We start from the raw sequence: 114,879 nt of genomic DNA on the forward strand, positions 1-114,879 counted from the left end.
AACTAGCCGAGGAGCTGGCTCAAGAGGCGTTCCTGCGGGTCTACAAGGCGCGTCACCGGTACGAGCCGGGGGCCAAGTTCACGACCTGGCTGTTCACAATCGCGAACAACCTGGCGCTCAACTCGCTGCGGGGCTCGGCGCGGAAGCGGGAGGTCCGTTTGGCGGCGCCGTCGCCCGATCAGACCGGCGCCGGCGCGCCGCACCCGGCGGCGGCGAGCTCGGCGATGCCAACCCGCATCGCCGACCGGACCGAGCTCTGCGACGCGGTGCAGGCGGCGATCGCCACGCTCAGCGAACGGCAACGCACCGCGGTGCTGCTCGCGAAGTTCGAGAACATGGAGTACGCCGAGATCGGCGAGGTGCTGGGGCTGACCGCCAAGGGGGTCAAGTCGCTGCTCGCCCGCGCCCGGGAGAACTTGCGGCAGGCGCTGAACCCCTACATCGAACGGGGCGACGCGGTTGGCAGTCTGAACGACGCCGGCGGCATGCCGACCCACGCCCTGGGGGACGACGAATGAACCCCGCCAACGAAACGATCGAAGATGACGCCGACGGCCCCGATGAGGTGCTTGTCGCGTACCTCGACGGCCAACTCTCTGCCGAGGAGTGCGAGTGTGTCGAGTCGCTGCTCGCACGCGACGCAACGACCCGCCAGCGGCTGCAGACGCTGGACCGCGTTTGGAACGCCCTGGACGTGCTGCCGAGGTCGACCGCGTCGCCAACGTTCACCCGCACGACGATCGACATGGCGGCGGTCACCGCCGAGCAAGCCCAAGGCGATAAGCGGGCCCGCTTGCGTTGGCGTCTGCCGTTTTGGGCCGTGGCGTCGGTTCTCGGCGTGATCGCCGGCGCGATGCTGACGCTCGCGGTCGCGACGTCGCCGGAGCGTCGCGCCGTGCGCGATCTGCCGGTGGCGTTGCACGCCCCCGCGCTCGAGCAGGTCGGCTCGCTCGATTTCTTGAACCAACTTGTCGACGGCCACGCGGCGACCATCGAGGCGTTCGATAGCGACGCCACCCGCGCTGCCGCGACGGAGTGGGCCGAAGTGACGGCGTCGACGCCGCAGCAGCGGCATGGCTGGGTCGCCGAGCTGTCGCCCGCCGAGCTGGCGACCGTGAACGCTCGGCTCGCCGAGTACCAAGGCCGAACCGACGAGAAACAGGCCTCGCTCCGCCGGTTGTCGGAGGAGATCGCCGCCCAGCCCAACGTCGCGGAGCTGCGCGAGGCGGCTCTGGCGTATGAGGCGATGGTCGACCGCCTGCCGGCCACCATGCAGTCGAGCTTGCGGCAGATGCCGGCTCGCCAGCGGCTCCGCCTGATCGAACGCGAGGCGCCGCGGTGGTCACGCGACGCCCGTCTCGAGTTGAGCGGCAGTGAGCTCGCCGACTTCCGCAAAGCGATCGACCGCCTGACCGAGAGCGCGCCTTACCAAGAGACCGGCAAGATGGTCGTGCAGACGATCCGCGTCGCGGTCGCCCGTCGCGGTTCCGAACCTCTCGCCGATCGGGTAGCGGAGGGTTTTTCCAAGGCGCTCAAGCGTGAGCCGAAGCTGCTCTTAACCGCGGCGACGGAGCAGATTGCCGGGCGGGGGGATCGTCGTGGCCCGTTGGAACGCTGGTTCGCGGATGCGGGTCGGGTGCCCGGGGGCGACGAATTAAAGGCGTCGATCGACAGCCGTTGGCGAGACTGGGTCACCGAGCTCGAAGCGTCGCTACCCGCTGGCGTCGTTCAAGAGATCCGTGACGCCGAGCGGCACGACGAGCGCGCGCGGATCGTCAGCCACTTGCTGCGTCAGACGGAAGTGGAGGACGACTTGCCGACGGCTTTTGCGCGGATCGATGTCTCGGAGCTTGATTCGCTGTTGCTTAAGCCGACCGACGAGTTCCGTGACGAGCTGAGCGGACGCGCGTTGGGTGGCGCCGACCTGCCGCCGCCTTTTTGGGGGGAAGGCCCCCCGCCCGGAGGCCGTCCCGGCCGTGACGGCGAACGCCGCCCCCCGTTCGATCGGGGTCGGGACTCTCGACGCGGCCCGCCCGGTGGTCTGGATGGCCCGCCCGGCTTCCCGCCGCCGCGACGCGAGCCGCGCGAAATCGATCGGACGTAACGCCGCGATCAGTGCCGGATGAAGCGGACATCGTAGAAGCCGACCGAAGCGAGCGGCGCGTCGGTCAGCAGTTGATTCATCGAATTGAGCAGCCGTCCTCGGAGGCTCTCTAGGTCGGGCTCGGCCAGCTCCTGACGGGTTGTCTCGCGGAGGGTCCGCATCGCCAGGTCCTCGATCAACGGCGCTTTGGCTTCGAGTTCCTCCTCGATCTCATTCACGCGGTAACGGAACGACTCGCCGAAGATGCGGATGTCGATCTCGGTCATCTCGCCGGTGCGGTCGTTTCTCGGCAGCGTGACGCGGAACTGCCCGAGCTCGACTTCGTCGACGCGGGTGCGGATCGCATGGTTCCGGATCCGCTTCAGCAGGCTTTCGTCGCTGTAGCAGCCCACCTGCGACACGCACAGGGCGAGCGCTAGCAAGGAGGTTCGGATTGGCGTGAAGAGGTGGAGCATCGGGTCTGGGGCCGATGGAGCATTGTGACCGTCACAACCGGCCCCCCCGCGGGAACCCGGTGCGTCACAGCACAAACATAGGTTACACCTGCCCCGCAAGACGGCTCATTGCGACTTAAGTTTGGAAGTCGCCATGGACGCCTCCGCCCCACCTATCCGCCGCAAGACCCGTGCCCGCCGTACGAAGCGTCGCTTCGTCTTGGCCTTGGCTTTGGTCCTCTTCCCCTCGGTCGTCGTGATCGGGTGTGGCGAGGGCGACGCGCCCACCGCGTTCGACAACATCACCCGTCTGCCGACCCGAGAGGAGTTTGTCGAAATCGAGATCGGTACGTTCGTCGTGCCGGTGCCGATGGTGCTTGAAAGTGCGACCGAGCGATTCGAGCCGGACAACCTCATGGAGGTCGAGATCGATCTGTTCGTCGTGGTCGATCCCCATGAAGTCCGCCAAGTCAAGAAGCTCACGAAGCGCAACGAGGGACGCATCCGCGACCGCGTCATCAGCGTCTGTCGCAACACGACCCGCGACGACCTGCTCGAAGCCCAGATGGCGACGCTCAAGGCCCACCTGCTCGACGCCGTGCAGCCGCTCTTGGGGGGACCCGCCGTGCGTCGCATCGGTTTGCGTCGCGTGATCATCGATGAACTATGAGCAAGACCGCCGTGTACAAGTCGCTTTACAATCGGGCTGTTGGCGGTGCGCTGGCGTCACTGCTCTTGGTGACTCCCTCGTGGGGGGCGCCGGCGCCAGCCGCCAGCGACGTCCAACCGGCCGATCCATCCGGGCAAGATAAGCAAGCCGATTCTGAGCCCGACCTCGCCGCCCTGCTGCTAGGCCGGTTCATGATGCGTGACTTTCGCGTCGTGGAGGGGTCCAAGCTACGGATCAGCTTTGCGCTGTACGCCGAGGTCGATGCGACGCTAGCGGCCGCGGTTGCCGAGTTCTTGGAGACGCACGAGCACCGCGTGCGGGACGAGGTGCTGGTGTCGATCCGCACCTGCGACCAGAGCGATTTCCAGGAGCCCGACCTGACCCGGATGCGGCGGCGGGTGATGGCGCGCCTTCAACGGGCGATGCCCATGATCCCGATCGAGGGATTGCTCATCGGCGAGTTTGAGTTCTTCAACGACTGAGCGGCGCCGCCGCGTCGGGCGAAGCGTCGTTGACCCTCGCCGAAAAGGCGTGCTAGGTTACCTAGCTTACGGGGCGTTGCGGGGCCGAGTGCCCGCGCCACGCCCGCGGTGAGCCGTCGACGTCGGGCGATGCGGTTTGCCGGCGCCCGCCTTCCCGACGTTCTTCCGGTTGCGTCAGGGATGGTCGAAGGAAAGTCGTTGGCAAGCTCGTGTAGCGGGCTCGCAATTCTGGCGTTCGCAGCGCTCACCGGCTTAATCGGGTGCAGTGGCGGCGCTAAGTCGTCGTCGCCCGAGGCGAGTTCGAAACCGGCCTCCTCGGAATCCGCAGGAGCCGAGGCCTCCGCCAGCGACACGCCGGCTGCGGACGACGCCCCCGTGGTGCTGGGAGACCTCATCACGCCGTTCGACACCCCCGCGACCCTCGCCGAAGCCGAGGAAGGGGTGGAGTGGGAGGAGAGCCCGGTCATCGACACTCTCGAACTACTGCGAGAGCAGAAAAAGTCCGAGCCGGCGCAGGTGAGCGTCGAGGACGCGCTCGCCATGAAGAACGACTCGGACGAGGCGAATAAGAAGATCCTCAGCGCCCTCTCGGTGCTGGCGCCGGAGGACGGGTCGGGAGTGAACTACGCCGCGGTGCTCAATCGCACCATCCAGCAAGACGTCTCGTCGCTCAACCCGCTCCTCGCCAGCAGCGTGGCCGAGGCGGAAGTCGCCGGCATGCTCGCGTTCGGCATGTTCACGTTCGACTGGAACTTCAACCCGTGCGCCTCGGCCGACACCGTCGCTAGCTGGCAGACCAGCAAGGACCGGATGCTCGACAAAGTCGTCCTCCGCGACGACCTCACCTGGTCGGACGGCAAGCCGATCACCGCGTACGACGTCGAGTTCTCCTACAAGCTGATCATGACCTCGCAGGTGCCGGTGCTCGCCCAGCGGCAGGGGACCGACCAGCTGGCGATGGTCAAGGCTTACGACGACCACACGCTCATCTACTTCCACAAGAAGCCGCTGGCGATCAACGTCTGGAATCTCAACTTCTACGTGGTGCCGAAACACCTCTACGAGAAGTCCTTCGCCGAGGACCCCACGCTCCGCAACAGCCCCTACCACGTGAAGCTCGAAAAGAAGCCGATCTCGGGCGGCCCCTACGAGATCGAGTCGCGTCAACGCGGCAGCGAGGTGTTGCTGAAGCGGCGGGAGAGCTACTACACCCACGATGGCAAGCCGGTGCGCGAGAAGCCGTACTTCGCCAAGATCCGGCACCGCGTCATCGAAGACACGAACACGCAACTCCTCGCCCTCAAGGCGTCCGACGTCGACGAGGCGTTGCTCGGCGCCGAGCAGTGGCTCACCCAGACCGACAGCGACGACTTTTACAAGGTCAACACCAAGGCCCGCGGCGCCGAGTGGACCTTCTTTTACATCGGCTGGAACCTCAAGTCACCGCTCTTCGAAGACCTCCGCGTCCGCCAGGCGATGGCGTACGCGATGAACTACGACGAGATGGTCAACGACCTCTGCTACGGGCTCTACCCGCAATGCTGGGGGATCTACCACCCCGACGCGTGGATGTTCCCCAAGGACCCGGCCCCGCTCTACAAGCAGGACCTCGACAAGGCCGAGGACCTGCTCGACGAGGCGGGCTGGGCCGACTCCGACTACGACGGCGTCCGCGACAAGGAGATCAACGGCGAGATCGTGCCGTTCGAGTTCACGCTGATGGTCAGCAACAAGCCTGACCGGATCGCGATCTGCAACCTTTTCCGCGAGTGTCTCGATAGCATCGGCATCCGCTGCAACATCGCGTCGCTCGAGGCGGCCGTGTTCCAAGAGCGGGTGCAGGACAAGAACTTCGTCGCCGAGTACTCGGGCTGGGGCGCCGGCGCCGACCCGTACACGAACAAGAACATCTTCGGCACCGGAGAAGGCCGCAACTACGGCAGCTACAGCAACCCGGAAGTCGATCGCCTGTTCGACGAGGGCGAAGTCGAGTTCGACCGTGAAAAGCGCGCCGAGATCTACGGCAAGATTCACAAGCTGATCTTCGCCGACCAGCCGTACCTGTTCCTGCATACGCGGAGCTCGTTCTACGGCTTCAACAAGCGGCTCCGTGGGTATCGCTTTAGCCCGCGCGGCCCGTTCAGCTACGGCCCGGGCCTCGGCTCGGTCTGGGTCCCCGCCGACAACTGACGGCGGCGGTCGATCCACCGCGTTGCTCCGCCCCGAAGCCTTGTCGGCGCCGGCGGCCCGTAAGCCTCCCTCTGCCCAACGTGGCGCATGCTGGACTATCTGATCCGCCGAATCCTGCTGGGGCTGGGGACGCTGCTGCTGATCACCTTTGTGGTGTACGGGCTGATCCGCGTGATGCCGGGAGACCCGCTGCTGGTGGTCATGGAGTCGATGGGGCCCGACAAGCAGCCACGGCCCGAGGACATCGAGCGGATGCGGGAGATGTTCGGCCTGAACGACCCGTGGTACGTCGCCTACTTCGAGTGGCTCGGTCGCACCCTGACGGGCGATCTGGGCAACTCGCTGTCGCGGAAGGCCCCGGTGGCGTCGCTCATCGCCGAGCGGATCGGCCCGACGCTGATGCTGTCGGTCTCGTCGCTGCTGCTGACTTATTTGCTAGCGATCCCGATGGGGCTCTATGCCACGGCTCGTTCGAACCGGCTCGACGAACGGGTGCTGAGCACCGCGTTGTACATGCTGTACTCGTTGCCGTCGTTCGTCGCGGCGTTGCTGTTGCAGATGTTGTTCGCGATCCACCTGCGGGGCACCCCGTTCGAACTGCCGTTGTTCGGGATGGTGAGCGACAACTTCGATACGATGTCGCGCGGCGAGCAGCTGATGGACCTCTTCCGGCACGCCGTGCTGCCGGTGACCTGCTACACCTACGCGAGCCTGGCCTACTACAGCCGGTTTGTTCGGGCCAACATGCAAGAGGTGATCCGTCAGGACTACATCCGCACGGCGCGGGCCAAGGGGGTCGGTCCCACGGCGGTGCTGCTCAAGCACGCCTTCCGCAACACGCTGATCCCGCTGGTGACCCTGATCGGCCTGACGCTGCCAACGCTGCTGTCGGGGGCGATCATCCTCGAACAGATTTTCAGTTGGCCCGGGATGGGCAAGCTGTTCTTCGAGTCGATCCGCGAGCGGGACTACCCGACGCTGATGGGACTGATGCTGATGTTCAGCGTGCTGACCCTGCTCGGACAACTGCTGGCGGACCTGCTCTACGCGATTGTCGATCCCCGTGTGAGTTACTCATGACGGAGTTTGACCACGGATAAAACGGATTGCTCGGATGAAGCACGAGGCATTGAGTCGAGAAGTGATTGGCGCCGCGATGGCGGCCACGAACGAGTTGCGTCCAGGCCTCGATCTGGCAGTCCTCATCAACTTCAAGCACAGCAAGATCGAGTGGAAACGAATCGTCCGCTGACCCCTACGCCTAACCCAAATCCGTGAAATCCGTGTCATCCGTGGTCCAACCCGCCGATCCATCGAGCGCCGCCTCACCAGGCTTCTGGACCGAGGTGCGTCGTCGCTTCATGCGGCGGCGGCTGGCGATGCTGGCGCTGGTGTACGTGGTGGCGCTGGCGGTTATCGCCGTGTTCTCTCCCATGATCGTTGGGACCAAGCCGATCGTCTGCCGCTACAAGGGGCAGATCTACTTCCCGGCCCTTGCCTACTACAACCGTAGTTGGGAGCCCGCCGTCTTCCAGCGCGATCGCTTCCGCAACGTCTACGTCGGGAACCTCAAGGAGAAGGACCCCGATAGTTGGGCCATCTGGCCGCCCCTCTACCAGGACCCCAACCGGCGGGTCCGCGAGGGCGAATGGCCCGGCCAGCCCGAGAACCCGACCCGCGACGAAGGGAGTCCCAACCGCTTCAACTGGCTCGGCACCAACCGCGCCGGCGTCGATGTGCTGGCCCAGATGGTCCACGGCGCCCGGACGGCATTGCTGGTCGGCTTCGTCTCGATGGGGATCGCGGCCTCGATCGGCGTCGTCGTCGGCGCGTTGGCGGGTTACTTCGGCGGGTGGATCGACATGGCGCTCAGCCGCCTGATCGAGGTCGTCATGTGCATCCCGGCGCTCGTCTTGATCCTGGCGCTGATCGCGATTCTGGAACGGCCGACGATCTGGCACCTCATGGCGGTGCTCGGCGTCACCGGCTGGACCGGCATCGCCCGGCTAACGCGGGCGGAGTTCCTCCGGCTCAAAGAGCTCGACTACGTGACCGCCGCCCGGGCCCTCGGCGTCGGGCAGTCGCAGATCATGTTCCGTCATGTGCTCCGCAACGCGATGGCGCCGGTGCTGGTGCCGATCACCTTCGGCATCGCGTCCGCCATTCTGACGGAGAGCGCGCTGAGTTTTCTTGGGTTCGGGTCGCCGCCCCCCAACCCGAGCTGGGGGACGCTGCTCAACGCCGGCCGGTCGGCGATCCAGCAGATGTGGTGGCTAATCGTCTTCCCGGGGATCGCGATCTTCTTGACCGTGCTCGCTTACAATCTGATCGGCGAGGGGCTGCAGGAGGCGACCGACCCGCGGCTTAGCGAAGCGGACTAAGAGTAGAAAGAGTAGCCACGAGAAGGCGCAGAAGGCACAAGAAGAGAAGGGTGGTGGATATGGCGGATTGGTCCAATGTGAATGAGCTTTGCGATATTGTTCGTGAGACCAGTTTTGAGATTCACTGCTACCTACGCCAAGGGCATCTTGAGAAGGCCGATGAACGATCCTTGCTGCACGGCTTGCTAATCAATTTCGGCGCGTCAAAGCTCTCCATCAAGAAATACATCCTCAGTCAAACGCACTAGTTTTTTGTGCTTTCTGCGCCTCTTCGTGGCCATCCTCCAGCCGCCCCCAAGACCGTGACCACCCCCGTCATCGCTATCAAAAACCTCCGCACCTACTTTCACACCGAGGAAGGCGTGGTGCGGGCGGTGGACGACATCTCGTTCCGCCTCGACGAGGGACGCACCCTCGGCATCGTTGGCGAGAGCGGTTCGGGCAAGAGCGTCACGTCGTTGTCGGTGATGAAGCTCTTGGCGTCGTCGGCGAAGATCGAGTCGGGGTCGATCTCGCTGCTCGGCAAGGAGTTGGTCGGCCTGCCCGAGCCGCAGATGCGCAAACTGCGCGGCGCGACGGTCAGCATGATCTTTCAGGAGCCGATGACGTCGCTGAATCCCGTGTTCACCGTCGGCGCCCAGGTGATGGAGGCCTTACGCCTGCACCAAGGGATGTCGAAGTCCGAGGCCCGGCAGCGGACGATCGAGCTCTTCGACGAGGTGGGAATCCCCAACCCCGAGTCACGCGTCGATAGCTACCCGCACCAGATGTCGGGCGGGCAGAAGCAGCGTGTGATGATCGCCATGGCGTTGTCCTGCGACCCCGAGCTCTTGATTGCCGACGAGCCGACCACCGCCCTCGACGTCACGATCCAGGCGCAGATCCTCGACATCCTCCGCCGGCTCCGCGACAGCCGCGGCATGTCGATCCTGTTCATCACCCACGACCTGGGGGTGATCGCCGAGATCGCCGACGACGTGCTGGTGATGTACCGCGGCAAGATGGTGGAGTACGGCCCGGTGCTCGATATCTTTGAGAACCCGAAGCACCCCTATACGAAAGGCCTGTTGTCGTGCCGGCCACGCCTTGATTCGACCTACCGCTTGCTGCCGACGGTGAGCGACTTTATGACGACGCGCGACGTCGTGCAGCCCGACGGGACGACCGAAGTCGAAGTCGTCGAGAAGAAGCTCACCGAGGCCGACATCAAGCGGATGACGACCCACGGCCGCGGCCGCCTGCTGCATCCCAAGAGCGAGCTGGCCGCGATGGGTCACCCTTGGGACGAAGCGCGCCATCCCGCCGACACGACGGCCGTCGAAGAAGGGACGACCCCGCTGCTCGAAGTGAATGACTTGCAGGTCTACTTCCCAGTCCGTCGCGGCGTGCTCGCTCGCGTCGTCGATCACGTCAAAGCGGTCGACGGGGTCTCGTTCAAAGTCTACCGCGGCCAGACCCTCGGCCTGGTGGGCGAGTCGGGTTGCGGGAAGACCACCGCCGGGCGGGCCATCCTCCGGCTTATCGAGCCAACGGGCGGCGGCGTGAAGTTCGAGGGGCAGGATGTCGGCGCGCTCGGCTCGAACGACCTGCGCCGGCTCCGCCGCAAGCTACAGATCATTTTCCAAGACCCGTACGGCTCGCTGAACCCACGGATGACGGTGGAATCGACGATCGTCGAGCCGATGAACGTGCATGGCCTCGGCAAGAGCCGCGCCGAGCGGCGTGACATGGCGGCGGCCCTGCTCGAAGAAGTTGACCTCAAGCCCGAGCATCTGCGTCGCTACCCGCACGAGTTCTCCGGCGGCCAGCGGCAGCGGATCTGCATCGCCCGGGCGTTGGCGGTCGAGCCGGAGTTCATCGTCTGCGACGAGTCGGTTTCTGCGCTCGACGTCTCGGTCCAGGCCCAGGTGCTCAACCTGCTGAAGCGCCTGCAAGAGAGCCGCGGCCTGACCTACATCTTCATCAGCCACGATCTCTCGGTCGTTAAGTTCATGGCCGACATGATGGCGGTCATGAACGGCGGCAAGATCGTTGAGTTCGGCCCGTCGGAGAATATCTACGCGAACCCGCGCGAAGATTACACGCGCAAACTCATTAGCGCGACGCCCGACGACGATATCGAGCAGATCCGCCAGCGCGTCGAACAACGCGAAGCGATGCGCGCAGCGAACGCGTAGGGTCCGCTGTGCGGACCGTGGTTAGCGGTTGGAACCCGGCGTGAGGCCAACCCCATGAGAACGGCCCGCACCGCGGACCCCATTCAAATCCGCCAGCGTTGCGGCAGCCGCATGCCGAGCGGCGTGTCGTCGTCTTCGAAGAGGCGATCGACCAGAGCGATGGTGTCATCGGCGGTCCGTTCGGCGCGAAGCATCCAGGGGGGACGCTGCAGGCCGTGTCCGTCGAAACCGGCGGGCCCGAACAAGGCGAGAGCCGCGCCGGCGATGCGGCGGTTGAGGTCACCGTTAAGCGGCGCCTGGGTCGCGGCGGCGAAGCCATCCCGCAAACCGAACGCCAGCAGCTGGCTGGCGGCTTGGCTCGATTCGGCGCCGTGTGACTGAACGTCGTACGCGAACTCTCGGAGCCGTGAGGGGTCGATGGCGAAGCGCTCGACGTCGGCGGTGACCCCGACGTAAGCCAGGAGCACGTCGGTCCAGCGTTCGGTCTGTTTCGTGAGGGAGCGGGCATGGCGAGACCGGGGCGAGTCGGCGGGCCACCAGGCGAAGACCAGCGCCCGAAGGCGGCTCGAGGCCTCGCGGTGGCCGTCGAGGGTGTTCTGGCCGATCGGGCCCGCTTCTTCTCCCGTACGTCGCAGGTCGTCCGCGGCGCAGATGGCGGCGACGATTCGCGCCAACAGCTCGCTAAGGGTGACCTCTTCCACCAAGCGAATCAGCAGCCCGCCCGCTTCGTCGGCAGGGGGCGCCGAACGGCTGTGCCCAAGGGTCCGCAGCAGCCGGCCCCACTCGTCGAGGCGACAACGCGACGCGATCCAGTATTCGGACAGGGTGTCGGAACAGACGGCGGCTTTCGACTTCAGCAGCGGGCCGCTGCGGAGGCTGAGCAGACCGGCGATTTCGACAAGTTGGCGAGGCGGCATTCCGGGCAAAGCTCGGTCGACGATTGGGGCGGAGGGTTTGGTCCCCTCCTGCAACCGTCGGGCCGTGGCGCTACGCGTTTTGGAATACTGCCGCTAAGTCGTTGCCTTGAAATGGTTTAGAGCTGCCTCGCCCTTGGACTGCCGGCGCGATCGGTGTTGCCTGAATGCAACACGGGGCTCGGAATCAGAGCCCAAAGTGGACGAACGGCACACCCAGCGGCGTTACCCCACTGGGGGCGAGCACGATGTCGCCCCGGTGGCTGCCGGCGGCGATCTCGTTGTCATCGTTGAGGAACAGATGGTCGGACTGCTCCGGCATCCAGCATCCTGAGACGAACCGCACCGTCCCTCCCGCGAACAACACGTTCTGCCCGCAGCCGCCGTGGTTTTGGCTGACCACCGAGATGCTGCATCGCCGCGACGGAGCGTCCGCCATGAGAGGTAGCCGGCAGTTCCCACCCTCCTCGGGTTCGACATATTCTCCGTCCACGCGGTAGCCGATGCGGTAGGCGAAGCTACCGCCCATGTACCGCTGTAGGCGGTCCAGCTCGATTGGGTCCCGCTCGGTTAAGAGCGTTTCAAGCGTCGGGACGACGACCCGCACCTCGCCTGCCGCCACGCGTTCCGCCAACTCGGAGGAGGGGCAAACAAGCAATCGCTGAAGTACTTCGCGGTCGAAGGCGTCGCCTTCGGCAAGCATCGCCGAGAACAACCCCGCGTTTTCCTCTTCCCCAATCATTGGGAAGTGGCCCGCATGGGTTAATCGGTAGGATTCAAGACTCTTACCGATCTCATGGAGATTGTTCGCGCACACGTTCCGATTCCGCGCTTCGCGCGCAACCAACAGGCCTGGCAGGATGAGGGCGCCGAGGAAGGTGGCGACGACGCCGACCGCGACCACTTCAACAAGATTAAACCGCTTGCGACCGACGCACTCGCTCGCCCGCTCGAGATGGCCGGCGAAGATGGCCTGCACCGTGCGGTCAGCGAGCCGCGCCGGCGCCTCGGATGGGGGTGTCCTGCTGCCCGTGCAGCCGGGGACGCCGTTGACCGCGATGCAGTCGCGAAGCTCTTGCAGGCGCTCGGCGAGTTCTGGCTCATTAACGAGCCGCTGCTCGAACTGAGCGAGTTCGGCGGGACTCATGTCGCCGAAGTGATAGCGGAGGAGGATCTCGTCTTCGTCGCACATCGAAGGGCCGCCCGCCACGCTAATCGATCGGCCGGAGGCGTCGCCCCCAGCCCGACCCGGTTTGCCGATAAACAAAGCTTACTTTGCCCGCGGCGGCCGTGGCCAGTAGAAACACAAAGCGGGCCGCCCGTCTCCGAGCGGCCCGCTCCGTTTTCGTACCGGGAAGGGGGGCGTCTCAGGTCGTCGGGTGGGCTTCACGCCACTGCTGGCCGAGGCTTCCGACCGCCGAGTGCAGCCGACTCTTGACCGTGCCGACCGGCACGCTCAGTTCGTCAGCCGCCTCGCGGTACTTCATGCCGCGGAAGTAGACGAGCGACACCACCTGCTGGAGCGGTTCCGGCAGACTGGCGACGGCTCGCCTCACCCATTCACTACGCTCGGCGGTCTCGAAGCGTTCGCCGGGGCCCGACTCTCCTGAAGGAAGGAGGTCGATCAGCGAGCCGGAGTCCGATTGCTCCGCCCGGGCCGAGCGGTTCAGGCTGACCGCTTGGTGACGCTTGTTCCGGCGTTGCAGGTCAATCGCCCGGTTCGTGGCGACGGTGTAAAGCCACGGGCGGAACTTCCGACCGGAGTCAAACAGGTGGCCCTTGCGGTGGACCTGCAGGAAAGTGGCCTGGAAGGCGTCCTCGGCCAGGGCGGCGTCGCCCAGATAACGGCGGAGGAAGCTGTAAAGCTCGCGCTCATAGCGTTGGATGAGCGTCGCGAGGTAGGGGCGGTCTTCGGCGGCCGTCTGGTGCAGCGCCAAGAGCTGCTCGTCCGAGAGCTGCTCCAGGGGCGTCGCCAGGAGGGCGGCCGAGTCGGTGCTGCGAACTTCCGTGGCTTGCGTGGTCATAATCCTGCGAACTCCTCTTCTCGAGAGTTCGACGGCCCGAGGGAACGAGTCCTTGCTTCCCCGACGTCTTCATTGGTAATTCCGCCGCCCCTCACGAGCTCACTCGCGGTCTTCCTTGGGGCTTTGGATCGCTGCTTCAAGCGGGTTGCCGCACCTCCATGCGGGCGGCTTCCACTCGCTGCACCTCTGTTGATTTGCAATGACTGTGCCATTCTTGCGACCGCACTGGTTCTGTAGGGGGGGCGGCGACCCCTAAATCATTCTTGGACAGCGGTTTACGCTTGGTAGGCGCCTATTTGTTCAGGCCTCTACCGGATGATAGCATTTCTGACGAACTGTCAAAAATGCAATTTTGGGATTCCGAGCTGCCAATCCAGTCGTCTCGTAATGGGACGATTGTCTGATTTCGCGGCGCCATTAGGAGACGCCGCACCACGCCGGGAAGTTCCCGCCTGCCGCCTTAAATCGCGGAGAGAGAAGGGTTTGTGAATTGTCTCACAAAGCGGGCAGCCGCGAAGAAGCCGTGCGGCTCGCCGTCGCCTACGCCGCCGCCGACAACTCACGGCCGGCATAGTAGGCGAGGACTTCGCCCGCCAGCGCACGGTAGTCCTCGGCCCCGCGGCTGCTGCGGTCGTAGGCGAAGATCGATTGCCCGTGGCTCGGCGCCTCGGCCAGGCGGATATTGCGGCGGATCCTGGTGTCGAACAGCCGGATATGCCCCCAAGGGCCGCTGCGCCCTCGGAGTTGGTTGAAATAGGTTTCGACGTCGGCACTCACCTCGGTCGCGAGCCGGGTGCCCGATTCGTAGAGGCAGAGCACGACGCCCGCCATCTTCAGCCGAGGATTCAGTCGTTCGGCGACAAGGTCAACCGTCTTCATCAGCTTGCTGAGGCCGTGCAGGGCCAAGAAGTGAGGCTGCAACGGCAGGAAGACATCCTCGACCCCCGAGAGGGCGTTGAGCGTCAAGACGCCAAGCGATGGCGGGCAATCGACCAGGATGTAGTCAAACTCGGCTTCCGCGCCCGCTAGCTTGTCGCGGAGGATCATCTCGCGGCCAACGACGCCAGCAAGTTCCAGCTCCGCCGCCGCCAGGTCGATGTGGGCGGGGGCTACACGCACGCCTTCGGCGGTTTCGCACCAAACGTCTGCTAACGAGGCGTCGCCCGTGAGCAGGTCGTAGGTGGTCGCCGTCGGTCGTTTGGGTTCGGCGCCAAGGTGCAAGGTGGCGTGGCCCTGGGGGTCGAGGTCGATCAGGCCGACGCGCTGACCGGCCCGGGCGAGCGAAGCCGCGAGGTTGACCGCCGTGGTGGTCTTGCCGACGCCCCCTTTCTGATTGATGACGGCGAGGCTTTTCATGACGGATGGATCGTAGAGGGGTCGTGGCGGCCAGATGTTGTTCACCGAGGGTAGCGGACCCCGCAGCGCCGGCCCCAGGCCAATCTGCCGGCGGCTCGGCTACCGCAGCGGCATGGGATATATTTGGGCTCTCCGTACGGAGGCGGCGACGCTAGCGGCGCCGTCTCGCCAAGCCCCTTCCAGCGTCCCTTTGCCGTTCCTGATGCCCGACCCCTTCGATCCGTACCGCGAGGCTTTGGTGGTCGAAGAGGTCACGCTCTGGCCCGGCGCGACCAGGGCGGCGGCGGGCGACTGGGAGCCGACGCGGCGCCGGCGTTTCGAACGCCTGCTGCACGCCGAGGCGGCTTCGGCGGCCGAGTTGCACTACGTCCGAGTCCACACTGGCTTCAGCCGCCAGATCACCGTCCAGGTCGCGGACCTCGACCGACTAACGGGCCGCCTCACCAGCGACGCCTAACGAGCCCCACCGGCAGCGAATGAACAACGATATTGCTAGCGTCCGCGTCTCCCTCGCCGACCGGAGCTATGACATACAGATCGGCGCCGGGCTGCTGGAGAAAGCCGCCGACTTCGTCGCCGAGCGCGGCGGGGCTCAGCACGTGGTGGTCGTGACGGACACCAACGTCGACGAGTTGTATGGCGACCCGCTCGCCGACCTCTTCGTCGAAGCCGGCGTCGAATCACACGTGTTGGTGGTCGAGGCGGGCGAGCCTAGCAAGTCCCCCGACGTGGCCGCCGACTTGTGGCAGACCATGCTCGACGAGGGGTGCGATCGGCAGACGGTCATCCTCGCGGTCGGCGGGGGCGTCGTCGGTGATATCGCCGGATTCGTCGCCGCGACCTTCGCCCGCGGACTCCGCTTTTTTCAGATGCCGACGACCCTGCTCGCCCAGGTTGATAGCTCGGTCGGCGGTAAAACAGGCGTCAATCTCGAGGGCGCCAAGAACATGGTCGGCGCCTTTTGGCAGCCCGAGGGCGTGCTGATCGACACCGACGTGCTGAAGACCCTCCCCGAGCGTGAGTACAGCGCGGGGCTCGCCGAAGTGGTGAAGTACGGCGTGATCCTCGACGCCGACTTCTTCGAGTTCTTAGAGCAAAAAGCGGACGCCGTTGTCGCCCGTGACGCGCAAGTCCTCCGCGAAATCATCCAGCGCAGCTGTCGCTTGAAGGCCGATGTGGTTGAGGCCGACGAACGAGAGCAGTCGGGCCAGCGGGCGAAACTCAACTACGGTCACACATTCGGCCACGCCTTAGAGGCGGCCACCGGCTACAGCGAGTTGCTTCATGGCGAGGCGGTCGCGATCGGCATGGTGTGCGCGTCGCGACTTGCCGAAAGCATGGGGCGGATTGAGTCGTCGGTGACCCGTCGCCAAGTCGAGTTGCTGGAGCGTTTTGGACTGCCCGTCGCGGTCCCTGACGGCATTGAATTGGGCGAGCTATCGGCCCTGATGTGGCGGGACAAGAAAGTCCGCGACGGCGAGGTCCACTTTGTACTGCCGACCCGTCTGGGGGAGGTGGAAACCGTCACGAGCCCCGGTGACGACGCCGTTCTGGCGGCCATGGCGGGCTGACGTTGCAGGTTCTAAACAGGCCTAGAATCGGCGCCCGCATGGCGTCCGGTAGGTGTGCGCGCCCGCTTTAGGGACAAATGTCGATGCGGTTTGCCACGGTCAATTTTCGCAAATGATCCCTAAAGATGCGACATACCGCATGAATACTGCGGTATTACATGCGGTTTTAGGCAAGGATTGGTGTATTCCGCACCAATCGACTCGCGGAGTGGCAGCCAGACGATCATCCTTTCTCGCTCGCGTAGCGTAAAGTTTTCTGAAACTTCCGTGAAGCCATACGCGGATGTTCTGCGGATCAACCGGCTCCGTCGGGATTTTGTAGCGGCAGTTACGACAATTCTGTTCTGTATGCCTCCAATGCCGTCTGACCTGACTGACTCTGACAAGGATGGGACCACAGCATCGACCTCTGAGCCTAAACCGGTCAAACCGATCCTGGATGTCGTCGGCTGTGGCGTAGCGGATGCGTCTCCGATTGTTGTAGCGGCCCATTCGGTGCGGGCGGACGTGCGACTCGCTAGTTCGCCCGAGTCTCTTCTGGAGCAGCTCAACTGGCGGAGCCGCGAGGCAACGCTCGAGCCGGCCGACGTCGTCGTCTTTGTCGGTGTCGCTGAAAGCCTTATTTCGCAGCAGTGGATCGCCAGGGCGAGCCAGCTTGCGCCGGAGTTGACAATCGCGGCGGCGTTGATTGACGGGTCGATCGACCAAGCCGCCTACGTTGTCAATCAGGGCGCCCGCGGGCTGTTGACGCTGCCGAACTCTCTGGCGCGTTTGTCGCGAGACTTACGGGAAATCTCCGACGCCGCCCTGCGGTTCCGGGCGTCACGTCGCAACGTGATGAAGCATCGCCGCGCCGCGTCGGCGCTCACCCCGGCCGAGCACGAGGTCCTCGAAGGGATGCTCGCGGGGATGCCGAACAAGCAGATCGCCCAGCGGCTGTCGATCGGGCTCCGGACGGTCGAGTTAAGACGCTCGAAGATCATGAAGAAGATGAAGGCCAAGAGCCTGGCGCAGCTGATTAGCTACATCTGCGCGGCGCAAGGGCACAGCGGCTAGACGCCGAAAGAGTGGCGGCTCGCCTGCAGGCCAATTAGTGTCGGAGCGAAACGTCTCCGACACTCGCTCACCGGCCCGCCATGACGTCACCCTATTCGGAGGAGACCCTCGCCGAGGTCCGGCTGTCGTGTGTCCGCGGCGTGGGTCCCTTGCTCAGGGGTCGTCTGATCGAGGCCCTAGGCGACGCCGGCGCGGTGCTCGCCGCCTCGCCAAATATCCTTCAGGAAGTCCGGGGCGTCGGCTCGAAAACCGCGGTCGCGATTTCCGCGGCCCCCGCCGCCGATAAAGCGACGCAGATGCTCGATCGCGCGGCCGAGTGCGGCATCCGCGTGCTGGCGATTTCTGACGATGAGTATCCGGCGTCCCTGCGGGAGATCCCCGACCCGCCGGCCGTGCTGTACTGCCGCGGGGCGATCGAGCCGGTCGATCACCGGGCGGTGGCGATTGTCGGGACCCGGCGGGCCACCCGCTATGGACTGCGACAGACCGAGCTGATCGCAAGGCAGTTGGCGCTGGCCGGCGTGACGGTCGTCAGTGGGCTGGCGCGGGGGGTGGATGGCGTCGCGCACCGGGCGGCTATCGAGGCGGGCGGCCGGACGATCGCGGCGATGGCCGGCGGGCTGATGCGGATCTATCCGCCCGAGCACGGCCCCTTGGCCGACGACGTCAGCCAGCACGGCGCGTTGCTCGCCGAGGCGCCGCCGCCGATGCCGCCGATGAGTGGCTCGTTTCCGCAGCGGAACCGGATCATCAGCGGCTTGTCGCTCGGTGTGCTGGTGATCGAGGCGGCGGAAAGGTCGGGCGCTCTGATCACCGCGCGGCACGCCGCCGAGCAGGGGCGTGACGCCTTCGCCCTGCCGGGGCCGATCGACAGCGTGCAGTCGCACGGGTGCCACCGGCTGATCCAAGAGGGCGCCAAACTGGTCACTTGCGTGGAGGACGTCCTGGAGGAAATTGACGCCCTGGCGAATCTCGTCGCGTCGTCTTCGCCACCAACCCGCCGGCCCGAGCGGCCGTCGGCGCCGGCCCCCGTGATTGACTGGGGCGAACCGATGCGGACCTTGCTGGCGGGCGTAGGCAGCGAGACCACCAGCATCGATCAGCTCGTCGACCAGACGGGCCTGCCGGTGGAGCAAGTCCTGGCCGGTATCTCGCAACTCGAGGCGGGTGGGGCGATTCGCCGCATAAGTGGCGTCTCGGTCTGCCGAGCCTGAGAGAGTTTGCCGGTTGCGTTGACCCGCCTGCTTGCGGCCTTGTGACCGTCTGTAGCGACGCCGCTAGGCGGCGATCCGAGTGGCGCGCTCGACGTGGTCGGATTGGCACGATTCGGACGGCCGTGTCACCCGATTTCTTCCCGTGGAATGGTCGGTTCGCTGCGAACTGCCCGCTCCCGGTCGGCGGAGCCGGCTGAGCGAACTTCCTCGGTGGCTCGTCGATTGTGACCAGCCACGTCGAGCTCCCGGCGGATGACGGAGCGACAGGAGTACTCACGGATGAAACGATTCGTTCAGGCGACATGCGGATTCGCGGCGAGTTTCGCCTTGGCCGCCGGATCGGCCCAGCCCGCGGCGGCTCAGTTCGTTGCCGTCAATAACTATCAGGCCCCGCCTCAGCAGGCCGCCCCGGCCTATCCGCCGCGAACGGCGATGAACCCGGCCTACGCGCCTCCTGGGTACGGCACCCCTCCTGGATATGGCACCCCTCCTGGATATGGCAACGCCTACGGGAACGGCTACGGCTACCCCCGGGTCGCCCAGGCCGCAGAGTTGCCGGCGCCCGCCGAGGCGATTAACGACGCCGTTCAAGCCGCGACGCCGCCGGCCGCCCCAGCGCCGCCAGCAGCCCACACGCCGCCGGCCGCGCAGTCGGCGCCCATGATGTACGACGGCGGCTACGAGCAGCCGGTGACGCACTACGCCCCGCAGGCGGCCACGCAGCCGATGGCCACGCACCCGGCGGCGTCGTACCCAGCGTCGTCGTACCAGGCCGCGTCGGACGGTTGTGCGACGGGCAACTGCGGCACGGACTACTCGTCGGCCCCGATGGCGAACTACGGCGGCTACGACAACGGCGGTTGCTACGACTCGGCGCCGGCGTGCGACGTCGGTTGCTACGGCGGTCCGGTGCGGCCGCAGCGTCAGTGGTTCGCCGGGGTCTATGGGTTGTACCTGACCCGCGGCGGCGACCAGGCGAAGAGCAACGTCGCCTACCTGACCGACACCACCGGCTGGACGGCCGACTACTACCCGATGCCGTCGGACATGTACCTCAACACGGCCGACGCCGGCTACGACGGGGCGTTTGGCGCCGAGGTCCGCTTCGGCAGCACCTTCGGCCACGACGCCTGCAACTGCCAGCAGCCGTTCGCATGGGAAGTCGCCTACTGGGGACTCGACACGGACGAGAGCTCGGCCCAGATGATCCTGCCGGGCACGGTGTCATCGACGTATCCCCAGCGGATGTACACGCTCAAGAACTACGAAGGCCTTTACACGGACCGTGACGGGGCCGGCGGCGCCTATACGAACCGCCCGATCTATGTCGATCCGGGTATGCCGGCCGACGACGACCTGACCGCCAACGACGTCCGGGTCCTCGGCGTCCGCGTCCGGCAGCGTTTCTCGGCCCAGAACCTCGAGCTGAACTTCTGGCGGTTCGGGACGCCGACGATGGCCGCCGGCTGCGGTGGCGGTCGCCTGCAGGGGGTGCTCGCGGCGGGTCAGTCGGCTTGCGGCTACGGCGGATGCGACACCGGCGCCTGTGGCGGCTACGACGACTGCGGCGGGTGCAACGTGGCGTGTGCCCCGGCTTGCCCCCCGCGGCGCTTCTTCATCAACGGGTTGTTGGGCGTCCGCTACATGCGGATCGACGACGACTTCGGATACGACTGGCAGTACACCGTCACCGACGGGGCAGGCAACCCGAACGCCGGTGAGTACGCCACCTACCAAGGGTTCCCCCGCGACGACAACTCGGTAATCTTCTCCGACTACGAGGCCAACAACGAACTGGTTGGCTTCCAACTCGGCTCGAGCATGAACTGGCTCGTCGGTTGCCGGTGGAACCTGTTCGCGGACGGCGTGGTGGGCATCTACGGCAACAACGCCGAGGTCTCGAAGCGGGTCTACGGCGGCGGCGCCTCGTATCTCAGCTACTACAACGGCGGCGGACCGGCTTCGGCCCGCGGCAGCGAGACCTCGCTGGCCTACGTTGGCGAGCTACGGGCGGGCCTCGGTTACCAGGTGAGCTGCAACTGCCGCCTTACCGCCGCGTACCGCTTCATCGGCATCGGTGGTGTGGCCCTGGGCGTCGAGGAGTTCCAGAACACGTACTGGTCGAACGCTCAATCGGTCAGCCACATCGACACCAACAACTCGATCATCCTGCACGGCTTGCAGACCGGTGTTGAGTATAAGTTCTGAGAGTCGCTGGCGTCCTGAGCGGGGCCAGGCGGGTTGCAACCGCCACCCCGGAACCCTTCGACGACAAGTTCTAAAGTCTTGAGCCGCGGCCGTTCCCGCCCCCCCCTGGGAACGGACCGCTGGCTTCGCCGGGCTGACGCCCCCGTACCCACGGGGCGAGGCCCGGCACATAGTCCCCCTTTGTGTGGCGAGGCCCGTCGACCAAGTGGTCGGCGGGCCTCGTCGTTATTTGTAGGGTCCGCGGTGCGGACCGTTGGACCGACTTTCACCCACGAACCGACTTTACCGAGTCAATTGGCAGGGAGCCGGAAGCGTCAGCGCCCGGAGTGGCGTCGCGGTTGAGTCGTTTGGCGCTTCAACTCCGGGCGCTGACGCTTCCGGCTCCCTACAACTCGGGAGGGCGAGTTGATCGTTGCGTCGAACCGCCAACCACGGTCCGCCCAGCGGACCCTACGACGCCGTGGCGGCGAGCAGCATCCGGAATGCCGGATCGTCGCGGAGCGGGGCGAAGTCGGGCTCGCCCGTGACCATCGAGCGGAAGCTGGCGTCGAGGTCGAAGGCGCGCTTGAGCCGTCGCAGGGCGTCGAGATTGCGGCCCGCCAGGCTGTAGTAACAGGCGAGGTTGTAGTTCAGCAGGGCGTCGCCGGGGGTCCGGCGGATCGCCTGCTCGAGCGACCAGATCGCCTCGTCGAGCCGTCCCGAGCGCTTGTAGCACCAGCCCAGAGCGAGCCACGCCTCGGTCGGCGTGGGGTCGAGTTCGACACTTCGGCGGAGCGGGATGACCGCTTCGCTATGGCGGTCGAGCTCGCGGAACGCCTCGCCCATCAGGTAACAGGCGTGGGCGTCGGCGTGCACCAGCTTGCCGCGCCGCTGGAGCGATCCCAGCGCTTGGGCCGACATGCCAAGCTCGAGATAGCCCTCCGCTTCGCGCGAGGCGCCTTCGAGCTGCAATCGGTGTCGGGAAAGATTCGACAGGGCGAACATTCGCGAGGGGCTCTCTGCGCGGGGGGGAAGGACCCGTTAATTGGCGACGACATCCCTTCGTCGATCACGACCCCGATTCTATCGCCCGACAACGAAGCGCAAAACAAATCCGCGCCGGATTCGGCCAACCGCCGCGGGCGGAGCCGGCGCGACCGGAGTGAACCGAAAAGCCAAGGCCGGGTCACGCCGCTCGGGCAATATGCGCCGAAGCCCCTCCGCCGGCCCAACTCGCCGGCCCGAGAATTCTCAGGGAATCTTGCACGGATCGCCCGCCACGGCGTCACTAACCCAGTAGACGCCAACGTTTTTCATCGCCGCCCCCGCGACGCCTTCCCAGCGACCGAGTCAGCCATGCGCCTCACCCTGCGGACCTTGCTTTCGTACCTCGACAACGTGCTCGACGAGCCCTCGCGGGCCGAGTTGCAGCGGCAAATCGACTCGAGTGACCACGCCAGCGAGTGGGTCCACCGCACCCGCGACGTGATGCGGCGCCTGAAGCTCGGCGCCCCCGAACCGGCCGGGACCGGCTCGATCGACGACCCCAACACCGTCGCCGAGTACCTCGACCGAACGCTCCCCGAAGAGGGGGTCGCCGAGTTCGAACGGGTCTGCCTGGAGTCGGACGCGATGCTCGCCGAGGTGGCGTCGTGCCATCATGTGCTGGCGATGTTCTTGTCGGAGCCGCCGCAGATCGACCCCGACACCCGCCGCCGGCTCCACCGGCTGCAGGAAGATATGGCGAACGCGTTGAAGTCGCGGATCGAGCAGGCGCACCCGTCGCCCGGCGCCGTCGCCCCCGAGACCCCCGCCATCGAGCCGGCGACCCCCGCGGCGCGACGTGTCCGACCAACGACGCCCGTCGATCCGGCGACCGTTCCCTCCGAAGGGGGTTGGTCGCAGTTGGCGCCGTGGGCGCCGGCGATTGCCGCCTTGCTTCTGCTGGCGATCACCGCGGTTCTGGCGATCAAGCCGAACGGCCTGTTCGTCGCCACCCCGACGCCCGGAACGGAATCGTCGGCTTCTGACACTGGCGAGGAGGCTTCGGAGGGCAAGACGCCCCCAGCGGCGAACGGTGAAGGACAAAAAGATACGTCGGCGGCTAAAGAAGAAGGCGTCCCACCCGGAAAGGAAACCACTGGGGCTGCGGAGCCGTCCGACGGGGAAATGGCTTCCCCCGTCGAAACGCCCGACGACGGAACTTCAGTAACGACAGGTAATGCGACCGACGCTGCGGAAGAGCCGACCGAGCCGACCGAGGAAGAGGCGTCGTCGCCTACCTCTCCGTCTGACGAGCAGTCCGAGCAGGTCAATGGACTGGGGGACGAGCAGGAGATGGCCGAACCAGCTCTCGAGGAGACCGACCCCGCCGAGACTCAGCCCGCCGAGATGGAGCCCGCCGAGACGGAGCCCGAGCCCGAGCCGGAGACGCTGACTTTCGTGGGCCCCCGCGACGGTTTAGTCGTGGTCGAGAAAGAGGAGGGGCCCTGGAGCCGGCTCGTCCCCGGAATGTTTATGTTCGCCCCTCAGCGGGCGCACCTCGTCAGCATGCCGACCCAGCGGGGATCGTTTGACCTGAGCAAAGGCGTGACAGTCGAGCTGGTCGGACAGACCGAAGCGATTGTCGACCCCGAGTCGCCGACCGTCGAGCTTCGCTACGGGAGGGTCGTGCTGAGTCACTCGCCGGAGGCCGCCGAAGCGATCGTTGTGCAGGTCCGCGTCGATGGCGTGGCTTACGAGGCGTCACTTGAGCCCGGAGCGAGTGTCGCGGTCGCGGCGGATCACTTCTATGAGTCGGGCTACGACATGCTTGCCGAACCGGCGCCAATGGTGATGGTCGCGCACGCGATCGAGGGCGATTCGAAGTGGTCGACTTCCAGCGGAGAGCGGACTAGCGCGATGCCCGCACCGTTGTTCTTCACGAGCGGAAGGTTAAGCGGGGCGCCCAGCGGGTTCCTCGAAAGCGACTGGGTGAGCTCACTCGATCTGACCGCGTCGGAGGAAGTCGCGAGCCCCGTCCTCGTCGGGCTGGTGGCGCCCGGCGCCCCGGTTTGGCCGCAGCTATTCCCGATTGCCGAGCTGGACAAGCGGCAGGAGGTCCGCTCGCTCGCCGCGCAGTGCAGCTTGGCCCTTGGCCGCCCCGAGTCGCTGGTCGCCTCGTTTGGTGACGAGGTGCAGTTCCGGTTCTGGGACGCCCATCTGGCCGCGCTACGGCAGGCGGCCGCCCGCAGCACCGCCGGCGCCGAGAAGGTCCGGCAGGCCTTCGTCGAGAAATACGGCAATGCGGGGGGGGCGGCGTTTTTCGAGGTCTTGACGGGTTTCACCCCCACCCAGGTCGGCCGGTCGCCCGAGGCGATGCAGGAGGGGGTGATCAACGAAAAGCTGCTCCCGATGCTGCGATCCGATGAACTCGCGACCCGCGTCTTGGGGTCGATCGCGCTGGACGAGCTGGTCGAGTACAAGAACGACCCGTTCAATCCGCTCGACTCGGAGCTGAAGCGGCGCCGGACCCTGACGCGGATCGGCAATTTCCTCGAACGGGGCGAGCTGACGCCACGGGCGGCTCGCTGAGAAGGATCCGGCCGGGACGCCCCCGCCGATTTTTCCTGCGAACTCCGCCCCCTGCCCAGGTTCCGCCTTTCGCCCCGGGGCGTTACACTCCGGAGTCTGCGGCAGGCGGAGTGACGCCAGCCGCGATTGGCCCGATAGACGTCCGGGGCCGAAACCGCGTCCACGCCCTCGGTCCGTGCCGGGCGGGCCCGGCAGGCAGACGCGGCGTCGCGTGAGGAGAGTAACCAGGTGCAGATTCAAGTGACGGCCCGCCATGGGCATCTTAGCGACGAGACCCACGACCGAGTTAAGTCGAAAGTGGAGAAGCTTTTACGGCATTTCGACCGCATTATGTCGATGGAGGTCGTCGTCGATCTGCAAGACGCCAATAAGCCGAAAGTCGATCTGCTAGTTTCGGCGGAGCACAAGCACGACTTTGTCGCCCACGAGCAGACCCATAACCTGATGACGTCGGTCGAGGCTTGCGTTCACAAGGTCGATCAGCAGATCCGGAAATACAAAGAGCGGGTCATCGAAAATCATCGGGACCCCGAGGTAAAGCGGCAGGCGGCCGAACCGGTTGTCGATGAGGTCGATGTCGATGTCGACGACGAGTGAATCAAAGCAAACAACGTAACAAGCACGCCCACGGCGGGGTGACTCCCGTGAGTCGGCCGCCCACTGCGGCTGCAGGCGCCTAGAAAAACTAGCAGGCTCAGACGATGGACTTTGCCGATTTCATCAGCAAGAAAGCGATCCGCCCCCAGCTCACGGCGACGGACAAAGAGGGCGCCATCCGTGAGATGGTCCAAGCGCTCCTCGACGCCGGCGAGATCGCCGAGGATCAGTTCGACGGGATCGTCCAAAAGGTGCTCGACCGTGAGGAATTGGGCAGCACCGGCATCGGCCGTGGCGTCGCCGTCCCGCACACCAAGCACCCGAGCGTCGAGAAGCTCTGCGGCGCGGTGGCCGTGAGCGAGTCGGGCGTCGAATTCGCCAGTCTTGACGGCGACCCGGTTTACCTGCTGTTCCTGTTGGTTTCGCCCCCGGACCGCCCCGGCGACCACCTGCGGGCGTTAGAGAACGTCTCCCGCCGCCTGCGTGACGACCAGTTCTGTCGGTTCTTGCGCCAGAGCAAGACACCCGACGATATCTGGCAGCTGCTGGAAGAGGCCGACAACAACCAGTTTGGCGCCTGATCCGATGCCCCCACGGGGCGGAAAGGCGACGCCGCCCAACGAGTAACTATGCCAGAAGAGGAGCGACCTGTTGCGACGCGACGACTTGTCGTCCGCGAACCCAACGGGTTGCATATGCGCCCAGCCGAGATCGTCGCTCGTGCGGCGATGCAGTTCGAGTCGACGATCACGCTGATTCAAGGCGACCTTCGGGTCGACGCTAAGAGTATTTTTGACCTGATCACGCTGGCGGCCGAGCAAGGTTCCGAGCTCGACCTCAGAGCCGAGGGCCCCGACGCCGAGGCGGCCGCCGACGCGATCGCGACCCTCTTCGAAAACCGCTTCGAGACCAACGGCCAAGTGAGCCCGCCGGACGCAACCGACCAGCCGCCAGCATCCTGACCCTTCGTCAGCTTTCTGTCGCTGCCGCCGGGCTCGCCCTGAAGGGCAACCAACACAACTAACAGAACTCCGGCGCCGACGAGCGTCGGGGCCCACCCGTCGCCCTTCCCGGCGTCACCGAAATCCGGTGCGCAGGCCGAGGGAGACGACGAAGGCTCCGGAGCGAACCGCCGGCTCGCCGCGTCGCGTAGCCCGCTGCGGCGTGGACGTCCCCGCCGAGGGGAACGTCCCCGCAGGGCCCCACGCATCGAGGCGAGACCGCCGGTCGGCGCCGACCGGGAGCAGCGATGCTACGGCTGCAAGGCATAGCCGTTTCGCCTGGCGTAGCCATTGGCGAAGCACTGGTGGTCGACAACGAGGGATTCCGCATCCCCCGTCGGTTCTTGCCGCGCGACGCCATCGACCGTGAGATCGCCCGCCTCACCAAGGCGATCGACGAAACGACCGCCGAGATCAACGAGAGCCGGCGCCGCATCACCGAGCGCCTCGGCGACGACTACGGGTCAATCTTCTCGGCCCACGCCCAGATGGTGAACGACCGCAAGCTCCGCCAGGAGCTTGAGGAGCTCATCCGCGACCGCCATTACTCGGCCGAGTACTCGGTCAGCCGCGTGCTGCGTCGCTACGCGAAGGTGTTCCAATCGCTCGAAGGCGCCTACATGGCGGAGCGCGCGAACGACATCTTCGATATCGAGAAGCGGCTGCTCCGCCGCCTGCTCGGCGAAAAACGCGAGGAGCTCGCGCAGGTCTCGTCCGAAGTGATCGTCCTCGCGCGCAACCTGACGCCGAGCGAAACCGCGGCGATGAAGCCGGAGTTCACCCGCGGCTTCGCCACCGAGACCGGCGGCCCCGGCAGCCACACCGCGATTGTTGCGGAGGGGCTCGGCATCCCTGCGGTCGTCGGCACCGGGGCGTTCCTGTCCGACGTTTCGGGCGGTGAGATGGTGATCATCGACGGCGACGAGGGGCTCGTTATCCTCCGTCCCGATGAGGAGACCCTCGCCCGGTACCGTCACGAGGTCGCCGAGCAAAAGACGCTCGCGGCAAAGCTGGACGAGCTTTCCGACAAAGCGTGCGAGACGCTCGACGGCCAGCGGATTCAACTCTTGGGGAACATCGAATTCCCCGCCGAGACCAAGCTCTGCTTGCAACGCGGCGTCGACGGCATCGGCCTGTACCGCACCGAGTTCTTGTTCCTGACAGGCGACTCGATCCCAACCGAGGAGCAGCACTACGCCGCCTACCGCGAGGTCGCCGCCGCCATGCAGGGGCGCCCGGTCGTGATGCGGACGCTCGACCTGGGCGCCGACAAGCTGCCGCTCTTCCCGGCGCCGGACGACGAACGCAACCCCTTCTTGGGGCTGCGGAGCATCCGGCTAGCGCTGAAGCATGTCGACATTTTTCGCCTCCAGCTCCGGGCGATCCTCCGGGCGACCAACGACGGCGACGTCCGTGTGATGTTCCCGCTGGTGAGCAACCTCCTCGAATTACGCCGCGCGCGCATGGTGCTCGCCGACGCGATGGAGGACTTGGAAGAAGAGGGCGTGCCGTTCAACCGCGACATCAAGGTCGGCATGATGGTCGAGGTCCCCTCGGCCGTCGTCATGATGGAGCGCTTTGTCGACGAGGTCGACTTCTTCAGCATCGGCACCAACGACCTGGTGCAATACACGCTGGCCGTCGACCGCAGCAACAAGGACGTCGCCTCGCTCTACACCAGCGCCGACCCGGCCGTCATCCGGTTGGTGAAGATGGCGATCGACGCGGCCGACGCCGGCGGCAAGCCGATCAGCTTGTGCGGCCAGATGAGCGGCGCGCCGCTCTACACGATGCTGCTGCTCGGCCTCGGCCTCCGATCGTTGAGCGTCACGCCCGCGGCGGCGCCCGAAGTGAAGCGGGTGGTCCGCAGCACCACCATGGAGCACTGCCAGTGCGTCGCCGAGCGCGTCCTCACGCTCGAGAGCGCCCGCGACGTCAAGACGTACCTACGCGAAGAGCTCTCGAAGCTCTTGCCCGACCAACCCATTTAATTGCAAACGGATTGAGCCGTCGGCCTTAGCCGCCGGTAACGCCACCAACAACACCCCCTCATACCTGTTCCTAACGAGTTACTCGTCACCGCCGCCACCCGCGGCTAGCGCCGACGGCTCGCAGGGAATCCCCGCACATACCACACACACGCCGCGATCATCGCGGCCATGCCACACCGACAAACCCCAAGACACCCCATGAAAACAGAGATGCTGATCAACGTCTCGCAGCCGGAAGAGTGCCGGATTGCGGTCGTTGAGAACGGCGTGCTCGAGGAGCTCTACACCGAGCGTTCGAGCCAAGACAACTACGTTGGGAACATCTACAAAGGCCGGATCGTTAACCTCGAGCCGAGCATCCAGGCGGCGTTCGTTGACTTCGGCGTCGGACGCAACGGCTTCTTGCATATCAGCGACGTCGAATCGCAGTACTTCCGCCAAGGGGGCTACGACCCCGACGTGCCGATTGAGCGCGACGGCTCGCAGCCCGGCGCCCGCGGCGAGGCGTACGACGCCGACCTCGGCGATGAGGACGACGACGTTGGCGAGGACGACGATGCCGAAGAGGGCGAGGCCGCTGACGCCGAAGGGGGCGTCGCGACCCAAGCGAAGCCCCGGTCGCAACCGCGCCGCAAGACGGGCGCCCGCCCGCGGGTGAAGCCCCCGATCGAGGATATCTTCCGCCGCGGCGACGAGGTCGTCGTCCAGGTCATCAAGGAAGGGATCGGCACCAAGGGGCCGACCCTCTCGACGTACATCAGCATCCCGGGCCGCTACCTGGTGCTAATGCCGGCGCTCGGGCGGATCGGTGTTTCTCGCAAGATCGAAGACGAAGAGGCCCGCAAGCGGCTCCGCGCGTACCTCCGCGAGCTCAACCCGCCCAAGGGCTTGGGCTTTATCGTCCGCACCGCGGGGACCGATCGGACCAAACGCGACTTGTCGCGCGACCTCGCGTACTTGCTCCGCCTTTGGAAGATGATCGTCAAGCGGATCAACACCCAAGAGGGGCCGGGCGACCTCTACAAAGAGTCCGACATCGTTATCCGTACGATCCGTGACATCTTCTCAGGCGACATCGACGCGATCCACATCGACGAAGAGCACGCCTTCGAGCGGGCGCGGGACTTCCTCAAGGTGGTGATGCCGCGCTACGTCGATCGTCTGCACTACTACGAAGGACGCGAGCCGCTCTTCAACAAGCACAAGATCGACGAGGAGATCTCGCGGATCAACGACCGCCACGTCCCGCTCAAGGGCGGCGGTTCGCTCGTGATCGACCAGACCGAGGCGTTGGTGGCGATCGACGTGAACAGTGGCAGCTTCCGGTCGGGCGGCGGGGCCGAGGAGTCGGCGTTCGCCCTCAACCAAATCGCCGCGAAAGAAATCGCCCGACAGTTGCGGCTCCGCGACCTGGGCGGCGTGATCGTCAACGACTTCATCGACATGCGCCGCGAGCGCTACCGCCGCACGGTCGAGCGGACGCTCAAGGACGCGATGAAGCGGGACCGCGCCCGGGCCAAGGTGCTGCGGACCAGCCCGTTTGGTCTGATCGAGATGACGCGCCAGCGGATCCGTCCGAGCCTCAAGCGGAGCGTCTACCGCGAGTGCCCCGGCTGCGCCGGCACCGGCCTGGTCAAGTCGGCCGAATCGATGGCCATCGACGTGCTGCGCCGCCTGGTGCGGATCGTTCACCAAGAGCGGATCGCCAATGTGACCGTCACGGTCGAAGAGGCGGTAGCCACGTATCTGAACAACCGCAAGCGGCGTGAGTTGGCGCTGATGGAGGACGAGGGGGGCAGCCAAGTCGTGGTGCTCGGCAAGGAAGGCATCTCGCCCGAGTACGTCCACTTCGCCTGCGAAGACGAGGCGGGACGCGAGGTGCGGCCCGAGGCGGGCTGAGCGTCGCGGCGAAGGGGGGGAGTACGACAGCGATGCCGACCGACAGAGGAAAGACTCTGGCAGCGTTCGACGCCGAGAAGGCCGCGTCGTACGACAACCAATTCGCGAACGTCTCCGCGATGCGCGATGCGATGCACTTGTTGACGCGTTTGGCGCTCGGTGAGTTGCCGGCCGAGTCGCGAGTGCTTTGCGTCGGGGCGGGGACGGGGCTTGAGATCGGGTATCTGGCCGAGGTGTTTCCGCGCTGGCGGTTTATGGCGGTGGAGCCGGCGCCGGCGATGCTCGACCTCTGCCGAAAGCGGGCCCGCGATAACGACTTCGCCGATCGCTGTGAGTTCCACGGGGGGTACCTTGATTCGCTGCCGGCAGCCGAGCCGTACGACGCGGCGACGTGTCTGCTGGTGTCGCACTTCCTGCAGCCGCCAGAGCGAAGAGCCCTCTTCGTCGAGATTGCGCAACGCCTCACGCCCGGCGCGGTCCTTGTCGCTGCCGACCTAGCGTCGGACCGAGCGGCGCCGGCGCATGATCGGCTGATGGCGGCGTGGCGGCAGATGTGGCTACTCTGCGGCATGCCCGTTGACCAAGTCGAGAAGGCACGGGCGCATTTCGAGGAGCAAGTCTCTCTGCTGCCACCGGCGGAAGTGGCGTCGCTTGTCTGCTCGGCGGGGTTCGAGGCGCCGACCCCGATCCTACAGACCCTGCTGATCCACGGCTGGTCGTTCCGCCGCGAGGCGGACCCCTCCTAGTCCGAGCGGGCCTTTCGGCAGGCGGACCGTCGGCGTCAGACGGCATGGCGCGGTTGACGGCCGGAGAGGCGCTGCGCAAAACCTCCCCCGGCTGACGCCGGAAGCTCGGCCGCGCTCGGTTAGCTTCGTACGCCGGTGGCGATCCGCTTACCGACGTCGGGGTCGATGTTCTTCCAGTACTCGAACGCGAGCTCGAGGACCGGCTCGGTCACGCCCTGCTTGAGGTGGCCGACGACGTTCGACACCAAGCGGTCGCGTGCCGCGTCGTCCATCACCTCGCGGACGAGTGTGCCGGCCTGGCCCCAGTCGTCGTCTTCTTTGTGGAGCGTGTACGCGGTGCGGACGAAGTCGCCGTCGGCATGCCAGACCGCGTCCTCGGGGTAACGCTCGGGATCGGGCACGGGGCCCCCCTTTGAGTTCGGCGCGTAAACGGGGTCGGTGACGTTATCGACCCGCATCGCCCCGTCCTTGCTGTAGCTGTGCACCGGCGACTGGGGCCGGTTCACGGGGATCTGCTTGTAGTTGACCCCGAGCCGCGCGCGGTGGGCGTCGGCGTAGGCGAACATCCTCCCCAGCAACATCTTGTCGGGGCTGATGCCGATGCCCGGCACGAGGTTGTTCGGCTCGAAAGCGGCCTGCTCGATCTCGGTGTGGAAGTCGGTCGGGTTGCGGGTGAGCGTCAGCCGGCCGAGCTCTTGCACCGGGTAGTCGCCGTGCGGCCACACCTTGGTGAGGTCGAACGGATTGAAGCGGTAATCGGCCGCCTCGTCGAAGGGCACGATCTGCATCTTGAGCGTCCAGCTCGGGTAGTCGCCGCGCTGGATCGCGTCGAATAGGTCGCGGCGGTGGTAGTCCGCGTCGACGCCGGCGATCCGCTCGGCCTCCGCCTGCGGGAGGAAGTCGATCCCCTGGTCGGTCTTGAAGTGGTACTTCACCCAAAACCGCTCGTGCTTGGCGTTGACCCACATGTAGGTGTGGCTGGAATAGCCGTTCATGTGCCGCCAGTTCTTCGGGATGCCGCGGTCGCCCATCAGCCAAGTGACCTGGTGGGCCGACTCGGGGGAGAGCGTCCAGAAGTCTCACTGCATGTCGTGGTCGCGGAGGCCGTTGTCGGCGCGACGCTTCTGCGAGCGGATGAAGTGCTGGAACTTCAGCGGGTCGCGGATGAAGAACACGGGGGTGTTGTTCCCCACCATGTCGTAGTTGCCTTGCGACGTATAGAACTTCAGCGCAAAGCCGCGCGGGTCGCGCCACGTGTCGGGGGACCCGCGCTCCCCGGCGACGGTCGAGAAGCGGATCAGCGTGTCGGTCTTCGTCCCGGGCTGGAAGACCGCCGCCTTGGTGTACTGGCTCAGGTCTTGCGTCACCTCGAAGTGGCCGAACGCCCCGGAGCCCTTGGCGTGGGGTTGGCGCTCCGCGATCCGCTCGCGGTTGAAGTTGGCCATCTGCTCGATCAGGTAGTGATCGTGCAGAACGATCGGGCCGTCGGGCCCGACGGTGAGCGAGTGCTTTTGGCTGGCGACCGGGATGCCGGCGTCGGTGGTGGTGGGCTTGCGCTGGTCGCTGCTGATGAGAAGACTTCCTTGCGGTGAAAATGGGCCCACCGGACGCCAAAGTTAGTCGAGTACGCGATCCGCCGCCGGATCCGGGGAACGACGTGGCGAACTGTACGCGTGGCGCCGCCGCCGGGCTACAACACGCCGCGCCGAACCGGCTGCCTCGCAATCCAAGCGGCCCAGAAGCCACTGGACAGGCGAGCCGTCGGCGTCAGCCGGCGGACGTTTCTCCGCGGCGTTTGAGACGGCCGCCGCGGCGTCGCACGATCGCTCGCGAGCCGCTGCGTCGCGGAGAAACTCCCCCGGCAGACTCCGGAGGCTCGCCTGACTATCGGCTGGCGGGCGTGGTTGGGGGTGCTTGCGAATAACGCCCGGGGTGGTAAATTAACTATTGAGTTAATTAACCGATTGGTGTATCACGATGACCGACCAACTCAGTCTGACCTTCGCCGCGCTCGCCGACCCGACGCGGCGGGCGATGCTTGCCCGGCTCACCGAGGGGCCCATCAACGTGTCCGAACTGGCCGAGCCGTTCCTCGACACGATGAGCCTGCCGGCCGCGACCAAGCATGTGAAGGTGCTGGAGCGGGCGGGTCTGCTCACCAAGACACGCGAGGCGCAGCGCCGGCCGTGCGAACTCAACCCGGACGCCTTGCGGGATGTCGCCGACTGGGTCGAGCCGTACCGGGCGATGTGGGAAGAGAGCTTCGACCGACTCGATGCGTACCTCAAAACGATTACCGACAAATCCGCCAAGCAATCCCAACCCTCGAAGGCCGCGAAAGGCGGCAAGAAAGATGGTCGCAAGAAGTAAGCCCAACGAGCTTCGGATTACCCGCGTCTACGACGCCCCTGTCGCGGCGGTCTGGGACGCGTGGACCGATCCAGATCAGGCGGCCCAATGGTGGGGGCCTCGCGGCTTCACCATCACGACGCACAGCAAGGACCTGCGTCCCGGCGGGAGCTGGGACTACACGATGCATGGCCCCGACGGCGTCGATTGGCCCAACACGACGCTCTATCACGAGGTGGTCGAATACGAAAAACTGGTCTACGACCACGGCGGCGCGGCCGATCGGCCGCCCCTGTTCCGTGTGACGGTCTTGTTCTCCGAGTCGGAGGGCAAGACGACGATGGACATGACGATGACGATGGCGTCCCCGGAGGCGGCCGAACAGATCAAGCAGCACATCAAGGACGCCGGCGGCAATGCGACGTGGGACCGCCTCGCGGAGCACCTCGGTATGCAGTCGACCGGCAAAGAGTGCTTCGTGATCAACCGCAGCTTCGACGCGCCGATCGACGTGGTGTTCGACATGTGGACGCTGCCCGAGCACATCGTCCGCTGGCTTCCGCCGACGGGATTCGTCATGGAACTCCTGCGGGAAGAAACACGTGTCGGGGGCAAGTCGTTCTACCGCATGGTCAATGAGGCCGGCGTGGAGTTGTTCGGATGCGTCGAGTACCGCGAGATCGAACGTCCTGATCGACTCGTTAGCACCCAAGAATTCTGCGACGCCGAGGAGAACCTTAGTCGCCATCCGATGGCGCCCGTCTGGCCGGCGACGATGTTGAGGACGGTCACCTTCACCGCCGAAGGCCCCCAGAGCACGCGCGTGACCGTCGTTTGGGAGCCGATCGGCCACGTCACCCCCGCCGAGCGGGCGGCGTTCGTCGAGGAACGTAGCGGGATGACCCAGGGTTGGACGGGGTCGTTCGATAAGCTCGAGGCGTTGCTCGCGGCAGGCTAGGGAGAGGGCCTGTATCGCCGCTTTTCGACCGCGGCGATGCCCTTTAGGGCCCTGCCGGCGCCGCTAAGTTGTTTTCTGGTAGGGATTTACGGTTCCGGTGAGGGTGGGGCATCGACAGCCCAGGCCGAGGCCGGTATTCTGTGGGGCTCGCTAGACGAAATCCGCACACGCCGGGGCGGTCCCTTCCGCCGGCGACCCGAGGTGAAACACAAGTCATGTACGCGATCATTATTGACGGCGGCCGCCAGTACAAAGTTGTCGAAGGCCAGGAGCTGGCGCTCGACTACCGCGAAGAAGCCAAGCCGGGCGACACGCTTACCCTCGATCGCGTCGTGGCGGTTGGCTCGGGAGCGGACCTCAAGGTTGGCGCCCCGACCGTCGCTGGCGCCAGCGTCACGGCCGAGGTCATCGGCACCGGGCAGGGCGTCAAGATCGAAGTCGTGAAGATCCGTCGCCGTAAGAATAGCCGTCGCCACACCGGCCACCGCAAGATGTTCACCAAGGTGAAGATCGGCGCGATCGCCGGCTGAACGCGTAAACGTCGTTCAAGCAATCAACACAAGAGCCCCGACCAAACTCATTGGTCGGGGCTCTTGTGTTGTTGTGAATCGCTCGTGGCGCTACTCCCGGCGCTGGCGCTTAGGGCTCCCGCGCCACGAGTGGCTCACCAACGAGAGCTAGGGAGCCCTAAGCGCCAGCGCCGGGACTGAGCCCGGAGTCCGCGTCGCGGCTCAGCGAGCCGCGACGCTCTCACCGGTCGAGCGGATGCAGTAGAGGCATTTGCTGGAACGGACGTACATCGCGCCCTCGCTCAACGCGGGTGTCGCGCTGAAGTCGCCACCGTCGGTGAGCACGTTGCGCGCGACCTGATCGTACTCTTCGCCGAGCCGCACGACGTGAGCGACGCCATCGCGGCCGAAGTGACAGAAGAGATCGCCCACCACGACCGGTGACGAGTAAGGCATGCTGCCGAACCCGCCGCGGCCTCTTCGCCCGCGACGTCCTTCTGGAGCTTCTTCAGGGGCCGCCTCTTCCGGAGCCGGGGCGTCGGCGTTGACGAATCGTTCCTGATAGACCCGATCACCCGTGGCGGCGTCGTAGCAGTTCACGCCGGCGCGGCCAACGCCGTAGAGCCGGCCGTCGAAGAAGACGGGCGTGGCGATCGAGCCCTGTAGTTCGGCCCGCCAAAGGACGTTCGTGTCATCGACTTCGCCGTCACCACCGGCGCGGACCGCCAGCGACCCGCCGCGGCCGGCGAGGATGTAAACGACATCGTCGTGGGCGAGGAGGCTGGTGCTGACAGAATCGTTGTCGACGCCGCGGCAACTCCAGAGCTCGTCGCCCGTAGCGAGGTCGAGCGCCAGCACTTTGAAGGGGACGGCGAAGACCAGCTCGGTGCGGCCGTTGGCCTCGACCAGCACCGGAGAGCCCCAGACGCCGTCCCAGCCGTCCTCGGTGTGGCGCCAGACCTCTTTGCCTGTCTTCTTGTTCAAAGCGATTAGCGAGCGGCTCTCGGCCGTCGCGGCGCAGATAACGAGGTCGCCAGAAAGTACCGGGCTCGACGCCGAACCCCATCCGCGGATGCCCGAGCCATCGCCGCAGTCGGTCCGCCAGAGCTCGTTGCCTTCCATGTCGTAGGCGAGGGCGCCCGTCTTGCCGAAGTAGACGTAGACCCGCTCGCCGTCACTGACGGGGGTGTGGCTGGCGTAGCCGTGCTCGGCAAACATGCCGCCGAACTCGTCCTCGGGGAGCTTCGCGTCGACCTCGACGCGCCAGAGCTCGTCGCCCGTCTCGCGGTTGAAGCAGAGCAGCGATCGCTTCAGGTCGGATTGATCGCCGGGCTCTTCGCGGCTGAGACCGTACCCCGTCCAGCAGGTGACAAAGAGTTTGTCTCCGACAACGATCGGACACGACGACCCGGGGCCCGGCAGGTCGACCTTCCAGGCGAGGTTCTTCGTGTCGCTCCACTCGACGGGGGGGGCCTCGTCGAGCGAAACGCCGGCGCCGTTGGGGCCGCGGAAGCGGGTCCAGTCCCGCGCCTCAGCAGCGACGACTGTCGCCAGGGTGAGCAATGCGGCGAGCGCCGCCCGGGGGGTGAGCGAACGGACCATGCGATGGCGCCTCGAAGGTTGACGGGGCAGAGAAGGCCCACACCCGTCCGGGTGTCGACCCTTTTAGCGGAACGCCCCGCCCGCCGACCGTCAAGCTTGGATGCCGCGAATCGGCGCTGAACCTACGCACTTATTTTCGAGGGGAGGGCGGCTCAAGGCGTCGCCACGAGGACGGCCCAAAGCCGGTGTCGCCATGTGGTTTCAACGCCTCGGAAGCCGGCCCCATAGAGCCGCGCCGCTTGTTCTTCGACTGTTTCGTGACAGTCGTCGCCACTCTCTCGTTGGCCGCCAAAGTCGGCGAGATTTCGCTCCTGCCAGCGATCGACGATCTCGCCAAACGTGGCGGGGGTGCGTCCGGTGGCGACAGCCGAACGCATGTGCTCACCCCATTCCTCGAGCCACTCGCGATACGTTGCGTCGGAGGGGGGGCGGTACTCGTCACCGTTCACAAAGACGCCGCCGGGCGAAAGGACCGATCGGCACGCGGCGAAGACCTGGTTCTTTTCTCCCGCGTCGAGATGATGCAGGGCCGACGTGCTGACGATCGCGTCGGGCCTTGCGACCGCTTCGCGCCAATCGTCTTGGGCACGTCGGGGGACGAAGTGGGCCCGCCCCGTGAATCGTTCGTGCCGCTTGCTAGCGATTTCTAAGAAGGCCTCCGACGGATCGACGATGGTAACCGTCGCGTTGGGAAGAGCGTCGAGCACCCGCTCGGCAAGCCGACCCGATCCGCCCCCCAGGTCAACGACGTGGACCGTGTCGGCGATATCGAAGGGCAATGCGGCGACAACCGCCTGTTGCATTTCGTCGTAGTGCGGGTGAATGACCGGCCCGGCGGCGTCGTAGTCGGCGGCGGCTTGGCGGGCGTTCCAACGGTAGGTGGCGGTGCTCATGCCGAAGAGGACCGGGGCCGCCACCGATGGGTTCGCTCCCCAGGTTCAAGGCGTTTCGTCCGGCGCCGTGGGTGGAACGAGCCCGCTGTAGGGGTTGGCGGTGTCATTCGACGCGGTCATTGGATGCGGTAGGGGTTGCTGCGGTCCAAACTCGGCAATCGGGATTTCCGTCGTGCAGGACGATGCTGGCAGGGGGCGGGCCGACCGCGAGCGGTACCCCGGGATATCGAGCCAGGCGAGGGTCAAACCGACCGACGTGTACTCGTTGGAATTGCTCCCTTCAAAGTAGGCGAAGTTCTGCGCCGCCGAAGCGGTGAGGCGCCATTGCGGGCTCAGCCAATAGTGGACGCCCACTTCGGGGGCGACTGCGAAGGCCGCTTTTGTGTGCTCCTCGTCGGAGTTGAAGCCGTCGTCGGAGAGGGCGTCGAGGTAGTCCGAAGGGGCGGCCCCGCCGAAAACGCTGACGCCTACGAACGGCGCCAGGCGGGTTGGGGTCTGCAGACGACCGCCGAGCTCGAGGCCTCCGGCGCCACCGCCTCCCTCGACCGCCGAGCCACGCAGGCCGAAGCTGGCCTCCACGGCGCCGTCGAGGTGGGGCGGGTAGACCAACTTGCCAACCGCGAAGTCCGAGGCGGCCGGGTCGTCGCTCACCATCGTTCTGGTGTAATAACCCGAGCGGCCAGCGACCTGCCGGGCGTCGAGGGCTTGCTTGACGACGCGGGCCGGGTCCTCCGTGTGGTGCGCGTACTTGCGGGCGTAGGCGGGGTCGGTGCGCGCCCACCGTGAGCCCGTGCACCCCGCCGCGGCGATCAGTAGGCAGACGGCGTGGAATCGCACAACGTTAGGCCGACTTGTGTAGCCGACTTGCGTAGGAAGAGGGGTGTGGTTTGAGAGGGCGTGGCTGGGGGCAAACTTGCCGGATCGTGGCTTTTCGGCCGCGGAGTGTCGAGGGCGGCTTGCGGCGGGACCCATTTGCGTCCGGCCCGACGGACTGCGGACCGCCGGACCTAAGCCGCGAATTCTGCGCCGTCTACCCGGCTTGCCATGGCGATGTCGCCGGAAACGAAAATTGCGTGCCGCCGCATCGGCGGGGCGCCAACGGGGCGTCCAAACGCCGCAAGCCTTTTTAATGAAAGGGCTTAGGTCCGGTGTCGAGGCTTCATCGGAGCTTCACACGTTCTTCGCCGATAGACACAACCTGTTGTGTGCTAGCAACTTACGAAATACCAGGATTTGGATTGACGCGACGCTCTGGGCGCGTAGGATTTGGCCCTCGTGACCCCAAATGTTGTGGCCTTTCGGGCATCGGACACTATATATTGGGGTAGGTGAGCGTTTTTCACTCCTGATCCTCGGGAGTTGGCGCCGATAGGGGCCATATATGGGGGCGGCGGCTCTGCGGAGCGCACCCCGGACGCGAAGCAAGAAGAGTACAGCCCGTCGGCATGGCATGCCGACGCCAAGGGCTGAGGGATTGATGAACGGATGTTCATCGATTCCAATCGGAAAGGATGCCCCCCTCTCCCAGACTACATAGGAGGTAGCCATGGCGACCGTTGACGCCGGCTTTGCACAGCAGACCCCATCCTCGAACCCGCGGGATGGCCAGCAGCCCCCCAAGACGTTCCACGGCCGGCTGAAGGTCGACGCGACCTTCTGTCCCCCCGCGAGCGAGGTGGCGGACCCCTTCGACACGGTCAACTGGGAGATCCGCTCGTCCAGCATCAAGGACGAGAACGGCGCCGTCCTGTTCGAGCAGACCAACTGCGAGGTCCCCTCGTTCTGGAGCCAGCTGGCGACCAACGTCATCTGCAGCAAGTACTTCTACGGCGAGGTCGGCACCCCCGAGCGCGAGTACAGCGTCCGGCAGCTGGTGCACCGCGTCAGCCGCACGATCACCGATTGGGGCCTGGCGGACGGCTACTTCGCCAGCAACGAAGACGGCGAGCGTTTCTACCGTGACCTGTCGTGGCTCTGCCTGCACCAGCACGGGGCGTTCAATTCGCCGGTCTGGTTCAACGTCGGCCTCTACCACCAGTACGGCGTCACCGGCGCTCGGTGCAACTGGCGTTGGGACCCGATGACACAAACGGTCGTCCAGCCGGACAACCCGTACGAGTACCCGCAGGGCTCGGCGTGCTTCATCCAGTCGGTCGGCGACAACATGGAAGACATCATGCGGCTCGCCACGAGCGAGGCCATGCTGTTCAAGTTCGGCTCGGGGACCGGCACGGACATGTCGACGCTCCGCAGCAAGCGCGAGAAGCTCTCGGGCGGCGGCATCCCGTCGGGCCCGCTGTCGTTCATGCGGGTCTACGACCAGATCGCCGCGGTCGTGAAGTCGGGCGGCAAGACCCGTCGCGCCGCCAAGATGCAGTCCATCAAGGTCTGGCACCCGGACGTGATGGAGTTCATCGAGTGCAAGTGGAAGGAAGAGCAGAAGGCTCAGACGCTGATCGCCAGCGGCAAGTACGAGTCGAACTTCAACGGCGAAGCGTACAGCTCCGTCATGTTCCAGAACGCGAACCTGTCGGTCCGCCTGACGGACGACTTCATGGTGGCGTACGAGAAGGACGCCGAGTGGAAGACCCGCTGGGTCACCGACAACACCATCGAGGGCCCGACCTACCAAGCCCGCGACGTCATGGGCCGCATGGCCGACTGCGCCTGGCACTGTGGCGACCCCGGCGTGCAGTACGACACGACGATCAACCGCTGGCACACGTGCCCCAATAGCGGCCGGATCAACGCGTCGAACCCGTGCAGCGAGTACATGTTCCTCGACGACACCGCCTGCAACCTGGCGAGCGTCAACCTGATGAAGTTCGTCCGCAAAGAGGACGCGGCTCCCGGCCCCGACGGCCGGGGAGGCGGAGCCAAGGGGACGTTCGATCACGAGCGTTACGCGGCGGCGTCTCGCGTGTTCTTCATCGCCCAGGAGATCTTGGTCGATCACGCCAGCTACCCGACCGCGCAGATCGCCGCCAACAGCCATCGCTACCGGCCGCTGGGGCTCGGCTTCGCAAACCTCGGCAGCCTGCTCATGTCGAGCGGCCTGCCGTACGACTCGGAAGAGGGCCGCGGCGTGTGCGGCGCCATCACGGCGATCATGCACGGCACGGCCAACCTCACCAGCGCCGAGCTGGCCGAGGCGGTCGGTCCGTTCGATGGCTACGCCGAGAACCGCGAGCCGATGAACCGCGTGATGCAGATGCACCGCGACGCGGTCGGGCAGATCGGCGGGGAGTGCCCCGAGGACCTGCGTCGGGCGGCCCAAGTGGTCTGGGACCGCGTTGTCACCGCCGGCGAGTCGCACGGCTTCCGCAACGCCCAGGCCACGGTCCTGGCGCCGACCGGCACCATCAGCTTCATGATGGACTGCGACACCACCGGCATCGAGCCCGACATCGCCTTGGTGAAGTACAAGCAACTCGCCGGCGGAGGGATGCTGAAGATCGTCAACCAGACGGTCCCTCGGGCGCTCGAGAAGCTCGGCTACGAACGGCACGAGATCGAGTCGATTCTCGCGCACATCGATCGCGAGGACACGATCGAGGGGGCGACCGACCTGCGTCCCGAGCACCTGCCGGTCTTCGACTGTGCGTTCACGCCGGCCGGCGGCACGCGGAGCATCCCGTGGCGGGCCCACATCACGATGATGTCCGCCGCTCAGCCGTTCTTGTCGGGCGCGATCAGCAAGACGGTCAACATGCCGCGGAACACGACGCCCGAGGAGATCGCCGAGGCGTACTACGACGGCTGGAAGCTCGGCCTCAAGGCCCTCGCCATCTACCGCGACGGTTCGAAGGACAGCCAGCCGCTCAACACGCAGAAGCAAGGCAAGGAGGCGCGGGCCGAAGAAGCCGCCAAGGCCGCGGTTTCCAAGCCCCGTCGTGAACGGCTGCCCGACACCCGCGATTCGAAGACGCACAAGTTCAGCGTCGCGGGACACGAGGGTTACATCACCGTCGGCATGTTCGAGGACGGCCGCCCCGGCGAGCTGTTCATCACCATGGCCAAAGAAGGGAGCACGATCGGCGGCTTGATGGACGCCTTCGGCACGTCGGTCTCGATGAGCCTCCAGTACGGCGTGCCGCTCGAGGACTACGTCCGCAAGTTCAGCCACATGCGGTTCGAGCCGCAGGGGCACACCAAGAACCCGGACATCCGCATCGCCAAGAGCCTGATCGACTACATCTTCCGCTGGCTGGGGATCACGTTCTTGCCCGGCTTCAAGGAAGCGTCGATGGGCTACACGATGGACGCCGGCTCGTCGGCGCCTTCGGGCGGCTCTGCCTCGCCACCCTCGGATGAGCCCGGCGAGACCAAGCCCGTCGCCAAGAAGGCCGACGGGCGGACGGAGGGGCACGGAGCCAACGCGGTGGCGGTGAACGGCCACAGCACGGGCGGCTCCAACGGGAGCAGCACGAAGCCGGTTTACAGCGCCAAGGTCCTCGAACGGGCCGGTGTGGTCCTCGCCGAGGGCTCGCGCAACGACCAGTTCGCCGGCTTCCAGGTCGACGCCCCGGCGTGCGACAACTGCGGCTCGATCACGGTCCGCAACGGCAACTGCTACCTGTGCCACAACTGCGGCGCGTCGATGGGCTGCAGCTGATTCAGAGCGGTCAGCGGTCAGCTTTCAGCGGTCAGCCTTTGACGAGCTGAACGCTGATTGCAGACAGCTGACCGATTTCTACCTGCCGGTCGCATGAAGCTTAGGGCGTTCGACGTCCGCCGGCAGCTTTTGGAACCCACGCCACCCCGCGGCGCCCGTTACCCCGGCGCCGCGGGGTGTTTTTACTAACCCTGGCGGGGGGTAGGTCCGAACGAGGTAGATTGGCTTTCGATTGCGCAGATTGGGTTAATTAAGCGGAAAAACCTTGCGGCCGACGCTCATTCGAGTACCGTCAGGGGAACGTGGTGGCTTGTCCCGCCGCGCACACGAGTTGTCCCACCGTAGATTCCCCCCGATCAGGACCCGCCTCAACGAGGTTCTGATCATCTCTCCCCACCTGAGAAGGCTAATGAAGATGCGCATCCTGATTGCTCTCTGCGCCGCTTTGGCGCCCGCCGCGGCTTCCGCCGCGATCCTCGCTTCGGACGATTTCAGCTACCCCGATGGCAGCCTCGTCGGCAACGGTGGCTGGGCCAACCACAGCGGCACCGTCGGTGACCTGCTCGTTTCGGGCGGCCAGGCCGTTGTTGAGCACGGCGCCCCCTCGGAAGACGCGAACCTGGCGTTCGCCCCTCAGAGCTCGGGGATTCTCACCGCGACGTTTGACATCGTTGTCAGCGACGACTCGGTGATTTCCGGCTCCGACTCCGAGTACTTCGCTCACTTCTTCCCGACCGGGTCGTTCAATTTTGTCTCGCGCGTGGACGTCGTCCCGGGACAGTTCGGTGGTGACTTCTCGCTCGGCATCTCTTCGACCACGAGCACCGCGGAAGCCACCATGCCCGTCGATTACAACTTCGGCGACACCCTGTCGTTGGCGCTCTCGTACGACTTCTCGACCGGCACCGGTTCGCTCACGGTTGGTGGTGACACCATCTCGGGCAACCCATCGACGCCGGAGGCTTCCCTCGATCTGTTCGCTCTGCGTCAGTCGGATTCGTCGAACAACGAGACGGTCGTTGTCGACAACTTGGTCATTTCCAGCGAGGCCATCCCCGAGCCGGGCACGGCTGTGCTCGCCCTGCTGAGCCTCGCCTCGGTTGGCGCCGTCTCGATGCGTTCGCGCCTCGGCTGAGCTTTGCCCCGCTGAAAACCGAATCGATGGAGCCGCCGCCGGCATGTGCCGGCGGCGGCTTTTGTTTTTGATAGCCGCGTCGAGCTGTGGCGCTGTGGAGGGAACCACAAAGCAACCAAGGAACGAAGGGACGAGGAAGGAAAACGGAGCGGCGATTCTGAACTTCGTTCCTTCGTTCCGTGGTGGTTCAACTTCCTTCTGTCCTGCGGGCCTTTTGTCCTGCGGGCGAAGTCCAATTCCTACGAGCGAGGGGCGCCAGCGGCGCCAGCAGGGCGGCGAATCGCCGCGTCGCGTCGGACAGGCTGGCTAGGCGGGTCGCCGGGCGCCGATGGAAATCTTAGCGGTTGTCGCCCGCCGGTGTGGGCGTCGCCGTTGACGCGTACGGCGTAAGTTTTCTAACTTCCGCCAATTGACCCCCCCGGCAGGACGCCAGGGGCCCCCACAAGCGAACATCACGTTCCGATCAGGGAAGATCTCCGAATGTCGAACACAGCCCCCGTCGTTTCTCTCTCGACTGCTGGCGCCGAGCCTGTCCCGGTCCCGCTGCTCGACATCAACCGTCAGAACGAGCCCCTCCGGGACGAAATCCTCGCGGCGATCACCGAGGTGGTCGACACCGGGGCGTTCCTCAAAGGGCCGGCGGTCCGCGACCTCGAGGCCGAGGTCGCCCGTCTCTGTGGCGTCGGCCACGCCGTCGGCTGTGCGTCGGGAACGGACGCCATTCTGGTGGCCCTGATGGCCCACGGGGTGGGGCCTGGCGACGAGGTGATCCTGCCGAGCTTCACGTTCTTCGCCACGGCGGGCTGCGTGTCGCGGCTCGGCGCGACGCCCGTGTTTGCCGACATCCTGCCCGACACGTTCAACATCGACCCGGCCGACATCGCCCGCCGCATCACGCCGGCGACCAAGGCGATCCTGCCGGTCCACCTGTTCGGCCAGGCGGCCGACATGGACGCGATCAACGCCCTCGCGGCCGAGCACGGGTTGCCGGTGATCGAAGACGCCGCCCAGGCGATTGGGGCCGACTACCACGGCCGGCCGATCGGTTCGCTGGGGAGCATCGGCTGCATCAGCTTCTATCCCACCAAGAACCTCGGCGGGATGGGCGATGGCGGCATGATCACCACCGACGACGCCGAGCTGGCCAGCCGGATGCGGATCCTCTGCGACCACGGGCAGGAGCCCCGCTACTACCATCACATGGTGGGCCTCAACAGCCGGCTCGATACGATCCAGGCGGCCGCCCTCGGCGTGAAGTTAAAGCGGCTCGCCGGCTACGCCGCCGCTCGCGGCCGCCACGCGGCCCGTTACAACGAGGCTTTCGACAACGGCGCTGCGGGCGCGGTGGTCACCACGCCGGTCGAGGCGCCGGGCTGCTCGAGCGTCTGGAACCAGTACACGGTCCGCGTAGCCGAGGGGCGTCGCGACGCGCTGCAGAGCTGGCTATCGGAGCGGAAGATCGGCGCGGCGATCTACTACCCGGTGCCCCTGCACCTGCAGAACTGTTTCGCCGACTTGGGTTATCAGCGGGGCGACCTGCCGCACACCGAGCGGGCCGCCGAAGAGGTCCTCTCGCTGCCGGTGTTCCCGGAGCTGACCGCCGAAGAGCAAGACCGCGTCATCGACGCGGTGAACGCCTACGCCGCTGTTACGTCGGTTCGGATGGCCGCGTAGCCCAGCTGGGCGGATGACGGGGTAGCCCGTCGCTCAACCGCGGCTCAGGGGCCTTGGGTCTCACGGGGCCTTCGGCTTCTTGACCTTGTCTTCCCGCTTAGCGGGCCGCAGGGCCACGACGAGGCCGAGGACCACGCTGAGAAGTATGACGGCCCACGAGACCGGGGCGACGAGGGCGAGCAGTGACGGCATAGCGGTCGCAAGGGGAGGCGGGGCGGAGCGTAGCCCCCTAGGATAATCGCCCGCCGGCCGGGTGGGAAACGCCGGGCCTCAGGCGATCGCCGGTTCGTCGGCCCCGAGCGCCAGCGAGACGGGCCGCGCCAGCCGGCGGAAATCGGCCGTCGGCGCCGAGACGGTCCCCCATTTGGGCGACAACGGCCGGCTGATCGCCCGGTAGGCGTCCGCCGGCACGGCGACGAAGGCGTACGGCCGGTCACGCCAGTAGTGGACCTCGTGGGCGGGGACGGGCGACCGGTCGCCGCACAGCTCGTAAGCGAAGACCAGCACCCCCAGGAACCCGGGGCCGAAGCGGTCGCCCCACCGTTCGAGCGACGCCAGCTCTTCGTCGGTCGTCCAGTTGCGCCAGTACTGGCGACCCGACGGGAACCGTCGCCCCTTCACGTCGACGAGCCACCGCGCCGGCGGCAGCAGGCCCTCGTCGGTGAGCGACCCGGAGCGTGGCGACACGATAAAGTCGACGCTCTTGAGCGACCCGATCGCCTCGACCGCCCGCCGGCGTTCATCGACCGCCACGTAGGCGATCCCGCGCGAGCGGAGATAGTCCTCGAAGGCGGCTTCGTAAGGGTTGTGTCGCTTGGCCATTCGGGTGCTCACCACGGAGGCACGGGGGAACTCTCGAAGTTTAATGGGGAAGACTCGCGCAGAGACGCTGAGACGCAGAGAAAACTGAGAACAAAAACACTTTTCGCCTTCGCGCCTTTGCGTGAATTCAGTTCGCAAGAGCTTGTTTCACGCAAAGGCGCGAAGGCGCAAAGCGTTGTGCTTCAAACCTTTGCGTCTCAGCGTCTCAGCGTCTCAGCGTCTCAGCGTCTCAGCGTCTCTGCGTCTCTGCGCGAGACTACTAGAGGAGCCGCTGGGCGGCGGCGGGGGCTTCGGCTAGCGACACCGTGACGCTTTCGCCGGTGGCGAGCACTTTGATCTGGCACTCGCCGCGCTCAAACTCGTCGGGGCCGGCGATCACCGCCAATCGAAACCCTTTCTTGTCGGCGTACTTGAGCTGCGCCCCGACTTTCTTGGCCTCGGGGTAGAGCTCGGCGCCGACGCCCGCGGCGCGAAGACTTGCGGCGAGCTTGAGGTAGTCGCCTAGGCGGTCCTCGGCGAAGTAAACCACCAGCGCGTCGGCGGGGGTCTTGGAGTCGCCCACGAGGCCGAGTTCCTCCATGGCCGCCAACAGGCGATCGACGCCGAGCGACGCGCCGATGCCCGGCAGCGCCTGTTTGGTGTAGAGGCCGGCCAGGTCGTCGTAGCGGCCGCCGCTGGCGACGCTGCCGATCTCGGGCAGGTCGTCGAGCGTCGTTTCGAGCACCAGCCCCGTGTAATAGTCGAGCCCGCGGGCGATCGACGGGTCGATGCGGACGCGGTCGAGCGACGCCCCCGCGGCGCCGACGCCGGCCAGCACTTCGCGGAGCCGCCCGACGCTCGCCTCGCCCCGTTCACTGCCGGCGACCAGGGGGGCGATCGCCGTCAGCACCTCGTCGGCCGATCCGGTGACGGCGGCGAACTCGAGGAGTTTGCCCGCCTGCTCGTCGCTGGCGCCGGCCGTCGAGGCGAGCTCGGCGCGAACCTTGTCGGCGCCCATCTTCGTGAGCTTGTCGAGCGCGCGGAGCACCTCGGTCGAACGGTCCGACAAGCCGAGCGTCTCCAGTAGGCCGTTGAGGACGCCGCGGTGGTTGACGCGGATGGTGAACCGCTCGAAGCCAACGGCCAGCAAGAGGTCGTGGATGACGAGCACCATCTCGATATCCGACGCGACGCCCGTCACGCCGACCGTGTCGAAGTCGCACTGCACGAACTCACGGTAGCGGCCCCGCTGGGTGTTCTCGCCGCGCCACACCGGGGCGATATGATAACGCTTGAACGGCAGCCCCAGCTGCTGAGCGTACTGAGCCGCGAAGCGGGCGAGCGGCACCGTCAGGTCGAACCGCAGCCCGACGTCGCGGCCGCCGTGGTCCTTGAACCGATAGAGTTGCTTGTCGGTCTCGTCGGAGCCCTTGCCGGTGAGGATCTCCAGGTACTCCAGCGCCGGCGTATCGATCGGCGCGTAGCCGTACGATCGATAGACTCTTCGCGCCGTCTCCATGAGCCGCTCGCGCGGGATCATCACCTCGGGCGGATAGTCGCGGAAGCCCTTGAGAGTACGCGGCTCGATATGTTGGGGCTTCGACACGGTGGTGACGTTAGGAAGGGAGAGGTGGGGATGAATGGAGAGAGGGGGATCGCAAGCGGGCGGGGGAGTGAGCTTGAGGGATCGACTGCCTTGTCGCCGTGAGCGAATCGCGAGGAAGTTGATTATTCGACGGGCAACCGCAGAGCGGTTGCTGACCAACGATAAAGGGATGGAGAGAACGCGTTCTACGAAAAGAAAGGCTGACGTGCTCGCAAGGTTTACCCGTCCGCTTGCGATCCCACTCTCTCCATTCATCCCCCCCCATCCCCCTTCATTGACTCCGCTTCCTGACGGGCGCGGCTCAAAAGGGCCTAGGCGAGGACGGCGAGCGGGTTCGGCCGGCGGGAGCGGATGCTCTGGCCCTTCTCTTGGAAGTTAGCCTCGGTGAACTCCCAGACCTGCTCGTGCGTTTCTAAGTAGAAATCGTACGTCCAGTCCTCGTCGTACTCGCAGTTGTCGAACGTGTAGTCGCGGCAGATCTGCGGGCGGGTCTCGTAGACGCCGCAACGATAGTCGTCGCCGAGCTTTTCGCAGACCGTGTGGACCAGCAGGTACCAGTCCTGGTCTTCCTTGAAGAAGGTCGAGTTGTGGTGGAGCACGATCCAGCGGATGAACTCCATGTCGGCCGCTTCGGTCGGCGTCTCGTACGGCACGGCGATGTAGTGGCAGCACTTGGCCGTGCAGTGCTCGCAGAGGTTGCCCCCCTCAGGGAGGTCTTCGCGGCGGATCTTCTTGGCGCCGAAGGCGGGCAGGGTGCTCATGGCGTGGGTCTCGGCAGGGCCGTTGTGCGACGGTCGACGGGTCAAGCGGGGTAGTTTATCGGGTTTGTTGGTCCGTGGGAAACCGCCAAGACGGCAAGAGCGCCAAGGACCGCCAGAAAGAGAATGCTAGACAGGATTTACGGGATCGACAGGAAAAGAAAGGCAAAGCTCATCCCGTCAATCTTGTTGATCTCGTCCAAACAACCTGCTTGGCGCTCTTAGCGTCTTGGCGGTTAATCATTGGATGCTCGCCAGAAGCTTTCCGCCGATCGCCGACGCCCGGGCGCGGCTCCTCGTGTTGGGGTCGATGCCTGGCGTCGCTTCGCTGACGGCGGGGGCGTACTACGCCCACCCGCGGAACGCCTTCTGGCCGATCATGGGCGAGTTGTTCGGCGCCGGGCCTGAGCTCCCCTACGAAGCGCGGCGCAAGCGCCTGATCACGGCGGGCGTTGCGGTGTGGGATGTCCTGCAATCGTGCCGGCGCGAGGGGAGCCTCGACACGGCGATCGAGCGTGAGTCGGAAATCGCGAACGACTTCGCCCCCTTCTTCGCGGATCAACCGGCGCTACGCCTCGTCGCGTTCAACGGACAGAAGGCGGAGACGGCGTTCCGGCGGCGCGTGACGCCGATGCTCGACGTGGCGACGACCGCGCGGCTGCGGTTCGTCAGGCTGCCATCAACAAGCCCGGCTCATGCGGGGCGCACGTTCCATGAAAAACTGGCGGCGTGGCGCGATGGATTGGCGTCCGTCATTAACTAGACGACCGCTTCGCCTTCCAGCCGGTACGCCTCGTCGAGTTCGGTCGGGCCGCTGATGCTGACGCCCAAGTCGCGTATCAGGCCGTCTTCCAAACTGTAAATCCAGCCGTGGATACACAGCGGCTGCTCGTTACGCCACGCCTCCTGGACGATCGACGTGTGGCAGACGTTCTTCACCTGTTCCAGCACGTTGAGTTCGCAGAGTCGGTTGACGCGTTCGGGTTGTGTCGGGAGCGACATCAATTCGTCGAGATATTTCTGCCGGGTGTCGCGGATGTGGCGGAGCCAGTTGTCGATGACGCCGACCGGTTGGTCCCCCAGCGCCGCCGCGACGCCGCCGCACTTGTAGTGGCCGCAGACGATGATGTGCCGCACCTGCAGCACCTTCACCGCGTACTCGATCACCGATAGGCAGTTGATGTCGGTATGCACCACCACGTTCGCAATGTTGCGGTGAACGAAGACCGAGCCGGGGTCGAGCCCGACGATCTGGTTCGCCGGCACGCGGCTGTCGGAGCAGCCGATCCAGAGGTACTCGGGGGTCTGCTGCTGCGCCAACTCGCTAAAGAAGGCCGGGTCGTCCTCGGCGATTTGGCGGGCCCACTCCCGGTTGTTGTCTAGCAACTGGGTCAGCACCTGCGCCTTGAGGTTCTTGTTCAGACGGCGGCGGAGCCAGTCGATCCGCTTAATGCGTTTCTTACTGGGGGCGTGGGGGCTCGTCATGCCCGACCGACGGAACGTTGTGGCGAGGCTGTCCCAGTCCATGACCAGCTTGCCCCCCTTGGCCGCGTGTTGCTTCTCCCAATTCACCAGCATCTCAAGGCACGAGTGGTCGACGTAGCTGAGCCGGTCGAGGGGCACATGCAGCTCCGTCGTCGGCGAGACGCGGTCGAGCGCCTCGGCCAGCCGCGGGACCGCCAAGAAGGTCGCCGCGCCGCGGAGCTTGAGGTTGGTGCGGTTCTCGCCCGGGATCTCTTCGGTCTGGATGTCGATCCGGGCGAAGGTCCACAGCAGCCAGGCCGCGGTGCAGGCGATGCCGACAACGACGCCCGTCAGCAGATCGACGCCGACCACCAACAGCAGCGTGATGACGCTGATCACCCCTTCGGGATGGCTGACGCGCCACAGGCTGCGGATCGCCCGCGGGTTGATAAGCTTCCAGCCGATGTAGACAAGCACTGCCGCGAGGCTCGCCATCGGGATGTAGTTGAGCAGCCAGGGGAGCACCGTTACGAAGACCAGCAGCCACAGACCGTGCAGCCAGGCCGACAGACGCGTTCGGCCGCCGGCATCGACGTTGGCCGAGCTGCGGACAATGACGCCCGTCATCGGCAAGGCGCCGAGGACGCCGCACGTGACGTTGCCGATCCCTTGGGCGAGCAGTTCGCGGTTGTAGTCGGTGCGCGTATGCGACTGCATCTGATCGACCGCGGCGCAGCAGAGCATGGTTTCAGCGCTGGCGATGAGGGCCATGGTCACGGCCGCCAGGCCGGCCGCCCGCCAGTCGAGAGTGCTGAGCATCTCACGAGTCGGCAGCAGGACGCCGTCGAGCAGGTTGTCGGGAACCACCACGTGCGTGATGTCCCAGCCCATCGTCTTGGTGATCGCCGCGGCGAGGGTCACCGCGACGACCGGTCCCGGGACAAGCCGCAGCGACTCGAAAGGGACGTACTTCCAGAAGGAGAGCACGAGGATCGTGGCGACGCCAACCGCCGCCGCCAGGTGATGGGGCGATCCGTCTAGCGGCACGAGACCGAGCCACAGCGACTGCGGGATCGTCAGCAAGTTGGCGATCCCTTTCTCCCACCCGGCGTCGAGCCATTCACGGGCCGCGTCGTGGTCATCGACCATCACGTGGAACTGGCTGGCGAGGATCAACACCCCGATGCCGCTGAGCATCCCTTGGATAACGGCTGGCGAGACGGCGCGGAAATAGCCGCCGAGCTTGGCGAGTCCCGCAACGATCTGGATCGCCCCCGCGGCGAGGACGACAATGCCGAGGGCGGCGATGCCGAGCTCGGCGATCACTTCCGAGACGACGACGAAGAGCCCCGCTGCCGGGCCACTCACTTGCAGCGGCGAGCCGGCGATGGCGCCGACGAGCAGTCCGCCGATGATGCCGGTGATGAGCCCCGCGACCGGTGGAGCCCCCGAGGCGGTGGCGATGCCCATGCAGAGCGGCAGGGCGACCAGGAAAACAATGATCGAAGCCGGAAAGTCGGTCCGTAGAGCGGCAATCCAATCGCTAGGGAATTGCCTCGGGCCGGACGTTGACGAGTTTTTCATAGGTGTAGTGTTTCCAGCCGCTGATGCTATAGCAACAGCGATTCGCCCCGGTTCAGCGTTTAAGCCGCTCTTCAGCCTTCTCTAGGAGTCGAAGGACACTTTCCTCTTGAGTGAGCTTACGGAGATCGTTGGGCGTATACCAAGCGAGCGCGTGGGACTCGTCGCTGAGGCTCACAGCGTCGTCGCCGACCGCTTGGAGCAGGAAGCGGATGTCGTGGTGCTCGTGGGCGTCATCAATCAGATTGCCCTCCGCGTCGTACCGGGCGGGGATGACGTGGACGTCGATATCGAGCACTTCGACCCCCGCGGCGTCGGTCACGACGCGGAGCGATTGGAGACCCGTCTCCTCCTCCGCCTCGCGGAACGCGACCGACCGCAAATCGGCATCGCCGTCGGCGTGGCCGCCCGGCTGCAGCCACTTGCCGAGCTTGCGGTGCAGCAGGAGGAGGTGCCGCTGGCCGTCGCAAGAGACGACCCACGCCGAGCCGGTCAGATGCCCCGGCCGGCAGGTCCGCTCGAAACAGTCGGCGTGCTCGTCAACCAGCCGGAGGATCCGATCCGCCACCGGGGCTTCCGAAGGATTCGCCGATCGGTAGGCCTGCAGGAGTTGTCGCAGCGGTTCGCGGTGCATCAGCGGAGCTCATTCCAACCGGGCTGGGCGTACTTGTCAGCAACGAGGCCGTTGGCCGCTTCGACCACTTCCGTTGTGAGCGTGGCGGGGCTCGCCGACCAACCGGTCCCGACCTCTTCAACCAGCGCGGATCGTTCGACAGCGAGGTTCGTGAGGAACGCCTCGTGGCCACGGCGCTCTCGATAGTCGGGCTGTCGCGGCGGGGTCCGTAACAGCCGTCCGACCCGCGGCAGATCGAAGTCGTACAGCAGGGTGCCGTGGTAGAGCAACCGGCTGCGGACCCGGCGGACGCTGTTGCCCGAGAACTTGCGGAGCCCGTCGGGGCGTTTGACGGCGAGATCGCTCGTGCCGGCGATCGACACCGACGCGTCGAGCGGCCGGAGGGCCTCCACCATCTGGCCGAGGACGAAGCGGTGGGCCTTGGTGAGGTCGAGCAGTTCGGGCCGCTTTGTCAGGTCGAGAACGACCGCGTACATCAAGCAACCCGGACCGGTGAGGATCGTCGCCCCGCCACTTACGCGGCGGAGAATCGGGACCCCGGCGTCACGACACGCCTCGGCGTGGGCCTCTTCGGCGTGGCGGGACGAACGACCGAGCACGACCATCCAGGTGGGCGACTCCCACAGACGCAGCGCCTCTTCGCCCGAGGCGTCGAACAACAGCGCCTCGTCGAGGGCGAGGTTCTCGGCGGGCGTCGGCATCGTGACGTCGAACAGACGCATGGGCCAATGCGAGGAAGGGGCGGGGGAGGGGCGGGTGGTGCGGGTTGCGCGGACTGGGGTGAGTGTAGGGCGGCCGGGCCAAGGTGTCTTGTGCTGTCGGTTGGGCCCCCTAGCTTGCCCGAGCGATTCAACCAATCACGAGGGTGAGAAAATCCGCTCCGCTAGCGGTTCTAACGAGGGAAATTGATTTGCCGCCCACGGTTTGGCGCCACAGACTCTCTATGAGCCATGGAGCCGGGGTACGCGCGAATGGTCGCGTCGGCTTCAGGGCGATTTGCTTATCGGTACGGTGATGAAGACTTTCCGCCTGAGCTTGGCCTTGCTTTTCGTTGTTTCCCCGACCGCCGTTGGCGGCCAGGAAATCGGCGCCTGCGATTCCTGCGCGCCGGCTTACCGCATGGAGTGCCAGACCATTTACGAAGAGCGGCAAGCCACCTGCTACCGCCCCGTCACCGAGACGGTCTACCAGCAGTGCGAGGTGACGCGGCAGGTCCCCGTCTATGAGACCCGTAAATTAGAGCGTCATTACACGGTGATGCGTCCCGTTACCGAAACCAGCGTCCGCGAAGAGCGGTACTGCGTCCAACGGCCCGTCTACGAGACGCGCTACCGCGACGCCAGCTACGACCGCGTGCGGAACATCGTCGAGACCTCTTACCGCGACGAGTGCTACACCGTCCAGCGGCCCGTTTACGAGACCCGCGAACGAGTCGAACACTACAACGTTCAACGCCCGGTCTGCGAGACCGTGATGCAGCCGCGCTACCAGACGGTGATGCGGCCGGTGACTTCCTATCAGTCGCAGGTCATCGATCAGGGCGGGTATGTCGATCAAGTCGCCGTCACGCCCGGCTCGAAGTCGTGGCCGCACCTGAGTTGGATGTCGCGTCAGCAGACGATCGACCCGCTGACGGGGCAGATCCAGACGATCCGCCCTGGCTTGGCTTGGGTGAGCACCGAGAAGCCCCCGGTCCAGCAAGTCCAGCGTGTCTGGAAGCCGAACCTTGTGGCGGTTCAAACACCGGTGACGAGCTACGTACCCCAGCAAGTCGTCGAGCAAGTTCCGACCCAAGTCACTCGGATGGTGACGGAGCAACAATCCCGTCGCGTCCCGGTGCAGGTCTGCCGCATGGTGACCGAGCAGAAGACGCGGCGCGTGCCGGTGGAGACTTGCCGGCAGGTTGTCGAGCGTGTCGAGCGGAAGGTGCCGGTGCAAGTTTGCCGGATGGTGACCGAACAAAAGGTCCGCCGCGTCCCCGTGACGACCTGCAAGATGGTCGCCGAGAAGCGGGTCGAGCCCGTGGAGATCCGCGTCTGTCGGTTGGTCGATAAGACCGAGAGCGTCCAGGTTCCTAAGACGGTCACTCGTATGGAGCCGGTCACCTACACCTACCGGGTCCCGAAGACCGTCATGGTCCGCCGACCCATCGAGGCGCCGACCTGCGACGTTTGCAGCTAGGCTCCTGCGACGACCGAGCGTGTTGACGCGGAGGCCGACACCGGGAAGACTCGCGGCTGACTTTCCTTAGCCGCTGCGAGCCATCCCGTTGCCGACCGAAGCTGTCGATCCGCCGACTGACGCCCTCACTGGCCGCCGTGTGCGTCTGGTAGGCCGATTCGCTAGTGTCTCCCGCCGCGAGACCGCCGCCGCGGTCCAGCGGCGTGGCGGCGCCATCGACGACGACCACCCCGATTTGATCGTCGTCGGGGAGGACGCCTCGCCCTCGGATCGCTCTACGGCGGCCGCTTTCGCCAAGGCGGCCGGCGTCGAGTGCATCGCCGAGACCGAACTCTGGCGCCGGCTTGGCCTCGTCGAAGATGGCCGCGGCGTGCGGCGGCTTTACTCGCCGGCCATGCTCGCCGACTTGGTGGCGGCGCCGGTTGGCGCCGTGCGTCGCTGGGCGCGGCGAGGCTTGATCCAGCCTGCGTGTTGGGTGCAGCGACTGGCCTACTTCGACTTCGAGGAGGCTCGCATCGCCCAACTCCTCGCGGACTTGCTCGACCAGGGCAGCACCCTCGCAGAGATCGACCGCCTCGCCGACCGGCTGGCCGCGGCCTTTCCGGACGTTCCGCGGCCGCTTAGCGACTTGTCGTTGGTCGTGACGGATGGCGAGCTTCTGCTCCGCACCGACGAGGCGCTACGGGAAACGACCGGGCAGCGGCGGCTCGACTTCGAGGCCGATTCCGATCGCGACTCCGATCCCGACCACGACGCCGAGCCGGCGCCAGTCGTCTTGCGGATGCCCGATCCGCTCGACGGGGCTCCGGCCAGCCGTCGCGACATGGCTTGGCGGCGGAGCGACGAGGGCGACCTCGTCGGGGCGATCGCCGCCTGGCGGCTCGCGATGCTCGAGTCGCCACCCACCTCCGACGACCATTTTGTCCTGGCCGAATGGCTCTACGCGGACGGACAGCCGGTTGCGGCGCGCGAGCGGTACTACGCCGTTCTCGAACTGGACCCCGACCACCTCGAGGCCCGGGTCAACTTGGGCTGTGTCCTCAGCGACCTGGGCGACCACGAGCTCGCCGCCGCAGCCGTCATGGGGGCGATCGAGCAGCACGATGGCTATGCCGACGCCCACTACCACCTCGCCCGAATCCACCAACGTCAGGGCGACTTTGCCGCCGCGGCGCCGCATTGGCGGCGTTTTCTCGAGATCGCCCCGGAGAGCCCCTGGGCCCAAGCGGCGCGCGATGCGTTAGAATGAGAGAATCGCCCGCCGCAAACCTAGTTGGCGGCAGACCTTGCAACGCGGGCCGCGTCGCTTAGCTTGGTGAGGCGACCGAACGCCGCAGGGCCGTATCCCGGCGGCGACCACGTCCTCCCTTGGGCGGAAGATGAGCGAACTGCTCTTCCATTACGAGCGAGTTAATCCCAACTCCTGGGCTTACCTCTCTTCGCTGCTGACGATCGCGTTGTTCTTTAAGTTCAACCGCATCTTTTGCATGCGCAATCTCGACCTACTGCTGGTCGTGCTCTTGGCGCCGGGCCTGATCTGCATCGAGCAAGCCCTGCGGGGCCAGGCCGACAGCTCCGTCGAGCGGATCGGGTACCTATGGCTGCTGGCCGTCAACGGCATGCTGCTGGTGCGGATGCTGTACGACGCCTCGATGGTCCGACGGCCGCTGCTCGAGCCCAACATGACCGGCGGGGGGCTCAGCTTCCTCGGCATTTCGCTGATGGCGTTTCTCGCCGCGAACGTGATGACCGGAAAGCCCGACCCCTCCGACTTGATCGCCGTGCAGCGCGCCGAGCACCTCAGCCAGCGCGAGGCGTCGGAAGTCGAACACAACACACTCAGCACCCACGGCCCCGGTTTCACGCTGCTGCTGATGCTGCCGCACGTCTCGACGCGGGCGCTGGTCGCCGACGAGGCGCCCGTCGACGGAGACCGGGCCGAGGCCGCTGCCTTCGACGACACCCAGCGGAACGTCTTGACCGCCCAGCTGATGGCGATCTTTTGCCAGGTGATGATCATCCTCGGCATGCTGATGATCGCGAAGGACCATTTCGGCAACCTCCAACTCGGCCTCGCAGCGGCGACCCTCTACTTGCTGCTGCCGTACACGGCGCTCTGGACCGGCAACGTGACGCACGCCCTGCCGGCGGCGCTGCTGGTCTGGACCGCGTACTTCTACCGCCGGCCCGCCATCGCGGGATCGCTGCTCGGCCTCGCTTGCGGGGCGATCTACTACCCCTTCGCCCTGCTGCCGCTATGGACGGCGTTCTACTGGCGTCGCGGGGTGGGGCGGTTCACGACCGGCGTGCTGCTGACGCTCGGCGTCCTGGTGGCGACGCTCATCTTCACGTCGACCGACGCGGCCATGTTCTTCGACCGCTTGAAGCAGATGTTCGGCCTCCGGCTGCCGGCGATGGACGAGCTCAGCGGCGTCTGGGCCTTCTGGAACGGCTGGTACCGGGTGCCGATCCTGCTGGGCTTCATCGGCTTGAGCTTCAGCTTCGCCCTCTGGCCGGCGCAGAAGAACCTCGCCACATTGCTAAGCGGCACCGCGGCGCTGATGCTCGGCGTGCAGTTCTGGCACGCCCACAGCGGCGGCCTCGCCTTGGCGTGGTACCTGCCGCTCCTGCTGCTGACAGTCTTCCGCCCAAACCTCGAGGACCACGTCGCCGGCACCGTCGTCGCGCCGAGCCGATGGGAAACCCCCGCCGCGGCGTAGGGTCAGATTTGCGGACCGTAGTGCATGGCGTTTCACCACCGCCAGCGGTGGTGATTACGATAAGCGGACGGTGACCCTGCTGCTTCTGACCTCCAACCACGGTCCGGGCAGCGGACCCTACGATGCCGAACTACCGTCGGTGTTTTGTTGAGGGCGGAACCTACTTTTTCACGGTTAAGACTGAGGCCAATCACCCGATCTTTGCGTCGGACGCTCAAGCGACGTTGTTGGGCGTGGTGATGCGAGAAGCGCGTGAGCGCTGGCCTTTTGAGACGGTTGCGTCGGTCCTCCTTCCCGATCATTTCCACGCGATATGGACTCTGCCCGCCGGCGACAGCGACTACTCAAAGCGGTGGGCGTGGATCAAGAAGGAGTTCACCAAGCGGCACCTTAAGGCCGGCGGCGCCGAGCAACCTGTCAGCCAATCACGCCAAGAGAACCGGCGTCGCGGTATTTGGCAGCGACGTTTCTGGGAGCATCTCGTCGAAGGCGAGACCGAACTCGAAGCGTACGTCGCCTACATCCACTACAACCCCGTGAAGCACGGGTACGCAGCCGCGCCGGGCGAATGGCGATGGACAACGTTCCATCGCTGGGTCGAGAAAGGGACCTACTCGCCCGACTGGGGACGGACCGAAACGCCGCCGTCGATCGCAAAGATCGACGGCGGCGAGTAGGGTCCGCTGTGCGGACCGCGGAGGGCGGCATGGAGTTTCGCCACCGCCGGTGACTAAAAAGGCAAACCCTGACGGTCCTGCCGGCCTCCAACCCCGGTCCGCACAGCGGACCCTACGCCCCGCGGCTCGCGCAGTCGATGAGGCTGCACGCTACGATTGGGTTGAGCCCTAGCGCTTCGGCGCGGGCGATCATCTCGGGCGACTCGGTCCCGGGGTTGAGCCACAGCTCGCCACAGCCCTTGGCGGCGATTGCGTCGAGCAACGTCAGGCCGACGGCGGGCGGCACGTACATCGTGACGCGATCGAGCGGTGACGCCGGGACCTCAGCGATCGAGGCGTAGACCGGCAGGCCCTCGATTTCGCCCCCCTTTGGATTCACCGCGAACACCTCGTAGCCGCAACCGGCGTGGGCGCGGAGCGAGCGATTGCCGAACTTGGTGCGGTCGGCGCTGGCGCCGATGACGGCGACGGTCGGTTTCTTGGGGGCGTCCATGCGGGGCTCCGTTTACGGGGCAGGGCGTTTACGGGGCAGGGCGTCTACGGGTCACGGCGGAGGTTGACGCGTTCCGCTACTTGGCGACTGGCGAGCCACGCCCGCCATTTGTCTTGATCGTAAAGAAAGTTGACACCGGTCAAGTGAACCAGCGTCTCAAGGACTTGCGTGTTGCGAGAGGTCCGCTGCTCGATCTTCGGACCCCCGCCGCCAAACCCGAACGACCCCTGGGTCGGGCTGAACGTCATCGAGTAGTCGTCGCCGCCCGAGACGTTGCCGACTTGGCGGCGATGGACGGTCACGAGGGCGTCGATTAGCGGTTCAATTGTCGCCGTCGACCCGAGCCGCGCTAGCGCCCAGCCGGCGTTGTTGATCACCACCGGGTCGTCGGCCCGCAGCGCCGCGACGAAGGGGAGGGCGAGTCCGGGGCGTCCGTCGGCGGCGAGTTGATCAACGGCCTCGGCGCGGAGTTCGGGATCGCGCGCCGTGATCACGATGCTCGCCAGCGCGGCGAGCCCCTCGGGCGTCGCGATCCGGCCGATCGCTCTTACCAGCCGGCGCCGCACGGCGGGAACCGGTTCGTCGGCTAACAGCTTCAGCAGCTCCGGCATCGCCATCGGGTCTTCGAGTTGGTCGAAGGCGTCTTCGGCGGCACGGGCCGTGTCGCGGTCCGCGCTCTCGAGACCCGAACGCCAGTCGGCTAGTTGCTTCCGCCAAGCGAGGGCTTCCGATTCTTGCCGCTCGATCCGCTCGAGCAGGGCGACCTCTTGCGGCGTGCGGTACTCGCCGCCCCAGCGGACGAGACCGCGGGCGGCCAAGACGTCGTCACGCGTCATCCAGCGGCCGTCGACTTGCTGGTAGCCGAGGAGCATCCGGGCCTCGGCGTGGTCGGGGTCGAGCTCGAGGACCCGCTGCAAGTGACGCCGGAGGCCGTCGGCGACGCCGTTATCGCGGCACCAGTTGGCGAGGGCGAATTGCGCTTCGACCGTGTCGGAAACGCTCGGGGCCCGGCGGCGATACTCCGCCTCGGCAGGTGACTCCGAGACCGATCGGGCGACACGGTCGCGGTCCAGAACGATCCGGCCGTAGGGGGACTGGATCGCCAACTGCGAGCGGTTCGACGCGGCGTCGGGAACAACTTCGGCGTCGAGACGTCCGCCGGTAGAAAGTTCGACCTGGTCCGCTGGCGCCGGTTGTGCGGCCGTGAAAACGGCGAGGCAGAGGGCGGCGGCGGTTGGGCGGAGCATCACAGGTGCGATCGAAAGGGTTAGAGGCGCCAGCAGCGCTAGTATACGCCGTGACGAGTCGCCATAGGTAAAACCGCAGTGTCCCGCTAATCTTACGCCGCACGGCCCCCACGGAGGGGCGCCGTGTCGTGTGCCCCCGTTCTGCAGGGCGGGGCCCGTCCGCAGCGCTCGAGGCCCAAGGAGGGGCGGCGTGCAGCGCATTGTCTCACTCGCTCTGTTGGCCGTCCTCGTCGGTGGGGGATGGACTGCGCTGAAGGGGATCTCCCCTCAGAGCGTCCAGCAGGCGGTCCAGAAGGTTGGCGCCGCCGTCGGCCCCGTGCTGGCTCAGCAGGGGCAAGTTCAGGCGACGCCTACCAACAACCCTGGCGGCCAAACCTTCGGCGGCTATGTGTCGCAACAGACCAGCGGATCACCGCTGTTCGCGCCGGCGCCGACGGTCTCGGCGCCGCCATCGATCCGCATCGCGTCTTTCAACATCCAGGTGTTCGGCGACAAGAAGGCGTCGAAGCCGTACGTGATGAGGGCGCTCGCCCAGGTCGTCCGCAGCTTTGACGTCATCGCGATCCAAGAGATCCGCACCCAAGACGACAACTTCATCCCCAAGTTCCTGCGGGACTACGTCAACGTCAATGCGGCGACCGGCGTTTACGACGCCCGGGTGAGCGATCGCTTGGGGCGGACCAACTCGACCGAGCAGTACGCCTACCTCTTCAACACGGCGACGGTCGAGGTGCACCCCAACTTCTGCGCCGTCGTGCCCGACCCGCAAGACCGCCTGCACCGCGAGCCGTACGCGGCTCTGTTCCGCACCCGAGTTGTTGCGCCGTACACGCCATTCACGTTTACGCTGATCAACATCCACACCGATCCCGACGAAGTCCCTCAAGAGCTCGACGCCCTTTACTACGTCTACCAGCAGGTGCAGCGATCGCCGATCGACGGCGCCGTGGAAGACGACGTGATCTTGCTGGGCGACCTCAATACCGAAGTGCCCGCCGCCTCGCGCTACACGCCCAACGAGTATCAACGACGCATCGCGCCGAGCGACTTCGGATTGCTCGCGCGGATTCCCGGGATCGCGCCGCTGATCCGCAACCAAGCGACCAATGCCCGAGGGACGCGCCTTTACGACAACCTGTTGATCCCCAGCCTGCAGACGGTGGAGTATCTCGATAGCGGCGTGATGGACCTCCGCTCCGAACTGGGCTACCAACTGACGCTCGAACAGGTGCTCGAGATCTCGGATCACCTGCCCGTGTGGGGTAAGTTCAGCGCGATCGAAGGGGGCTCCTATCGCAGCGCGTCACGCTGAATCACCCTCCCTTTCTAGGGAGGGGCTAGGGGAGGGTGGGATGCGTCAAGCTTCCGATCGCCAAAGGCGATTCAAGGTGAACCGTCGGCGCTAGCCGCCGGCGAATCACCCGTGACGCCACCCGCGGCTGGCGCCTCACCGATCCTCCCTGATAGGGAGGGGGAGACGAAATCGCTTGCCTCTCTAGTTCATCCTCGGAATTGGCCGCGCGTTCGGGTAGAATACGTCCATCACGAGGCGAGGCGTCCTAGCGAGCCCCGCGGAGTTCTCTGTCCAAACGACGGAACTCTGGCGGAGGCGTCACGAAGAGCCCGCCGCGAGAACCAAGTTGGTTTTCGCGGCGGGCTCTTTTCGTTTTTAGGCGGCCCGCCGGTGCGTGAAACGCCACTCCCTCGGAGGCCTGCGCCGGTGCTCCCATTCCGCAAACTTGTTCGCCTCGCCGACGTGAAGTCGCAGCTGCGTGACGGCGATCTGCTGCTGTTCCGCCGCCGTGGCTTGATCTCGGTGGCGGGCCGGGGCGTCCACTCGCACGCGGCGAAGCTCGCGTGGTGGGGCGACACGCCGTTCTGCCTGGAGGTGCGGGAATGGTTTGGCGGCCGGGCGGTGACGCTCGCCAGCCAAGTCGATCGCTGCCCGGGCCAGATCGATCTGTTCCGGGCTAACCCCGGTGGGCGTTGGCCCGAGTACGACGCGGCGGCGTCGACCCGTTACCTGCGTCACTTGGCCGGGTGCGACTACGGCTACGCCTCGGTCATCGAGGCGGCGCTGCTGCATCTGCCGATCGTGCGGATGTGCGTCACCCCCGAGGTGGAAGACAAGGCCGTGAGTCGGCGCCCCCCGTTCTGTAGCCAGGCATGCGCGATGGCGGACCGGCTCGCGGGAGGCGTCGACCCGGCCCCTTACTTGGCCGATCGGCTGACCGAGCCGGCGGACCTCGCGCGGAGCCCGTTCTATCAGTACCAATTTACCTTCGCGGGGGAGTGAAGAGCATGCTCCGCGTCTTGCTTGGCTGCCTCGCCTTGCTGCCGGAATCGGTTGGTGTAGCCCAGTGCGGCCCCGGTGGCTGCTACGTCGGGCCTTCCCGCTCAGCGCCTTCCGGCCCCCGCACGCACGAATCGATCGCCAGGATTCTTCACCACGAGGCGAGCGGCGACTCGATCGGATCGGGAACGCTCGTCGCCTCGATTGCGGGCGGCGGCTATGTCCTGACCTGTGCGCATCTGTTCGAGGGGCCCGGCCGCACCGAGGTGCAAGTCGCCGGGCGATCGCTGCCGGCCGAGCTGGTGGCGATCGACCGCTCGCATGACCTCGCGTTGCTAAAGACGACTGGCGGGGTGGGGCGTCCGGTCGAAGTGGCTGCGATCACCGCCGGCGTTGTTCTGTCGGCATGTGGGTTCGGCTCCACCGGAGAACTCCGCTGCGTGCGAGGGCCGATCACGGGGTTTGCGACCGCCTCGGGCGCCACTGAGCCGAGCGTCCGCCTGCGGGGTTCGGTCCGCTCGGGCGACAGCGGCGGTCCGGTCTTCGACACGGCGGGCCGCTTGGTGGCGGTCGTCTGGGGGCAGCGCGACGGCGAGACCTTTGCGATGGGCGGCGCGCCGCTGCGGCGGATCCTCGCCCGGTTGCCTCAAGCCAACCAAAGTTTGAAGCCTGTTGAACGCACGCCGCAGGCGGAACCACCGCAGCAGCCCGATCGATGGCGTGAGTCGATCGAGCGACGGATCGATCAGATCGCCAATCAGCCCGAACCCGATCTCCCCGCTTTGCCGGACGACCTGCTACGGCGTGGTGATCTGCAGCAGCTTGCCTCGCGATGGGACCAGCGGTTCGACGAGCTACGGAGCGAAGTGACGGTGAACGTCGCCGCTCCAATCAGCAAGCGGTTTCGAGGGGTCGGAAGCGTCGAGGCGTTGCTAGCCGCCATCGGCATTGGTGGCCCCCTCGGCTTCGCCGTTTGGACGGGCCTGGCGTGGTGGCGGCGGCGCTCGACGCGGAACGACACCAAGCCAAGCACGAGGTCGATTGCGGTTGATTCGCCGCCACCGCCGCAGCAGGTGGTCCCCGAGACGCACTTCGTTTCTTACCAACGCGACGACTACGCCAAAGCCCATCAGTGGGCGAGTGAACAACTCAGCCGCAAGTTTCCCGGTTCGGTCGAACTGCTCACCAGCCTCGACTCGTTGATCCGCCAGCAGCTGAACGGCAGCTGACGCTTGGTCTCTCGACGGGGGTGAGCGGTACGGCGCTAGCCGCCGGTGAGTTCTTCAGCCGTCGGTTACTCACCGAGCGGGGCGACCGGCGGCTAGCGCCGTACCGCTCACAAGAAACGTTTCTCCGATTTCAGTGTGGGTAGCTCGTTGCCGCCCGATCTTTTGCGCTATCATCCACCCCCAGGTCTCCCCCCCATGCCCCTCACCAACACCGATGCGGTTCTCTGGTACAACGTCGGCGTCTTCGGCGACGCCGGCTACGCGGTCCCCAACTGGTCGAACGACGTGGGGAGCCTCAACCCGCAGATCCTTGATTGGGTCGATCTGGTGGGACGCAACCTGTTCCACTTGATGCACCACGAGGATGTCGATTTGCGGATCCCGCCGTCGATCAACACCTGCAAGCGAGTCCACAAGCTCTACCTGCGCGCGGCGAATATCCTCGCCGGACGGGCTGTGAAGCCCGGCTCGGACAACATGGAGGCGCTCCACTCTCGGCCGGCGGGGGAAGTGTTCCGCGTCTATCCCGTCCCGTACTTCAAGGCCCGCAACCCGTTTATGCGGCGTTGGGCCGGGATGGTGCTCGTCTCGCTCGCCGAAGCGATGCAGCACACCGAGAACCGCAAGGAGATGGAGATCTCCACCGCCTTCGCGGGCCAGGTCGGTCAGTACCTGCGACGCGTCTACGTGAACATGGCGGTTGAGCTCTTTGGCAAGTCGCGGGAAGAGGCCGAGGCCGCCGGGTTCATGCTGAGCGACGCCGACCTCGCTTCGTACGACCCGTCGAAGTTCTTCACCTCGACCGAGATGGTTGACACCGTGCCGCGACTCGACCGGGTCTTCACGGAGGACCGACTCGAGTTGCTTGCCGAAGGGATTGCGATCACCGAGCTGCCGGCGGACATCGGCCCTTGGCCGACGAATCTGACGAGCTTCTACGGGGCGACGCGGAGTGACGGCGTCATCAATCCGGCGTCGGCGTCGGGAACGTCGCGCTCGACGAGCGGCCCGATCATCCCACCGGCTCCCGGCCCGTGATGCTGGAGTTGGGTGAGCCGTCGGCGCTAGCCGCGGGTGGCGTCACGGGTGATTCACCCGCGGCTAGCGCCGACGGCTCACCTTGGATCGCCTTTGGCGATCGGGCGATAGGTCGTGTTGGCTTTCCCATGGCGACATCGACGCCGTTTGGCAACGGACAACCTCAACCCTCACCTAACCCCTCCCTGCAAAGGAGGGGGACTGTCTACGAACTACCCCGATTCGTTTGCCATGGTTCGTCACCCCAACGACCCGGATCGAGTCCGCCTTGGCCCCGCCGACTGGGGCGGCCTCTGTTCGCTCGCCCTGGCGATCCTCTCGCTCGGCGCGGCGACGCTCTACAAGGTCCACGACATCGCCCAGACCAATCGCGAGCGGCTCGCCGCGGTCGACGCCGAGTTGGCGGGGCTGAAGCACAACGTCGGTCTCTTGCAGACCGACCTCCGCGAGATCTCCAGGAGAGTCCGCCCATGAAGATCCGAGACCGGGTTAAAGAGCTGCGCCGGGTCCGCGCCGGCGACCTGAAGCCGCACCCGAAGAACTGGCGGACGCACTCCCGTCACCAGCAAAGCGTCTTGCGAGGCGTGCTCAAAGAGGTCGGCATGGCCGGCGCGTTACTCGCCCGGGAGCTTCCCGACGGAACTCTGCAACTCGTCGATGGCCACCTCCGAGCCGAAACAACCCCTTCGGCAGTCGTCCCGGTGCTGGTGCTCGACCTGAGCGACGAGGAAGCGGAGAAAGTGCTGCTGACGCACGATCCGTTGGCGTCGCTGGCCGGCGTCGATGCGTCACGTCTTGGCGAGCTCCTCGGCCGGGTCGAAACCGAGAGCCAAGCGGTCGGCGAGATGCTCGCCAAGCTCGCCCGCGAGATCGAAGACGACCCTTCGAAGGCCGATCCGCCGGACGTTGTGATCAAGCCTTGCTACCAGGTCGTGGTCGAGGTCGAAGGCGAGACGCAGCAACAAGAAATCTACGAGCGGATGCGGGCGGAAGGCCATCGCTGTCGGGTGCTAACGCTGTAGGGTCCGCTGTGCGGACCGATTCAAGCGGGCGACTCTCCTCCCCCCCGCGGTTTTTCCTCAAGGAACGGTCCGCACAGCGGACCCTACGTCATGTCCAACGTGTCGGTCGAAGTCGAATGCCCGGTTCACGACTCGTTCCGCGTGCAGCAGATCGCCGGCATGTTCGACGTGCCGCTGGGCGATCACGCTAGCGAGACGTTTGCGGTCGAGCTTCCTGAGCGCGACGAGGAATGGTCGATCGGCCTCATTGTCGGCCCTTCGGGGAGTGGCAAGAGCACGGTTGCCCGCCAGGCGTTCGGCGAGGGTCTCTATGTGCCCGCCGACTGGCCGGCCGATCGGGCGGTCGTCGACTGTTTCGGTGAGATCCCGGTGCGGAAGGTTGTCGAGCTCTTCACCGCCGTCGGCTTTGGCTCGCCGCCGTCGTGGGTGAAGCCCTACGCGGTGCTGAGCGGCGGCGAACGCTTCCGCTGCGACCTGGCTCGGGCGCTTGCCGCGAGTTGCGACACGCCGGGCGCCGTTGTCGCCTTCGACGAGTTCACGAGCGTGGTCGATCGCAACGTGGCTCGCATCTGCTCGGCCGCGATTGCCAAGCAAATCCGCCGAGGGGTGATCCCCGCCCGGTTCGTCGCCGTGACGTGTCATTATGACGTCGCCGAATGGCTTGAGCCGGACTGGGTGTTGGACATGGCCACGGGGCAGCTCACCCGGAGGCGTCTTCGACGACCGAGCATCGAGCTGGAAGTCCATCGCTGCCGCCTGGAGGCTTGGCGATTGTTTGTGCGGCATCACTATCTGAGCGGGTCGCTCGCTCGGCAGGCGCGGTGCTACTTGGCGACCTGGAACGGCGAACCGGTCAGTTTTGCCGCTACATTGCCGATCATCGCCCAGAAGGGGCGCCGTCGGTTTAGCCGGATCGTGACGCTGCCGGACTATCAAGGGATCGGTATCGGCATGCGGTTCGTCGAGGCGGTCGCCGCGCTACACCTGGCCGAGGGCTTTCGGATCAACGTCACGAGCAGTCATCCCGCGCTGATTGGCCACTGTCAGCGTTCGCCCGACTGGAGGACGGTTGCCGTGAAGAAGACAGGGCAATCGGCCACGCGGACGAGTTCCGCCTTCACGGCGTACCGAAACTCCGCCGGCCGGGCGGTGGTCTCGTTCGAGTATCTCGGATCGGAGACGTCATGAGCGAGTTGTCGTGACGACGTATCGCCCTCACTTGAAATCGGCAACGGCCGGGGAATGACCAACAACGTGATGTCCGCCGAACAGAAACGCGAGGCCGTTCTCATCGTCTCGGTGGGTTGCGACCGAGAGACGGCGGCCCGGTATGTCGGATGCCGGCTGGAACAGTTGAACGAGGAACTTGCGAACGACGGGAGTTTTGCGGCCGAGCTACGCCACGCCGAGGCGGGCAGCGAGTTGACGCACATGCGAAACATCCAGCAAGCGGCGCGGGACGAGCGGCATTGGCGGGCGAGCGTCTGGTGGCTGGAACGCCGACTGCCCGAGCGGTACGCGCGTCGCGAAGCCGGCTCGGTGACGCGACGCGACCTGCTGCGATTCCTCGGCTCCGTTGCGAGCGGCGTCGCTGCCGCGGTGCGGAACGAGGAAGACCGCCAACGGGTTCTCGACTCCTTAGGCGAACTAGCCGAGGCGTTGAACGACCCGCTGCACCTAGAGACCACCAGTTCAATGAGCGAGGTGGAGGACGATGACCGAACGGAGGCGACATGTCCAACGACCTAGCGGGCGAGCCGCGGGGAACCCCACCCCAATTGTTCCGGGCGCTCCGCGCCGCGTTGGCGTCGGCATTCACCGAATCACCCCCTGAACGCGAACGGAAAGACGCCGAGAGCTTGCTCTGCTGGGGGCGGCGCTACCTGCCGGCTCACTTCGCCAAACCCCCCTCGGCGCTTCACCGCTGGCTCGGCGATCAGATCGACGCCATGCGCGACCGTCGTGGTGAGAAGGTCAATGTGATTGGCCCGCGCGGCGCCGCCAAATCGACCATCGCCACGCTCGCCGGCGTCCTGCGGGCGGCGGTCGAGGGGACCGAGCCCTACATCTGGATTGTTTCTGACACCAAGGACCAAGCCCATTCACACCTCGAGAACGTGAAGACCGAGCTGCTAGAGAACCGTGAGCTGGCCGAGGCGTATCCCGGCGCCGTCGGCAAAGGCGCGCGCTGGCAAGCGGGCGGCGTCGAGCTACGCAACGGCGTGGTCGTCGAGGCGTACGGCGCCGGCCAACGGATCCGCGGCCGCCGCCGTCGCGCGAATCGACCGACGTTCATCGTCTGCGACGACTTGCAGAACGAACAGCACATCGCTTCGGCACGCCTCCGTGAGTCGTCGGCCGACTGGTTCCATGGAACGCTGCTGAAGGCGGGGACCAAGCAGACGAACTTGGTGAACGTCGCCACCGCGCTGCACCGCGACGCCGTGGCGATGCGGCTCAACGAGACCGCCGGATGGACTTCGCGGACCTTCCGAGCGATCGCCCGCTGGCCCGACGACATGGACCTCTGGCGCGACTGGGAGGCGATCTACTGCGACGCCGACCGGCCCGACCCGCGGACCGAGGCGTTCGCGTTCTACCGAACGAATCAAGTCGCCCTGCATGCGGGGGCGGAAGTCTTGTGGCCCGACGAGGAGGACCTCTACACGCTGATGAGGATGCGGGTCGAGAGCGGACATTCGGCCTTCGAACGTGAGAAGCAAGGCTCTCCTATCGACCCGACGCGGTGCGAGTGGCCCGAGGCCTACTTCGATGTCGACGCGTGGTTCGATGAATGGCCGAAGCGTCTGACCCTGCGGACCATCGCGCTCGACCCCAGCAAAGGGGCCGACGCGACCGCCGGGGACTACTCGGCGATTGTGCTGTTGGGAGTCGATCCTCGCGGCTTGATCTACGTCGAGGCGGATTTGGAACGCCGCCCGACGGCCCAGATGGTTGCCGACGGCGTGCTGCACTGCCGGCGGTTCCGTCCCGACGCCTTCGGTGTCGAAGCCAACCAATGGCAGCAACTGCTCGCCGGAGAATTCTTGAGCGAGTTCGCCAGGCAGGGCGTCCTCGGCGTCACGCCGTGCGAGATCCACAACCACACGAACAAGGCGATGCGGCTGCGGCGGCTCGGCCCGTACCTGTCGCAACGCCGGTTGCGATTCCGGCGTGGCAGCCCGGGGACAACGTTGCTTGTAGACCAGTTGCGCGACTTCCCCGTCGGGGCCCATGACGACGGTCCCGACGCGCTAGAGATGGCGCTCCGCCTGGCCGAGGAGGTCTGGCGCTCGCGGGGGGTCGAGGAAACGGCCCTCGGTGAACCTTGGTAGTCAACTCACGTTTGGGAGAGAGCAGATGAGCGAATCCACAAGGCGCCCTCTCGAGGGCCGGCTCGAGCGACTAGAGAAGCGGCTCCTCGAAGCGTTCGAAGGGCTCTGGGGCGACTACGTCGATCCACGCGACGCCTTCAGCGGCGAGGACGGCGATTGGTGGGCGCCGGTCGGGTTCGCCCGCGGCGCAGGGGCGGGGGGGCCGTTCACGTTGCCCCAGTTGACCGATTTGCGGCAAGAGTGCCGGCAGTTGGCGCTAACGAATGAATTCGCGATCAACGGCCACGAGAACCGCATCAGCTACATCGTGGGATCGGGGCACCTCTACCACGCAACGATCCGCAAGGGGATCGAAGCGCCGATCGCCCTGGCCCAGCAGGTGCAAGAGATCGTCGACGAGTTCCAGGAAGCGAACGACTGGCATGAGCGCCAGCAAGAGATCGTCCGCCGGCTCGACCGCGACGGCGAGGTCTTCTTGCGCTACTTCGATGACGGACGGGGGGGCGCCCGTGTGCGTTTCGTCGAACCCGAACAGGTGGCGCCGCTGCGTGACCTGCCACTCGACAGCCCCGCCAGTCACGGCGTGCTCACCGACGCCGACGATGTCGAGACCGTGCTCGGCTACTACGTCGATGGCGAACTGATCGACGCCCGCGAGATCCAGCAACGCAAAGCGAACGTGGACCGCAACGTCAAACGCGGCTTGCCGCTCTATACGGCGGTGCGATCCAATCTTCGGCGGGCCGAGAAGCTGCTCCGGAACATGAGCGTGGTTGCCGAGATCCAGTCGGCGATCGCCTTGATTCGAAAGCACCGCAGCGCCACCCGCAGCGGCGTTGAGCAGTTCGTCGCCGACCGCTCGGTGGCGAGCCGGCTCGACGGGGCGGGGCGGACACGCCGCGTCACCGAATACGGGCCCGGCACGATCCTCGACGCCCCCGCGGGGCTGGAATACGAGTTCCCCGCCACCGGCATCGACGCCGGCAGCTATGTCACCATTCTTCAAGCCGAACTCCGGGCCATCGCGGCGCGGTTGGTGATGCCCGAGTTCATGTTTACGTCCGATGCGTCGAACGCCAGTTACTCGTCGACGATGATCGCCGAGGGCCCGGCGGTGAAGATGTTCGGGCGGCTGCAAGCGTCGATGATCGAACAAGACCGAAGGGTCTTCGCCGTCGCGATCGGCAATGCGGTCCGCTACGGACGGCTTCCCGCGGCTGCGCTCGACGCCGTCGATCTGCAGGTGACGGCGCCAACGCTACAGACGCGCGATCGTGCGAGCGAAGCCCAGGCCGATGAGGTCGCCTATCGCAACGGGGTGCTCTCGACGCAAACGTGGAGTCAACGGCTTGGCCTCGATTACGACCAGGAACAGAAGAACCGTCGGTTGCACGCTATTGATCGTCAGCCGGAAGACTCTTGAAGGTGGCCAATTCGATTTTAGGGAGAGTGGACAAGCGTATATAATACCCCCATGCGAACCAGCACCCCTTCCACCGACCGCGCCGTCACAAAAAGCGGCAAGGCCCATGTCGCCCACGATGCTCTTGTGTCGCTCCTCGGGGAGGCCTGCCAGCGTGGCTACTACGGGGCGGTCTCGCTCACCCTCCAGGTGCAAGATGGCTACATCCAGCAAGTGAAGATCGCGACCGAGCGGGTCGTGAAGTAGCTCCAATCCTTGATCCCCGCCGGGCCGTTTGTGCTCGGTCAATCCTTCCGGCATCGAGCCGAGCCTTCACCCCTAGGGGGAAGGCGTCCTCTCTCGAGCCCACGGCGCGCCTCATTGAGGCACGCCGTGGGCTTTTTCCATTCTTAGGAGGCGTCGCTAACGTGACCGAAGTCTCTGCTGAAACGCCGCCCGTCGGAGCCAGTGATGCCGACTCTTCCAGTGAAGCGGTGCAAGAGTTTGTCCGGTCGGCGGGGCAAACGCTCCGGGTCGACGCCGTCCGGGGCGTTCTCCGCGGCGTGAAGCTGCTGGGGCTGCGCTCCCTCAACGGCCGGCGCTACGAGGAGCCCGCCTTGCGGAAGGCGATCGGGCTCTACGAGGGATCGAAAGTCAACGTCAACCACCCGACACGCGACCCGCTTGCCCCCCGCGACTACCGCGACCGCCTCGGGGTGGTCCGCAATGTCCGTTTGCAGGCGGGGACCGGCCTGTACGGCGATCTCCACTACAACCCGAGCCATCCGCTGGCGGAGCAGTTGGCGTGGGACGCCGAGCACGCGCCGGAGAATGTCGGCCTGTCGCATAACGTGCTCGCTCGGACCCGTCGCGAAGGGAGCGACGTTGTCATTGAAGCGATCACCCGCGTGCAAAGCGTCGACCTCGTCGCCGACCCGGCAACCACCTCGGGGCTTTTTGAACAGCAGGAAACTCCCGAAGCCGAGGCGACGCTCGCAGCCGTGCGGGGCGAGATCGAGGAACTGCAAGAGCAGCTCAAGCAAGCCTGCGAGCAAGCCTTGCGGGAGAGCCGGTGGCGTCGCGTCGAACAGCACCTGCGGGAGCACAACGTCTCGGCGGCGTCGTCGAAGAGTCTACTGAACGAGGCGTTCGCGCGGCGCCTCTTGGAGGCCGACGAGGCGGATCTGGACGCCCTCATCCGCGAAGAAGTGCGGACGGCTGAGAGCCGCAAGCCACGGTCGCGCGAGCAGCCGAGCTTCGTGACTCGGGAGCAAGGTCCCGACACGAAGTCATTCGTTGAGTCGATCACACGACGTCGTTAGGCGTCGCTTCGGAGCCGTTGCGTATGAGCGGCGGCGCCTTCCCCTTTCTTTCTTGGAGCAAGCGATGGCGAACACGATGCGGTGGCGGTACGGCGATACGAATCCGGTGAGGCTGCCGGTGGCGTCGGACGTGGCGGTCGAGATCGGCGACCTGGTTTACCTCGACACCGGAGCGGCGAAGCCCGCCTCGGCGCAGGCGGACCAAGGGTCGAGCGTCCTGAACGCGGGCCTCTTTCACGACAACTTCATCGGCGTGGCGATGCAGGCGTCGCCGGCGGGCGACGCGTCGAGCATCCGGATCGCGACGACCGGCGTCTTCGAGTTCGACTGCGACTCGATGACCAACGAACTGGGGAATCCCCTGTCGGTTGCGGTCGATGGGGACGGCGAGCAACTCATCAGCCAGAAAGTGGAGGACGCTGCCACTTTGTCGTTGGCGATCGGGCGTTGTGCGAAGCCGGTGACCGTCGCCTCGACCCGTGTGTTGGTCGACATCGTCAGTTCGGTCATGCGGGGCGGTCCGCAGGCCGCCGAGTAGCGCGACCGCTTTTGCGGCCGTTCCTTTCGATCCCGTTCTTCATTTTCAGGAAATCTACGCATGCGACTACTCAACTACCGCGAGCTGCGGCGCCGCTATGAGCTCGATGGGCCGTCGAAAACGGTCGAGCACCTCAGCGAGGCGCTTGAGGAGAAGAGCCTCCGGCCCGAGGACTTTAGCATCCGCGACCTCGCCGAGGCGCTGATCCCCGACGGACGCGAGTGGGTGCGGACACTCGACCCCCGTAGCGGTGGGGTCTCGCCCGTGCTCGAAGCGAGTGAAGGGATCGACGCCAGCGCCTTCCAGAACATCGCCGCCCAGGTGGTGCACGCCAAGGTGCTGGAGGCCTACACCCAAGAGGCCTTTGTGGCGTCGCGACTCGTCGAGACGGTGCCGACGCGGCTCGATGGCGAGAAGATCCCCGGCGTCTCACGGATCGCCGATCAGATCGACGAGGTCGGCGCCGGGATGCCGTTCCCGAGCTTGGGCCTCGACGAGGATTACATCGAAACGCCGGCGACCTCCAAGCACGGCTTCATCGTGCCGGTCACGAAGGAGGCGATCTTCTTCGACCGCACGAACCTGATCCTCAGCCGTGCGGCCGAGGTGGGCGAGGTGCTCGGTCTGAACAAGGAGAAGCGGCTGCTTGATCTGATCGTTGGCGTCACCAACAACTACAAGCACAAGGGCGTGAGCTACGACACCTACCAAGCGTCGGGCCCTTGGGCGAATGTGGCTGCCGGCAACGAACTGGTTGACTGGACCAACGTCGATGTGGCCGAGCAGCTGTTCGCCGACATCCTCGACCCGGGGACGGGGGAGCCCGTCTTGCTCGGAGCGACAACCGCCTTGGTGATGCCGGCCTACCGGCACGCCGCCCATCGGACGTTCAACGCTTCGGAAGTGTCGTACGCCCCGAGCGGCAGCGCGTCGGCCACGATCGCGGCGAACCCGCTCGGCAACTACCGCGTTGAAGAGAGCCGATTGGCCTACCGCCGCGTGCTCGCTTCGGGGGTCGCCCCCGCCGACGCGAAGAAGTGGTGGTTCCTCGGCGACTTCCGCAAGGCGTTCGCCTACATGGAGAACTGGCCCATCACGGTGACCCAGGCGCCATTGGGGAGCGAGGCCGACTTTACCAACGACATCGTGATGCGGTTCAAGGCCAGCGAACGCGGCGCCGCCGCGGTGATCAATCCTCGGTACGTCGTGAAGTGTACCGGCTAGAGGCGGCCTGTCCGTGAACCGGGGGGAGTGGCGTTCTCCCCCCGGTTTTCTCCCACCCGATGGAGTCGCTTCGCCATGGCGAGTTATCAGCAAGTCCTCGACGACGCAGTGGCGTATTGGCGACTGAGCGAGGCGGCAGGAACGGTGGCGGCGGATGATGCGGGCGCTCACTCGGCGACGTTGCAAGGAGGCCTCGTCTTTGGGGCCGACTCGACGATTGGACCGCGCGGCTGGATGCCGAACGCCTTGCAACTCGACGGCGTCGCCGACTGTCTGACGATCCCGTCGCAAGTGACGCTCGGTCTGGGGGTCGATCACACCTACTCCTTGTGGTGGAAGGCGAGCTCGCCCGCCCCGTGGTCACCGCAGGTGCTGATCGAGACCGGTGGCACAACCCATTGCTCCTTAGTCCATCTCGCCGGAAGCGAAGTCTATTTTGTCGCCGCTCGCAACTCGGTGGTGAGCTACGCCAGCGCTCCGGCGCCGACCGAGGGGGCGTGGCGTCATCTGGCGGCGGTGCATCGCGACGCGAGCTTGGAAATCTTTCTGGACGGCGTCCTTGTTGGCGCAGCGATCCCGTCCGATGCGTGGGTGGTTTCGGGCGCCAACAATGGCGCCATCGGAGCCGTTGACGACGGCCAATGGGTGGGCGGCTCGATCGCCAATGCGAGGACCTGTTACTTTGCCGGCGCTATTGCCGGCGTCGCCATCATTGATCGAGCGCTGACCGGCGACGAAGTCGCCGAGCTGTATGCCGGGCCTGAGCCGGTTGCGACGGGGGTCCCCGAGCTGAGTGGGAGCTTCCGGATTGGCGAAGCGCACAGCGTCTCGGCGTCGGCGTGGGACGCCCAGAACAACGGGGAGCTCGCGGTCTCAACGGTTCTGCAGCTCAGCCCCGACGGATCGACCGGTTGGCAAGACGTCCCGGCGACGCTCGGGCTGCCCCACTTCTCGATGCCGATGGCAGCCAGCGGACATTGGGCGAGGGTCGCGGCGGTGGCGACTAATGACGGCGGTGCGAGCGATCCTGCTTTTGGCGCCGCGATGGAAGTTCTGCCAGCGAGAACGCCCGCCCACGCCCTTACCCAAGCCACGGCTTCCGCGGGCGCCTTGACGGGTCTCGCCTGCCCGAGCGGAGGGAGCCAAGCCAACATGATCCTACCGGGAGGCAACGCAAGCTGATGAATCTGTCTACCGAAGCGTACGGCGCTGTTTTCGCGGGAGGGAGTGTGGTTCTCTTCGCGAGAGTCGCCTACTCTGACGAGAGCTTGGTGGCGCCCGGCGACCTTTCGACAGCGGTGTACTCGGTCGAAGAGATCGACCCCTGTGGCGTCGTCGATCCGGTCCCCGTGACGGGCCACACCAACGTGGCCGTGTCGCCCGCCTCGCTGCTGTCGGTTGGGCTCGAGACCGGTTCGCCGTGGGATGTCGACGAGGAAGGATTCAACTTCCGGCACGAGATCGACATCACGGCGGCGCCCGCATTCGCGACGGCGGGCAAGTCTTACCGCATCCGCTTTGTGCTGACGCCCACCGCGGGGCAGCCCATCGTAGTCCGATTCCTGATCGAGGCGCTCTAGCATGACCCAGGACGTAACCCAGCTTCAAGCCATCCGATTGCAGACGCTCGCTCAGATCCAAGAGGTGAGAAGCACGCTGAAACCGACCTACTGGATCGACGGGCAGCGGGTCCATTGGGAGCAGTACGTCGAGTCGTTGCAACGGACCGTCGACTGGTGTGACCGGAAGTTGATCGAGGTCCGTCCCTACGAAGTCATCTCCGAAGGAGGCTCGTGATGTCACTCGGATGGAACGCCAGCGGGGACTTCGGAGTGGTCGTCGATACGCTGGAAACAGTTGTCTTGCGGCGTGGCGGCGCTGGAGGCGCCAAAGAATCGAAGCAAGCTTGGCGATTCCAATGCCAAGCCCTTAGTGAAACACCGCTCACCGGCGCCGTGCGAGTGCTCGACGCCACCTGGCAGCTGCCGGTGGAGGGGGGCGTCGTGGCGCCGTCGCCGGGGGATTCGCTTGTCGACTCGGAGAAGGCTTGTTGGGTCGTTCGGACAGTGAGCAAGCTTCGGGGCGGCACCCGCTACGCCTGTGGGACCCGACGCGTCGAGATCGCCGCCGGTTGCGCTGAGCGATTCGACTTGGAACGCCCCGTCATCGAGACCACGTCTGAAGGGCCGGTCATTGTCGATTGGCGAGTCGTCCGAGCGAGCTGTATCGGCCACTTCGGACGGGGCGACACGCTCGATTCTCAAGAGGTCGTCCGATCGCCGAGCCGCTTGACCGTCACGGTCGTCGAGCCGCTCGAGTTGCGCAGCGGAGACCGTCTCCGCCGTCACCGCGGCGGCCTCTACTCGGTGTTGCAGCAAGACTACCCCGGAACGCTCGGCGATCCTTTTCAGTTCGATGTCGAGGCGGTCGCTTGAGCGAGGGACTTGGCGACGGAGCGGTTCTCCGACTGAACGAGTTGGCCGCACGCGGCCTCAATGTCACTCCCGAGCGAGTAGCGAATCGTGGTCGGAAAGCCGGCGGAACGAATGGTCTCGCCAAACGTGTCAATCCGGGATCGCGGCGAGCACTTCAGTTCAGGACGGTGGGGGATGCTGTTGAAAGGGATCAGATTGACATGCACCCGGAGACCGCTGATCCAGGAGAGCAGCAGTTGAGCCGCTTCGGGTGAATCGTTGACCTCGTCGAGCATGAGGTACTCGATCATTACCTTTGTCGTTTCGGGCTGAACCTGATTCAGGTGGAGCACCGCGTCGCGCAGCTGATCGAGTGAGTAACGACGAGCGAGAGGGATGATCTGCTCGCGCGTTGCTTGCGACGCCGAGTGGAGGCTAAGGGCGAAGTTGGTTGTCGGGAAGCGCTCCACCGTCCGCAGGAGGGGCGCGGGCACTCCGACCGTACTCACGAGAATGCGAGACGCCGGGTGATCAAAGCACGCCGGGTCTTGCAAGACGGATAGGGCGGTTTGCACTTCTTGTTCGTTGTGCATCGGCTCGCCCATCCCCATGAAGACGAGGTTGCGGACGCGCCGCCCCTCGTCCTTCAGGATCGCATTGGCGTTGACGACTTGGTCGAGGATCTCGTCGGCGGTGAGGTCGCGGGCGACTCCCATGTGGCCTGTCGCGCAGAACGAGCAAGCCGCGGCGCACCCAACCTGGCTCGAGACGCAGAGCGTGGTTCGGCCCGTTGCGGGGCGAAGGATGACGGACTCGATCGCGAATCCTGCCGTGGTGCGAAAAACCAGCTTAGTGGCTTCGTCGAGGCCGGAGTCGAATCGGCGGAGGTCGGTCAGGGTCCCGAACTGAACGGCGGCGGCGAACGCCGTTCGATTCTCGGCGGGGAGTTCGGCGAGGGCGGCCTCGGGCGGGGCGGCCTTCTTGAAGAAGGCGTTTCGGGCCCGGCGCAGCAGGTAAGGATCGATCCGGAGTTCGCGGATCAGAGCATCAACCGCGGCGGTGTCATAGAAGGAGACAGCCATGCGTCATGCGAGAAGGGTTTTGTACGGCTCGCCGGCTTGTTCCTGAACAAACCGCGGCACGGCGTATCCAGGCAAGCAACGCCGCATCGATTCAACGAGGGCGGCGCCTTCTGACAGCGTCGACTCGAAGTGTCGGACGCCAGCCACCATGTCGAGTTGATGAAGGTAGTAGGGCGTGACGCCGATATCGACGAGCCGTTCTGAGAGCGCCACCAGGGCTTCGAGATTATCGTTGACGCCGCGGAGGAGGACGCTTTGGTTGAGCACCATCGCGCCCGCGCGGCGGAGCTCGTCAACCGCCTCCGAGACCGCGTCATCAATCTCGTTGGCGTGATTCGTGTGGAGGACCACCACGACCCGTAGCCGCAGTCTCGCGATTAAGTCACACAGAGGATCGGTCACTCGCTGGGGAATCACGATCGGCAATCGAGAGTGAATACGGAGACGCCGGAGGTGCGGGATGTCCGCCAGCCGCGCAACTAAGCGTTCCAGTCGTGCGTCGCCCAGTATTAAGGGGTCGCCACCGCTCAGGATCACTTCCGAGACGGTCGGGTCCGACTGGAGGTACTCGATTGCGGGGTCCCAAGCGGCGTCCGACTTCGGCGTCGCGCCGTAGGGGAAATGTCTCCGGAAGCAGTACCGGCAATTGACCGCACAGCCGCCGGCCGCCATCAGCAAGGCGCGGCCCCGGTACTTGTGCAACAAGCCGTTGGCTCGTTGCGACGGCAGGTCGCCAACCGCGTCGGCCGGGAGGGCCTCTGACTGGGATTCTTCCGGTCGCGGAAGCACTTGCAACAGCAGCGGATCGGCCGGGTCGCCCGGCCGCATCCGAGCCACGAAGGGTCGCGGGGCGAGCAGGGGAAAGCCGCTGTCGGCCGCCGGATCGCCCAACTCGGGCGGCAGTTTGAGGTGTTCGCAGAGCGCCCGGGGGCTCCGAAAAGCCAGCCGCAGCTCCCGGCGCCAGTCGGGCTCGGGCGAGATTTCAGGAACCCCGGGGCGGACAGGGGAATCTTGGTCGGATAGACTCAGCATCGCTTCTGACTAGGGGCCGTCGTTGGCGGCGGGCTTGGGCGGCAGCGACATTTGGACAGCAGCAACATGGTGGGGGGGCGCCGGACTCGGCACGTCCCCTATCTTACCCGAAATCTACCGACGGAAGTGAGCGAAGCGTGGGAACGGTTAGCACAAGTGAATTCCGGAAGGGCCTTAAGGTCCAGATCGATGGGACCCCCTTCCTGATGGTGGAAATGAACTTCCGGAAGCCCGGAAAGGGGACGGCCCTTTACGAGTGCAAGATGAAGAACCTGCTCCGCAATACGATCGTCGATCGCACCTACCGCGCGGGTCAGGTGCTTGAGGAGGCGGACGTCTCGGAGTTCACGGCGCAGTACCTGTACCGCCAGGGTGAAGACTTTGTCTTCATGAACAACCAAGACTACGAGCAGTACGAGCTGAACGCCGAACAGGTCGGCGACACTTGGAAGTTCTTGAAAGAGAACATGGATTGCTCGTTGATGACCTACAACGGCAACGCCATTGCCGTGACCGCGCCCAACCACGTTGTTCTGCAAGTTGAGTTTGCCGAGCCGGCGCCCAAGGGGAACACCGCCACGGGGGTTCAGAAGCCGGTGAAATTGGAGACCGGCTCCGAGATCCTGGCGCCGGCGTTTATCAACACGGGCGACTGGCTGCGTGTCGACACCCGTACCGGCGAGTACGTCGAACGAACGACAGCGCCCGAGTAAGGCGTTGGCGGTAGTCGCCTTAAACTTCCTGATGCGAAGGACCTGAGACCATGCTTAGCCCGGCAGTGATCGCGATGCTCGTCTTGGGCGGGTTGGCGGTGGTTCTCTTCTTGTGGGGCGTTGGCATCTACAACCGCCTCGTCACGCTCAAGAATCGCTTTCAGAACGCCTTCTCGCAGATCGAGGTGCAACTCCAACGTCGTTATGACCTGATCCCGAATTTGGTCGAGATCGCCAAGGGCTACATGAGCCACGAGCGCGAGACGCTCGAGGCGGTGATCACGGCGCGGAACCAAGCCGTCGGCGCCCTCAAGGCGGCCGCGGCGGCGCCGGGCGACGCGGCGGCGATGGCGAATCTCTCGTCGGCCGAGCAAGGGCTCGGAGGCGTCTTGGGACGGCTCTTCGCCGTTTCCGAGGCCTACCCCGACCTGAAGGCCAATCAAAACATGGCCCAGCTCACCGAAGAACTGACCTCCACCGAGAACAAGGTGTCTTTCGCCCGCCAGGCGTACAACGACGCGGTGACTGAGTACAACACGTACAAACAGACCTTCCCGCCGATCTTCTTCGCCGGTCTGCTCGGACATGCCGCCGACGCCGAGTTGCTCGACTTCGACGATGCAAAGATCAACGAGGCGCCGAAAGTCTCGTTTGGCTGAACCGTTCCCCCTGGTAGCAGGCTGGCTCACGCGCCATGGCGACGGATTTTTTTGAAAGGCAGGCGGCGGCACGGCGATCAACCGTCTGGCTTCTCAGTGTTTTCGCAATCGCCGTAGTGACCATCGTCGCCGCGGTCTTCGTGACGGTCTATTATCTGGCGGCGATGCAGCAAGAGAGCCTGGACGCGCTCTCAGGGCCCGGGGCGCTGCCTCCTTGGCAGGTTCCCGCCGGGGCGGCCGGTGGGGCGCTCGCCCTGATTGGCGGGGGGTCGCTCTTTAAGGTCGGCGCGCTGCGGCTTGGCGGCGGCAGGGGGGTCGCCGAAGGCCTGGGGGGTCGGCGCCTTGTTCGCGACACCACCACCGACCCGGCTGAGCGGCGACTCCTGAACGTCGTCGATGAAATGGCGATCGCGTCGGGGACTCCGGCGCCGCCCGTCTACTTAATCGACGATAAGTCGGTCAACGCTTTTGCTGCGGGGTACTCCCCCAGCGACGCGGTGCTAGGCGTCACCCGGGGATGTGTCCAAAGCCTAAGCCGCGACGAACTGCAGGGCGTTATCGCTCACGAGTTCAGCCATATCCTCAACGGCGACATGCGGATGAGCATCCGCCTGATCGGCGTGCTCCACGGGATTCTGTTGCTGGGCCTGATCGGCCGATTGCTCCTGCGGCTCGTCTTCAATACGAGTCATCACTACGACTCGCGTCAGTCGGGCAGCGACGGATCTGGTAAGGGTGGTTCGGGGGTGTTGGCTCTCTTGGCGATCGCCGTTGCGCTGCTCGTGATTGGCTCGATAGGCAGCCTCTTCGGGGGACTGATCAAGGCGGCGGTCTCACGCCAGCGGGAGTTTCTTGCCGACGCCTCGGCGGTGCAGTTCACCCGCAACCCGGGCGGAATCGCCGGGGCGTTGAAACGCATCATGGCGTCTGTGACTGGGAGCAAGCTCTCGCACCCGCGCGCCGCTGAGCTGAGCCACATGTATTTCTCGCAGGGGGTTTGGGAAGGGTTCACGTCGCTCATGGCGACTCACCCGCCGCTCGAGGACCGCATCCGTGCGATCGAACCCTCCTGGGACGGATCGCTCCCGTCGCCGCTCGTGGGTGGCGTGGCCGACATTGGCGAGGGGGTTGGCTTCGCCCCGGCGCCGTCGTCCGACGCGGAGGTCTCCGTCGAATCGGTCGATAACGCTGTCGATCAGATTGGGGACCCGCTCGAGGCGCACCGCCTCTACGCCGCCGAGTTGATCGCTTCGATTCCGGCTTCGGTCCGCACCGCCGCGGGCGATCCGGGCGGGGCCCGGGCGGTCGTCTATGGTTTGTTGTTGGACGCCAGCCCCGACGTGCGTTCTCGACAACGTGAGACACTCTACGAGACGGCTGACGCCCGCGTGGTCGCTTCGCTGTTCGGTCGACTCGTTGACGACATCGACGGGCTCGATGCCCGGCTGCGACTCCCGTTGATCGACTTGAGTCTGCCGTCCTTGGCCGCGATGTCCTTCCCGCAGTACCAGCGGTTCTGCCGGAGTTTTCGCGCGCTGGTGCTCGCCGACGAGCGACTCACCTTGTTCGAATGGACGCTGTCGCAGGTGCTGCTGCGGCACTTGAGGCCCCACTTCGAGCGTGTCCGTTCGCCCCGTGTCCAGTACAAGACGCTCTACCCGCTGTCGCAAGAGTGCGGCGTTCTGTTGTCGGCGTTGGCTTACGCTTGCGGAGAGGAGGGGGACGCCGTGAAGGGCTACGCCGCGGGGCGCGACGATATCCTGAGAGAAGCGCCGGCCGAGTTGCTCAGCCGCAAGGCGTGCGGCCTCGACGCCTTACGCCCCGCTCTCGATAAGCTCGCGTTGGCCGGGGAGCGGCATCGCGGCCGGGTGATTGACGCGGCGGCCGCTGTCATTTGCGCCGACCGCCACGTCGCCGTCGCCGAGGCGGAGCTGCTGCGCGGCATTTCCGACCTGCTCGACTGCCCGATGCCGCCGCTGCTGCCGGGCCAGAGGTTGGCGGCGTCATGAATCTCGCGTTTCTCCGGCGGCGCGCCGAGTTGCTCGACGAGGTCCGCCTGTTTTTCAAACGTCGCGGCTTCCTTGAAGTCGAGACGCCGCTCGCCTCGAGCGAAGCGATCCCCGAACAGCACATCGAACTCTGCCAGCTCGATGACGGTCGGCGTTGGTTGCAGGCTTCGCCAGAAATGCACCACAAGCGACTCTTGTGCGCCGGTTCGGGGCCAATCTTTGAAGTGACGAAGTCCTTTCGTGGCCACGAAGTGGGACAGCGGCACCACCCCGAGTTTACGATCCTCGAGTGGTACGAGCCGGGCGCCAGTCTTCAAGGGGCGATCGTAACGACCGAGGCGTTGTTCGACACGCTGCTCAACGCCCCAGCCGCCAAGGTCACGAGCTACCGCGAAGCGTTCGGAGCCGTGCTTGGAATCGATCCCCATGCGGCCTCGATCGACGAGCTGCGTGCTCTCATTCAAGAGCAGGCGCCCGCGGCGGCGCCCTTCGAGTCGGACGATCGTGACGAGTGGCTCAATGTGCTGCTGGCAGTCTGCGTTGAGCCGGTGCTGGGCCACGGACAGCCGGAAGTGCTGCGCCACTACCCGGCAACGCAAGCCGCTTTGGCGGCGACGACGCTCGATGAACACGGGGCAGCGGTCGCGCAGCGTTTCGAGCTCTACTGGCGCGGCATGGAGCTCGCCAACGGTTATGAAGAGTTGACCGACCCGGCCGAATTACGCCAGCGGCTTTTGCTAGCCAATACGCAGCGATTGGCGGCGGGATGGCCGGCGGTTCCGATGCCAGAGCGCCTGCTGGCCGAGATGGTCGATCCGGGGTTGCCGCCTTGCGCCGGTGTCGCCATTGGATTCGATCGGCTGGTGATGCTCGCCACCGGCGCGCAGAACATTGGCGAGGTGACCGCGTTCTCGGATTTCTATTGATCGCCCGCGAAGGAGCGAGGAATTGTGGGAGAGGAATTGTGGGAGGGGTCTCCTGACCCCGATGACGCGCACCATGCCGCATTCGGCTAAGAGACCGTAATCGGGGTAAGGGAACCCTCCCACAGTCCCTTTTGTCAGGGGATTTTTCTTTCCCAGACCTCGAACGTGCAGGCGTGCTCGTTGCGCTGGTCCGCGGGATGGTCCTCGGACGAGACGAGGCGCCATTCGCTGGGGTCGAGGGCGGGGAACGTGGCGTCCCCTTCGACGGTTGCGTGGACGCGTGTCAGTTGGACGCGGTCGGCCTGGAGCAACGCTAGGCGGTAGATCTCGCCGCCGCCGATGACGAACACGTCGTCCGTGTTTTCGGTCTCGGCTTGGTCGGCGAACGCGATCGCCTGATCGAACGACTCGGCGACCAGCACCTCATCGTGGATCGCCCGCCAGGCGGTGTCGCGCGTCAGCACGATCGAGACGCGGCCCGGCAAGGGTCGACCGATCGAGTCGTACGTCTTGCGGCCCATGATGAGCGGGGCGCCCATCGTCAGCCGCTTGAAGTGCGCGAGGTCGGCGGGGAGACGCCAAGGCAGTTCTCCCTTGTTGCCGATGACGTGGTTCTCGGCGGCGGCCACGACCAGGGTCAACCGGCGCCGGGACGGCGCGGCTCGCTGACTGCGGTCTGCCTGCTGCCCACTGCCCACTTCTAAACCGCCACCGGGGCTTTGATATGCGGGTGGGGGTCGTATCCCTCAAGCGTGAAGTGCTCGTAGCGGAAATCGTCGATCGAGGTCACCGACGGGTCGATCCGCATCTGCGGCAGCGGCCGCGGGTCGCGGGACAGCTGGGTTTGGGCCTGCTCGAGGTGGTTGTCGTAGAGGTGCGCGTCACCGAGCGTGTGGATGAATTCGCCCGGCTCGAGGCCGGTCACTTGGGCGATCATCATCGTCAGCAGGGCGTAGCTGGCGATGTTGAACGGCACGCCGAGGAAGACGTCCGCCGAACGCTGGTAGAGCTGGCAGCTCAGCTTGCCGCGGGCGACGTAGAACTGGAACAGCAGGTGGCACGGCGGCAGCGCCATGTCGGGCAGGTCGGCCACGTTCCAGGCGCTGACGATCAGCCGCCGGCTGTCGGGGTCGCCCTTGATCTCGTCGATCACCTCGGCGAGTTGGTCGATGGTCCGGGGCCCGTCGTCTTCTTCGGTCGGCTCGTCGTCTTCGGGAGCGACATGCCAGGACCGCCACTGCTTGCCGTAGACGGGGCCCAGGTCGCCGTCTTCGTCGGCCCACTCGTCCCAGATCGTGACGCCGTTCTCACGCAGGTAGGCGACGTTCGTATCGCCGCGTAGGAACCACAGCAGCTCATGGATGACTGACTTGATGTGCACCTTCTTCGTCGTGACCAGCGGAAACCCCTGAGCGAGGTCGAACCGCATCTGGTGGCCGAAGACGCTCCGGGTGCCGGTGCCGGTGCGGTCCCCCTTGGGGGCGCCGTGCTCGTAGACGCGGCGGACGAGATCGAGGTACTGGTGCATGTCCGTAGACTAACGTTTTCGAGGGCTTGGGGACGAGGGGCGGAGGGCTGAGCGGAGGTCTTTCGAAGATGGCTTGTGAGAGGGGTCTCCCGACCCCGATGACGCGCACCAGCCCGTATTCGGCTAGGAGACCGCAATCGGGGTCGGGAGACCCCTCCCACAGCTTACCAGGTGGCTCAGCCCACGACGCCCTTCAAGAGCACGCCGGCCAGGTAGGCCAGCCCCGCAGCGGCGCCGCCGACGCCGAGCATCTCGGCCCCACTGACCGCCCAGTGGTGATCGACGAAGCGCGCCTTGGCGGCGCCGACCGCGAAGAACGCGACCGCGGTCAGCACGGTGCTGGCTAGGAAGGGCTGGGCCATGGCCTCGGTAGCGGCGTACTGCATCAGAAAGGGCAACAGTGGCACCAGCCCGACCAGCACGAACGCCACGAAGGTGGTCCACGCCGCCCGCCAAGCCGAAGGGCTCGAGAGCGGCAGGCCGAGTTCTTCTTGCAGCATCGTGTCGACCCACCGGTCGCGATCGCTGGTGATGACGCGGACCGCGTTCTCCAGGTCGGGACCCTCGAATCCCTTGGCGGCGAAGATCTGGCGGACCTCTTCGCGCTCGCCTTTCTCGTAGCGGGCGATGTGGCTCTCTTCCTCGCGGCGGGCCCGGTCGCGGAGCTGCTGCTCGGCGCGGGTGCCGAGGAAGTTGCTCGCCGCCATGCTGAAGCCGTCGCCGACCAAGTTCGCGGCGCCGAGGATGATGATGATCCCCGGCGAAAGCCCGGCGCCGGCGACGCCCGACACGACGGCAAACGTCGTCACGGCCCCGTCAATCGCGCCGTAGACGAAGTCCTTGAGGTAGCTGTGGCGGATGCCCAGCTCGAGCCGTTCGCGGATGGCGGAGGGACGGTGTTCGTCGATGTGCGCCTGCAGCTCGCCGCGATCCGGCGTCGTTGCTTCACCGCTCATGGCCACGCCCCCTCCGGAAAGCCGACAGCTGATCGCTGAGAGCCGAACGCCATTTCTACTCTTTCGCGATCAACTCTTCGACCAACTTCGCCAAGAGTTGGGGGTCGTCCTTCGCCTTGAGGTGGGCGATGCGGTCCGGTTTGACGCCGACCTTCTCGAGGGCCTTCTCGATGTAGCCCCAGGTGGTCGCCCGCTTCTTGCCTTCGGCCAGGTAGAGGTCGGTGACAAGCTCCTGCAGCCGCTGGAGGCCCGAGGCCTCGCGGTTGTCGTAGAAGTTCTTGATCTTGCTCTGAACGTGCTTGGAGTGCTGCTGGGCCATGCGTGGGGCTCGGGGGGAGTCCTGGAGGGGGAGGATTGAGCGTACCGCTACGGGCAGGCGATGGGCAAGCGAGGCGGGTTTAGCCAGGGGTTCACCGGGGTGTTCCTGGTAGAGACGGTTTGCCGAGGCGAGACGTTTTCACCCTCCCCTAAACCCTCCCTTAAAGGGAGGGGGATTGGATCGGCGTTTGCGTGGGCTTGAGTCGGAGCCGACGGATTGCGGTCTCCCGGTAGCTAGTTCCGACCACAAACGGGTGACGGTCCGTTGGAGTCCATCGGCCACGCACGCTACGATCGTGAGGGCTCGGCTCCTGATTCCAAGTCGCTCGGCCTCGCACAATTCGGCTCTCATGAAGCAAATCGTCGCCATCGTCAAACCCTACCTGGCCGAGCGGGTGCTCGAGGGGCTACGCCGCGCGCCGCTCGAGGCGCTGTGGGTGCACGAGGTGAAGGGGATGGGCAAGCAGAAAAGCTACCTCGACCAGTACGCCGGTGACGACGGCGCCATGGCGTTCTTGCCGAAGGTCGAGCTGTCGATGATGGTCGAAGACGCCCGCGCCGAGGAAGTCCTCGAGCGTCTGGTGGAGATCGCCCGCACGGGGCGGATGGGCGACGGCAAGATCTTCGTCATGCCGGCCCAACCCTACGAGCGGGTCGTTTCAATCTGAGCAGTTAACCACAAAGGAACGAAGGAACGAAGGAACGAAGGCAAATTCGATTTGGATATTGTCCTACGGCTTTCTTAGTTCCTTCGTTCCTTTGTGGTTCGAAACTCTTGACCCCCTCGCAGGGGCCGGCGGGGGAGGCGACAATCGGGGATTCGTCCGCTAGAGCCCGCTCCCGATTGACACCGACATGGCGAAGAAGAAGCCCGCTACGACCAAGCCCGCCCAGAAGAAGCGGGTCGTCCTCACCGAGCGTGACAAGAAGACCATGTCGGCCCTGGTGGGGCTCGCCGACGGAGTCGTCAGCGCGGCGGAGAAAAAGCGAGACCCGTTCCTCGACATCCCCAGCCGGACGCTCTCGAACGTCAAGTTCTCGCCCCGCAAGGGGATCCTGGAGATGGGTAACGGCAAGAACCGGCGGCAGCTGTTCGACCTGTCGCAGGCCAAGGCCTACATGCGGACCATGCTGGTCGCCAGCGGCTGTAAGCGGCTCCTCGACGAGGGGAAGAGCACCAGCCTCCGGGGACTCTACTACATGCTGAAGCACACGATCGAGGGCTCGAAGGAGAACACCTTCGACGACCAGAACGAGTGCGACACCATCATCGAAGACGTCGAGGTGCTGCTCGCCAGCATCCGCGAAGAATTGCATCTCTACGCCGAGAACCGCGGCGCCATGGTCGGCGCGATCACGCTCACCGACCGGGGCGACACGATCGACTGCCGGCGGATGGGCTCGGGTGGCTACGCGATCCCGTCGATCGTCGAGCCCGACATCATCGAGCTCGACCCGAAGAAGTGCGACGCCCAGTTCATCCTCCACGTCGAAAAAGGAACCGTCTGGCAGCGTTTCAACGAGGACCGCTTCTGGGAGCAGCACAACTGCATCCTCACCCACGGCAGCGGCCAGCCGCCGCGCGGCGTGCGGCGGATGCTGTACCGGTTGCACCACGAGCTGAAGCTGCCGATCTACTGCGTGCTCGATAACGACCCGTGGGGGTACTACATCTACAGCGTCATCAAGCAGGGCTCGATCAACCTGGCGTACGAGTCGCAGCGGATGGCGATCCCCGAGGCGAAGTACCTGGGGCTGCGGAGCATCGACTTCGACCGCTGCACGCTGTCGGACGACGTGAAGATCGCCCTCTCCGACACCGACCGCAAACGCGCTAAGCAGGTGGCGAAGTACCCGTGGTTCGAGAAGAAACGCCCCTGGCAGGCGGAGATCCAGCGGATGCTCAAGAACGACTTCAAGCTCGAAGTCGAATCCTTGATCTCCAAGGACATCAGCTACGTCACGGAGACGTACGTGCCGGAGCGGCTCGAGGCGCAGGACTGGCTCGACTAGCGCTCCCTACGAGCGCACTCCCAACGAGCCGCGACCGTCAGGGAGTCGATCGGAGCTGTTGACCATGCCGTTCGGTCACTCCCTGGCGGTCGCGGCTCGTTTTTGGTTAGGGTTCAGAAGAACAACACCAGCAGGCCGACCGTCGCCGCGCCAAGCACCGCGGTGAAAACCGCCCCGCTGGCGATGTCCAGGGCGTCGCGGATGTGGGGGTCGTATTCTTTCGTGACCGCCTTGGCGAGCGCTTCGATCGACGAGTTGAACATCTCCGCGGCCAGCACCACGGTGATGCAGACCAAAAGGATGTACCACTCGTCCCACGAGACCCCAAGCCAACAGGCGACGGCGAGGACGCCCGCCATCACCGGGATGTGCACCGCGAAGCTCGCCGCCCCGTAGGCGCCGATGCCGACCCACACGCCGCGGAAGGCGCAGCCGAACTTGCCGAACCAGGTCGTGGGGACGAAGGCTTTTTCTAATTCTGCCATGGAACCGAGCGGCGTGCCGCTGTGAGGCTTGAGACCTGAGTCTTGAGGGTTGCGCTTCAATCCGTTTTAGCTCAGCGCACCAACCCTCACCACTCAGGTCTCAAGCCTCATCCCTATTCCAATCCGTAAGCGCCCGCGGGCGGGATGTCGATGCCGGTGCGGCGGGTGAGGCTCGTACGCGGGAGGAACCGCGGCTCGACCAGGAAGCTGAAGCCGACGTTGTTTTTCGACTCGTCGACGTTAAGTCCCATCGTGAACAGCAGCGACTCGCCAATCCGCGACAGGGCGAACGTCTGGCCGATGTTGCCCGCCTCGCCGAAGTCGATGACGGTCGCGGCCGAGCCGACCCACTTCGGCCCCAGCCGGTAGTTGAGTCGCAACGATAAGAGGTCCGAGTTAAACGGCCCGCGGATCGAGCGATAGCCGATGTAAGCGTTGCCCCGCGCCGGGCGGTTGAGGGCGACGCCGGTCGACCACGTCTGCAGGCCGTCGTTGAAGAGGTCGACGAAGCCGTCCGACAAGAACGTGAAGCGGTCGCCGAGGTGCCACGCCAAGTCGTAGTCCACCAGGCCGACGGTCTCGCCGAAGTTCTGGTCGGTGTCGGGGAAGAGGCTGGCGTTGGTGTCGAATGTCAGCCAATCGACGACGCGTTGCTGGCCGGGGGCGCCCCGCTTGGTCTGCAGGCGGTGCCGCATGCCGAGGCGGGCGACCGAAAGGTCGTCGACCACCTCGACGGTGGGGGCGGCGACCCATCCCTGCATGCCGCTCCGCACCAAGTAGAACCGCGGGTCCTGCGTCGCGGGGATGGTCGGAAAGAAGGTCCGGCGACGGATCTCTTCGAGCGAGTTGTCTTCGATCTCGTCGAACAACGCGAACTCATTCAAGTCGCGCGACGCGTCGGCGTACGACACCTCGCCGTCGAACACGACCTTGTGCGCGAGGCCGTCGAGGTTGAACAGCGGGTCGCGGACGTTCGGGTTGATCGCCCAGAACGGGGCGCTGGCGCGGACGCCGGTCTGCAGGTAAGTCCGCTGCAGATCGCCGCCGGCGAGCGAATCGCCCCAGTGCGCGACCTCGCCCATGAAGTACGGCACGACCTTCGCCGGCAGGCCGTAATCCTCCAGGTCGATCGGCAGGTCGATCTCTTGCCGCGTGACGAGGCGCTCGCCCTCGACCGACGCCTCCCACGGGAACTGGAAGAACTGCGCCGCTAGCGTTGGGTTGGTCGGCGTGGTCGCCACATTGACGTTGGCGTAGGCCGCTTGCGAGTGGGCGAACCAAGTGAGGTTCTGCCCGCCGAGCTCCTGGCCCATCAGCCAGTGGTCGAGGCGTGGCAGCCACTGCGTCTCGGTGAAGAACTCGTTGAGCTGGCCGTTCGCTTCGATCGTGAGCGATTGGTTGTCGATCGTTCGACGCAGGCGGAGGCCGGTCAATTGGTCGGCGCCCTCGTCCCACTCCTGCTCGTAGTACTGCTCAAGGAACGTGCGGTCGCTGATCCAACCGATCTGGCCCTGGACGACCCAGTCGTTGAAGACGCCGCCGCGCACCCGCTGGCGGTGGTCCCAGAACGCCCGGCCACGGAACGACTCCTCGGGGACGATGTCGCGGCGTCCGAAGCCGAGGTTGTCCTTGCCGTCGTCGCGGATCCCCCAGATATCGACCCGGCCCGTCGCGGGCCCCTCGGCGCCGAAGAAGTGGTCGGTGTCGTAGCGGTAATTGGTCCCGAGTCCCAGGCCGCGGTCGCTTAGGTAGTCGATCCCCACGGTCCAGTCGGTCCCGGCTGGCGCCTTCGAGCCGAGCAACTGGTAGATATCCAAGTCGGTGAGGACCTGGAAGCCAAACACCGAGTCGTTACGGATCCGGAAGTCGTCGATGTAGTAACGCGGCTCTTGCAGGTCGGTCTCGAGCGTCGGCCAGCGGATCAGCGGCACGCCGCCGAACTCGACGCGGTTGCCTTCGGCGCGGGCGTTCTGCTCGCGGTTGGTGATCGGCTCGCCGGTGAAGGGGTTGGCGGCCTGTTGCCCCGTGACCGGGTCGATGACCGGTCGCGCGAAGTCATCGAACGTGATCCGGTCCGACTTGAGGCTGTAGGTGGGGACCTCGAGCCGGCTGGTCGTGAACAACGCGTCTTCGGCGACGTAGCGCGAGTCCTCCAGCTGGCGGATCGCTTGGGCTTTAAGCCGTACAAGGCCGCGGTACTGGTAGCCCTCGACATCGGGCAGCGGCGTCAGCAACTCGGCGTCGAGCAGGATGCCCGTCTTGCGGCGGGCGTCATAGAACATCCGATTGGCGTAGATGGTGCGCTCGCCCTGGCGGAACTCGATGTTGCCTTCCAGGTAGATCTCGATCGGCGTGTCGCCCGATTGGTCGAGCCGTCCGCCGCTGAGCCCGCTGACGCCCGACGTCCAGACCACGACGCGGTCGGCGCTGAGGTCGACGCGATCGACCGAACCGGCGGCCAGCGGCATGCCCGGGACATCGACGCCAGAGATGACGAGTGTCGCGCCGCCGCTGAGGACGCCGACCGACTCGCCGGCGGGGGAGGTCAGCAGGTCGGCCTGCAGGCCGGCGCCATAGCGCGGGAAGAGCTGGATGCTGCGGACGCTCGGTTGCCCCGCGTCGGACCGTTGCGGCGCCGGCGCCGTGGTCATGAAGGGGTCGCCCAAGTACTGCACCGGTTCGACCCCCTCGTCGCGGATCGGTTGGCGGTTGGCGGGGACCTCGCCGGCGAGCGGGTCCCACTCGGCGCTGAAGCGGGTCTGGGCGCGGGCGTAGATCGCCGGCTTCTCGACCGGCTCGGCCGTGGGCGTCGGGGTCCGCCACTCGACGCCGCCGACCGAACGGAGCCGGCCGAACCAGTCGGGCGACTGCTGGCGGGCGATCGGCGTGGCGGTCTCGTCGGGCGTCTTGTCGTACAGGTCGAGCCACACCGGCTCTCCGCCGCCCGCTTCGAGGTAGACGAGCAGCTTAGTCGGCTCGTCGAACGACGTCGGCTCATCGACCCACACGATCGCCTCGGCGGCGCGCCAGGAGTTCTTCCCCTGGGTGAACGAGACGCCCCCCTTGAGCCGCCACATCTGGTAGGCGCCTTGGGTCCACTTGGCCGCTTCGCTGGCGGTCACGGTGATCGGGTCGGCCAGGTCGGGGCGTTGCAGTTCCACCTGCCCCGGCGCGAGGCGCACGAGGAGCCACAGCACCAGCACCCCAAGGGGGCGCACGGCGCGGCGGAGCGTCGGCGTGGCGGCGCGCTGCGGGAAGATGGAAGGCGTCCTTGCCTAGAGCGTCGGCCGACCGGCGCCGCGCGACGCGCGGACCGGGGGCGGCTGAAATCGGGCGGATCGTAGGAGTCGCCCCCCCGGGGGTCAACCCAAACGCGCAGTGCTGGCGCCGATCGCAAACCTCGCGGCGAAAAGGAGATAGCTAAGTAGGGTCCGCTGTGCGGACCATTCGCTTGGGTTGCGATCTTACTAACGCACTGCCTGCCGCTAGCTACGGTCCGCACAGCGGACCCTACGACTTGCACAGCGGAACCTACTGGTTGATCGAGTACAGCAGCACATTGAGCCCGATCCTCGCCGCGTCTTCCTTCGAATAGCCCCGGCACTGCACCGCTTCGTGCTGCTCCAGGGCGCAGCTCAGGTCGTATGGGCTGAAGACCACCGCCCAGCGGCCGTCGATCTGGACCCCTTCGAGCCGCGGCGCCCGGCGGCGGGTCCGCGCTGCTAGCGGCTGGTCGTCGGCGGTCGGCTGCGGGTCGCGGATGTCGACCAAGCGGATGTCGAACCCGCCGAAGACGGGGGTCAGCAGCGGGTCGTCGGGCGGGATGCTTTCAAAGCGGGCGCCGGGGAGGGCGGCCGCCACCTCACGCCGGAACGCCTTGGCGAACTCGGGGCTCGCGCAAATCGCGTCCGCTAGCAGCGTGCCGCCGTTGGTCAGGTACTCGCCGAGCGCCGTCCGCTCGGCGGCCGACAGGCGGAAGTCGCGGCGCCCGTGGGTGAAGGCGAAGTGCCGCAGCGGCAGGGCGGGGTCGTCGGCGGCCAGCTCCACCGGCGTGGGCGCCACCGACAGCTTGGCGTCGCTCTCGCCCGCGGCGCGGAGCAGATTCGCCAGCGCTCCCGGGGCGTCGTTGCAGCCGCCGGCGTGGCGGAGTTTGGCGACCTCGATCAGGCCGCGCTGCCCGCCCGCCTCGAACTCGAGCCGCGACGCCTCCTCGACGAACTGCTGTTCCTTGCCGCGCGGCTCGCGGTTCGTTGCGTACGCCAGCACGTTGAGACCGATCGTCCGGGCGTCCTCGATCCGTCGCTTTACCGCCGCCGGGGCGTCGTCGGCGCGGGTCGGCGCGTCGAGTTCCCAGTAACACGACAGGTCGCGGTCGCAGAACACCAGGCACGTCCGGCAGCCGTACTCGACGCCCCACAGGCTGCCGACATATGGCGAATCGGGCCGCACCAGCCGCTCCATCCGCCACAGCGGGTGCGACGCCTCGACCTGGCGGAGCCGGTACTCGGGCTCGGGGAAGACGGCCGCGACGAGCCGTTCGATCGCCTCCCGGGGAGCGCTCTGCCCGCCATCGCACGGCGACTCGACGAGGAGGAAGCCGCCCTTGTCGATGTAATCGCGGAGCTTCTTGCCTTGCGTCGTCAGGCCCTGCGTCGCCGCGTCGCCACTGGCGTAGAGGACCGGCGACAGCGCCAGGTCGGGGACCGTCGCCTTGGCGGCGTCGACCGCTTGCCAGGTCATGGGCAGGTCCCACGCCTCCTCGGCGGCGGCGACCAGGTGCGTGGCGTCGCGGCGGTGCGAAGCCCACGCGCGGGCGTCTTCCCCGTCGGGCGCCTTCGCCTTGGCCATCACCACGGGCCGCCGCCCCTTGGCGAGGAACAGCAGCGCGAACGACGTCGAAACCGTGTCGCTGAGTTCCAGGGGATTATGGATCCAAGAGTCGGTGAGTTGGTCTTGCGCATTGACCAGGTGCTCGGTTCCTTCGCGGTACCAGTCGTGCTGATCGATGAAGCGTTGCGAGGTGAGTCGGCCGACACGCTCCAGCGCGTATAGGTAATAGTAATGAGCGCTGTCCGTCACCCGGCGCCCGACCGGATTGCCGCGGACCGAAAAGTTACGGCCAAGCCAAGCGAGACCGCGCTCGACGGCGGGGTCGCTTTCTTGGGATTGGCAGCAGAGAACCTGGCCCGACGGATCGATCAAGGCGTCGGCGTCGCCCGACGCGAGGCTGATGATGACCAGGGCGCCGACGCCGGCGCACGTCATGCTGCCGCTCGCCGCGTCGCTGCTGGTGTAGTGCCAAGAGCCGTCCTTGTTCTGACGCTTCCGCCAGTAGACGCCCGCCCGGCGCCACGCCTCGGGATCGACTTTGACGCCCGCCTCTTGCGCGGCGTAGAGGCCCATCAGGGCGAATTGCGAGTTGCTCGGGTCGGCGCGGCCGTCCGCCTCGCCGTACGACCAGCCGCCGGCGTAGTCCCCCTCCTTGCTCTGCGACTTCTCCAGCCAGCGGGCGTTCTTCTCGATCTGCATCCGGTCGCGTCGCGGCGTCGCGGCGGCGAGCGCCATCGTCTGCAGCGCGACGACATAAGTGTCCTTCGGCGGGAACTGCCGCACGTACTCTAGGCCGGCCGCGACCGTGGTGTCGTCGGGCTCGATGCCCGCCTCCAAAAGGGCGAGCGTCGCTAGCGACGAGACGCCGCCCGGATTGGCCGTCCCGTCGTCCCAGCCGCCACGGCCGTTCTGCTGCCGTTTCAGGTAGCCGACCGCCCGGTCGATCGAAGCGAGCACGCGCGCCGGGTCGAGCGGCTCGGCCGCCCCACGCCGTTGCGCAGCGGCGGGCGAGGCAAAGCCGCACGCCAGCGCAATCGCTACAACCGCAAAGATCAGGCCGCGTGGCATTCCGGCGCTCCGCTGAGTCGAGAAAGGGAGCAGGGCATCCTACCTTTCTGGGTGGTGATGTCAGGAAGGGAGAGAGGGGGATGATTGGGGAGAGGGGGATCGCAAGCGGACGATTGACCGCTTTGTAGTCTAAGCCGCAACGACGCCGTTGAGCATCTCGAGGGGTCTGCCGTCGATAATCGCCAGCCGCTTTGCGGCTGCCTTCAGAACTCCAAAAGCAATCCAATCGACTCTCGGTGTCATCGCGGTTGGAAGCAAGAAGGAACACCGCCGCCCGCTTGCGATTCCCCCTCTCCTCAATCATCCCCCCTCTCCCTTCCTAACGTCAGCCGATCGAACAGCGTAGAATCACGCCATGAGCACCGTTGAACCGACCGCCGCTGGCAAGACACGCAATCTGGGGGATGTACTCCAGGAATTCGCCCAGCACCGCTGGGTCATGCAGCAAGAGCTGCAGAAGGTCATCGTCGGCCAGGACGAGGTGATCGAGCAAGTCTTCGCCGCGATCTTCACCCGCGGCCACTGCCTGCTGGAGGGCGTGCCGGGGCTGGCGAAGACGCTGATGGTCTCGACCCTCGCGCGGATCCTCGACCTCGGCTTCAAGCGGATCCAGTTCACGCCCGACCTGATGCCGTCGGACATCACCGGCACCAACGTGTTGGAAGAAGACGATCACGGCCGGCGTTCTTTCAGGTTCGTCGAGGGGCCGATCTTCACCAACGTGCTGCTCGCCGACGAGATCAACCGCACGCCGCCCAAGACGCAGGCCGCGCTGCTACAGGCGATGCAGGAGCGTGAGGTGACCGTCGGCCAGACGACCTACGAGCTGCCGAACCCGTTCTTCACGATCGCCACGCAGAACCCGATCGAGCAGGAGGGGACCTACCCGCTCCCCGAGGCGCAGCTCGACCGTTTCATGTTCAACATCAAGGTCGACTACCCGAGCAAGGACGAGGAAGAAAAGATCCTCGCCGCCACCACCCGCGGCGAGAAGCCCGAGGTCAGCAAGGTCCTCAGCACCAAGGCGATCCTCAACGTCCAGAAACTGGTCGGCTCGGTGGCGGTCAGCGAGTACGTCATCAAGTACGCCGCCGCCCTCGTGCGGGCGACACGCCCCAAAGACGAATCGGCGCCCGACTTTGTCAGGGAGCTCGTCGACTGGGGCGCCGGCCCCCGCGCCGGGCAGTTCCTCATCCAGGGGGGCAAAGCGATCGCCGCGATGGACGGCCGCTTCAGCGTGGCGATCGAAGACGTGCAGAAGATCGCGCTACCGGTGCTGCGTCACCGCGTCGCGGCGAACTTCCAAGCGCAGGCCGAGGGGATGACGACCGAGGACATCATCGCACGGCTGCTGGAGAGCGTGCCGCAGCCGGAGATTCCGAAGTTCAGCAGTTGATTAACCGCGGAGTTCGCAGAGGACGCGGAGAAGCAGTTGTGAGCCGCGTCGTCCTCGACCGCGGTGAAGAAGGGGACGCGGATGCACGCGGATTGAAGGGATGAATGCGGATGTCAGAGTTCAAACTTCTGCGCTTTCAGACTGCTTCGGACATTCAGCGGGATGGCTTGGGGGTTGAGATGATCGATGCCCACGATCATGTCGTTGCCGAAGTTTTCAGATGTGATCGGGAGAAAACAGTGCAGCTCTCATTATTTGTCGAATCGCTTCCATTCAACGCGGTTGCTTTGTTGATGGACGAGGCTCGCATCAAGCTCGATCCGTTCGAAGACGGCACTCCGTTGGCAGACGCTTTGGACTAACAAGCCTACGATTTCGATCCGCGAACATCCGCTTAATCCGCGTTCATCCGCGTCCCCTTCTTCGGCCGAGGTCGAGGACGACGCGGCTCACAACCGCTTCTCCGCGTCCCCCGCGAACTCCGCGGTAAACCCACCCCGCTATGGCGACTGCCGAGAGCTATCTCAAGCCCGAAGTCATCCGCCAGATCAAGCGGCTCGACCTGCGCGCGCAGTTCATCGTCAAAGGCTTCCTACAGGGCCTCCACGCCAGCCCGTTCCATGGCTACTCGGTCGAGTTCTCGGAGCACCGCAAGTACACGCATGGCGACGACCCCAAGGACATCGACTGGCTCGCCTACGCCAAGACCGACCGCTACTACGTCAAGAAGTTCGAGGCCGAGACCAACATCACCGGCTACCTGGCGATGGACCTGAGCGGGTCGATGGCCTACTCGCACGGCGGCCCGCGGGGCAAGTCGGGCGGCCTCTCTAAATTCGACTACTCGATCTGCCTCGCCGCGGCGCTGGCGTACCTGATGATCGGCCAGCAGGACCCGGTCGGCATGGTGGCGTTCGACCAGAAGATCAAGCACTCGCTCCCCCCCAAGAGCAAGCGGACCCAGCTGGCGACGCTGCTATCGCTGTTGGCGGGGCTCAAGCCGGCGGGCGAGACCGACATCGCCGCCGGCCTTACGCAGCTCGCCGCCATGCTCCGGCACTCGAGCCTCGTGATGATTTTTAGCGACCTGCTGACCGACGAAGAAGCGGTGCTGAAGTCGCTCCGCCGGCTCCGGCACGGCGGGCACGACGTGATCCTATTCCATGTGCTCGACGAAGCCGAGGTGACGTTTCCGTTCCGCGGCCTCACCGACTTCGAGGAGCCCGAGACGGGCGAGCGCCTCGAGCTCGACGCCGACGGCTACCGGGCCGACTACCTGGCGGGCGTCGCGGACTTCCGCGAAACGTACCGCAGCGAGTGCCTCGAGTCGGGTGTCGACTACGTGCCGATCGACACGGGGATGCCGTTCGATCGAGCGCTAACGGAGTACCTCGTCCAACGCCGCCGCCGCGGCTGACGAATGAAAAAGAAGGCGATGTGGGAGGGGTCTCCAGACCCCGATAACGGCATCGTAGCTCGAACGGCTGACATACCGTCATCGGGGTCTGGAGACCCCTCCCACAACAGAAACTTCCGCTCGCGGCCGCAATGGCTTTCCTCTCCCCACTGCTGCTCGCCGGCGTCGCGCTAATCGCGATCCCGATCGTGCTGCACCTGCGCAAACGGAGAGACCCGATCCGGGTGCAGTTCCCAGCGCTGCGGCTCCTCAAACGCAACCGGCACAAGACCGAGACCCAGCTGCGGTTGCGGCGCTGGGTGCTGTTGGCGCTGCGTTGCCTGCTGCTGGCGATGTTGGCGGCGGCTCTCGCCCGGCCGCTGCTCAAACCGCCGTCGGCTGACGGCGCCGCGGGCGACACGGGCCCGGCGGGCGCCGGCGTCGGGCTCGCGCTGGTGATCGACAACGGCCCCAACGCCGCCTACCAAAGCCGCAACGCGTCGCGACTCGAAGTCGCCCAGCAGATGGCGGGCGATCTGCTCGCCAGCCTGCCGGGCGAGACGCCGGTGGTGTTGGCCGACCGCTCGACGGGGGGCGGCGCGGCGAGTCTCGAGCCGGCCGCCGCAGCGGCCCGCGTCGATCGTCTCCGGGTGACGCCCGCCGCCAAGCCGCTCGCCATCGCGCTACGCGACGCCGTCACGCGGCTCGCCGAGACGCCGGCCGCGCGGCGCGAGGCGTACGTCTTCACCGACCTTTCGGCCGGCGCGTGGGACGAAGCGGCGCAGGGCGCCGTCGCCGCCGTGCTCGACGCCCATCCTGGCGTGGCGCTGCGGCTGGTGGACATCGGCGTGGCCGAGCCGCGGAACGCCGCGATCGATGGCCTGCGGCTGCCGAGCGAGTCGCTCGCCGTCGGCGAACCGCTGACGCTCGTGGCGTCGCTTCACCTGGTGGGCGAATGGCGTGAGCCGCTGGCCGTGCAGCTCTGGCTCGATGGCGAGCAGGGCCCCGTCAAGCGTGACGAACGCCTCGTCGAGCCCGACGCCGCCGGGACGATCGACTTCACACTCGCGGGTCTCCCCGAAGGCTTCGCGACCGGTTTCGTCCGGGTCATCGCCGGCGACGCGGCGCCCGACGACGATGTCCGCTACTTCGCTGTCGAAGTGCGGCGACCACGCTCGATGCTGATCGTCGCGCCAACCGAAGCCGACGCCGTCTTCTTCCGCGCGGCGATTGATCCCTCGGTCGCCGACCCGGGCGTGACTCGGCGCTTCGAGACCGAGGTGATCGCAATCGACGCCTGGGCGCGGCAGTCGCTGGCCGGATTCGACGCGGTGGCGCTGATCGACCCGGCGCCGATGATCGAACGGGGCCGCGGCTGGCGGCGGCTTTACGACTTGGCGGTGGGCGGCGGCGGGGTCGGCGTTTTCTTAGGCCGCGAGGCGACCCTCGACGCCTTCAACACCCCCGACGCCCAGACCCTGCTGCCGGCCGAGCTGGTCTGGCGCTCGCGCGAGGAAACTTACCTGCGGCCGACCTCGTTCTCGCACCCAGCGATCAAGCCGCTCGCCCCGTACGCCGACGCGATCCTCTGGCAAACGTTCCCGGTCTTCCAGCGTTGGGAGCTCGGTGATCTGCGCGAAGGCGCGGCGGTCGTCGCTCGCTACGCCGACGGCGGGCCGGCGATCGTCGAGCAAGCGGTCGGCCGCGGCCGCGTGGTGGTGATGACAACGAGCGTCAGTGACCGACTCGACCGTCCCGACCCGTGGAACCGCTTGCCGACCGGCGACGACCCCTGGCCGTTCGTCGTGTTGGCCCGCTCGCTGGCGGACTACCTCACGGGCGCCGCCGACGCGCAGCTCAGCTACACGGCGGGTGACACGGTCGCCGCGCCGCTGCCGACGGGGCTCGAGACGCCCGGCTACGTGCTCCGCACCCCCGGCGGCGAGTCGATCCGCCAGTCGATCCCGCCGGGTCGGGGCGAGCTGTCGATCCCCGCCGCGACCGAGCCTGGGCCGTACCGCATCGAAGCGGGCGCCGAGCTCGACCGTCGCTTTGTCGTGAACCTCGACCCGTCGGCCGGCCACGTCGAACGCGTCGCGTTCAGCGATCTGCAGAGCACCCTCGGCAAGGACCGTGTCCGGTTGCTGAAGGACGAGGAAGCGCTCGCCAACTCGATCGATCTGGGCCGCGTCGGCCGCGAGCTGTACGGTTGGGTGCTAGCGCTAGCGGCCGCGGCGCTGGTGGGCGAACACTGGGTCGGCGCCCGTTACTACCGTCAGTCTAAGGAAGACAGGTGATTGTGGGAGGCGTCTCCAGACGCCGATTTCGGTCTCTTGGCCGTTTACGAATGGTGCGCGAAATCGGCGTCTGGAGACGCCTCCCAAATTGTGAGTAGAGCGGCGGCGTTTTTATGGAACTCACTTTCGACCCCGTTGGCGGCGCGTGGCTCAGCTACGTCGTCGCTGCGCTGCTGTTAGCGGCGCCGTGGGTCGTGCCGCCGCGCGCCGTAGGGCTCGCGCCGGGTCGGCGGCGGACGCTGCAGGTGCTGCGGACCCTCGCCACACTCGCGCTGCTGTTCGCTTGGGCGCGGCCGACGCTCATGCGGGTGAAGACCGAAACGCTGCGGCCGAGCCTCGTGCTGTTGCTCGACGATTCGCGGAGCATGTCGGTGGCCGACGCGCTCGACGGCGCGTCGCGTTGGGACGCCACGCGGCGCTTGCTCGAAGCGAGCCGGTCGGCGCTCGTGCGGCTTGGTGAGCAACAGGACGTCCGCGGGTTTCTCTTCGACCGCGGCCTGACGCCGCTCACGCTTGAGGGGGGAGAGTTTCGCCTTCCTGCCGAGCCAATCGGCGACGAGACAGCCATCGGCGCCGCGTTGTCCGACGCGCTCGACGCGGCGCGGGGCGATGGCGGCGACGTCCTCTCGGGCGTCATCGTCGTGAGCGACGGCGCCCAACGCGCCCGGCCCCCGCGCGACGCCGCGCCGCTGGCGGCCGTGTCGCGGCTCGTCGCCGAAGGGGCGCCGTTCTACGCCGTGCCGGTCGGCGACCGCGCGACGGGCGACCGGGCCGACGTAGCGATCGACGACCTGATGGTGAGCGACGCCGCCTTCGCCGGCGCGCCGCTCGACGTCGGCGCCACGCTCCGCGTCGCCGGCTTCCCGAACCGCACCGTGCGCGTGCGTCTGCTGTGGGAGAACAGCGACGGCGCCCTCGACCCGGTCGACGCGGCGCAGATCGTCGTCCGCCAGGGGGTCGACGCCTACCCGATTGCGCTCCGCTACGCCCCGCCGGCCGCGGGCGAATGGAAACTGTCGGTCGCCGCCGACACGCTGGAGGGCGAGACGCTCGCCGACAACAACGTGGCCAGCACGTTCGTCACGGTCCGCGAGGGGGGGATCCGGGTCCTCTACCTGGCCGGGGCGACCCGCACCGGCGGCGCGCCGGGGATCGAGCAGCGTTTTATCCGCTCGTCGCTCGCCGCGTCTCCCGACATCGTGGTCGAGCGCATCGCGATCAACTACCGAGAGCCGCGTCTCGACCTAACGGCTCGTCTCAAACGGGGGGCAGTCGATGTGGTGTTTGTCGATAACGTCGACGCCGAAGGGCTCAGCCGCGCCACGTGGCGGACGCTCGGCTCGCTCATCGAATCGGGGGTCGGCATGGCGATGATCGGCGGCCGCCAGAGTTTTGGCCCCGGCGGGCACCGCGACACGCTCGGCGACGTGCTCCCCATCACGCCGGGCCGCGCCGAACGCCAGGCGCTCGACGCCGCGATGCGCGAGGATGTCCACCTCCCCGGCCCGCTGAGGATGATCCCGACGGGGCGGCACCCGATTACCGAACTCGGTTCCGGCAGGGCGGGCGCCGATTTCTGGGCCGAGCTGCCGCCGCTCGATGGCGCCAACCGACTGGGCGCCGACCTCAAGCCGAACGCCCAGGTGATCGCCGCCACCGACGGCCCGCGGCCCCAGCCGCTCTTGGTGATCGGGCAGCCCGGCTTGGGGCGTGTGCTCGCTTTCGCGGGCGACACCAGCTGGCGGTGGGTGCTCGGCGGCCATCGCGAAGCGCACCAGCGTTTCTGGCGGCAAGCCGTTCTCTGGCTGGCGAAGAAGGACGACGACCCGGGCGCCACGGTCTACATCGACCTTGCGTCGCGACGGGTGCCGGCCGGTTCGCGGCTCGATCTGGTCGCGGGAGTCCGCGCCGCCGACGAGGGCGCCGCCGACCCGATCCGTTACGAGGCGACCGTCACCCGCCCGGACGGCCGCCCGGTCGGCCTGCCGCTGCCGGGCGGCGGTCTCCGGGCCGCGGGCGTCTTCACCGACACGGCCGAGCCGGGCGACTACCGGGTACAAGTCACGGCGTCCCGCGGCGACGCCAAGATCGGCGACGCCCAGTCACGCTTCCACGTCCCGCGGCGCGACCTTGAATTGGAACGCCCCGGCGCCGAGCCCGACACGCTCGCCCGGCTCGCCCAAGCGACCGAAGCCGACGGCGGCCGGACGCTGGCTCTCGAGGAGCTGCCGACGCTGCTGGCCGAGCTCGCCGCGAAGTCGCCGGAAGAACGCCGCGAGGTCGTCGCGCGGACGACGCTCTACGACAAGTGGCCGCTGCTGCTGGTGTTCGCGGGGCTGATTACGACCGAGTGGCTGCTGCGCCGCCAAGCGGGGATGCCGTAGCGATTTGGCGCGCAAATTCTCCTGCTAAGATCGTAGCCGGTCCAGTCACTTTCCTTCGTGTCAGGGTGTGAGTAAGTACGATGGCAAAATCGCACACAGTATTAAAGGTGTTCATCGCGTCTCCGGGTGATGTTTGCCAAGAACGTGAAGTCTTGACGAACGTTGTTTCTGAATTCAATGTGACTTGGGGTGATAGGCAAGGCGTGCGACTTGAGGTTGTGAAGTGGGAAACGCATTCTCATCCCGGGTTCGGCGAAGACGCTCAAGATGTAATAAACCGTCAGATAGGCGACGAGTACGATATTTTCCTTGGCATAATGTGGGGAAGGTACGGAACTGCCACAGGGAGAGGAGAATCTGGCACCGAAGAAGAATTCAATCGAGCATACGATCGTCTTCTGAATGGCGATCGAGTGCAGGTGATGTTTTATTTTAAAGATGCGGGCATCCCGCCAAGCAAGCTGGATGGCGATCAGGTACTAAAGATACATGCGTTCAAGAAAAGACTTGCCGAAGAGTGTGGCGGTCTGTTCGATGTTTTTGAGACAGCGGAAGATTTTCAGACGAAGGTGAGGATACACCTGAGTAAGGTTGTTCAGGATTGGTTGGACGCAAATGCTAATGCTATCGACTCAAAGGCAGTTCTAAAAGATGACGAGGGGAGGGCAGAGATGTATAATCCACTGGCGAACCTTGCTGCGCTTGATGATCACGACGCTGATGAGGGGATTCTCGATCTGGTTGATCGCGGTTGCGATGCAATGGAAGAGGTGGTGCAGATTGTTAGTAGAATGACATCTGCGACGGTTGATCTCGGTGAGAAGTTTGGACAACGGACGAGGGAGGCGGAAGCCATTCGTGATGCGACAGATCGAAACTCTGCAAGAAGAGTCGCAAATGGCGCAGCGAATGATCTTGAGGTGTTTGTTAAGCGGATGGCTGTTGAGATCCCCGAGTTCTACAAGCAGCATTCAATTTTCACGGACTCTTTTGGCTCTCTGTCGCTGAGTGTTGAGGGAGAGTTGAATGACAGTGTAGGCGATGTTGAATCGGCTCTGGAGAAGATTCAGGAGTATCGTAATGAAATGAGTCGCAGTTCTGGGAGCCTGGAGTATCTTCAGCAGTCGATTTATGGAATGCCTAGAATGACGACTGTTTTCAATCGATCGCGGCGCAGAGCTGTCGCGGTGATGGATGATTTGTTGACTCAGTTGCGGATTGCGTCGAGTCAGACACGGGATATCGAGAAGCTACTCAGGCGGTTGCTCGGCTCTAATTTTGATAGAGCTCAATAATCTCGACGTCGTCTTGCCAGGCTCGCGTCGCCGGCTCGCCGTCACTTGCTTTGATTGCGCTAGATCTTCACGACAATCTTCCCCGCGAGCGTCTCCGTCCGGGCGATCGTCGCCGCTTCTTGCAGCGCATGCGCGGCGGCGGTTTCGTCGAGCGAGAACGTCCTGGCGATCCGCGGTTGGTAAGCGCCCGACGCCAACCAGCGGTTGAGGTCGTCTGCCGCGGCGTGCTGCTCTTCGGGCGTTGCTTTGAACATGGCGAAGCCTAAAAGCCGGCAGCCCTTCACGTAGAACGGGCCGATCGGCAGCGCCGGCGTCGCGTCGCGGCCCGCCATGACGACCATCCGGCCGCGCTCGGCGAGGCAGCCGACGACTTGGGCCAAGTCAGGCTCGCGGCGGGTCTCCCACCAGACGTTGACGCCCGACGGGGCGAGCCGCTTCGTTGCTTCGCCGATGTCCTCTTGCTTGTAGAGGATGACTTCGTCGGCGCCCGCCTCGCGGGCGACGACTGCTCTTTCTTCGCAACCGGCGGTCGTGATGACGCGGGCGCCGAGCGCCTTGGCGAGTTGCACGACGGTCGAACCGACGCCGCCCGAGCCGCCGACGACCAGGATCGTCTCGCCCGCTTTCAGTTGGGCCTCACGCACCAGCCCCAGGTGGGCGGTGATGCCGACCAGCGCCCCGGCGGCGGCCGCCTCGTCGCTGACGCCGTCGGGCGTCGGGTAGAGCCACTCCTGGCCCACGGCGGCGAACTCGGCGAGCGTCCCTTGGCGCCCCAAAAGCCCCTGGTTCGACCCCCAGACGCGGTCGCCCGGCTGGAACTGCGTCACGCCGTCGCCGACCGAATCGACAACGCCCGCCAAGTCGCAACCCGGCACGTAGGGCGACGGCAGCTCCATCGCCACTATCCCGCCGCGGACATAGGTGTCGATCGGGTTGACGGCCGAGACGGCGACCCGCACCAGGCACTCGCCGGGGCCGGGCGTCGGCGTGGGGAGTTCGCCGAAGGTGAGGGTGTCGGCGGGTCCGGGTTGGGTGACGTACGCGGCTTTCATAGGGAGAGGGGGGGACGGCTTCGCGGTACTTTGATCGCCGTTGACTTTTCGGACCGCGGGCGGTGAAAAACGCAAACGGAGGAGATGGGGGGATGCGCTCTCGGCGCTGAACGTCGTTAGGCTAGGAGGCTGCGACGGGCGCGAACGGTCTCGGTTTCGAGAGTTGTTGACTATCGAACGCGCGGATCGATCACTCCCGCCATATCAACTTAGCAATTCAACGCCACCGCACCGAGCCGCCATCCCCCCATCTCCTTGAATCGCTAGTTCATGCCCCGAGGCCCGAACTGCAGTCGGTCCCCGTCGTACCACCAAGCCATCCCCGCATCTCCTTTTGTTACGCAAGCCCACCCAAGGCGTGCTCGCCCTTGTCGCCCTCGCGGCGGCGGGGTACTTGCTTGTGACCGTGCCGCCGCAGTTGGCCGCCGGGTACGAGGCGGCGGGCGGCTGGGCGTCGTGGACCGGCAAGCTTTATCTGATGGTTGTCGGCCTGGGTGTCTTGGTCCTCGTGGGTCTCGCGGCCTGGGGCGGCTGGCGGCTCTGGGGCAACACCGCGTGGAACCGCCGCGTCGAGGCGCGTCGCGGCAAGAATCCCAGCCAACTCTCCAAACGCGACCTGTCGGCCGAACTGGGGGACAACCTCCAGTCGACCCGCGACTACGCCTGGGGCCTCGACTCGAAGTCGGCGCTCCGCAGCGAAGTCGAACGCGCCCTGGCCGAGCTCGAATCGAAGCGTGAGGCGCGCAAGCTAGAGATCGTCGCCTTCGGCACCATCTCCAGCGGCAAGAGCTCGTTGCTCAACGCGCTGTGCGGACGCGAGGCGTTTCAGTCGAACGTCATCGGCGGCACGACCACCACCGAACAGAGCGTGCCATGGCCCGACTCGGATCGGGTGGCGCTGGTCGATACGCCCGGCCTCGCCGAAGTGCGGGGCGAAGGCCGCGCCGCGATCGCCGCCGAGGCCGCAAAGGACGCCGACCTTGTGCTGTTTGTCGTCGATGGTCCGCTGAAGGCGTACGAGCACGACCTGGTCGAACGGCTCGCCTCGATGGAGAAACGCCTCGTCGTCTGCCTCAACAAAGAGGACTGGTACGACGCCCGCCAGCGCGACGAGCTACTCCGCCAACTACAGGAACAGACCGCCGGCCTCGCCAAGCCGGCCGACGTCGTGGCGGTCCGCTCGCGCGAGACGGTGCGGCCGGTCGTCCGCGTCGACGCCGCCGGTGTCGAGACGCGCGGCGAAGCGACGGTGCCGCCCGACATCTCGCCGCTGGCCGACCGGCTGATGGCGATCGTCGACCGCGAAGGGGGCGACCTGCTGCTGGCGAACCTGCTGATGCAGTCCCGCGGCCTGGTGGACGAGGCGAAGGAACGCGTCCTGGCGACGCTCGACGCCGAGGCGGACCGGCTCATCGATCGCTACATGTGGGCCGCCGCCGGCGCCGCCGCGGCCAATCCCGTGCCGCTCTTGGACCTGGCGATCGGCAGCGGTGTGCTCGTGAAGATGGCGCTCGACCTAGCGGGCGTTTACAAGCAGAAGGTCGACGCCGACGCGGTGGTCGAGATGCTCGCCCAGCTCGGCAAGAACCTAGTGGCGATGCTCGGCGCTAGTGCGGCGGCGCCGGCGCTGGGGTCGGCGATCGGTTCGCTGCTGAAGACGGTCCCGGGCATCGGCTGGATCGCCGGCGGCCTACTGCAGGGCGTCGTCCAAGCGATCGTCGCCCGCTGGGTCGGCCGCATCTTCAAGCGCTATTACCGGTCGGAGATGCAGCCCCCGCCCGGCGGCCTCGCCGAACTGGCCCGCGACGAGTGGCGTGTCGTCACGTCGGCCGAAGAACTGCGTAAGCTAGTGACCCGCGGCCGGGAGAAGCTCGCGGGTGAGAAATTGGAACCACCAAGGAACTAAGGAACGAAGGAAGGGATGAAACGGGAGCACTCATTGTTCCTTCGTTCCTTTGTGGTTCATCCTCATGTCTAGCGAAGCTGACGACGCCGACTTGCAAGACGCCCTCGCCGGGGTGGAGCGTTCCATCGCGCAGATCGAGGGATGCGACCCGGCCGAGCGCGAAGCCCTCGTCGCCGAGCTGCGGGAGCTGCGCGACCTGGCCGACAAGCTCCGGCACGAACGGGTCGAGATCGCCGTCTTCGGGGAGATCAGCACCGGCAAGAGCGCGCTGATCAACGCCCTGGCGGGGTCCGAGGTGGCGAGCGTCAACGTCCGTGGCGGCTGGACGCGCGAGGTCTGGCGGCTCGGCTGGTCGGCGCCGGCGGCGGTGGTCAAAGGGCTTGAACAGTCGGAGCTGGTGCTTGTCGACACGCCCGGTCTCAACGAGGTCGACGGCGCCGAGCGGGCCGACATGGCGCGCGACGCGGCCGAGCGGGCCGACGTCGTGCTGCTGGTGACCGACAGCGACCTCAACGAGACCGAGTTCTCGGCACTCGAGCAGGTCGCCGCGATGCACAAGCCGGTGCTGCTGGTGCTCAACAAGCAGGACCTCTACACACCCGACCAGCTCGACGATCTGCGCCAGGCGCTCACCTCGCCGCGCGTCACGAAGCTGATTGGCGGGGTGGAGAACGTCGTCTTCGCGTCGGCCGACCCGCGCGAGGTCGAGTACGTCATCGAGAAGCCCAACGGCTCGACCCACAGCGAATGGCGCAAGCCGGCGCCCGACGTCGAGGAGGTCCGCGGGCGGATTCTTGAGATGCTCGTCGATGAAGGGAAGGGACTCGTGGCGCTCAACGCCGCCATGTACGCCGCCGACCGTAGCGACCGCGTCGCCGCCCTGCGGGTCCGGATGCGCTCGAACAAGGCCGACACCGTCGTCTGGAGCTACGCGGCCGCCAAGGCGTTGGCCGTTTCGATGAACCCCTGGCCGGCGGCCGACGTGGCGGGGGGCGTCGCGGTCGACGTGGCGATGGTCCTCACGCTGGCCGGCGTCTATGGCATTGAGATGACGACCGACAACGCCCGCAAGCTGGTGCTGGCGATCCTCAAGGCGGCCGGCTGGCTGATGCTCGGCGAGGCGGTCGTCAGCTTCGGCAGCAGCTTCTTCAAGGGCGTCACGTTCGGCGGCAGCACCGTCCTCACGGCGATCCCGCAAGGCGCGGCGGCGGGCTATGGCAGTTACCTCGTCGGCCAGGCGTCGCGCTACTACTTCGAGCATGGCGCCAGCTGGGGCGACCGCGGCCCGAAACGGATCATCGCCCGCATCCTCGAGAACACCGACAAGGCGTCGATCGTCGAACGCCTGAAGGGCGAGATCGGCAAAAAGCTGTCGCGCAACCGGCATTCGGAGAAGTAAAGCAAATCCCCTCCTCGTTCAGAGGGAGTCATTCGGCGCTGACGCCTTGCTCGACGCGCAACCGTTCCACCGTCACCCGGATCCACGCGGCGACCTTCTTCACCGTCGGCATCTTTAGCGCGTTCGAGGCGATTAGCAGGAGGCCCATCGCCAGGTTGGTCCACGACTGGCTCGACATGTATGCGATCAGGTTCAGGAACGCGGCCATCTCGTTGATCGCACAGCTGACCACGGTGCCGGTGACGAACGCCTCGCCGAGGCGTTCGGGCTCCTTCATCGCCTGTCGGGCGAGGTTCTGCACCGCCTGCTTGGTGACGAACCGCCCCATCCACTGCTGGGCAAAGAGCGCCACGAGGCCGAACATCAGCGCGATCCGTCCCACCGCCTCGCGGCCCTGTTGCTGGACGACCTCGCCGCGGATCGGCGCGGGCTGCTCGGGCGCCTGCGAGCCGATCACGAGCACCACCGCCGCAAAGATCAGCGGCACGACGATCATCGCCAGGATGACGATCTGCATGGTGCGGACCGGCTGGGCCAGCTTCTGTTCGAGCTCAGGCACAGAGACCAAGTGGGAAGTAGGGGAAGGGTGGGGGGCGACGCTGCCGCTAGTCTCACCCACAAGCGCTGGGGCGCAAAGGTGACGGGAACCCCCGATCGCCAACCCGACGCACCGATCGGCGCCCCCAACGGGCGGCTTCCCACGCAGAATGCCAGGGAGCCCTCAGCGTCAGCGCCGGGAGTCGCGACGGGTACGCGCTTCAACTCCCGGCGCTGACGCTTAGGGCTCCCTGTCGTGCCTTAGGGGTCGCCGCCCATCTACGGCGCGGCGGCCACGACCTCGTCGCCGGCGCGGGTCGCCATTGCCCGCCAGATGGTGAGATCGATGTCGTCGTTGACCGTCTGCACCGAGCCATCGACTAGTCCGACGTTCACAATGCCGGGGTGCAGGCTCCGCGACGTGATGATGGCGTACGTCGGCTCGCCGGCGCTGCCGCTCTTGCCTTCCTGCCAGGAGTTGTAGTCGGCCTCGACCTCGACGCCGTTGGCGTCCGTGTAGGGGACGAACGTGTTGGGTTTCATCGTCGCGGTGAAGCCGGTGTGGTGGACGCGTCCGTCGGGCCACTCGGTGTGGCCGGTGTTCTTCTCTTCGCCGCCCGACGCCACGACGGTTGCGGCCTCGTCGATTGTCTCGGGAATCGCCGTGTTGCTCGGCCCACCATTACGTTGGTAGGTGGTCCAGGCCTTCACCTCGGCGCTGAGCAGGGTCTTGCTGGTCCCGTCGGTGATCTTCGCCAAGGGGAGGTCGCTGTTGGGGTAGAAGACGCCGGCGCCCCGCTCCTTGGTCGTCGGGTCGAAGACAAACCAGACGCCGAAGTTGAACCCATAGGTGGTGGGCCACAGCGACGGGCGATCGTCGTCGAACACACGCAGCTCGTCCGCCTTCGAATCGCTCGGGCAGTGGAACGCCTCGACCCGTACGGCGTCGATCACCGGTTGGACGTCCCAGCCGAGTTCGAGATCGACCAGGTCGCGGAGGCTCGCCTCCTCCAGGTAATCAAGGATCCGGCCGTGCACGCCCCACGAGGTGTTGTTCGCCGTGTTGGTGACGCTCAGATCGATCCGCGCGCTGGGAGGCAGGTGGCCTCGGGCGCTCTCGTAGTTGAGGTTCGCCAGGCCGAGCTGCTTCAGATTGTTCTTGCACTGGTTCCGGCGGGCCGCTTCGCGGGCGGCTTGCACCGCGGGCAGTAGCAACGCGACCAGGATGCCGATGATGGCGATGACGACGAGAAGCTCGACGAGGGTGAAAGCGATCCGGGCGGACTTTGGTGGCACGTGTTTTTTCGGATTAGAGGGCGGCTCGGCTTCGGGTAGCGGCCGCGGGTCGATGGGGCGAGGGCGCGCGCACTGCCCTGTGCCGATGGTGCGAGCAAGTCCTGTGCCGTAGCCGGCCGATGCGTCAAAGGCTCATTAACCCGCGGCCGATCGTACTTTGGGGACCGACTCGTCGTGGACGGTTTGGTGGTTTGTGTCGCGCTGCGCGACAGCCTTGTCGCTGGGGGCGACACAGGACGAGAGGGGGGGAGCGCCGTCGGCCTACGCGGGACGGGTGGTTGCTTGGGAGCCTTCAGCGCCAGCGATGTGAGAGCCCTCAGCGCCAGCGCCGGGAGTTGAAGCGGGTGCCCGGCGCAACTCCCGGCGCTGACGCTTAGGGCTCCCTGTCTTATTGGGGCTTCCTGCCCGGCGCTCTGGCCGCGTTTTTGGTAAGGTCAGCGGCTCGCCATCGCCCGCCGCCGACTGCCTACCGCCCACTCAGCCGTGCCCGACGTCATTCCTGGCAATCTGTACGACTACCCGAAGTACTACGACCTTGTGTTCGGCTCCGACTGGAAGGCGGAGTTCGACTTCTTGGAGGGGGTCTTCGCCAAGCACGCCGCGCTGCCGAAGCGGGCCAAGGTGCGGCGGCTGCTTGAGCCGGCCTGTGGCACCGGGCGGCTGATGTACCGGTTCGGCAAGGCGGGCTACACCGTCGCCGGGAACGACCTGAACGCCAAGGCGGTCAAGTTCTGTAACGCCCGGCTGAAACGGCACGGGCTGAAAGAGTCCGCCGTCGTTGGCGACATGAGCGACTTTTCGGTCAAGGACTTTGGCCCCCGGACGAAGCCCTTCGATGCGGCGTTCAACACGATCAACAGCTTCCGGCACCTGCCGAGCGAGGCGGCCGCCGAGGGGCACCTGCGGTGCGTCGCCGAGGCCCTGCGGCCGGGGGGGCTCTATGTGCTGGGGCTGCACCTGACCCCGGCGCGGGGGAAGCCGGAGTGCGACGCGGAGAGTTGGGCCGCCCGGCGGGGGGACCTGAGCGTCATTTCGCACATGTGGAGCGACGGGATCGACCGCCGGCGTCGGGTTGAAACGGTTGGGATGAGTTTTGACGTGTACACACCGACACGGTCGTTCCGATTGGTGGACCAGACCCCCTTTAGGACGTACACGGCCCGCCAGATGGCCGATCTGATCGAGAGGACGGGGGCCTGGGACGTGGCCGCCGTATACGATTTCGCCTACGACCTCGACGAGCCGGTCGAGATCGAAGCGACGACCGAGGACGTGGTTTACCTCCTCCGAAAACGGGGCTCCTAGCCGGGGTCCCGCTAGGACCTTGGCTGCCGAGACCGTCAACGCCGAAACCGCCCCCGCGCCGACCGCCGTCGGCGGCGAGTCGTGGACCGCGCTGGCCGCCTGGGCGGCCGACGAGCTGGGCGTGCGCGTCGCCTTCGACGGCAAGGTTTACCGGGTCGAAGCGATCGACGAGGCGACCGACCCCGAGCCGCCCGTGGGCGAGTCGTCGCTGCGGCGGAGCTGGTTCCGCCGGCGCCAGTCGAAGGCCGACGCCGCCGGGCCCGACCCCGAGCCGATCGAGCCCTTCACCACCACAACGCCGGCCGACCTGCTGCAAGAGCTGGTCCAGCGGCTCGTCGAGCGCCCCGGCGTGACCCACGCCCGGCCGGTGAGCCAGCCGACCGCGGTGCACGACCTTTCGGCGCGGCTTTTCTCGGCCTACCAACTCGACGGCGGACAGGCCCACCTGGCGGGCTGCCACTTCGACGACGTCCCGCTGGTGCGGCTCACCTGGATCAAGTTGGCCGACGACGGCTCGCAGCAGGTCACGCACCGGTTCTTCGACGAGCTGGGCGCGCCGGTCGACTGGGGCAAGGTGCAGCGGTTGGGAGTCGATCGCATCGCCCCGATCGGGGAACCGGCGCCGCGGATCGACGAGGCGCGGCTCGACCGGATGACCGACTCGGCGAAGCGCGCGGCGGGCGGAGAAGCCGACCCGCCGGCGCTGGTGACGATCGTCTGGGCGAAGCGGGCGTGGGGTCGGCTGCGGTTCGAGTTCGGCGACAAGTCGATCGACGCGCCGTTCGATGGCTGGGCTCAGACGCTCACGGCGCCCGCCGTCGTTTGCCCGCAGACGGGCGTCGAGACCTTCCATCTGGCGACCGACTCGGAAGGGGAGATCGCCGCCGCCGAGGAGCTGGCGACCTGCTGCGTGAGTGGTGAGCGGCGCGTCCGATCGCGGCTGGGCCAATGCGTGGCGACCGGCCAGTGGGCCGACGCCGAGCACCTGTCGGACTGTCCGATCACGGCGGCGTCGGTGCTGACGACCAAGCGGGTCCGTTGCCGGCTGTGCGATCAGCAGGTCTCTCCGACGGCTTGCCCCGAGGGGGTTTGCACCGCGTGCCGCAACAAGGAGCGGGTGGGGCAGGGGGACCCCCGGTTGCAGCGGCTCTTCGAGAAGTACCCCAAGATGCGGCGGTGGGGCGGCTGGCGCGTCGCCGAGACCGACGCGGCGCTACTCGTCGAGGCGTCGCGGCTGCTACGCTCGGTGCAGTGGACCTTTGATAAAGCGACGCTGGAGCTGCTCCACGCCGTGGCGACGCCACGGTTGGCCTCCAGTTGGCGACCCCTCGACCGCGAACAACGCGAACGGCTCCTCCGATGACTCAAGCGGCGACCCGATACCTCTTCGTCAACGGCCTGTCGATCGGCACCGGGGGCGGCTACACCGTCGGGCGTGAGATCGTCCGCTCGGTGGCGCAGGCGCGGCCCGACTGGCGGGTGCGGCTCGGCGTGATCCGCGACCACAAGCTGCAGAGCGAGTTCCTCCACGAGCAGCTGCCCGCCAACGTCGAGGTGCACTGGGTCCCGGCCCGGGCGGCCGACCCGATCTGGCGCTCACGCTACGAGCGGGGTCAACTGGCGACCGACCTCCGGCAGGGGGCGTGCGACGCGGTCTTCCAGCTCAACGGGATGGTCATCCCGGGGCTGCGGCTGCCGACGTTGGCGCACTACCAGGACCCGTTCCCGTACCGGCCCGAGGCGTGGGACACCCTGAAAGAACGCATTGCGATGTGGTTCAAACGCCGCGCCAACAAGCGGGCGCTGCAGGAGGCCGACGTCTGCGGCTGGACGAGCCACTACCTCGAAGAGCTGATCTGCGGCTGGCATGGCGTGCGGCCGAAGCGGTCGGTCGTCTTCTACAACGGCGTCCCCGAGAACTGGGTCGAGCGCTCGCAAGGAGAGCTGACGCCGCTGGCCGAGCGGCCGCTGAAGATCGTGACCGTCAGCAACGTCTGGCCGTACAAGCGCCAGTCGCTGGTGGTGGAGGCCCTCGCCAAGCTGCGCCAGCGGCCGGGGCTCGAGACGCTCGAGTACCACGTGCTGGGCGCCGGTTCGGCCGACTACATCGCCGAGCTGCGGCGGCTGGCGGACCAGTTGGGCGTCGGCTCGGCGGTCCACGTCGAGGGGCGGGTCTCCGACCAACGCGTCGAGGAGGCGTTTGCCGAGGCGCGGGCGATGCCGCTGATGAGCCTCTGCGAGTCGTTTGGCATCCCGATGATCGAGGCGATGGCGTCAGGAACACCGGTCGTGGCGGCCGACTGCTGCGCCTTGCCCGAAGTGGCGGGCGACGCGGCGCTCATCGCGCCGATCGAGGACGTCGACGCGCTAGCCGAGCGGATCGAGAGCGTGCTGACCGACACCGACCTAGCCGAGCGTCTGCGGGCGGCGGGGCGGCGGCGGGTGCTCGACTTCCGCTGGAACGCGATCGGCGCTCAGATGGCGGACGTCCTCGAAGAGATGATGACGCGTTGAGAAGTCGCCAGCATTTGTCGCCAATGAGTCAACGTCGTTGAGCCGATGCAGCGACGACTGGCGTCACCGGGGCAACGCGACAAAGGCGCCGACCGCGAGCGCCGCGACGACGCCGGCGGCGGCGAGCAGGCTGTTGCGGTAGAGCCGGCATTGGTCGATGCGGGCGAGGATCGCTTGGTCCTGCGGCGACTGGGCGACTTCGAACCCGTTGCGGACCAGCGGCTCGTAGTATGTCTTCTGCAGCTGCCAGAGACCGACCGGGGGCATCGCGTCGAGGCCTTGTTCAACCGCCGCCTGACGGGCCGCCGCGTCAAACGGCTCCGGGGCTGCCGGCTCAATGGCGGCAAACCACCCCGCCACGCCGGCAAGCAGGCCGGCAATGACGAGCCCCGCGCTGAGCACCCCTTGGCGGAATCCCCAGCCGGCGGTCGCTTTGGCCTCGGGTTGGTCGGTTGGCAGCTGCCGTAATTCCCGCAACCGGGGCGCCTCGCGCTCGGCGCCGCATTCACACGTGACCCGGCCGCCCGCCTGGCTTGCCGAGACGGGGATCGATTGGCCGCACGAGCAGGGGAGGAGGTAGCGAACGCTCACAGTCGCGGCTCTTCTTCGGTCAGCGGGGAATCGGCGCGTTGGGAAGCGGACACGCGGGCTTCCGGACAGCACCCCATCATCAATGGCGACGGGGTGGTCAGCAAGCCACGTGGTCAGCAAGCCACGATGGTGTGGCGGCGGCGGGGCAGTGGCGGCGTTGCCGTAGCGAAGTGTCGAGTCGGTGTTTGTCAAGGAATTCCACCCCCAAAGACTAGACCCGGCGACGCCCGCGAATAAAATTATACGATCGATGGAGCCGATCGCAGCGAACCTCCCAAGGGGACGGCCGCCAACCGAGAGTCGAACGCCGCAGGGCATGACGACTCCGACCCGCGAGCGAGACCAACCCGCCTAGCCGACGCTCCCCGCGCTGCAACCCGGACCAACCCACCGAACCGCGAGTCAGTACCCCTCCCCACGAGTATCCATTCGTCCGCGGTCTCCATCCGTCGGTGACAGCCGCGCTGGAAAAAGCACGCCGGGCGAAAGAGAAGGCGTAGGGGGGACGAAGGCTTCGACTAGCGGCTTCGAAGGTTTGGTTGCGTGAATGAAGTGATGGCCCCCGTTTCCCGTGGTTTTGTTTCCTACGGCAAGCGTGCTGACGTTGGTGTCGCGAGACGCCTGCGTGGGTGATCCCGACCGATCGACCGCGCATCGACCCCGCCCCAACGTCCCACCCCCAACTGTCGTCGGATAGGAGATTGCTGAACGATAACGCGCCGGAAAGGAATTCGTCGGACAAACGAGGGCGGCTTGCTGCCGTCGTCCCCTGCCTAAAGGCCCTGAAAAGGAGAAGGTCGCGAGCCGTAGCCCTATCGGCCGCTTTGCTGAGGTGAGTTCGAGACCGTCGGCGACGCATGACCGCCGGTGACGAACGTTGCGAGGACGAACGTCGCGAGGCGGCAGACTCCGCCGAAGGGGCGCCGCTCACCTAGCAAGCAAGGTCGCCCCAGAGGCAATCTCTTGCCAACTGGGCGTGTCCATAAGCCTCGATCTGGCAAGGTGTTAGACTACATAGCGAATCGGCTCCGACATTCCCAACCCGGCGCGTCCCCAACCCCACTAACTAGCCACCGAGTCTTCCCGTCGATGCCGCCCGTCGATGCCGTTAGTCGACGGGTAAACACACGGGGCGAGCCGCCGTGTCGACAACGCTGCGGTGACAACGCTGCGGTGACAACGCTGCGGTGACAACGCCGTGACTGCAACGCACAATGCTGCGACGACAACCTCGTCGGACAAGATCACCCCTTAGCGACAACTAGCGACGACTGAAGAGGAACCTGTCCCTGCCGCAACGCCAGCGGCGAAGATTTGCTGGCGGCGCCGTCACGGGACGTGAGTAGCTGGAGTTTTTTCGGTTTTAGACAGAGCAGTACCCGCCGTGGGTGCGTACCCCAAGTCGACGCATCAGTCGGCTTTTCTCCGCCGAGCCCCGTGGCGCCGCAGACGAATGTCTCGGGCCGCTGGCCTCCAAAGAGGGGACGGAACCCCGGCGACAAATGAAACAGGGCCGAGGCAGCTGAGTAGAATCACAGGCGGGTCGGTCGGGCGTTGTCCCGGTCGCCCGACAGGTTCGGCAGCACGGTTTCCCTGAATCTTCCTTAGGACTATCCGGTCGGCGAAGGGCGAACCGCCCCCTCGACCGCCATTTTCGAAACGCGTTGGGAGCGAGAGCTTTGTACGAAGCACTGATAGACAGTGATCTTGAGGACGCCGTCGACCCCGAGCTGGGGGGCCGCCGTTCGGCTCGTGACGAGGACTCGGGAGACGACGAGGCGTCGCTACGCTCGGCCGTCACCACGGGCGCCAACCGTGACGACGACGATGACGACGACGAGGGCGCCAGCCTCTTCGAGGGCGAGTCGAACGACTCGTGGTCGGACGACCCCGTGCGGATGTACCTGACGCAGATGGGCGAGATCCCGCTGCTGACCCGCAAGGAAGAGATCTGCCTCGCCCGCCGCATCGAGGTCACGCGCACTGCGTTCCGCCGCAAGCTGTTGGCGTGCGACTACGTGATGCGGGCCGCCTTCAAGACGCTCGACCGCGTCCACAAGGGCGAGCTCCCCTTCGACCGCACGGTGCAGGTGAGCGTCACCGACCGTCTGGAGAAGGACCAGATCCTCGGCCGTCTGCCGCACAACCTGAAGACGCTTCAGGTGTTGCTGGACCAGAACACCGACGACTACCGCCTCGCCACGACCAAGTCGGCGAAGCCCCAGGCCCGCAAGGACGCCTGGGAGCGGCTCGGCCGCCGGCGTTGTCGCGCGGTCAAGTTGATCGAAGAGCTCGGCCTCCGCACGCAGCGGATCGAGCCGATGATCAACGAGCTCCGCAAGTTCCACCGCCGTGTCGAGCAGCTCCGCTCGCAGATGACGCAGATGCGGAAGAACCGTCGGCCAATGTCCGAGCGCAAGCCGGTCATCATGGAGTACCGCACGATCCTGCGTTCGCTCCAAGAGACGCCCACCAGCCTCCGCAACCGTGTCCGCCAGCTCCGCCGGGTCCACACCGAGTACCAACGCGCCAAGCGGGGCCTCTCGGAGGGCAACCTGCGTCTGGTCGTCTCGATCGCCAAGAAGTACCGCAACCGCGGCCTGTCGTTCCTCGACCTGATCCAGGAAGGCAACGCCGGCCTGATGCGGGCCGTCGATAAGTTCGAGTACCGCCGCGGCTTCAAGTTCTGCACGTACGCGACGTGGTGGATCCGCCAGGCGATCACCCGCGCCGTGGCCGACCAGAGCCGCACGATCCGCATCCCGGTCCACATGGTCGAGACCATGAGCCGCGTGCGGAACGTCTCCCGCGCCCTGCTACAGAAGCTGGGCCGCGAGCCGACGCTCGAGGAGACCGCCAAGGCGGCCGACTGCACGATCGACGAGGCGCGTCGCGTCCTGGCGATGAGCCGCTACCCGATCAGCCTCGACCGTCCGGTCGGCAACAGCGAGGACAGCCAGTTCGGCGACCTCCTGCCGGACAACGGCGCCGAGAGCCCCGCCAACGGCGCGGCTCAAGAGATGCTCCGCGGCCGCATCACCGATGTCCTCAAGACGCTCAGCTACCGTGAGCGTGAGATCATCAAGCTCCGTTACGGCCTGGGCGACGGCTACAGCTACACGCTCGAAGAAGTGGGCCACATCTTCAAAGTGACCCGCGAGCGGATCCGCCAGATCGAAGCGAAGGCGGTCCGCAAGCTGCAACAGCCGAGCCGCAGTGCGGAGCTGGTGGGCTTCCTCGACTGAGGCGCGCTCTAGAAGACGACTAGAAGAATCGACCTAACGAAAGGCCCCCGTCGCGATAGCGGCGGGGGCCTTTTTCTGTTGGTTACCGCAAGGTGACGTGCCGGTTTGGGTTATCCTGAGGACCCGTTCTGAAAGCGTCGCAGTGGAAGGGGTTTCCGATGCCTCGTCGTTCTTCTAGTCAAAGCTCTTCCCCGCGGTTGCGGAGCCGCCTGCGCTGCGAAGCGTTGGAGGACCGCCGGCTGCTGGCGACCTACGTCGTCAGCTCGACGGCCGACGCCGGCGCGGGCTCGCTCCGCGAGGCGATCGATCTGGCGAACGCGTCGGCCGGCGTGGCGGACGAGATTGTCTTTGACGAGACGCTGTTCT

The 114,879-nt window shown here is 66.1% G+C and carries 101 protein-coding genes and 1 pseudogene (2 of these 102 only partly in view); 69 read left to right on the forward strand and 33 right to left on the reverse strand.

From position 1 onward, the window contains the following. A protein-coding gene (locus Pla108_RS12130) for an RNA polymerase sigma factor (RefSeq protein ID WP_197526508.1) crosses the window boundary here: on the forward strand, positions 1 to 518 show its 3' portion. It extends 163 nt beyond the left edge of the window; only the last 518 of its 681 coding nucleotides appear in the window; its start codon lies beyond the left edge, outside the window; it ends in the stop codon at positions 516 to 518. Continuing rightward, complete coding sequence (locus Pla108_RS12135; RefSeq protein ID WP_146445220.1) at positions 515 to 2,104, forward strand: hypothetical protein; 1,590 nt, start codon at positions 515 to 517, stop codon at positions 2,102 to 2,104. Before Pla108_RS12130 ends, Pla108_RS12135 begins: the two co-directional genes overlap by 4 nt. 8 nt (positions 2,105 to 2,112) lie before the next feature. Here the strand turns inward: Pla108_RS12135 and Pla108_RS12140 are convergent, their stop codons facing one another. Next, positions 2,113 to 2,559 carry a flagellar basal body-associated FliL family protein gene (locus tag Pla108_RS12140; protein ID WP_146445221.1) on the reverse strand — a complete coding sequence of 149 codons (447 nt, stop codon included), beginning with the start codon at positions 2,557 to 2,559 and terminating at the stop codon, positions 2,113 to 2,115. A gap of 133 nt (positions 2,560 to 2,692) precedes the next feature. Here Pla108_RS12140 and Pla108_RS12145 point away from each other — a divergent pair, with 133 nt between their 5' ends. The 7 genes from Pla108_RS12145 (at position 2,693) to Pla108_RS12175 (ending at position 10,438) form a co-directional block, all read left to right on the forward strand. Next, complete coding sequence (locus Pla108_RS12145) at positions 2,693 to 3,208, forward strand: flagellar basal body-associated FliL family protein (RefSeq protein ID WP_146445222.1); 516 nt, start codon at positions 2,693 to 2,695, stop codon at positions 3,206 to 3,208. Next, positions 3,205 to 3,690, forward strand: a complete 486-nt coding sequence (locus Pla108_RS12150; protein ID WP_146445223.1) for a flagellar basal body-associated FliL family protein — start codon at positions 3,205 to 3,207, stop codon at positions 3,688 to 3,690. The genes Pla108_RS12145 and Pla108_RS12150 overlap by 4 nt, the downstream gene beginning before the upstream one ends. Positions 3,691 to 3,798: 108 nt before the next feature. Next, positions 3,799 to 5,880 carry an ABC transporter substrate-binding protein gene (locus Pla108_RS12155; RefSeq protein ID WP_231934461.1) on the forward strand — a complete coding sequence of 694 codons (2,082 nt, stop codon included), beginning with the start codon at positions 3,799 to 3,801 and terminating at the stop codon, positions 5,878 to 5,880. An 87-nt stretch (positions 5,881 to 5,967) separates the two neighbouring features. After that, the gene (locus tag Pla108_RS12160; protein ID WP_146445224.1) at positions 5,968 to 6,960 is read left to right on the forward strand and encodes an ABC transporter permease; all 993 of its coding nucleotides are present in this window, start codon (positions 5,968 to 5,970) and stop codon (positions 6,958 to 6,960) included. 34 nt (positions 6,961 to 6,994) lie between these two features. Then, positions 6,995 to 7,132 (forward strand): hypothetical protein, encoded by a 138-nt coding sequence (locus tag Pla108_RS20980; protein ID WP_197526509.1) that lies wholly within the window; start codon positions 6,995 to 6,997, stop codon positions 7,130 to 7,132. Positions 7,133 to 7,163: 31 nt separating this feature from the next. After that, entirely contained in the window at positions 7,164 to 8,261 is a 1,098-nt protein-coding gene (locus Pla108_RS12165) for an ABC transporter permease (RefSeq protein ID WP_231934462.1), read from the forward strand. A 302-nt stretch (positions 8,262 to 8,563) separates the two neighbouring features. Then, positions 8,564 to 10,438, forward strand: a complete 1,875-nt coding sequence (locus Pla108_RS12175) for an ABC transporter ATP-binding protein (RefSeq protein ID WP_146445225.1) — start codon at positions 8,564 to 8,566, stop codon at positions 10,436 to 10,438. Positions 10,439 to 10,521: 83 nt separating this feature from the next. Here Pla108_RS12175 and Pla108_RS12180 read toward each other — a convergent pair whose 3' ends face one another. From Pla108_RS12180 to Pla108_RS12195, 4 genes are all read right to left on the reverse strand, one after another. After that, complete coding sequence (locus Pla108_RS12180; protein WP_146445226.1) at positions 10,522 to 11,355, reverse strand: hypothetical protein; 834 nt, start codon at positions 11,353 to 11,355, stop codon at positions 10,522 to 10,524. Positions 11,356 to 11,539: 184 nt separating this feature from the next. Further along, positions 11,540 to 12,544 carry a hypothetical protein gene (locus Pla108_RS12185; protein ID WP_146445227.1) on the reverse strand — a complete coding sequence of 335 codons (1,005 nt, stop codon included), beginning with the start codon at positions 12,542 to 12,544 and terminating at the stop codon, positions 11,540 to 11,542. Between the two features lie 175 nt (positions 12,545 to 12,719). Next, the gene (locus Pla108_RS12190) at positions 12,720 to 13,376 is read right to left on the reverse strand and encodes an RNA polymerase sigma factor (RefSeq protein ID WP_146445228.1); all 657 of its coding nucleotides are present in this window, start codon (positions 13,374 to 13,376) and stop codon (positions 12,720 to 12,722) included. Positions 13,377 to 13,916: 540 nt separating this feature from the next. After that, on the reverse strand, positions 13,917 to 14,732 hold the full coding sequence (locus Pla108_RS12195) for a ParA family protein (RefSeq protein WP_146445229.1): 816 nt from the start codon (positions 14,730 to 14,732) through the stop codon (positions 13,917 to 13,919). 34 nt (positions 14,733 to 14,766) lie between these two features. Between Pla108_RS12195 and Pla108_RS12200 the strand changes: the two genes are divergently transcribed. The 5 genes from Pla108_RS12200 (at position 14,767) to Pla108_RS12220 (ending at position 20,781) form a co-directional block, all read left to right on the forward strand. Next, a complete protein-coding gene (locus tag Pla108_RS12200) occupies positions 14,767 to 15,189 on the forward strand; it encodes a hypothetical protein (protein WP_146445230.1) in 423 nt (140 codons plus the stop codon). A 19-nt stretch (positions 15,190 to 15,208) separates the two neighbouring features. After that, positions 15,209 to 16,303 carry a 3-dehydroquinate synthase gene (aroB, locus tag Pla108_RS12205; RefSeq protein ID WP_146445231.1) on the forward strand — a complete coding sequence of 365 codons (1,095 nt, stop codon included), beginning with the start codon at positions 15,209 to 15,211 and terminating at the stop codon, positions 16,301 to 16,303. Positions 16,304 to 16,810: 507 nt separating this feature from the next. Beyond that, positions 16,811 to 17,359: a response regulator transcription factor gene (locus Pla108_RS12210; RefSeq protein WP_197526510.1), complete on the forward strand. Its 549-nt coding sequence runs from the start codon at positions 16,811 to 16,813 to the stop codon at positions 17,357 to 17,359. An 80-nt stretch (positions 17,360 to 17,439) separates the two neighbouring features. After that, entirely contained in the window at positions 17,440 to 18,573 is a 1,134-nt protein-coding gene (dprA, locus tag Pla108_RS12215; protein ID WP_146445233.1) for a DNA-processing protein DprA, read from the forward strand. Between the two features lie 279 nt (positions 18,574 to 18,852). Beyond that, complete coding sequence (locus Pla108_RS12220) at positions 18,853 to 20,781, forward strand: hypothetical protein (protein WP_146445234.1); 1,929 nt, start codon at positions 18,853 to 18,855, stop codon at positions 20,779 to 20,781. A gap of 450 nt (positions 20,782 to 21,231) precedes the next feature. On the opposite strand, the gene Pla108_RS12225 is transcribed toward Pla108_RS12220, so the two are convergent. Further along, positions 21,232 to 21,765, reverse strand: coding sequence for a TPR end-of-group domain-containing protein (locus Pla108_RS12225; protein ID WP_146445235.1), 534 nt, complete (start codon positions 21,763 to 21,765; stop codon positions 21,232 to 21,234). A gap of 351 nt (positions 21,766 to 22,116) precedes the next feature. On the opposite strand from Pla108_RS12225, the gene Pla108_RS12230 reads away from it, so the two are divergent. The 7 genes from Pla108_RS12230 to Pla108_RS12260 all read left to right on the forward strand — a co-directional run bounded on the left by Pla108_RS12230 (position 22,117) and on the right by Pla108_RS12260 (position 30,567). Next, the gene (locus tag Pla108_RS12230) at positions 22,117 to 24,333 is read left to right on the forward strand and encodes a hypothetical protein (protein WP_146445236.1); all 2,217 of its coding nucleotides are present in this window, start codon (positions 22,117 to 22,119) and stop codon (positions 24,331 to 24,333) included. 228 nt (positions 24,334 to 24,561) lie between these two features. After that, positions 24,562 to 24,930 (forward strand): ribosome hibernation-promoting factor, HPF/YfiA family, encoded by a 369-nt coding sequence (hpf, locus tag Pla108_RS12235; RefSeq protein WP_146445237.1) that lies wholly within the window; start codon positions 24,562 to 24,564, stop codon positions 24,928 to 24,930. 104 nt (positions 24,931 to 25,034) lie between these two features. After that, on the forward strand, positions 25,035 to 25,511 hold the full coding sequence (locus tag Pla108_RS12240) for a PTS sugar transporter subunit IIA (RefSeq protein WP_146445238.1): 477 nt from the start codon (positions 25,035 to 25,037) through the stop codon (positions 25,509 to 25,511). A 48-nt stretch (positions 25,512 to 25,559) separates the two neighbouring features. After that, positions 25,560 to 25,892, forward strand: coding sequence for an HPr family phosphocarrier protein (locus tag Pla108_RS12245; protein ID WP_146445239.1), 333 nt, complete (start codon positions 25,560 to 25,562; stop codon positions 25,890 to 25,892). A 287-nt stretch (positions 25,893 to 26,179) separates the two neighbouring features. Next, on the forward strand, positions 26,180 to 27,922 hold the full coding sequence (gene ptsP, locus Pla108_RS12250) for a phosphoenolpyruvate--protein phosphotransferase (RefSeq protein ID WP_146445240.1): 1,743 nt from the start codon (positions 26,180 to 26,182) through the stop codon (positions 27,920 to 27,922). A 198-nt stretch (positions 27,923 to 28,120) separates the two neighbouring features. Continuing rightward, positions 28,121 to 29,821: an Rne/Rng family ribonuclease gene (locus Pla108_RS12255; RefSeq protein WP_146445241.1), complete on the forward strand. Its 1,701-nt coding sequence runs from the start codon at positions 28,121 to 28,123 to the stop codon at positions 29,819 to 29,821. Between the two features lie 32 nt (positions 29,822 to 29,853). Beyond that, positions 29,854 to 30,567 (forward strand): class I SAM-dependent methyltransferase, encoded by a 714-nt coding sequence (locus Pla108_RS12260; protein WP_146445242.1) that lies wholly within the window; start codon positions 29,854 to 29,856, stop codon positions 30,565 to 30,567. A 119-nt stretch (positions 30,568 to 30,686) separates the two neighbouring features. Here Pla108_RS12260 and Pla108_RS21460 read toward each other — a convergent pair whose 3' ends face one another. Next, entirely contained in the window at positions 30,687 to 30,968 is a 282-nt protein-coding gene (locus Pla108_RS21460; protein WP_261342524.1) for a catalase-related domain-containing protein, read from the reverse strand. A gap of 21 nt (positions 30,969 to 30,989) precedes the next feature. After that, positions 30,990 to 32,171: pseudogene (locus Pla108_RS12265) on the reverse strand (catalase); the annotation flags it as partial. A gap of 373 nt (positions 32,172 to 32,544) precedes the next feature. Between Pla108_RS12265 and Pla108_RS12270 the strand changes: the two are divergent. The 3 genes from Pla108_RS12270 (at position 32,545) to rplU (ending at position 34,404) form a co-directional block, all read left to right on the forward strand. Further along, the gene (locus tag Pla108_RS12270; RefSeq protein ID WP_146445243.1) at positions 32,545 to 32,937 is read left to right on the forward strand and encodes an ArsR/SmtB family transcription factor; all 393 of its coding nucleotides are present in this window, start codon (positions 32,545 to 32,547) and stop codon (positions 32,935 to 32,937) included. Next, positions 32,921 to 33,874, forward strand: coding sequence for an SRPBCC family protein (locus tag Pla108_RS12275; protein ID WP_146445244.1), 954 nt, complete (start codon positions 32,921 to 32,923; stop codon positions 33,872 to 33,874). The genes Pla108_RS12270 and Pla108_RS12275 overlap by 17 nt, the downstream gene beginning before the upstream one ends. Positions 33,875 to 34,089: 215 nt before the next feature. Beyond that, complete coding sequence (gene rplU / locus Pla108_RS12280; protein WP_146445245.1) at positions 34,090 to 34,404, forward strand: 50S ribosomal protein L21; 315 nt, start codon at positions 34,090 to 34,092, stop codon at positions 34,402 to 34,404. A gap of 201 nt (positions 34,405 to 34,605) precedes the next feature. Here rplU and Pla108_RS12285 read toward each other — a convergent pair whose 3' ends face one another. From Pla108_RS12285 to Pla108_RS12295, 3 genes are all read right to left on the reverse strand, one after another. After that, positions 34,606 to 35,985 (reverse strand): PQQ-binding-like beta-propeller repeat protein, encoded by a 1,380-nt coding sequence (locus Pla108_RS12285; RefSeq protein ID WP_146445246.1) that lies wholly within the window; start codon positions 35,983 to 35,985, stop codon positions 34,606 to 34,608. A gap of 152 nt (positions 35,986 to 36,137) precedes the next feature. Continuing rightward, positions 36,138 to 36,902, reverse strand: a complete 765-nt coding sequence (locus Pla108_RS12290) for a class I SAM-dependent methyltransferase (RefSeq protein ID WP_146445247.1) — start codon at positions 36,900 to 36,902, stop codon at positions 36,138 to 36,140. A gap of 21 nt (positions 36,903 to 36,923) precedes the next feature. Beyond that, complete coding sequence (locus Pla108_RS12295; protein ID WP_146445248.1) at positions 36,924 to 37,715, reverse strand: hypothetical protein; 792 nt, start codon at positions 37,713 to 37,715, stop codon at positions 36,924 to 36,926. A 709-nt stretch (positions 37,716 to 38,424) separates the two neighbouring features. On the opposite strand from Pla108_RS12295, the gene Pla108_RS12300 reads away from it, so the two are divergent. From Pla108_RS12300 to Pla108_RS12310, 3 genes are all read left to right on the forward strand, one after another. Continuing rightward, a complete protein-coding gene (locus Pla108_RS12300; RefSeq protein ID WP_146445249.1) occupies positions 38,425 to 41,493 on the forward strand; it encodes a vitamin B12-dependent ribonucleotide reductase in 3,069 nt (1,022 codons plus the stop codon). Between the two features lie 409 nt (positions 41,494 to 41,902). Continuing rightward, positions 41,903 to 42,628, forward strand: a complete 726-nt coding sequence (locus tag Pla108_RS12305; protein ID WP_146445250.1) for a PEP-CTERM sorting domain-containing protein — start codon at positions 41,903 to 41,905, stop codon at positions 42,626 to 42,628. 480 nt (positions 42,629 to 43,108) lie between these two features. Further along, a complete protein-coding gene (locus Pla108_RS12310; RefSeq protein WP_146445251.1) occupies positions 43,109 to 44,302 on the forward strand; it encodes a DegT/DnrJ/EryC1/StrS family aminotransferase in 1,194 nt (397 codons plus the stop codon). Positions 44,303 to 44,362: 60 nt separating this feature from the next. Here the strand turns inward: Pla108_RS12310 and Pla108_RS21465 are convergent, their stop codons facing one another. The 4 genes from Pla108_RS21465 to Pla108_RS12325 form a co-directional block, all read right to left on the reverse strand. After that, on the reverse strand, positions 44,363 to 44,494 hold the full coding sequence (locus Pla108_RS21465; RefSeq protein WP_261342521.1) for a hypothetical protein: 132 nt from the start codon (positions 44,492 to 44,494) through the stop codon (positions 44,363 to 44,365). 78 nt (positions 44,495 to 44,572) lie between these two features. Beyond that, positions 44,573 to 45,124: an HYExAFE family protein gene (locus Pla108_RS12315; RefSeq protein ID WP_146445252.1), complete on the reverse strand. Its 552-nt coding sequence runs from the start codon at positions 45,122 to 45,124 to the stop codon at positions 44,573 to 44,575. 259 nt (positions 45,125 to 45,383) lie between these two features. Next, positions 45,384 to 46,709, reverse strand: coding sequence for a histidine--tRNA ligase (gene hisS, locus Pla108_RS12320; protein ID WP_261342522.1), 1,326 nt, complete (start codon positions 46,707 to 46,709; stop codon positions 45,384 to 45,386). A 311-nt stretch (positions 46,710 to 47,020) separates the two neighbouring features. Further along, on the reverse strand, positions 47,021 to 47,470 hold the full coding sequence (locus Pla108_RS12325; protein ID WP_146445254.1) for a YkgJ family cysteine cluster protein: 450 nt from the start codon (positions 47,468 to 47,470) through the stop codon (positions 47,021 to 47,023). Positions 47,471 to 47,714: 244 nt separating this feature from the next. Between Pla108_RS12325 and Pla108_RS12330 the strand changes: the two genes are divergently transcribed. Then, on the forward strand, positions 47,715 to 48,230 hold the full coding sequence (locus Pla108_RS12330; RefSeq protein ID WP_146445255.1) for a DNA-deoxyinosine glycosylase: 516 nt from the start codon (positions 47,715 to 47,717) through the stop codon (positions 48,228 to 48,230). Here Pla108_RS12330 and can read toward each other — a convergent pair. Genes can through Pla108_RS12345 form a run of 3 tightly spaced genes read right to left on the reverse strand, consistent with a single transcriptional unit; the run spans position 48,227 to position 51,868 of the window. Next, the gene (gene can / locus Pla108_RS21325; RefSeq protein WP_146445256.1) at positions 48,227 to 50,515 is read right to left on the reverse strand and encodes a carbonate dehydratase; all 2,289 of its coding nucleotides are present in this window, start codon (positions 50,513 to 50,515) and stop codon (positions 48,227 to 48,229) included. The genes Pla108_RS12330 and can overlap by 4 nt on opposite strands. 52 nt (positions 50,516 to 50,567) lie before the next feature. Beyond that, positions 50,568 to 51,146 (reverse strand): NUDIX hydrolase, encoded by a 579-nt coding sequence (locus tag Pla108_RS12340; RefSeq protein WP_146445257.1) that lies wholly within the window; start codon positions 51,144 to 51,146, stop codon positions 50,568 to 50,570. Further along, positions 51,146 to 51,868, reverse strand: coding sequence for a lipoate--protein ligase family protein (locus Pla108_RS12345; protein WP_146445258.1), 723 nt, complete (start codon positions 51,866 to 51,868; stop codon positions 51,146 to 51,148). The genes Pla108_RS12340 and Pla108_RS12345 overlap by 1 nt, the downstream gene beginning before the upstream one ends. 292 nt (positions 51,869 to 52,160) lie before the next feature. Here Pla108_RS12345 and Pla108_RS12350 point away from each other — a divergent pair, with 292 nt between their 5' ends. From Pla108_RS12350 to Pla108_RS12365, 4 genes are all read left to right on the forward strand, one after another. After that, complete coding sequence (locus Pla108_RS12350; protein WP_146445259.1) at positions 52,161 to 53,327, forward strand: hypothetical protein; 1,167 nt, start codon at positions 52,161 to 52,163, stop codon at positions 53,325 to 53,327. A gap of 88 nt (positions 53,328 to 53,415) precedes the next feature. Continuing rightward, positions 53,416 to 54,576, forward strand: a complete 1,161-nt coding sequence (locus Pla108_RS12355; RefSeq protein ID WP_146445260.1) for a tetratricopeptide repeat protein — start codon at positions 53,416 to 53,418, stop codon at positions 54,574 to 54,576. A 130-nt stretch (positions 54,577 to 54,706) separates the two neighbouring features. Then, on the forward strand, positions 54,707 to 56,047 hold the full coding sequence (locus Pla108_RS12360) for a hypothetical protein (protein WP_146445261.1): 1,341 nt from the start codon (positions 54,707 to 54,709) through the stop codon (positions 56,045 to 56,047). Between the two features lie 122 nt (positions 56,048 to 56,169). Next, positions 56,170 to 56,724, forward strand: coding sequence for an REP-associated tyrosine transposase (locus tag Pla108_RS12365; protein ID WP_146445262.1), 555 nt, complete (start codon positions 56,170 to 56,172; stop codon positions 56,722 to 56,724). Between the two features lie 112 nt (positions 56,725 to 56,836). Here Pla108_RS12365 and Pla108_RS12370 read toward each other — a convergent pair whose 3' ends face one another. Next, the gene (locus Pla108_RS12370; RefSeq protein WP_146445263.1) at positions 56,837 to 57,217 is read right to left on the reverse strand and encodes a CoA-binding protein; all 381 of its coding nucleotides are present in this window, start codon (positions 57,215 to 57,217) and stop codon (positions 56,837 to 56,839) included. A 44-nt stretch (positions 57,218 to 57,261) separates the two neighbouring features. Continuing rightward, positions 57,262 to 58,464 (reverse strand): HEAT repeat domain-containing protein, encoded by a 1,203-nt coding sequence (locus Pla108_RS12375; protein WP_197526511.1) that lies wholly within the window; start codon positions 58,462 to 58,464, stop codon positions 57,262 to 57,264. Positions 58,465 to 58,654: 190 nt separating this feature from the next. Here Pla108_RS12375 and Pla108_RS12380 point away from each other — a divergent pair, with 190 nt between their 5' ends. The 18 genes from Pla108_RS12380 (at position 58,655) to Pla108_RS12460 (ending at position 74,302) form a co-directional block, all read left to right on the forward strand. Continuing rightward, entirely contained in the window at positions 58,655 to 59,776 is a 1,122-nt protein-coding gene (locus Pla108_RS12380) for an endonuclease/exonuclease/phosphatase family protein (protein ID WP_197526512.1), read from the forward strand. A gap of 408 nt (positions 59,777 to 60,184) precedes the next feature. Then, entirely contained in the window at positions 60,185 to 60,760 is a 576-nt protein-coding gene (locus Pla108_RS20985; RefSeq protein ID WP_197526513.1) for a hypothetical protein, read from the forward strand. A 5-nt stretch (positions 60,761 to 60,765) separates the two neighbouring features. Next, on the forward strand, positions 60,766 to 61,986 hold the full coding sequence (locus tag Pla108_RS12385; protein ID WP_197526514.1) for a S1 family peptidase: 1,221 nt from the start codon (positions 60,766 to 60,768) through the stop codon (positions 61,984 to 61,986). Between the two features lie 195 nt (positions 61,987 to 62,181). Then, complete coding sequence (locus tag Pla108_RS12390) at positions 62,182 to 63,024, forward strand: hypothetical protein (protein ID WP_146445267.1); 843 nt, start codon at positions 62,182 to 62,184, stop codon at positions 63,022 to 63,024. A gap of 231 nt (positions 63,025 to 63,255) precedes the next feature. Further along, positions 63,256 to 63,498 carry a hypothetical protein gene (locus Pla108_RS12395; RefSeq protein ID WP_146445268.1) on the forward strand — a complete coding sequence of 81 codons (243 nt, stop codon included), beginning with the start codon at positions 63,256 to 63,258 and terminating at the stop codon, positions 63,496 to 63,498. Next, the gene (locus Pla108_RS12400; protein ID WP_146445269.1) at positions 63,495 to 64,046 is read left to right on the forward strand and encodes a ParB N-terminal domain-containing protein; all 552 of its coding nucleotides are present in this window, start codon (positions 63,495 to 63,497) and stop codon (positions 64,044 to 64,046) included. The genes Pla108_RS12395 and Pla108_RS12400 overlap by 4 nt, the downstream gene beginning before the upstream one ends. 90 nt (positions 64,047 to 64,136) lie before the next feature. Beyond that, the gene (locus Pla108_RS12405) at positions 64,137 to 65,234 is read left to right on the forward strand and encodes an ABC transporter ATP-binding protein (RefSeq protein WP_146445270.1); all 1,098 of its coding nucleotides are present in this window, start codon (positions 64,137 to 64,139) and stop codon (positions 65,232 to 65,234) included. A gap of 69 nt (positions 65,235 to 65,303) precedes the next feature. Next, positions 65,304 to 65,795 (forward strand): hypothetical protein, encoded by a 492-nt coding sequence (locus Pla108_RS12410; protein WP_146445271.1) that lies wholly within the window; start codon positions 65,304 to 65,306, stop codon positions 65,793 to 65,795. Beyond that, on the forward strand, positions 65,780 to 67,381 hold the full coding sequence (locus Pla108_RS12415) for a hypothetical protein (RefSeq protein ID WP_146445272.1): 1,602 nt from the start codon (positions 65,780 to 65,782) through the stop codon (positions 67,379 to 67,381). The genes Pla108_RS12410 and Pla108_RS12415 overlap by 16 nt, the downstream gene beginning before the upstream one ends. 25 nt (positions 67,382 to 67,406) lie before the next feature. Further along, on the forward strand, positions 67,407 to 68,804 hold the full coding sequence (locus Pla108_RS12420) for a phage portal protein (protein WP_146445273.1): 1,398 nt from the start codon (positions 67,407 to 67,409) through the stop codon (positions 68,802 to 68,804). Positions 68,805 to 68,855: 51 nt separating this feature from the next. After that, the gene (locus tag Pla108_RS12425; RefSeq protein ID WP_146445274.1) at positions 68,856 to 69,050 is read left to right on the forward strand and encodes a hypothetical protein; all 195 of its coding nucleotides are present in this window, start codon (positions 68,856 to 68,858) and stop codon (positions 69,048 to 69,050) included. Between the two features lie 161 nt (positions 69,051 to 69,211). Continuing rightward, entirely contained in the window at positions 69,212 to 70,105 is an 894-nt protein-coding gene (locus Pla108_RS12430) for a hypothetical protein (protein WP_146445275.1), read from the forward strand. A 64-nt stretch (positions 70,106 to 70,169) separates the two neighbouring features. Further along, complete coding sequence (locus Pla108_RS12435) at positions 70,170 to 70,643, forward strand: hypothetical protein (RefSeq protein ID WP_146445276.1); 474 nt, start codon at positions 70,170 to 70,172, stop codon at positions 70,641 to 70,643. 60 nt (positions 70,644 to 70,703) lie between these two features. Then, entirely contained in the window at positions 70,704 to 71,867 is a 1,164-nt protein-coding gene (locus Pla108_RS12440; RefSeq protein ID WP_146445277.1) for a phage major capsid protein, read from the forward strand. 75 nt (positions 71,868 to 71,942) lie between these two features. Then, the gene (locus tag Pla108_RS12445; protein ID WP_146445278.1) at positions 71,943 to 73,049 is read left to right on the forward strand and encodes a LamG domain-containing protein; all 1,107 of its coding nucleotides are present in this window, start codon (positions 71,943 to 71,945) and stop codon (positions 73,047 to 73,049) included. Continuing rightward, complete coding sequence (locus tag Pla108_RS12450) at positions 73,049 to 73,447, forward strand: hypothetical protein (protein ID WP_146445279.1); 399 nt, start codon at positions 73,049 to 73,051, stop codon at positions 73,445 to 73,447. Before Pla108_RS12445 ends, Pla108_RS12450 begins: the two co-directional genes overlap by 1 nt. Position 73,448: 1 nt before the next feature. After that, complete coding sequence (locus tag Pla108_RS12455; RefSeq protein WP_146445280.1) at positions 73,449 to 73,664, forward strand: hypothetical protein; 216 nt, start codon at positions 73,449 to 73,451, stop codon at positions 73,662 to 73,664. After that, positions 73,664 to 74,302 carry a hypothetical protein gene (locus Pla108_RS12460; RefSeq protein WP_146445281.1) on the forward strand — a complete coding sequence of 213 codons (639 nt, stop codon included), beginning with the start codon at positions 73,664 to 73,666 and terminating at the stop codon, positions 74,300 to 74,302. The genes Pla108_RS12455 and Pla108_RS12460 overlap by 1 nt, the downstream gene beginning before the upstream one ends. On the opposite strand, the gene rlmN is transcribed toward Pla108_RS12460, so the two are convergent. Continuing rightward, positions 74,275 to 75,363: a 23S rRNA (adenine(2503)-C(2))-methyltransferase RlmN gene (gene rlmN / locus Pla108_RS12465; RefSeq protein WP_146445282.1), complete on the reverse strand. Its 1,089-nt coding sequence runs from the start codon at positions 75,361 to 75,363 to the stop codon at positions 74,275 to 74,277. The genes Pla108_RS12460 and rlmN overlap by 28 nt on opposite strands. A 3-nt stretch (positions 75,364 to 75,366) precedes the next feature. Beyond that, entirely contained in the window at positions 75,367 to 76,395 is a 1,029-nt protein-coding gene (gene epmB / locus Pla108_RS12470; RefSeq protein ID WP_146445283.1) for an EF-P beta-lysylation protein EpmB, read from the reverse strand. Between the two features lie 137 nt (positions 76,396 to 76,532). Between epmB and efp the strand changes: the two genes are divergently transcribed. The 4 genes from efp (at position 76,533) to epmA (ending at position 80,702) form a co-directional block, all read left to right on the forward strand. Further along, positions 76,533 to 77,108, forward strand: coding sequence for an elongation factor P (gene efp / locus Pla108_RS12475; RefSeq protein WP_146445284.1), 576 nt, complete (start codon positions 76,533 to 76,535; stop codon positions 77,106 to 77,108). 50 nt (positions 77,109 to 77,158) lie between these two features. Beyond that, positions 77,159 to 77,767, forward strand: coding sequence for a LemA family protein (locus Pla108_RS12480; RefSeq protein WP_146445285.1), 609 nt, complete (start codon positions 77,159 to 77,161; stop codon positions 77,765 to 77,767). A 116-nt stretch (positions 77,768 to 77,883) separates the two neighbouring features. Beyond that, the gene (locus Pla108_RS12485; RefSeq protein ID WP_146445286.1) at positions 77,884 to 79,776 is read left to right on the forward strand and encodes a M48 family metalloprotease; all 1,893 of its coding nucleotides are present in this window, start codon (positions 77,884 to 77,886) and stop codon (positions 79,774 to 79,776) included. Next, positions 79,773 to 80,702, forward strand: coding sequence for an EF-P lysine aminoacylase EpmA (gene epmA, locus Pla108_RS12490; RefSeq protein ID WP_146445287.1), 930 nt, complete (start codon positions 79,773 to 79,775; stop codon positions 80,700 to 80,702). Before Pla108_RS12485 ends, epmA begins: the two co-directional genes overlap by 4 nt. Positions 80,703 to 80,836: 134 nt before the next feature. Here epmA and Pla108_RS12495 read toward each other — a convergent pair whose 3' ends face one another. From Pla108_RS12495 to Pla108_RS12510, 4 genes are all read right to left on the reverse strand, one after another. Then, positions 80,837 to 81,343, reverse strand: coding sequence for a dihydrofolate reductase (locus Pla108_RS12495; RefSeq protein ID WP_197526516.1), 507 nt, complete (start codon positions 81,341 to 81,343; stop codon positions 80,837 to 80,839). Positions 81,344 to 81,402: 59 nt separating this feature from the next. After that, positions 81,403 to 82,230: a thymidylate synthase gene (locus tag Pla108_RS12500; RefSeq protein ID WP_146445289.1), complete on the reverse strand. Its 828-nt coding sequence runs from the start codon at positions 82,228 to 82,230 to the stop codon at positions 81,403 to 81,405. Between the two features lie 176 nt (positions 82,231 to 82,406). Beyond that, the gene (locus Pla108_RS12505) at positions 82,407 to 83,186 is read right to left on the reverse strand and encodes a VIT1/CCC1 transporter family protein (RefSeq protein WP_146445290.1); all 780 of its coding nucleotides are present in this window, start codon (positions 83,184 to 83,186) and stop codon (positions 82,407 to 82,409) included. Between the two features lie 55 nt (positions 83,187 to 83,241). Further along, entirely contained in the window at positions 83,242 to 83,505 is a 264-nt protein-coding gene (locus Pla108_RS12510; RefSeq protein WP_146445291.1) for a hypothetical protein, read from the reverse strand. 349 nt (positions 83,506 to 83,854) lie between these two features. Here Pla108_RS12510 and Pla108_RS12515 point away from each other — a divergent pair, with 349 nt between their 5' ends. Both Pla108_RS12515 and Pla108_RS12520 read left to right on the forward strand, forming a co-directional pair. Then, entirely contained in the window at positions 83,855 to 84,172 is a 318-nt protein-coding gene (locus tag Pla108_RS12515) for a P-II family nitrogen regulator (RefSeq protein ID WP_146445292.1), read from the forward strand. 187 nt (positions 84,173 to 84,359) lie between these two features. After that, the gene (locus Pla108_RS12520) at positions 84,360 to 85,517 is read left to right on the forward strand and encodes a DNA topoisomerase IV subunit A (RefSeq protein WP_146445293.1); all 1,158 of its coding nucleotides are present in this window, start codon (positions 84,360 to 84,362) and stop codon (positions 85,515 to 85,517) included. A gap of 113 nt (positions 85,518 to 85,630) precedes the next feature. Here Pla108_RS12520 and Pla108_RS12525 read toward each other — a convergent pair whose 3' ends face one another. The 3 genes from Pla108_RS12525 to Pla108_RS12535 all read right to left on the reverse strand — a co-directional run bounded on the left by Pla108_RS12525 (position 85,631) and on the right by Pla108_RS12535 (position 91,900). After that, a complete protein-coding gene (locus tag Pla108_RS12525; RefSeq protein WP_146445294.1) occupies positions 85,631 to 86,002 on the reverse strand; it encodes a diacylglycerol kinase in 372 nt (123 codons plus the stop codon). Positions 86,003 to 86,115: 113 nt separating this feature from the next. Further along, positions 86,116 to 89,220: a hypothetical protein gene (locus Pla108_RS12530; protein ID WP_146445295.1), complete on the reverse strand. Its 3,105-nt coding sequence runs from the start codon at positions 89,218 to 89,220 to the stop codon at positions 86,116 to 86,118. 313 nt (positions 89,221 to 89,533) lie between these two features. After that, a complete protein-coding gene (locus Pla108_RS12535; RefSeq protein ID WP_146445296.1) occupies positions 89,534 to 91,900 on the reverse strand; it encodes a DUF4159 domain-containing protein in 2,367 nt (788 codons plus the stop codon). A 355-nt stretch (positions 91,901 to 92,255) separates the two neighbouring features. On the opposite strand from Pla108_RS12535, the gene Pla108_RS12540 reads away from it, so the two are divergent. The 6 genes from Pla108_RS12540 (at position 92,256) to Pla108_RS12565 (ending at position 100,668) form a co-directional block, all read left to right on the forward strand. Then, positions 92,256 to 93,296, forward strand: a complete 1,041-nt coding sequence (locus Pla108_RS12540) for an AAA family ATPase (RefSeq protein WP_146445297.1) — start codon at positions 92,256 to 92,258, stop codon at positions 93,294 to 93,296. Between the two features lie 110 nt (positions 93,297 to 93,406). Next, a complete protein-coding gene (locus tag Pla108_RS12545; protein ID WP_146445298.1) occupies positions 93,407 to 93,658 on the forward strand; it encodes a hypothetical protein in 252 nt (83 codons plus the stop codon). 140 nt (positions 93,659 to 93,798) lie between these two features. Continuing rightward, positions 93,799 to 94,713, forward strand: a complete 915-nt coding sequence (locus Pla108_RS12550; protein ID WP_146445299.1) for a DUF58 domain-containing protein — start codon at positions 93,799 to 93,801, stop codon at positions 94,711 to 94,713. 131 nt (positions 94,714 to 94,844) lie between these two features. After that, entirely contained in the window at positions 94,845 to 96,989 is a 2,145-nt protein-coding gene (locus tag Pla108_RS12555; protein WP_146445300.1) for a BatA domain-containing protein, read from the forward strand. A gap of 113 nt (positions 96,990 to 97,102) precedes the next feature. Beyond that, positions 97,103 to 99,373 carry a glutamine amidotransferase gene (locus tag Pla108_RS12560; protein WP_146445301.1) on the forward strand — a complete coding sequence of 757 codons (2,271 nt, stop codon included), beginning with the start codon at positions 97,103 to 97,105 and terminating at the stop codon, positions 99,371 to 99,373. An 80-nt stretch (positions 99,374 to 99,453) separates the two neighbouring features. After that, positions 99,454 to 100,668, forward strand: coding sequence for a DUF4062 domain-containing protein (locus Pla108_RS12565; protein WP_146445302.1), 1,215 nt, complete (start codon positions 99,454 to 99,456; stop codon positions 100,666 to 100,668). Between the two features lie 59 nt (positions 100,669 to 100,727). Here the strand turns inward: Pla108_RS12565 and Pla108_RS12570 are convergent, their stop codons facing one another. Next, positions 100,728 to 101,720: an NADPH:quinone reductase gene (locus Pla108_RS12570; RefSeq protein ID WP_146445303.1), complete on the reverse strand. Its 993-nt coding sequence runs from the start codon at positions 101,718 to 101,720 to the stop codon at positions 100,728 to 100,730. 334 nt (positions 101,721 to 102,054) lie between these two features. Between Pla108_RS12570 and Pla108_RS12575 the strand changes: the two genes are divergently transcribed. Both Pla108_RS12575 and Pla108_RS12580 read left to right on the forward strand, forming a co-directional pair. Next, a complete protein-coding gene (locus Pla108_RS12575) occupies positions 102,055 to 103,626 on the forward strand; it encodes a YcjF family protein (RefSeq protein ID WP_146445304.1) in 1,572 nt (523 codons plus the stop codon). Positions 103,627 to 103,690: 64 nt separating this feature from the next. Beyond that, positions 103,691 to 105,025, forward strand: coding sequence for a YcjF family protein (locus Pla108_RS12580; protein ID WP_146445305.1), 1,335 nt, complete (start codon positions 103,691 to 103,693; stop codon positions 105,023 to 105,025). Positions 105,026 to 105,053: 28 nt separating this feature from the next. On the opposite strand, the gene Pla108_RS12585 is transcribed toward Pla108_RS12580, so the two are convergent. Continuing rightward, positions 105,054 to 105,584 carry a hypothetical protein gene (locus Pla108_RS12585; protein WP_146445306.1) on the reverse strand — a complete coding sequence of 177 codons (531 nt, stop codon included), beginning with the start codon at positions 105,582 to 105,584 and terminating at the stop codon, positions 105,054 to 105,056. A gap of 257 nt (positions 105,585 to 105,841) precedes the next feature. Next, complete coding sequence (locus Pla108_RS12590; RefSeq protein WP_146445307.1) at positions 105,842 to 106,858, reverse strand: DUF1559 domain-containing protein; 1,017 nt, start codon at positions 106,856 to 106,858, stop codon at positions 105,842 to 105,844. Positions 106,859 to 107,341: 483 nt separating this feature from the next. Here Pla108_RS12590 and Pla108_RS12595 point away from each other — a divergent pair, with 483 nt between their 5' ends. Genes Pla108_RS12595 through Pla108_RS12605 form a run of 3 tightly spaced genes read left to right on the forward strand, consistent with a single transcriptional unit; the run spans position 107,342 to position 110,677 of the window. Next, positions 107,342 to 108,163, forward strand: coding sequence for a class I SAM-dependent methyltransferase (locus Pla108_RS12595; RefSeq protein ID WP_146445308.1), 822 nt, complete (start codon positions 107,342 to 107,344; stop codon positions 108,161 to 108,163). Positions 108,164 to 108,182: 19 nt separating this feature from the next. After that, entirely contained in the window at positions 108,183 to 109,526 is a 1,344-nt protein-coding gene (locus Pla108_RS12600) for a hypothetical protein (protein WP_146445309.1), read from the forward strand. Further along, positions 109,523 to 110,677: a glycosyltransferase gene (locus tag Pla108_RS12605; RefSeq protein ID WP_146445310.1), complete on the forward strand. Its 1,155-nt coding sequence runs from the start codon at positions 109,523 to 109,525 to the stop codon at positions 110,675 to 110,677. Before Pla108_RS12600 ends, Pla108_RS12605 begins: the two co-directional genes overlap by 4 nt. Positions 110,678 to 110,740: 63 nt before the next feature. Here the strand turns inward: Pla108_RS12605 and Pla108_RS12610 are convergent, their stop codons facing one another. Beyond that, positions 110,741 to 111,268: a hypothetical protein gene (locus Pla108_RS12610; RefSeq protein ID WP_146445311.1), complete on the reverse strand. Its 528-nt coding sequence runs from the start codon at positions 111,266 to 111,268 to the stop codon at positions 110,741 to 110,743. 1,730 nt (positions 111,269 to 112,998) lie between these two features. Between Pla108_RS12610 and Pla108_RS12615 the strand changes: the two genes are divergently transcribed. Further along, positions 112,999 to 114,513 carry a sigma-70 family RNA polymerase sigma factor gene (locus Pla108_RS12615; RefSeq protein WP_390615774.1) on the forward strand — a complete coding sequence of 505 codons (1,515 nt, stop codon included), beginning with the start codon at positions 112,999 to 113,001 and terminating at the stop codon, positions 114,511 to 114,513. 197 nt (positions 114,514 to 114,710) lie between these two features. After that, positions 114,711 to 114,879: the beginning of a choice-of-anchor Q domain-containing protein gene (locus Pla108_RS12620; protein ID WP_197526517.1), read on the forward strand. The gene runs 3,935 nt beyond the window's last position; only the first 169 of its 4,104 coding nucleotides appear in the window; the start codon lies at positions 114,711 to 114,713; the stop codon falls past the right edge of the window.

It is taken from the genome of Botrimarina colliarenosi, assembly GCF_007859955.1.
Taxonomy (GTDB): Bacteria; Planctomycetota; Planctomycetia; order Pirellulales; family Lacipirellulaceae; genus Botrimarina; species Botrimarina colliarenosi.

Excerpts from the sequence above, each read along its gene's own strand:
- Pla108_RS12135 (WP_146445220.1), top strand. The coding sequence starts at position 515 with ATGAACCCCGCCAACGAAACGATCGAAGATGACGCCGACGGCCCCGAT.
- Pla108_RS12140 (WP_146445221.1), bottom strand. The coding sequence starts at position 2,559 with ATGCTCCACCTCTTCACGCCAATCCGAACCTCCTTGCTAGCGCTCGCC.
- Pla108_RS12145 (WP_146445222.1), top strand. The coding sequence starts at position 2,693 with ATGGACGCCTCCGCCCCACCTATCCGCCGCAAGACCCGTGCCCGCCGT.
- Pla108_RS12150 (WP_146445223.1), top strand. The coding sequence starts at position 3,205 with ATGAGCAAGACCGCCGTGTACAAGTCGCTTTACAATCGGGCTGTTGGC.
- Pla108_RS12160 (WP_146445224.1), top strand. The coding sequence starts at position 5,968 with ATGCTGGACTATCTGATCCGCCGAATCCTGCTGGGGCTGGGGACGCTG.
- Pla108_RS20980 (WP_197526509.1), top strand. The coding sequence starts at position 6,995 with ATGAAGCACGAGGCATTGAGTCGAGAAGTGATTGGCGCCGCGATGGCG.
- Pla108_RS12180 (WP_146445226.1), bottom strand. The coding sequence starts at position 11,355 with ATGCCGCCTCGCCAACTTGTCGAAATCGCCGGTCTGCTCAGCCTCCGC.
- Pla108_RS12185 (WP_146445227.1), bottom strand. The coding sequence starts at position 12,544 with ATGTGCGACGAAGACGAGATCCTCCTCCGCTATCACTTCGGCGACATG.
- Pla108_RS12190 (WP_146445228.1), bottom strand. The coding sequence starts at position 13,376 with ATGACCACGCAAGCCACGGAAGTTCGCAGCACCGACTCGGCCGCCCTC.
- Pla108_RS12195 (WP_146445229.1), bottom strand. The coding sequence starts at position 14,732 with ATGAAAAGCCTCGCCGTCATCAATCAGAAAGGGGGCGTCGGCAAGACC.
- Pla108_RS12200 (WP_146445230.1), top strand. The coding sequence starts at position 14,767 with ATGTTGTTCACCGAGGGTAGCGGACCCCGCAGCGCCGGCCCCAGGCCA.
- aroB (WP_146445231.1), top strand. The coding sequence starts at position 15,209 with ATGAACAACGATATTGCTAGCGTCCGCGTCTCCCTCGCCGACCGGAGC.
- dprA (WP_146445233.1), top strand. The coding sequence starts at position 17,440 with ATGACGTCACCCTATTCGGAGGAGACCCTCGCCGAGGTCCGGCTGTCG.
- Pla108_RS12220 (WP_146445234.1), top strand. The coding sequence starts at position 18,853 with ATGAAACGATTCGTTCAGGCGACATGCGGATTCGCGGCGAGTTTCGCC.
- Pla108_RS12225 (WP_146445235.1), bottom strand. The coding sequence starts at position 21,765 with ATGTTCGCCCTGTCGAATCTTTCCCGACACCGATTGCAGCTCGAAGGC.
- Pla108_RS12230 (WP_146445236.1), top strand. The coding sequence starts at position 22,117 with ATGCGCCTCACCCTGCGGACCTTGCTTTCGTACCTCGACAACGTGCTC.
- Pla108_RS12240 (WP_146445238.1), top strand. The coding sequence starts at position 25,035 with ATGGACTTTGCCGATTTCATCAGCAAGAAAGCGATCCGCCCCCAGCTC.
- Pla108_RS12245 (WP_146445239.1), top strand. The coding sequence starts at position 25,560 with ATGCCAGAAGAGGAGCGACCTGTTGCGACGCGACGACTTGTCGTCCGC.
- ptsP (WP_146445240.1), top strand. The coding sequence starts at position 26,180 with ATGCTACGGCTGCAAGGCATAGCCGTTTCGCCTGGCGTAGCCATTGGC.
- Pla108_RS12255 (WP_146445241.1), top strand. The coding sequence starts at position 28,121 with ATGAAAACAGAGATGCTGATCAACGTCTCGCAGCCGGAAGAGTGCCGG.
- Pla108_RS12260 (WP_146445242.1), top strand. The coding sequence starts at position 29,854 with ATGCCGACCGACAGAGGAAAGACTCTGGCAGCGTTCGACGCCGAGAAG.
- Pla108_RS12270 (WP_146445243.1), top strand. The coding sequence starts at position 32,545 with ATGACCGACCAACTCAGTCTGACCTTCGCCGCGCTCGCCGACCCGACG.
- Pla108_RS12275 (WP_146445244.1), top strand. The coding sequence starts at position 32,921 with ATGGTCGCAAGAAGTAAGCCCAACGAGCTTCGGATTACCCGCGTCTAC.
- rplU (WP_146445245.1), top strand. The coding sequence starts at position 34,090 with ATGTACGCGATCATTATTGACGGCGGCCGCCAGTACAAAGTTGTCGAA.
- Pla108_RS12285 (WP_146445246.1), bottom strand. The coding sequence starts at position 35,985 with ATGGTCCGTTCGCTCACCCCCCGGGCGGCGCTCGCCGCATTGCTCACC.
- Pla108_RS12300 (WP_146445249.1), top strand. The coding sequence starts at position 38,425 with ATGGCGACCGTTGACGCCGGCTTTGCACAGCAGACCCCATCCTCGAAC.
- Pla108_RS12305 (WP_146445250.1), top strand. The coding sequence starts at position 41,903 with ATGAAGATGCGCATCCTGATTGCTCTCTGCGCCGCTTTGGCGCCCGCC.
- Pla108_RS12310 (WP_146445251.1), top strand. The coding sequence starts at position 43,109 with ATGTCGAACACAGCCCCCGTCGTTTCTCTCTCGACTGCTGGCGCCGAG.
- Pla108_RS21465 (WP_261342521.1), bottom strand. The coding sequence starts at position 44,494 with ATGCCGTCACTGCTCGCCCTCGTCGCCCCGGTCTCGTGGGCCGTCATA.
- Pla108_RS12315 (WP_146445252.1), bottom strand. The coding sequence starts at position 45,124 with ATGGCCAAGCGACACAACCCTTACGAAGCCGCCTTCGAGGACTATCTC.
- Pla108_RS12325 (WP_146445254.1), bottom strand. The coding sequence starts at position 47,470 with ATGAGCACCCTGCCCGCCTTCGGCGCCAAGAAGATCCGCCGCGAAGAC.
- Pla108_RS12330 (WP_146445255.1), top strand. The coding sequence starts at position 47,715 with ATGCTCGCCAGAAGCTTTCCGCCGATCGCCGACGCCCGGGCGCGGCTC.
- can (WP_146445256.1), bottom strand. The coding sequence starts at position 50,515 with ATGAAAAACTCGTCAACGTCCGGCCCGAGGCAATTCCCTAGCGATTGG.
- Pla108_RS12340 (WP_146445257.1), bottom strand. The coding sequence starts at position 51,146 with ATGCACCGCGAACCGCTGCGACAACTCCTGCAGGCCTACCGATCGGCG.
- Pla108_RS12345 (WP_146445258.1), bottom strand. The coding sequence starts at position 51,868 with ATGCGTCTGTTCGACGTCACGATGCCGACGCCCGCCGAGAACCTCGCC.
- Pla108_RS12350 (WP_146445259.1), top strand. The coding sequence starts at position 52,161 with ATGAAGACTTTCCGCCTGAGCTTGGCCTTGCTTTTCGTTGTTTCCCCG.
- Pla108_RS12360 (WP_146445261.1), top strand. The coding sequence starts at position 54,707 with ATGAGCGAACTGCTCTTCCATTACGAGCGAGTTAATCCCAACTCCTGG.
- Pla108_RS12365 (WP_146445262.1), top strand. The coding sequence starts at position 56,170 with ATGCCGAACTACCGTCGGTGTTTTGTTGAGGGCGGAACCTACTTTTTC.
- Pla108_RS12370 (WP_146445263.1), bottom strand. The coding sequence starts at position 57,217 with ATGGACGCCCCCAAGAAACCGACCGTCGCCGTCATCGGCGCCAGCGCC.
- Pla108_RS12375 (WP_197526511.1), bottom strand. The coding sequence starts at position 58,464 with ATGCTCCGCCCAACCGCCGCCGCCCTCTGCCTCGCCGTTTTCACGGCC.
- Pla108_RS12385 (WP_197526514.1), top strand. The coding sequence starts at position 60,766 with ATGCTCCGCGTCTTGCTTGGCTGCCTCGCCTTGCTGCCGGAATCGGTT.
- Pla108_RS12390 (WP_146445267.1), top strand. The coding sequence starts at position 62,182 with ATGCCCCTCACCAACACCGATGCGGTTCTCTGGTACAACGTCGGCGTC.
- Pla108_RS12395 (WP_146445268.1), top strand. The coding sequence starts at position 63,256 with ATGGTTCGTCACCCCAACGACCCGGATCGAGTCCGCCTTGGCCCCGCC.
- Pla108_RS12400 (WP_146445269.1), top strand. The coding sequence starts at position 63,495 with ATGAAGATCCGAGACCGGGTTAAAGAGCTGCGCCGGGTCCGCGCCGGC.
- Pla108_RS12405 (WP_146445270.1), top strand. The coding sequence starts at position 64,137 with ATGTCCAACGTGTCGGTCGAAGTCGAATGCCCGGTTCACGACTCGTTC.
- Pla108_RS12410 (WP_146445271.1), top strand. The coding sequence starts at position 65,304 with ATGTCCGCCGAACAGAAACGCGAGGCCGTTCTCATCGTCTCGGTGGGT.
- Pla108_RS12415 (WP_146445272.1), top strand. The coding sequence starts at position 65,780 with ATGTCCAACGACCTAGCGGGCGAGCCGCGGGGAACCCCACCCCAATTG.
- Pla108_RS12420 (WP_146445273.1), top strand. The coding sequence starts at position 67,407 with ATGAGCGAATCCACAAGGCGCCCTCTCGAGGGCCGGCTCGAGCGACTA.
- Pla108_RS12425 (WP_146445274.1), top strand. The coding sequence starts at position 68,856 with ATGCGAACCAGCACCCCTTCCACCGACCGCGCCGTCACAAAAAGCGGC.
- Pla108_RS12435 (WP_146445276.1), top strand. The coding sequence starts at position 70,170 with ATGGCGAACACGATGCGGTGGCGGTACGGCGATACGAATCCGGTGAGG.
- Pla108_RS12440 (WP_146445277.1), top strand. The coding sequence starts at position 70,704 with ATGCGACTACTCAACTACCGCGAGCTGCGGCGCCGCTATGAGCTCGAT.
- Pla108_RS12445 (WP_146445278.1), top strand. The coding sequence starts at position 71,943 with ATGGCGAGTTATCAGCAAGTCCTCGACGACGCAGTGGCGTATTGGCGA.
- Pla108_RS12450 (WP_146445279.1), top strand. The coding sequence starts at position 73,049 with ATGAATCTGTCTACCGAAGCGTACGGCGCTGTTTTCGCGGGAGGGAGT.
- Pla108_RS12455 (WP_146445280.1), top strand. The coding sequence starts at position 73,449 with ATGACCCAGGACGTAACCCAGCTTCAAGCCATCCGATTGCAGACGCTC.
- Pla108_RS12460 (WP_146445281.1), top strand. The coding sequence starts at position 73,664 with ATGTCACTCGGATGGAACGCCAGCGGGGACTTCGGAGTGGTCGTCGAT.
- rlmN (WP_146445282.1), bottom strand. The coding sequence starts at position 75,363 with ATGGCTGTCTCCTTCTATGACACCGCCGCGGTTGATGCTCTGATCCGC.
- epmB (WP_146445283.1), bottom strand. The coding sequence starts at position 76,395 with ATGCTGAGTCTATCCGACCAAGATTCCCCTGTCCGCCCCGGGGTTCCT.
- Pla108_RS12480 (WP_146445285.1), top strand. The coding sequence starts at position 77,159 with ATGCTTAGCCCGGCAGTGATCGCGATGCTCGTCTTGGGCGGGTTGGCG.
- epmA (WP_146445287.1), top strand. The coding sequence starts at position 79,773 with ATGAATCTCGCGTTTCTCCGGCGGCGCGCCGAGTTGCTCGACGAGGTC.
- Pla108_RS12500 (WP_146445289.1), bottom strand. The coding sequence starts at position 82,230 with ATGCACCAGTACCTCGATCTCGTCCGCCGCGTCTACGAGCACGGCGCC.
- Pla108_RS12505 (WP_146445290.1), bottom strand. The coding sequence starts at position 83,186 with ATGAGCGGTGAAGCAACGACGCCGGATCGCGGCGAGCTGCAGGCGCAC.
- Pla108_RS12510 (WP_146445291.1), bottom strand. The coding sequence starts at position 83,505 with ATGGCCCAGCAGCACTCCAAGCACGTTCAGAGCAAGATCAAGAACTTC.
- Pla108_RS12515 (WP_146445292.1), top strand. The coding sequence starts at position 83,855 with ATGAAGCAAATCGTCGCCATCGTCAAACCCTACCTGGCCGAGCGGGTG.
- Pla108_RS12520 (WP_146445293.1), top strand. The coding sequence starts at position 84,360 with ATGGCGAAGAAGAAGCCCGCTACGACCAAGCCCGCCCAGAAGAAGCGG.
- Pla108_RS12525 (WP_146445294.1), bottom strand. The coding sequence starts at position 86,002 with ATGGCAGAATTAGAAAAAGCCTTCGTCCCCACGACCTGGTTCGGCAAG.
- Pla108_RS12535 (WP_146445296.1), bottom strand. The coding sequence starts at position 91,900 with ATGCCACGCGGCCTGATCTTTGCGGTTGTAGCGATTGCGCTGGCGTGC.
- Pla108_RS12540 (WP_146445297.1), top strand. The coding sequence starts at position 92,256 with ATGAGCACCGTTGAACCGACCGCCGCTGGCAAGACACGCAATCTGGGG.
- Pla108_RS12545 (WP_146445298.1), top strand. The coding sequence starts at position 93,407 with ATGTCAGAGTTCAAACTTCTGCGCTTTCAGACTGCTTCGGACATTCAG.
- Pla108_RS12550 (WP_146445299.1), top strand. The coding sequence starts at position 93,799 with ATGGCGACTGCCGAGAGCTATCTCAAGCCCGAAGTCATCCGCCAGATC.
- Pla108_RS12555 (WP_146445300.1), top strand. The coding sequence starts at position 94,845 with ATGGCTTTCCTCTCCCCACTGCTGCTCGCCGGCGTCGCGCTAATCGCG.
- Pla108_RS12560 (WP_146445301.1), top strand. The coding sequence starts at position 97,103 with ATGGAACTCACTTTCGACCCCGTTGGCGGCGCGTGGCTCAGCTACGTC.
- Pla108_RS12565 (WP_146445302.1), top strand. The coding sequence starts at position 99,454 with ATGGCAAAATCGCACACAGTATTAAAGGTGTTCATCGCGTCTCCGGGT.
- Pla108_RS12570 (WP_146445303.1), bottom strand. The coding sequence starts at position 101,720 with ATGAAAGCCGCGTACGTCACCCAACCCGGACCCGCCGACACCCTCACC.
- Pla108_RS12580 (WP_146445305.1), top strand. The coding sequence starts at position 103,691 with ATGTCTAGCGAAGCTGACGACGCCGACTTGCAAGACGCCCTCGCCGGG.
- Pla108_RS12605 (WP_146445310.1), top strand. The coding sequence starts at position 109,523 with ATGACTCAAGCGGCGACCCGATACCTCTTCGTCAACGGCCTGTCGATC.